Genomic DNA, 113191 nt, shown 5'->3' on the forward strand with positions numbered 1-113191 from the left:
ATGCTGCCGATGCCGCTGCTGCGAACGGTGATGCTGCCGATGCCGCTGCTGCGAACGGTGATGCTGCCGATGCCGCTGCTGCGAACGGTGATGCTGCCGATGCCGCTGCTGCGAACGGTGATGCTGCCGATGCCGCTGCTGCGAACGGTGACGCCGCCAACGGTGCCGCTGCCAACGGCGATGCCGCTGCCGCCGCCACCGGGTACGACACGTCCGGGTACGGCATCCGCGACGACGGATGCTTCCCGGACACCTGTGGGAAGCACGACAACCACGGTAAGCACGACAGCCACGGTAAGCACGACAGCCACGGCAAGCACGACAACCAAGGCAAGCCCGGCAAGCACGGCTTGCACGAGTGGATCGCGCACCTTCGCCCCTGAGTGAGTTCCTCCCCCCGCAGTTGGTGGGAGCAGCGGTCGTGTGTGGGTCCCTTCGGGTGCGCACACGGGTGGTTGCCCCCACACGTCAGTAAGACGGGTGGCGCGCGGCGAATCGTCGTCGATTCCGTCGTGCGCCACCCGTGGAAGCAGGAGAAGCAGGTGCAAGCAGTCGGTGTGGGAAGGACCGGGTGGGGCCGTGCTGGGCGGCGTTGAGTCGACGAATGTGAAGGAAGCGCAGCGGACCGGCGCTGAGCCGGCAGCACAGGACGATGGTGGGGGACCGCGCAGGGCTCGTGGGATTTCCGGGCCATCCGGCCTGCTGGCCGCGGGGACGGGAGCCGCGGTCGCCCTGTGTCTGGCCATGACCCTGGTCCATGTGGTCCTGGTGTTTCTGTACGTGGCGCCGCCGAACGCCATCTCCAAGGCGTACCACGACCAGGTCAACGCATGGGTCCGGCCCATGTTCGAGCAGAATTGGCGGCTCTTCGCCCCGAATCCCCAGTCGGTCAACCGGCAGATCTCGGCGAGGGTCAGGCAGAAGGCACCGGACGGCACTGCAAAGGTGAGCGGCTGGGTCGATCTGACCGCCATGGACGATGCCGCCGTCAAGCACAACGTGTTCCCGAGCCATACGTCCCAGAACATGCTGCGCCAGGCTTGGAATTCCTACCTCAAAACGCACAGCATCGACGACCGGCCGCAATCGGATCGGGCTGTGATGATCGAGAAGTACCTGCGCAACATTGCAGCGGACCGCGTCGCCGCCCAACGTGGCGGCACGTTCGACTCCATCCAACTGCGGGTGATCACGCGGCCCATCGCCGCTCCCCGCGCAGCGGACGGACCCCGCCCGGTCGCCGCACCGGTGCGCGCCCATACCCGGTCTCTGCCCTGGTGGAAGGTGGCCTCGCATGGAAACGGCTGATCAGGCACAGGTCGCGGCGCCCACAGCGTCCCGAGGCACTACCGAGCGGACGGCCGCACGCATCATGCAGCAAGTGATCGGCCAGGTCCATGCGTTCCTCGTCCTCCTGACCGAGCGACCGGTCTCCCTGTATGCGGCGGCGATGCTGCGCATCGGGTACGGGCTGCTCTATCTCGTGTTCCTGCTCCGCGAGTTCCCCCACCGCAACGAGATGTGGGGCCCCGGCTCGCCATGGACGCCCGCGCTGGCCAGGCAGGCGTTCGACCAGAGCGGGTGGGTCAGTGTCCTCACCCTGTCCGACAGCCGGGTGTACTTCGAGGTCTGCTACGCCGTGGCTCTGGTCACGTGTGCCCTGTTCCTGCTGGGCTGGCGGACGCGGGCGGTGTCCGTGCTGTTCGCGGTCGTGGTGGTGTCGTTCCACGCCAGGGCGCTCTTCATGGCGGACGGCGGGGACAACCTCATGGTCCTCATGGCCATCTACCTCGTCTTCACCGCGTGCGGCCGGCGCTGGTCCCTCGACGCGCGCAGGACCCGGCTTCAGGCCTCGGCGCGCACTGCGACAGGTCCGCGCGGCGACGGTCTCCGGCACCAACTCGGCGACGCGCGCGCCATCTTGACCACCGTGCTGCACAACTGCGGCATGTTCGTCATCGCCGCCCAGGTCTGCTTCCTCTACGCATGCGCGGGCCTGTACAAGGTGCAGGGCCTCAAGTGGGCCGACGGGACCGCGCTCCACTACGTCATGAACATCGACCTGTTCCGGCCCTGGCCCGAGTTGTCTCAGATGATCGAGGGGCATCACGTGCTGCTCGCCGTCGTCGGGTATCTGACGGTGCTGGTGCAGGTTGCCTTTCCGTTCGTCCTGTTCGGCAGGCTCAAATACCCTGTCCTGATCCTGTTGCTGGGTATGCACGTGAACATCGCGGTGTTCATGGGACTGCCGATCTTCTCCGGCGCGATGATCGTCGCTGATGCCGTGTTCCTTCCGGACCGCTTCTACCGCGCCGTGGGAAGCCTGGGAGGGCGCCTCGTCCGGCGCACAGGACTCACTGGAGCGGAAGCCGCGCCCGCGACATCACCCGCCGCGGTACCACCGCAGCCGGGACCGGCCACCGACGCCAACCCACGCAAGACGAGCCCGTTGTCCTGAAGGTCCGCGACGAACAGAAGAGCCTCGGGCCTTCCGGTCCCTCGTTTCCCGCGCCGCGGCAGGCGACAGGATGACGGTCCGATTACGACTGGCGTGAGGGCCGCTCCCCGGCTCCGAACACCTCGTTGAGAAGGCGTGAACTCGTACTTCGACCACGAATCGATGGTCCCCGTTCCATGGCTGTTGGGTGCGTACTGGCTCGACTCGCCCATGCATGACGACAGCGAGTGCGGCCTGTGCGGACAACTGGGACGAGGGAACGCCCTCGACCGGGAACCCCAGGTGGGTGCCGCCGACGAGCGGGGTAAACGTTCCCGCCCCGCTCGTGCCTGCCGTGCCGGGGCTCTGGCATGTTGATCAACGCGGCGGTGCGGCGTGTGATGCTCGGGTTCGCCGCCGCTGCGATCATCGCCGGCGCCCTGTCCGCCGTGCTGGCTTGAACCTGCGGACGACACCCCGGTGACCTGGTGACCTGACCCGTGTGGGCACGCGTCGGCGGGCAGGTCAGTCCGGCTGGTGCTCGGGGCCGCCGAAGTCGGGGCTGGAGAAGTCCGGGCTGGTGAACGTCGGGCGCTGGCCCGTGGCCCTGCCCTCGGCCGGGCTGGAGAAGTCCGGTCCGCTGTAGCCGATCTTCGGAATGCGGCTCGCCGGGCGCACGGGCTCCGTGGGCGAGGGAGCGTTGGCCGCCGGGTCCGCCAGTGCGGCTTGCAGGAAGGGCACGACGCCCCGCTCCAGCAGGGCGTCGCACCAGGCGTCCCTGGCGAGCCGGACCTCCTCGGGCAGTTCGTCCGTCGGAGTTCCGTCCGCGACATGGCTGGCGCCGTTGCGCAGGGCGGTGAGCAGCAGTGCGACGGCGGCGACGAGGATGCCAGCGGCGGTCAGCGCGCCGAAGACCCAGCCGGCGGAGATCAGCGTGTCGGCGATCGAAGGTACCGGGCTGAGCATCTTCAGGATGTAGCCGGTGAGCAGGAAGATCGCTGCGGCGGTGCCCGCGAGGAGCGGCGCCAGGACGGCGATGACGGCCGCGAAGCCGGCGCCGGTCTCCGCCGCTTCGCCGATGGACGGCGTGAGCACGGTTCCGTGGGCGGAAACGCCCGCCGCGGGCGCGCGCATCCCCGCGCGGACCTTCACGTAGTGCTCGTACTCGGCGGCGGCCGAGGCGGTGATCAGTGCCGTCGCGCTCAGTGCCATCGTGCGCAGCTGTTCGGTGTTGAGACGTGCTCCCACGTCGGCCGGATCCGGGCGTTCATGGGCGTCGCGCAGTGCTGCGTCGAGGACCCGCTCGTAATCGGCACGGTCCTCGTTCAGCAGGTGCGGAGCGCTGTTCATGTGCATCCCCCGATGCTCCGTAGGGCCGGATCGCCCGTAGGTACCGGGCAGTTGGGCGGAAACGGAGGAGAGCCTGCTACGGATAAGCCGATGGTAGAGCGGTTACGGCACAGGGTGACAGGGGGTTTCCGTAAATCGCCTGTGGTGAACCGGCTCAGCCCTGCAGGGGAAGCTGCTGGACAAGAAGCTTTCCGGCCATGGTCACGCCGCCGTCCATGGCGATGGCGAGACTGTCCGCGTACACGTGCGGGCCCTCGACGACAGGGCGGTCGCCGTCCTCGCCGTCCTCGGTGCCGACCTCGCCGAGCAGATACGGAATCGGGCTGTGGCCGTGGACCACACGCTGACCGCCGTAGGCGGCGAGGAGTTCGCGCACGGCCTGGGCGCCGCCTTCGTCGCGGAAGGCGAAGCGCTTGGTGAACTTGCGGAACAGGTCCCAGCACTCGTCGGCGTCGTTACGGGTGAGGATCGCGTGCACCGCGTCGTTGACGTCCTCGATCGTGGAGCCGTATTCGAGGTAGGCGGTCGTGTCGGAGTGCAGCAGCAGATGGCTGTCCTCCTCCACGACGGCGTCGAGCCGGGCCATCCACTGCAGATGTACGTCCTGCAGGCGGTCCATGTCGTGCTTCTGGCCGCCGTTGAGAAGCCAGGCGGCCTGGAAGGTGGCGGTGCCCGCACCGGAGTTGACGGGGGTGTCGCCGAATCGCTTGGCGCCGAGCAGCAGCAGCTCGTGATTGCCCATGAGCGCCTTGCAGTAGCCGCCGGCGGCCGCGGCCTCCGCGGACAGCCGCATGACGAGGTCGATGACGCCGATGCCGTCGGGCCCACGGTCGGTGAAGTCGCCGAGGAACCACAGGCGGGCGTTGCCGGCGGACCAGCGGCCTTCGATGTCGATGAGGCCCTGCGCGGTGAGGGCGGCGACGAGTTCGTCCAGGTAGCCGTGGACGTCGCCGACGACGTAGAGGGGGCCGAGACCGTCCGGAGCCGGTTCGTCGTCCGTCTCGACCTTGACCTGGACGGTGTCGCCAGGGCCGCCGCGGCTGATCACCGGCAGATCGCGGGCGGTGGGGGTGTAGCCCTCCGGCGGTTCGCCCTCGGGGAACGCGTTCCCCGGGTGGCCGGAACGGCCGGGGTCCACGGACTCCGACTGCACGGGAACCTGCGCATACGGCGGTACGCGGAAATCGCGCAGCGTCGCCGTCCGCACCACGGGTCCTTGACCGGCCCCCTGTGTCATCGACCCCTCCACCACCGTCGCGCCGCCGTTCACCTCTCGGCCCAGCCTGGTCGGGGTGGTCCGCGGTGTCGTTCGCCCATCATAGGAATGAGCTCGGCAGTGTGTGACGCACCAGGGGTGGTGAATCCTGCTGCACCCCTGGTTCGTCGACCCTTTCGTCCCTATTGGGAAGGTCTAGTCCTTCGCGGGAGACCGCGGCGCGCTCACGGTGGTGCGCGGTGGCCGGCGTTGCGAGGACGTCCTGACGATCAGCTCGGTCGGTATCACCTGTTCGACCGGCCGGTCCTCGTTGATTCCCTCGATGGCGTCGATCAGAAGCTGGACCACTGCTGTGCCGATCCGGCGGGGTTTGAGCGAGAGGGTGGTGATGGGCGGCTCGGTGGCGGCGTACACCGTCGACTCGCTGCAGCACACGAGCAGCAGATCTTCCGGAACCCGCAGGCCGTAGCGGCGGGCGGCTGCCAGCAGATCGGTGCCGTTGGGGTCGAAGAGGCCGTAGACGGCGTCGGGTCGGTCGGGTCGTGCGAGCAGACGGTCGGCGGCGACGGCGCCGGCGCACGGGTCGTGGGCGGGATAGGACTCGTAGACCGGGTCCTGGCCCACGCGCTCGCACCAGTTGAGGTACGCAGTGGTCGACAGCCGGGTGTAGGTGTCGGTGGTAGTGCCCGTGAGCAGGCCGATCCTGCGGGCGCCGGCGGCTGCGAGGTGGTCGAGCAGGTCGAGTACGGCGGCTTCGTGGTCGTTGTCGACCCAGGCGGTGACCGGAAGGGTGCCGGCCGGGCGGCCGTCGGACACGACGGGCAGTCCCTGGCGGACCAGCTCGGTGACGACGGGGTCGTGGTCGGAAGGGTCGATGACGACGGTGCCGTCGAGTGCGACGTTCGACCAGACGTCATGGCGTGAGGTTGCGGGGAGAATGACGAGGGCGTAGCCCCGGGCGAGCGCGGCCGAGGTCGCGGCTCTCGCCATCTCCGCGAAGTACGCGAATTCCGTGAAGGTGAAAGGTTCATCCCCGTACGTCGTCACGGTGAGGCCGATTAAGCCCGATTTCCCGGTACGAAGCGTGCGGGCCGCGGCGGAAGGGCGGTAGCCCAGCCGGTCGGCGACCTCACGGACGTGCCGACGGGTGGCGTCCGGGAGTCTGCCTTTCCCGTTGAGCGCGTCGGAGACAGTTGTGATGGAGACTCCGGCTGCGGCGGCCACGTCCCTGATGCCCGCGCGCCCTTGCCGGCTGCCCCGGCGGGATGTGTCCGTCCGGCTCACCTGGTGCTTCCCTGCTGCTGTCATGGCGAGCCGATAGTAGGGCTCGCGTGGTGGGTCTGGCCGGTCGCATATGCACGCATTGACAGGCACGTTTTTGCATGATCATTAGAGCCGAAACCCCGTGGAAAACAAGGGAGTTGGGGCTACCTGGCGGAAAGTTTCGGGTATCCGGTGGTGCGGGCCTGCTGAATGGCTCAGGTTGCGAAGAGGTCTCAACTCACCACTACGAGGGACGCGCGCCACGGCGCGAGCCACCGGCGCGCGCCAGGGTGGAGCGCTCCCCCTCACCTTTTGCCCGGCCATTCGCAGCGGGCGCGAATCCTCATAAGGTGAGGAGTATTGATGCGAGGTACCGATGTGCATGGACGGTCGAGGAGGACCTGCGGTGAGCGAGACGAGCCCCAAGCTGCGCGCCGAACTGGACGGCATCCCCACGTACAAGCCGGGCAAGCCGGCGGCTGCCGACGGCCCGGTCGCCTACAAGCTCTCCTCCAACGAGAACCCGTATCCGCCGCTGCCCGGCGTCATGGAGAGCGCGATGGCCGCGGCGCAGAACTTCAACCGCTACCCCGACATGGCCTGTACCGGCCTGATGAACGAGCTCGCGGAGCGGTTCGGGGTCCCGGTGTCCCACCTGGCGACGGGGACGGGCTCGGTCGGCGTCGCCCAGTCGCTGCTCCAGTCCACCTCGGGGCCCGGTGACGAGGTCATCTACGCCTGGCGTTCGTTCGAGGCGTACCCGATCATCACGCGGATCAGCGGCGCGACGCCCGTGCAGGTGCCGCTCACCGCGAACGAGGTGCACGACCTGGACGCGATGGCCGACGCGATCACGGACAGGACCCGGCTGATCTTCGTCTGCAACCCCAACAATCCGACCGGCACCGTGGTGCGGCGCGCCGAGCTGGAGCGTTTCCTCGACCGGGTGCCGTCGGACGTGCTGGTGGTGCTGGACGAGGCGTACCGCGAGTTCATCCGTGACGTCGACGTCCCCGACGGCCTCGAGATCTACCGCGAGCGGGCCAACGTGGCGGTGCTGCGCACCTTCTCCAAGGCGTACGGACTGGCCGGGCTGCGCGTCGGTTTCGCCGTCGCCCATGAGCCGGTGGCCGCCGCGTTGCGCAAGACGGCGGTCCCGTTCGGTGTCTCCCAGCTGGCGCAGGACGCCGCCGTGGCGTCCCTGCGTGCCGAGGACGAGCTGCTGGGGCGGGTCGGCTCGCTGGTGGGTGAGCGCGCCAGGGTCCACGAGGGGCTGGTCGGGCAGGGGTGGACGGTGCCGGAGACGCAGGCCAACTTCGTCTGGCTGCGGCTCGGGGAGCACACGCTCGACTTCGCGGCCGTCTGTGAGAAGGCCGGCGTCGTCGTGCGGCCGTTCGCGGGCGAGGGAGTGCGGGTGACCATCGGCGAGTCCGAGGCCAACGACCTGTTCCTGCACACCGCGGAGACGTTCCGCAAGGCGCTTCAGGGCTGACCGGCGGCAACGTCCTCCATCCGGATGGGATCGCCGGGGCGCACGGTGGCCAGCAGGCGAGGGTCACCGTCGATCCGGCCGAGGACGTTGCACGGGCTTGCCAGGCGGCACTCCTGTCCGCGCGAGATCGGAGTCGGTCCGTAGGGCAGGGCGAGCGCGTCGCCGTCGGTCCAGAAGGCGACCGTGCCCGGCGCCACCACCTGGCGGGCTTCCGGTTCCGGTGCGGGGGAGACAGGGGTCTCGAAGTAGACCTCCTCTCCCCACGTCCGAGCCGTGGCGGAGAAGGGGAGAACCTCCATGAGCGCCGTGCTCGTGGGGGTTTCCTCGATCGTGGCGGTGACCTGGCCCGCCGGCCAGGAGATGCGTATCTGCATGCCTGGGATTCAACAATATGTTGAATCCCAGGGGAAGCCCCCGACTGAAATGGGCCCCCCGGTAGGGGCTGCGGATTTCGTGTGCGCCATAATGCTTGTGAATGTGAACGCGTTCACAAGCGCGTCCTGGTTTCTCCCGTAAACGGGTGAGCAGTCCAGGGCGAGCGGCCGCGGTGACCACGGCGATGTAAGGAGAAACGACGTGGACCTGAACCTGGCTCTGGCGCCGGAGACCTTGGCGCGCTGGCAGTTCGGCATCACCACCGTCTACCACTTCCTCTTCGTACCCCTCACGATCTCCCTGGCCGCGCTCACCGCCGGTCTGCAGACGGCATGGGTGCGGACCGAGAAGGAGAAGTACCTCAGAGCCACCAAGTTCTGGGGCAAGCTCTTCCTGATCAACATCGCCATGGGCGTGGTGACCGGGATCGTGCAGGAGTTCCAGTTCGGTATGAACTGGTCGGACTACTCGCGCTTCGTCGGCGACGTCTTCGGCGCACCGCTCGCCTTCGAGGCGCTGATCGCGTTCTTCTTCGAGTCGACCTTCATCGGCCTGTGGATCTTCGGCTGGGACAAGCTGCCCAGGAAGATCCACCTGGCCTGTATATGGATGGTCTCGATCGGCACCATCCTGTCCGCGTACTTCATCCTCGCGGCCAACTCCTGGATGCAGCACCCGGTCGGCTACCGGATCAACGAGGAGCGCGGCCGGGCCGAGCTCACCGACTTCTGGTTGGTCCTGACCCAGAACACCGCGCTCACCCAGTTCTTCCACACCATGACGGCGGCCTTCCTCGTCGGTGGTGCGTTCATGGCCGGTATCGCCGCCTTCCACCTCGCGCGCAGGAAGCACATCCCGGTGATGCGGACCTCGCTGCGCGTCGGCCTGGTGACCATCGCGGTCGCCGGCCTGCTGACCGCCGTCAGCGGTGACCTCCTCGGCAAGGTGATGTTCAAGCAGCAGCCGATGAAGATGGCGGCCGCCGAGGCGCTGTGGGACGGCGAAGCGCCCGCGCCGTTCTCCGTCTTCGCCTACGGCGACGTCGACGCGGGCCACAACAAGGTGGCCATAGAGATCCCGGGCCTGCTGTCGTTCCTGGCCAACGACGACTTCGACTCGTACGTGCCCGGCATCAACGACGTGAACAAGGCGGAGCAGGAGAAGTTCGGGCCCGGCGACTACCGGCCCAACATCCCGGTCGCCTACTGGGGCTTCCGCTGGATGATCGGCTTCGGTATGGCCTCCCTCGGGATCGGCCTGCTCGGCCTCTGGCTGACCCGCAGGAAGTTCCTGCTGCCACCGGCGCTGCGCACCGGTGAGGACGAGGTGCCCCATCTGGTCCTCTTCAGGAACAAGGCCCTCGGCCCCCGCTTCGCCCGGTGGTACTGGCTCGTCGCCCTGTGGACCATGGCCTTCCCGCTGATCGCCAACTCATGGGGCTGGATCTTCACGGAGATGGGCCGTCAGCCATGGGTCGTGTACGGCGTGCTCCGCACGAGTGCCGCGGTCTCCCCCGGTGTCTCGCAGGCCGAGGTGATCACCTCGATGACGGTCTTCACCCTCCTCTACGCGGTGCTCGCCGTGATCGAGGTCAAGCTGCTCGTGAAGTACGTCAAGGCCGGCCCGCCCGAACTGACGGAGGCCGACCTCACCTCGCCCACCAGGATCGGCGGCGACGACCGCGACGCCGATCGGCCCATGGCCTTCTCGTACTGAGACGCCGTACTGAGACCGCTGAGGAGCTGTTGAGGCATGGAACTCCACAACGTCTGGTTCGTACTCATCGCCGTCCTGTGGATCGGCTACTTCTTCCTGGAGGGCTTCGACTTCGGGGTCGGGGTACTGACGAAGCTGCTCGCCCGGGGCCGGACCGAGCGCAGGGTGCTGATCAACACCATCGGGCCCGTCTGGGACGGCAACGAGGTGTGGCTGCTGACTGCGGGCGGCGCGACCTTCGCCGCGTTCCCCGAGTGGTACGCCACGCTGTTCTCCGGCTTCTACCTGCCGCTGCTGCTGATCCTCGTGTGCCTGATCGTGCGCGGGGTCGCCTTCGAGTACCGGCACAAGCGGGACGGGGAGCGCTGGCAGAGCAACTGGGAGCATGCGATCTTCTGGACCTCGCTGCTGCCCGCCGTGCTGTGGGGCGTGGCGTTCGGCAACATCGTCCGCGGTGTGAAGATCGACGAGAACAAGGAGTACGTGGGCGGGCTTCTCGATCTCCTCAACCCGTATGCGCTGATGGGTGGGCTGGTCACGCTGGCTCTGTTCACCTTCCACGGCGCGGTGTTCGCCGCGCTGAAGACGGTGGGGGACATCAGGGTGCGGGCCAGGGGGCTGGCGCTGAAGCTCGGAGCGGTCACTGCCGTGCTGGCGTCGGCCTTCCTGATCTGGACCCAGGTCTCCCGTGGTGACGGGTCGAGCCTGATCGCCATGGTGATCGCCATCGCGGCGCTGGCCGGCGCCGTCGGTGCGATCCGGCTGGGGCGGGAGGGCTGGTCGTTCGCCCTGTCGGGGCTGACCATCGCGACCGCCATGGCGATGCTGTTCCTGACGCTCTTCCCGAACGTCATGCCCTCCACGCTGGACGCGAGCTGGAGCCTGACCGTCACCAACGCCTCGTCGAGCCCGTACACCTTGAAGATCATGACCTGGCTCGCGGCTGTCGCCACGCCTCTGGTACTCCTCTACCAGGGCTGGACCTACTGGGTGTTCCGCAAGCGGATCGGGACGCAGCACATCGCGGACATCCACTAGCGGGGGATGTTTCACGTGAAACCGATAGACCCCCGCCTGCTCCGGTACGCCCGGGCCACTCGCTGGTTCCTGGCAGCTGTCGTGGTCCTCGGCCTGGTCGGCGCGTTGCTCGTGATCGCTCAGGCGATGCTCATCGCAGAGATCGTGGTCGGCGCCTTCCAGCAGGGCCTGTCCACCGACGGACTGTCGATGCCGCTCGTTCTCCTGGTGGCCGTTGCTGTCGGCCGGGCCGCGGTGTCCTGGCTGACCGAACTGGCGGCCCACCGTGCGAGCGCCGCGGTCAAGTCCGAGCTCCGCGGCCGTCTGCTGGAGCGGGCGGCCGCGCTGGGGCCGGGATGGCTGAGCGGGCAGCGCAGCGGTTCGCTCGTCGCGCTCGCGACGCGCGGAATCGACGCCCTGGACGACTACTTCTCCCGCTATCTCCCGCAACTGGGACTTGCGGTCGTCGTGCCCGTCGCCGTGCTGTCCCGGATCGTGACCGAGGACTGGGTCTCCGCCGCGATCATCGTGGTCACGCTGCCGTTGATCCCACTCTTCATGGTGCTGATCGGCTGGGCCACCCAGTCCCGGATGGACCGCCAGTGGCAGCTGCTCTCCCGGCTCTCCGGCCACTTCCTGGACGTGGTGGCCGGACTCCCCACGCTCAAGGTGTTCGGCCGGGCGAAGGCGCAGGCGGAGTCGATCCGTGTGATCACCTCGCAGTACCGGCAGGCCACGGTCCGTACGCTGCGGATCGCTTTCCTGTCGTCCTTCGCCCTGGAACTCCTGGCCACGTTGTCGGTGGCACTGGTGGCAGTGACCATCGGCATGCGCCTTGTCCACGGCGAACTCGATCTGTACACGGGCCTGGTGATCCTGATCCTCGCGCCCGAGGCGTACCAGCCGCTTCGCCAGGTCGGCGCGCAGTACCACGCAGCGGCCGAGGGCCTTTCGGCCGCCGAGGACATCTTCGAGGTGCTGCGCGCGCAGCCGCGGCCCGCAGGCGGCGGACCGGCTCCGGACGAATTCCGGCTGGAGTTCGACGCCGTGACCGTGCGCCGTGCGGGGCGCAGCGAGGCCTCGCCGTTCCGGACGTCGCTGGTGGTCCGACCCGGCGAGACGGTGGCGCTGGTCGGGGAGAGCGGGGCCGGTAAGTCGACCCTGCTCGATGTGCTGATGGGGTTCGTCGAGCCGACCGAGGGGCGGGTACGTATCGGGGGCACCGACCTCGCCGATCTCGATCCGCACCGCTGGCGCGAGCAGATCGCCTGGGTGCCGCAGCGCCCGTACCTCTTCGCGGGCTCGATCGCGGACAACGTACGGCTGGCGCGTCCTGAGGCGGACGACGCGGCGGTGCACGATGCGCTACGGGAGGCGGGGTCGTACGACTTCGTCGCCGCACTCCCCCGGGGGGCGGACACCGAGCTCGGCGAGGACGGAGCGGGGCTCTCCGCCGGTCAGCGGCAACGGCTCGCGCTGGCACGGGCGTTCCTGGCCGACCGGCCGTTGCTGCTGCTCGACGAGCCGACCGCGGCACTGGACGGGGAGACGGAGGCGGGCATCGTCGAGGCGGTGCGACGGCTGGCGAAGGGGCGCACCGTCCTGCTCGTCGTCCATCGGCCCGCACTGCTTGCGGTGGCGGACCGGGTGGTCACACTCAACCTCTCCGGGATCAGTGCCGACTCCCCTCCGCGGAACGCCGCGGCGCCGACGGCGGCACCGGTCCGGTCGAACGGGACCACCGAGGACGTCCCGCTCGTTGTGCCGGCGTCCGCCCCGGGCACCCCCCGGTCACCGCTGCTGCGGGTCCGCGCGGCAGCGGACGGGCTGCGCGGCAGGCTCGCCCTCGCGCTGCTGCTCGGCGCGCTGGCGCTCGGATCCGCGGTCGGCCTGATGGCCGTGTCCGGCTGGCTGATCTCGCGGGCGTCGGAACAACCGCCCGTGCTCCATCTGATGGTGGCCGTGACGGCGACCCGGGCCTTCGGCATCGGGCGGGCGGTGTTCCGGTACGCGGAGCGGCTCGTGGCCCACGACGCCGTGCTGCGGATGCTCGCCGAGATGCGGGTCGCCGTGTACCGCAGGCTGGAGCGGATCGCCCCGGCGGGACTGCGCCGAGCTCGCCGCGGCGACCTGCTCTCGCGGCTGGTCGCCGATGTCGACGCGCTCCAGGACTACTGGCTGCGCTGGATGCTTCCCGCGGCGGCGGCCGCTGTCGTCGGCGCGGGTTCCGTGGGCTTCACCGCATGGCTGGTGCCCGAGGCGGGCGCTGTCCTGGCCCTCGGTCTGCTGGCGGCCGGAGTCGGCGTGCCCCTGCTGAGCGGACGGTTCGCCCGGCGTGCGGAGCGTCAACTCGCTCCTGCGCGAGGAACGCTGGCCACCACGGTCGCCGATCTGCTGCGTGGCACCGCCGAACTGACCGTCGCGGGAGCACTCCCGAGGCGGCTGGCCGTGGCACGTGAAGCGGACGCGGGACTGACCCGTATCACCGCCCGAACCGCGACTGCCACAGCGCTCGGCGGCGGACTCTCCGCCCTGATCTGCGGGCTCACGGTGGCGGGTGCCGCGCTCACCGGCGCCCAGGCGGTGGGAGAGGGCCGGCTCAGCGGTGTCTGGCTGGCGGCCGTCGTCCTCACACCGCTCGCCGCCTTCGAGGCTGTCGCCGGTCTGCCGCTCGCCGTGCAGTACCGGCGACGGGTCGAGCGCAGCGCGGAGCGGGTGCACGAGGTCCTCGACGCACCGGTTCCCGTGCAGGAGCCGCCGAGTCCGGCGGCGCCGCCCACGACCGCCTTCCCGCTGGAACTGCGCGGGATCGGGGCCCGGTACGCAGAACAGGAGCGGGAGGCGCTGAGCGATTTCGATCTGACTCTCTGGCCGGGGAAGCGGGTCGCTGTCGTCGGCACATCGGGAGCGGGAAAGACGACGCTCGCGCAGGTGCTGCTCCGCTTCCTGGATGCCGACTCGGGCACGTACACGATCGGTGGAGTCCCCGCGGACGCCATGGACGGCGACGCGGTACGGCGTTTCGTGGGACTGTGCGCCCAGGACGCCCACCTCTTCGACAGCTCCGTGAGGGAGAACCTGCGGCTCGCCCGGCCGGACGCGACGGACGAGCAGCTCAGGCACGCACTGTCGGAGGCACGGCTGCTCGACTGGGTCGAGAACCTGCCCGAAGGTCTCGACACGCTCGTCGGCGAACACGGTGCCCAGCTGTCGGGGGGCCAGCGTCAGCGGCTGGCTCTCGCCCGGTCCCTTCTCGCCCGTTTCCCGGTGCTCGTCCTGGACGAACCCGCCGAACACCTCGACCTGGCGACGGCCGACGCGCTCACCGCGGACCTGCTGGCCGTGGCCGGGAGCCGGTCGGGCGAGGGGCCGGCCACCGTACTGATCACCCATCGGCTGCGCGGGCTGGATGCCGTGGACGAGATCGTGGTGCTGGAGGCCGGGCGCACGGTGCAGCGTGGCACGTACGAGGAGCTCTCCCTCGTCGATGGGCCGCTGCGATCGATGCTGCTGCGGGAGAGGGCCACCGACGACCGCAGTTCCCGACTTTCTCTGCCAAATACGCCTCATTAGGCTCGGGTGCATGACCGTGTCCTCGCCGCAGGAGCCGCCGGATGCCGCCGCACAGGCGGCGACACGCAGCCTCCAGGGCCTGTCCACCGAGCTCACCGCCCGGGTGCCGCAGTTGCTCGAGGCCATGCGCTCGATCGGCACAGGGCTGGAACTGCACTCGACGCTGGACCGCATCTGCCGCACCGCGGCCGAGCTGGCGGACGCCCGCTATGCCGCGATCGGGGTCGTGGACACCGAGGGCGACGGACTGTCCGACTTCGTGACGTACGGGGTGGACGAGGAGGTGGCACGGGCGATCGGGCACCGGCCGGACGGCCGTCGCGGGCTGCTCGGTGCGCTCATCCACGACCCCGCGCCGCTGCGGCTGGCCGACCTGACGGCCGACCCGCGCGCCGCCGGATTCCCCCCGGGCCACCCGCCCATGCGGACGTTCCTGGGTGTCCCCATCCGGGTCCAGGGCGAGATCTTCGGCAACCTCTATCTGACGGAGAAGACCGGCGGGGGCGAATTCGGCGACTACGACCTCCACATGGTGCGGGTGCTCGCCACCGAGGCAGGCATCGCCATCGGCAATGCCCGGCTGTACGAGGCAGCCCGGCAGCGCGAACGCTGGATCGACGGTTCGGTGGCCGTCACCACCGCCCTCCTCTCCGGCGGCGATGCGGACGACGCGCTGTCCGTCGTCGCCGAACAGGCCCGGCGTCTCGCCGACGCGGCTGCCGGGATCGTGCTCCTGCCCGCCGAGGGGGGCGGTCTGGAGATCGTGGCCGTCTCCTCCGACCGGCCGGCCTCGTCCCTGGGCGTGGTGATTCCACCGCACAGCCCCGTCGTGGCACGACTGCTGGCGGGCGAGCCGGTGTTCGTCACAGACGCGGCGTCAGATCTGCGCATGGTCAGCAGACTGGCGGGGCAGTTCGGGCCGAGCATGCTGCTGCCGTTGCAGAGCGGGGGCCGTGTCCTCGGCGCGCTCGCCATGCCGCGAGCGCCGGGGGCGCGCCACTTCTCCGAGTCCGAACGCACCCTGGCCACGCAGTTCGCCTCCCAGGCCGCGCTTGCGCTGATGATGGCGGAGGCGCAGCGGGACAGGGAACGGCTGGCCGTCTTCGAGGACCGCGACCGGATCGCCCGCGATCTGCACGACCTCGTCATCCAGCGGCTGTTCGCCACGGGGATGATGCTGGAGAGCGCGCAGCGGCGGTCTGTCGTCCCGGCCGTGCAGGAGGGTGTGGGCAAGGCGGTCGACGAACTGGACGTGACCATCCAGGAGATCCGCACCGCCATCTTCGCGTTGCAGCAGGGTCCGGCGGAGGCACCTTCCGGGCTGCGCACCCGGGTGCTGCGCGAGATCAACATGGCAGCGGTCCCGCTCGGCTTCAAGCCCGGGCACCGTTTCGTCGGACCGGTCGACGCGGTGGTCGGCGAACTCACCGGCAAGAACCTGATCGCGGCCCTGCGCGAGGCGCTGTCGAATGCGTTCCGGCACGCGGGGGCCTCCCGGATCGACGTGGTCGTCGATGCCACCGTGTCGCTCCCCGACGGCACTGCAGGGGTGCGGATGACCGTCGCCGACGACGGGGTGGGCATCCCGGACGGCGGACGCCGCAGCGGACTGCGGAATCTGGCGCGGCGGGCCGAGTCGCTCGGCGGATCGAGCGGCAGTGGACCGGGGATCGGGGACGAAGGCGCGGGCACGACGGTGATCTGGGAGGCGCCGTTGTAGCTCGAGTGCGGCGGCTTCTGCGCCAGTTGGCGGTATGGGACAGCACCGCGCCGCGCGTGCGCGCCGGACTCGGGTGACGATCCGAGAATGTGCTGGAAACACCGCGACAGGCTACTCATCGTCCCCGTGGTGCTGTGCACGCTCCTCAGTGTGCCGGCGCCTTCCTTGGCGTCCGCCGGCACGTGGCCGGCGATGGTCGTGGCCGACGAACCGGAGCTGCACGCCGTGCCGCTGCCGGACGTCCCGCCCGTTCCCGACGCCGATCTACCGCCGCTGCCCGACATCTGGCTGCCCGGTGCCCCGCAGCCGGACACTCCGGCCGTCGGCGGACCGCAGCCCGACGACCCGGCCCCCTACGTACTGCCGGACCCCGCCCCCGCCCCCGCCCCGGGGCCGGACAAGCCGCAGTCCCCGGCCGCGGCGCCCGACGTGCCGGCGCCGCCCGTCGCGGTCGAGGTCTCGCGGCTGTATGCGGAAGCGGCCAAGGCCACCGAGGTGTACGAACAGGGTCGCCGCGCCGCGGACGCTCAACTGGCCGAGGCGCAACGGCTCCAGGACAGCCTGGCGCAGCAACGGGAGCGGCTCGGCACGATCCACGACGACATCGGCGGTGTCGCACGGGAGCAGTACCGCAACGGCGGCTCACTGCCGCACGCTGCCCGGCTGCTGCTCGCCGACAGCCCCGATGCCCTCCTGCGTGGCTACCAGGTGGCCACACAGGCGGAGTCGGCGGTCAGCAGGCTGCTGGAGCGGGCACGCCGCGCCGAGCTGCAGTTCGTCCGGGCCGAGAAGAAGGCGCGCGGCATCTGGCAGAAGCTCGCCATGCGCAACGCGCAGCTCTCGGCCGTCAAACAGGGCATCGAGACGAAGCTGGAGACCGCGCAGTGGACGCTGCAGAGCGAGGCGGAAACCAGTGTGACGGCCGGAAAGTGCGCGGGCGCCGTGCGGCTGGAACAGCCCGCGGGCTGGCAGGGGCCCGAGTGGGTCACCCCGGTGGAGGGCTACAGCCTGTCGGCGAGCTACGACAGCGCAGGTGAGCGCTGGGCGCACCGGCACACCGGACAGGACTTCGCCGTGGGCATCGGTGCTCCGGTGCGGGCCGTCGGTGCGGGCCGAGTGGTGTCGGTGTCCTGCGGCGGCGGGTTCGGCATCGAGATCGTCGTCCAGCACCCTAACGGCTACTACTCGCAGTACGCGCACCTCGCGGCGGTCACCGTCGACCAGGGGGAGCAGGTGCGTACCGGCCAGTGGATCGGCCAGGCCGGTACGACGGGCAATTCGACGGGGCCGCACCTGCACTTCGAGGTGCGGCTCACGCCGTACATGGGTTCCGCGGTGGATCCGGTGAACTGGCTGAGCGAGCACGGTGTGCCGCTGTGACCCGGTGCCGGTCCGTCAGCTCTTCTGCTCGGTGTGCCGGGCGAGGAGCTGTTCGATGATCACCGCGACGCCGTCCTCGTTGTTCGCGACCGTTCGCCCCGAGGCCGCGGCGATCACGTCCGGGTGGGCGTTGCCCATCGCGTACGACGTCCCGGCCCAGGTCAGCATCTCGACGTCGTTCGGCATGTCGCCGAAGGCCACGACCTCGTCGGAGGAGATCCCGCGCTCGGCGCAGCACAGGGCGAGGGTGCTGGCCTTGCTCACGCCCAGGCCGCTCACCTCCAGCAGTGCGGTGGGGCTGGAGCGGGTGAAGGAGGCGAGGCCCCCGGCGGCGGTACGGGCCAGGGTGAGGAAGCCGTCGGGTGTCAGCTCGGAGTGGTGCGCGAGCAGCTTGATCACGGGGGCACCCTCGCCGGGCTGCGCCTCGTGGAGGAGCTTTTCGGCCGTGGCGACGGTCGCGCCGGGGTCCAGGTGGAACGGCGGGTAGTCCGGCTCGTAGTGGATGCCGGTGGTCAGCTCGACGGCGAACGAGGTGCCGGGAGCGGCAGCCCGCAGCGTCCGTACGACGGCCAGCGCGGTGTCCCTCGGCAGATCACGGACCTGCAGCAGCTCTCCGCCGGCGTGCAGGTCCACCACGGCCGCGCCGTTCGCGCAGATGGCGAGCCCGTGGCCGTGCACATGGCTACTGACGACATCCATCCAGCGGGCCGGGCGGCCGGTGACGAAGAACACCTCGATCCCGGCCTCCTCCGCGGCGGCGAGTGCGGCGATCGTCCGGTCCGAGACGGACTTGTCGTCGCGCAGCAGGGTGCCGTCGAGGTCGGTGGCGATCAGCCGGGGACGGGCGGGCAGGGGGCTGGGGTCGGTAGCTGAGGTCACCGTGACATTCTCGCGTACCGGGTGCACGGGCGTGCGCGGGGGCGCACATCTGAGTAGCGGTGCGGGGCCTGTCGAGCGGCGTACCCGGGGACGGGCCACGGGCGTCTCGTGCGCTGCTCCGGGCGACGTACGCTCGATGCATGCGTTTGAGCACCGTGATTCTTCCTTTCCGTCCCTGGCGCGAGGGTGGCCGTGACCAGTGGCTGCGCGCCGAGCAGCTCGGGTTCCACGCCGCGTACACGTATGACCACCTCTCGTGGCGGACCTTCCGCGACGGCCCGTGGTACGGCGCCGTACCGACGCTCACCGCGGCGGCCGGTGCGACCGAGCGGCTGCGGCTGGGCACGCTGGTGACCTCGCCGAACTTCCGGCATCCGGTGACGCTCGCCAAGGAGCTCATCTGTCTGGACGACATTTCCGGAGGGCGGATCACGCTCGGCATCGGCGCGGGCGGTGTGGGCTTCGACGCAACGGCACTCGGCCAGGAGGCATGGAGCCCACGGGAGCGGGCCGACCGCTTCGCCGAGTTCGTGCCGTTGCTCGACCGGCTGCTGACCGAGGACTCCGTCACCCAGGAAGGGACGTTCTACTCGGCAGTGGAGGCACGCAACATTCCCGGCTGCGTGCAGCGTCCGCGGCTGCCGTTCGCCGTCGCGGCGACCGGGCCGCGCGGGCTGAAGCTCGCTGCGCGGCACGGGCAGGCGTGGGTGACCACCGGTGACCCGAAGCTGTTCGAGACGGGCACGCCGGAGCAGTCGCGCGAGGCGATCCGCGGGCAGATGGACAAGCTCGCCAAGGCGTGCGCGGACATCGGCCGGGACGAGGCGCAGCTGGACAAGATCCTGCTCACCGGGTTCACCCCCGAGCGCGGGCGGCCTCTGGAGTCGCTCGATGCGTTCGTCGACTTCGCCGGCAGGTATTTCGACCTCGGCTTCACCGAGATCGTCCTGCATGCGCCGATCCCCGACTCCGACTTCGCCGCCGATCAGTCCGTCTTCGAGCGGATCGCCACCGAGGGACTGGCGCAGCTGCAGCGCTGACCGCCGTCGGGCCCGTGCCGCGCGTGCCCAGGGGCTATGCCTGCGGGAAGCGGATGTACTCCGGCGGCACGGCGGCCGTGAGCCACACGCCGTTGGCGCTCACGCGGAAGACGTGTCCCGACCGGTGCAGGGCACCGGCGTGCACGGCGAGAACGACGGGGCGTCCCCGGCGGGCACCGACACGGGTCGCGGTCTCCCGGTCGGGCGAGAGGTGCACGTCGTGCCTGTTCATCGGCTGCAGGCCCTCGTCGCGGATCGCGTCCAGGCTGCGTGCCACGGTGCCGTGGTAGAGGTACTCGGGCGGTTCGGCCGGGGGGAGGTCGAGGTCGATCTCCACCGTGTGGCCCTGGTTGGCGCGGATGCGGGAGCCGTCGATGGTGAAGCGCTGTTTGTCGTTGACCGCGACGACATGATCGAGTTCGGCGCGGGTGAACCGGAAGCCGTGCGCTGCGGCGGCGCTCATCAGCTCGTCGATCGGCACCCAGCCGTTCACGTCCAGCGTGATGCCGATCCGGTCGGGCTGGTGGCGCAGATGCTTGGAGAGGTACTTCGACACCTTTACGGTGCGCCGGTCGTCCGACGCGGGATCGGTGGGTCTTGCGTTCATTCCCTCAGCGTGCCGGTCCGGTGGTGGCGGCGCCACCGAGAATTTTCTCGCCCACATGTTTGATCCACAACCAACTCCGGTTATCCACAGGCAATTTGGCGATTCTGTGGACAACGAGCGTCGCATTTCAGGGTATTTGACCAAGTTGAGTTGATTCGGAAGCAGTTGCGGTGAGGGAGTCCAAGGTGCGTGCCTGAACCTCCCGTTCGGTGGCTGCCGTGATGAACGCCGCGACATTCTCCGGACCAACCAGCTTCTCCACCGCCTGCATTGTCGGAGCGGGCAGATGCAGCGGACGCGGTTGGTGCGGTGCGGGCGGCGGGCCTTCCGCGGACAGGTGCTGGTGAAGATGCAGGGTGGCGAACATACGCATGGCACGGGCCAGTTCGGCATCGACCGTCTGCTGCGCCAGTGGCCGCAGCCTGCGCACCAGCGTGGCTGCCTCTGCCGCATCGGCATCCGTGGGCGGCCGATGCTCCAGGTAGCGCGCGAACACATGCTCCGTCGTGAACTCCAGGAACCGCGCAGCGATGTGCTCGACCTGACCGCGAAGTTCCCTCAGATGTCCGGAGATTGCGGAGAGCGGAACACCGGCGGCGTACAACTCGGCTGCCACCGACAGCTCTTGCGGGCTGGGAACCAGGAACTCGTCGTCACGTCCCGGAATCCGCTCCAGCACGCCGAGCTCCACCGCTTCCGTCAACGACTCCTCGTCCGGAATCCCCCCGAACTTCGCGTCCAGCTCGTCCCGCGAGATCCGGGCCGCCTCCTCGTCGGTCCAGGGGCCGTGCACCTCGGCGACGAGCCCGAGCACCCCGCCGAGACCCCGGCCGGCGTCCCACGCCTCCAGCAGCTCCTTGATCGACGCCAGGGTGTAGCCGCGGTCCAGCAGGTCCGCGATCTGGCGCAGCCGGGTGAGATGCGCCGAGCCGTAGACATTGGACCGGCCGCGCCGCTCGGGCCGCGGCAGCAGCCCTCTGTCCTGGTACGCGCGGATCGTGCGGACCGTTGCTCCGCTGCGGTGCGCCAGATCCTCGATCCGGTACTCGGCGACCGACGTCACTTCGCTCACACGTCCGCTCCCGCTCCCTCGGTGGCAGGCCTTTCCGGGCGGCGGCTCACAGCGGCGGCTCCATCCGGGCGAGAGCGCGCAGCGCCCTCGGCATGAACCGTGACATGAGATGGGCGCCGCGGGCCTCCGGTGTCACCGGCACGACCGCCTGGTTCTTCAGGACGGCGCGCAGGATCGCATCGGCGACCTTCTCCGGTGGGTAGTTGCGCAGTCCGTACAACCGGGCGGACTTCTTCTGCCGGCGCTGCTGCTCGGCCTCGTCGACCCCGGCGAAGCGGGCGGTCGAGGTGATGTTGGTGTTCACGATGCCGGGGCAGATCGCGGAGACCCCGATATCCTTGGCGGCGAGCTCGGCCCGCAGGCACTCGCTCAGCATGAGCACCGCCGCCTTCGATGTGCTGTAGGCGGGAAGGGACTTGGAGGGCAGATACGCGGCGGCGGACGCGGTGTTCACGATGTGCCCGCCCTGGCCGCGATCGGCCATCTGCCGGCCGAAGAGCCGACAGCCGTGGATGACGCCCCACAGATTGACGTCGAGGAGCTTCTTCCAGTCCTCGGTGCCGGTGTCGAGGAACGAACCGGAGAGTCCGATGCCCGCGTTGTTGACCAGCACGTCGACCACGCCGTACTCCGTGAGGACCTTCTCGGCGAGCTTCTCCATCGCCTGCTCGTCGCCGACGTCCACGGTCTCCGCCCACGCCTCGGGCGCACCGGTGAGCCGGGCCAGCTCCGCGGTCCTGGCCGCACCCTCCGCGTCGCGGTCCACCGCGATGACGCGTGCCCCGGCCTCGGCGAACGCGAAGGCGGTGGCCCGCCCGATGCCACTCGCCGCGCCTGTCACCAGGACGAGCCGGCCGCCGAACCGCTGCCCGTACTCCCCTTGCGGAACGGTGGCCGCTGCGGCCCCCGCTCCTGCTGGTCCGGACTCGTGTGTTGTCACGAACTCGGTGATCCATGCTGCCAGTTGGTCCGGCCGGGTGCGCGGAACCCAGTGCTTGCCGGGCAGCGTGCGCCGGGTCAGCTGCGGTACCCACGTGCCGAGGTCGTCGTAGAGCCGCTCGGAGAGGAAGATGTCGCCGGTCGGGGTGATCAGCTGGACAGGCGTGTGCGCATAGGCGTCGGTGCGCGGCCGACGCAGCCGCGCCCGGACGTTGTCGCGGTAGAGCCAGGCGCCGTGTGCCGCGTCCTGCGGGAGGGAGGCCGTCGGATAGTCACCGGAGGGCACGCCCTCGGCCCGTTCCAGCATCTTCGGCCAGCGCTTGCCCAGCGGACCGCGCCAGGCGAGCTCGGGCAGCACCGGGGTGTGCAGCATGTACACGTACCAGGACTTGGCGCCCTGGCCGAGCAGCTGGCCGACCCGGCGCGGGGTGGGACGGCTCATCCGCCGCTTGATCCAGTGTCCGAAGTGGTCCAGCGACGGCCCCGACATCGAGGTGAAGGAGGCGATACGGCCCTCGGTGCGTTCGATGGTGACGAACTCCCAGGCCTGCACCGATCCCCAGTCGTGGCCCACGAGGTGCACGGGCCGGTTCGGACTCACGGCATCGGCGACCGCCAGGAAGTCGTCCGTCAGCTTCTCCAGCGTGAACCCGCCCCGCAGCGGCACCGGCGCGGTGGAGCGCCCGTGACCCCGGACGTCGTACACCACCACATGGAAGCGGTCCGCCAGCCTGGTCGCGACCTCGGACCAGACCTCCTTGCTGTCCGGATAGCCGTGCACCAGCACCACGGTCGGCTGTGTGTCGTCGCCCAGCTCCGCGACGCACAGCTCGACACCGCCCGTCCGGACGCGGCGCTCGCGCGCCCCCTGCAGACCATTGACGCTCACCGGATCTTCTCCTCCGCCCAGCGCCGCACATGCGGCAGATCGTCGTCCAGCCAGAACGCGCTCTGTTCGGGATCCTTCGAGTCGGTGACGATCAGGATCTCCTCGAACTTCGCGCCCGTACCCCGGAATCCGAGATGCGGCTCGACCGCCCACAGCCCCGGCCGGGGCGGGTGGTCGGAGAATGTGTACGGGCTCCACAGCGGGGACCAGCCCTCCCTGTGGCCGTGCAGCGCATCGCTCGCGAGCCCCTTGAGCGCCTGGGTGCCGAACCCGAACAGCCGGGGCGACCAGCGTCGTTCCGTCACCCTGTCGATCTTGTGGGCGATGACGCCGAACGGATAGGCACGGTGCCGGTTGGCGTATCCCTGCCGGACCATCAGCCGGTCCACGTCCTCGTAGATCTCGCGCAGGGAGCGCCGCTCGCGCACCTCGCGCAGGATCAGCTCGCGGTGTGCCTCCAGATCGGCAACCAGCCTGTTGTGCAGGGGGTTCGGGCCGAGGCAGCCCGAGTAGCCGATGTCCGCGGTGTGCCCTTTGTAGACCGGAGCCATGTCGAGGATGAACGGCATGCCCGCCTCCAGGACCCGGTCCGTCGGGAAGAACTGCAGGGGTATGCGGAAGTTCACGAACGCGGTGCGGTCCCCGAACCAGGCGAACGGAAGATGGAACCAGTCCCGCACCCCGCGTTCGCGCAGCCAGCGCCGCTGCATGCGGGCGGCCTCCCGCTCGGTGACACCCGGCTTGAGCTGTGCGGCGACCGCTTCCGCGCACTCGTAGGCGAGCCGCTGCACCACCCTGAACCCGCGCAGATCCGCGGTCTGCTCACTCACCTCCGCTGAGGCCATGCCACCGTCCGTTCTCCCTGCGATACGAGCCGTAACCTGACACTGATGAATGTGACAATGCCTGGCGGTCACGTCAAGGGGTGTGCATCGCCTGTGGAAAACCCGGCGAGCCATTCCGGGGGCTCCGACCCCGACGTGGATCCCGCACTCAGGTCGCATGCCCCTACGGGTCCGTACCTCTGGAGTCGGACACGGATCAGGCCGCGAGGCTGACGTCAGATGTGGTGCGCGCCACTACCTTCGAAGCGTGACTGTGATCGCGACCGAAAGCCTGAGCAAGCGGTTCCCCCGGGTGACCGCGCTTGACCGGCTCTCCTTGGACATCGGCCCCGGTGTGACCGGCCTGGTGGGCGCCAACGGAGCCGGCAAGTCCACGTTGATCAAGATCCTGCTGGGTCTGTCCCCCGCCACCGAGGGCCGGGCCGCCGTGCTCGGACTCGACGTGGCCACGAGCGGCGCCGAGATCCGTGAGCGCGTCGGCTACATGCCGGAACACGACTGCCTGCCGCCCGACGTCTCGGCCACCGAGTTCGTCGTGCACATGGCCCGCATGTCCGGCCTTCCGCCGACGGCCGCGCGCGAGCGCACCGCCGACACCCTGCGCCATGTCGGCCTTTACGAGGAGCGATACCGCCCCATCGGCGGCTACTCGACCGGTATGAAGCAGCGTGTGAAGCTCGCCCAGGCCCTCGTCCACGACCCGAAGCTGGTCCTGCTCGACGAGCCGACCAACGGGCTCGACCCGGTCGGCCGCGACGAGATGCTCGGCCTGATCCGCCGAATCCACACCGACTTCGGCATCTCGGTCCTGGTCACCTCCCATCTGCTCGGCGAACTGGAGCGCACCTGCGACCACGTCGTCGTCATCGACGGCGGCAGCCTGCTGCGCTCCAGCTCCACCAAGGACTTCACCCAGACCACCGCCACCCTCGCGGTCGAGGTCACCGACTCCGACGCCCATCCCGACGGCACGGCAGCCCTGCGCGCGGCTCTGACCGCAGCCGGTGTCGCGCTGCACGAGCGCACGGAGGAGGGCCTGCCCGGCGCGGGCCACATCCTGCTGCTGGAAGCGGCCGGCGAGGACACGTACGACATCGTCCGGGACACCGTCGCCGACCTCGGCCTCGGACTCGTCCGGATGGAACAGCGCCGTCACCACATCGCGGAGGTCTTCCGCCCCGAGACGGCCGACCGGCCCATGGAGGTGCAGGCCCGGTGAGCACCCACACCCCAGGGGCCCCCGAGACCACGCGTATCCACAACATCGGATACCGCAACTACGACGGCCCCCGCCTCGGCCGCGCCTACGCGCGCCGCTCCCTCTACTCGCAGTCCCTGCGCGGCGCCTACGGCCTCGGCCGCTCGGCCAAGTCCAAGGTGCTTCCGATGATCCTGCTGGGGATCATGTGCCTGGTCGCCGCGATCATGGTGGCGGTCGCCATCTCCGTCCCGAACACCACCGACCTGCCGGTGGAGTACACCCGCTACGCGATCATCATGCAGGCGCTCATCGGCCTGTTCCTCGCGGCACAGGCCCCGCAGTCCGTCTCCCGCGACCTGCGCTTCAAATCGGTCCCGCTGTACTTCTCGCGCCCGATCGAGCGCGTCGACTACGTGCTCGCCAAGTTCGCGGCGATGGCCTCGGCGCTCTTCGTCCTCACCGCGACGCCGCTGGTCATCCTCTATCTGGGCGCCCTGCTGGCGAAGTTCGACTTCGCCGACCAGACGAAGGGCTTCGCGCAGGGCATGGTCTCCGTCGCTCTCCTCTCCGTCCTCTTCGGCGGGGTCGGCCTGGTGCTCGCCGCCTTCACGCCGCGCCGGGGCTTCGGCGTCGCCGCCGTGATCGCCACGATGACCATCACCTACGGCGCGGTCTCCACCGTGCAGGCGATCGCGTGGGAGACGGGTTCGGCAGGCGCCATCGAGTGGCTCGGTCTGTTCTCGCCGGTCACCCTGATCGACGGCGTGCAGACGGCCTTCCTCGGCGCCACCTCCGCCTTCCCCGGCGGCGAAGGACCCGGCGCCGGCGCGGGCGTGGCCTATCTGCTCGTCGTCCTCGCGCTGATCGCCGGCTGCTACGCCGTGCTGATGCGCCGCTACCGGAAGGTGGGGCTGTGACCTCAGTCAAGATCGAGCACACCTCACGGTGGTTCGGCAACGTCGTGGCCGTCAACGACGTCACGATGGACATCGGCCCGGGAGTCACCGGTCTGCTCGGCCCCAACGGCGCCGGGAAATCCACCCTCATCAACATGATGGGCGGCTTCCTCGCCCCCTCGACCGGCACGGTCACCATCGACGGACAGCCGATCTGGCGCAACGAATCGGTCTACAAGCAGATCGGCGTCGTTCCCGAACGGGAGGCGATGTACGACTTCCTCACCGGCCGCGAGTTCGTCGTCGCCAACGCCGAACTGCACGGACTGGGCAACCGCGAGGCCGCGCGGGCGCTCGCCACCGTCGAGATGGAGTACGCGCAGGACCGCAAGATCTCGACGTACAGCAAGGGCATGCGGCAGCGCGTCAAGATGGCGTCCGCGCTGGTCCACGACCCGTCGGTGCTACTGCTCGACGAGCCGTTCAACGGTATGGACCCGCGCCAGCGCATGCAGCTGATGGACCTGCTGCGGCGGATGGGCGCGGAGGGCCGCACCGTCCTGTTCTCCTCCCACATCCTGGAGGAGGTCGAGCAACTGGCCTCCCACATCGAGGTGATCGTCGCCGGACGGCACGCCGCCAGTGGTGACTTCCGCAAGATCCGGCGTCTGATGACGGACCGTCCGCACCGCTACCTCGTGCGGTCCAGCGACGACCGTGCGCTCGCCGCGGCCCTGATTGCCGACCCGTCGACCGCCGGTATCGAGGTGGACCTCTCCGAAGGGGCGCTGCGCATCCAGGCCGTCGACTTCGGCCGGTTCACCGAACTGCTGCCGAAGGTCGCCCGGGAGCAGTCCATCCGGCTGCTCACCGTCTCGCCGTCCGACGAGTCGCTCGAGTCGGTCTTCTCCTACCTCGTAACGGCCTGAAAGGAGCTGTGACGTCATGTACAACCCCACAGTCGCCCGGCTCACCTATCGGGCCGTGCTCGGCAGGCGCCGCGCCGCGATCCTGTTCGTCCTGCCCGCTCTGCTGCTGCTGATCGCTGTAGCGGTACGGAGCTTCAACGGCGTGGACGACCAGGTCGCCGCCGACGTCCTCGGCGGGTTCGCCCTCGCCACGATGGTGCCTCTGATCGGCGTGATCGCCGGCACGGGCTCCATCGGCCCCGAGATCGACGACGGGTCGATCGTCTATCTGCTCGCCAAGCCGGTGAAGCGGCCGACGATCATCTTCACCAAACTGATCGTCGCGATCGCCGTGACCATGGCCTTCTCGGCGGTGCCGACGTTCATCGCCGGGTTCATCCTCAACGGCAACGGCCAGCAGGTAGCGATCGCCTACACCGTGGCGGCACTGGTCGCCTCCATCGCGTACAGCGCGCTGTTCCTGCTGCTCGGCACGGTGAGCAGGCACGCGGTGGTCATCGGGCTGGTCTACGCCCTGGTGTGGGAGACGCTGTTCGGCAGCCTGGTGGCCGGCGCGCGCACGCTCAGCGTCCAGCAGTGGGCGCTCTCCCTCGCCGAGCGGATCGCCGGCGAGGGCCTGATCGGCTCCGACGTGGGCCTGCCCGCGGCGGTGGCGCTGCTGGTCGGCGTGACGGTGGTGGCGACCTGGTACGCGGGCCAGAAGCTCCGGGTCCTGAAGCTCGCCGGCGAGGAGTGAGCCGGCGGCTCGTCGGTCGCCTCGGCCCCCGCCCGCCCGGGCGGGGGCCGAGGCATTTCGCGTAACTGTACGTTTATCGGCTCGTTGTCCAGCGAGCGTGGAGGCAATGTGAGTTCGTATCGTCGAGCGTTCGTGAAGTAGGGGATTGCCGGTGCCGGGGTGAGGGTTCTCGTCCGGGCCGGTCATTGAGCGAGTTGCACCGTGAGCCGACCTCCACCCCTGTGCCCGGGGAGAGGGCCGTCCAGAAAGGGTTCACGAACGGAAGGCATCCCCATGCCATCGGAAATCGCCCTGCTCGAGTCGCGCGCGATGCGCGTCGAGCACGTGGGGCGGGTCGAAGTGCTCGACAAGGTGAAGGCGCTCCGACTGCTGCCGGACAGCATGCACGTATCCACAGAGGGGGTCGCGGGGTACTTCGAAGTATCCACAGAGGTCATCCGGCAAGTGACGTCACGGCACCGCGAAGAGATCGCCGCGAGCGGCATGCAGGTGCTGCGAGGTCCTGACCTGCGGGAATATCAGAGTGACAACATGTCACTCTCATCGGAGGCTGAGGGAAGTTATCCACAGCGTCGCTCCAGTCTCACCCTCTTCACCCGCCGCGCCGTGCTCAACATCGCCATGCTCCTGCGGGACAGCGACATCGCCCGCCGCGTGCGTACCTACCTCCTCGACGCCGAGGAGGGGTGGCGCGAGGGCTACGCATCCCTCGACCGACGCGTCACGAACGTCGAGAACTGCCTCGCCGGGGTAGGCACCGCGCTCCAGGAGCTCGGACCCGTACTCGACCGGATGTCGCACCGACTCGACAGGCTCGATCAGCGGCTGGACGCCACCAACCGCGTCGTCGCGGCGATGAGCAACAGGCTGTGCGAACTGTCCGACGACATGAGCCGGATGGACGCCAGGATGGATGACGTCGTCCATCAGCTGAGGGATCTGCGTCGTCGCAGGCTCCGCTGATAATTCGGTGGCGCCGGACTGCCCGGCCCGGCACAGTGGTTGAGCCGGGACAGCACCTCAGTGCGACCGGCGCCACCGACCGGGAGAGGAGCGCGGCGATGACCGAGAGTTCGAGTCCGTCGTGCTCCCGTCGAGGCGGCACCCGGCAGGCAACGGAGTAGTCATCACACTCCGTACGGCCGCCGGGCGGCCGCCCAGGGGGCGGCCGCTTCGAGCGCGCATCTGCGCGGGCCGCCCCCTCCCGGAGGATTGGCCGAGTGGTAAGGCAGCGGCTTGCTAAGCCGTCGTCGGGGCACAACCCCGCGCGCGTTCGATCCGCGCATCCTCCGCAGAACGCTCCGCCGAAGGCGCCCCAGGCACTGATCCGCCGGACAGGCATAGGGCCTCTCGTTTGGATCTTGCCGACCCTAGCGATCGAGCAGGTGCTCCAGGACCACCGCGATGCCGTCGTTGTCGTTCGACGCCGTGATCTCGTGTGCCACGGCCTTGAGTTCGTCGTGCGCGTTGGCCATCGCCACACCGTGCGCTGCCCAGCCGAACATGGGGATGTCGTTGGGCATGTCGCCGAAGGCGATCGTGTCCGACGCCCGCAGGCCCAGCCGCCGGGCCGCCAGCGAGAGGCCCGTCGCCTTGCTCAGTCCGAGCGGCAGGATCTCCACGACACCCGCGCCCGCCATCACGACGTCCACGAGACTGCCGACCGTGGTCCTGGCCGCCTTGGCCAGAGCGTCGTCGTCGAGCTCCGGATGCTGGATGTAGACCTTGTTCAGCGGCGCCGCCCACAATTCGGCCGGGTCGTCCATCAGCACCACGGGCAGCGGGCCTTCCTGCACCCGGTAGCCCGTACCGACCAGCACCTCGCCGTCGAGTCCGTCGCGGCTGGCGGCCAGTGCCAGCGGACCGACCTCCGCCTCGATCTTCGACAGTGCGAGGCCGGCCAGCTGACGGTCGAGCGTCACGGAGGTCAGCAGCCGGTGCTCGCCGGCGTGGTAGACCTGCGCTCCCTGCCCGCACACGGCCAGGCCTTCGTAGCCGAGGTCGTCCAGGATGTGCCGCGTCCACGGCACGGCGCGCCCGGTGACGATGATGTGCGCGGCGCCCGCCGCGGTGGCCGCGGCGAGCGCGTCGCGGGTGCGCTCCGAGACGGTGTCGTCGCCACGCAGCAGCGTGCCGTCGAGGTCCGTGGCGACGAGCTTGTACGGGAAGGGGGCGGAGCTCACTTGGAGATCGGCTCCAGCACTTCACGGCCCCCCAGATACGGGCGCAGCACCTCGGGGACCCGCACCGACCCGTCGGCCAGCTGGTGGTTCTCGAGGATCGCCACGATGGTGCGCGGCACGGCGCACAGGGTGCCGTTCAGTGTGGCCAGCGGCTGGACCTTCTTGCCGTCGCGCATGCGCACCGACAGGCGGCGGGCCTGGAAGCTGTCGCAGTTCGACGCCGAGGTGAGCTCGCGGTACTTGCCCTGGGTCGGGATCCACGCCTCGCAGTCGAACTTGCGCGAGGCGGAGGCGCCCAGGTCACCGGTCGCCACGTCGATCACCTGGAACGGCAGCTCCAGGCCGGTCAGCCACTGCTTCTCCCAGTCCAGCAGCCGCTTGTGCTCGGCCTCGGCGTCCTCCGGGGCGACGTACGAGAACATCTCGACCTTGTCGAACTGGTGCACCCGGAAGATGCCGCGGGTGTCCTTGCCGTACGTGCCGGCCTCGCGGCGGAAGCAGGGCGAGAAGCCCGCGTACCGCAGGGGCAGCTTGTCGGCGTCGATGATCTCGTCCATGTGGTACGCGGCGAGGGGGACCTCGGAGGTGCCGACCAGGTAGTAGTCGTCCTTCTCCAGGTGGTACACGTTTTCCGCGGCCTGGCCGAGGAAGCCGGTGCCCTCCATGGCGCGCGGGCGGACCAGCGCGGGCGTGAGCATCGGGATGAAGCCGGCCTCGGTGGCCTGGGCGATGGCGGCGTTGACAAGGGCGAGCTCCAGCAGGGCACCCACGCCGGTCAGGTAGTAGAAGCGCGAGCCGGACACCTTGGCGCCGCGCTCGACGTCGATGGCGCCGAGTGCTTCACCGATCTCCAGGTGGTCCTTGGGCGCGAATCCCTCGGCCCCGAAGTCGCGGATCGTGCCATGCGTCTCCAGGACGACGAAGTCCTCCTCGCCGCCGACCGGGACGTCCTCGTGGACGAGGTTGCCCAGCTGGAGCAGGAGCTGCCGCGTCTCGTCGTCCGCGGTGTTCTGTTCGGCCTCCGCGGCCTTGACGTCGGTCTTGAGCTGCTCGGCCATCTTCAGGAGCTCGGTGCGCTCCTCGGGAGTGGCCTTGGGAATGAGCTTGCCCAGCGACTTCTGCTCGGAACGGAGCTCGTCGAAGCGGATGCCCGAGGACCTTCGCCGTTCATCGGCGGAGAGCAGGGCGTCGACGAGGTCGACGTCCTCTCCACGGGCGCGCTGGGAGGCGCGGACACGGTCGGGGTCCTCACGGAGCAGGCGAAGGTCAATCACCCCACCAGGCTACCGTTGCCGACTCGGGCCACCCCACCCGATATTGCCTTGCGTGTCACTTTGTCCGAATTGCGGGAATTTATAAAGCTGCGGGTAATCGGCCCTGGCCGGGTGCCTCACTCGCGTCGATATCGACCGCGTTTTCGTCGAAAGGGGACACGGTGGCCGGGCTTCGGCCCGTCTCGCCCCTCCTTGCGTGGGCGGGTGTCGGCCGGGTTGTCCACAGGGGGAGCGGCGCCCCGATGGGTTATCCACAGGCTGTGCGAATGATCTGTGGATTGCGGAATTGATCATTCCGAAAGGGCCGAGCGCTGCGGAGGATTCCCATGTCAAACCCACCCCACGCACTCATTCGGGTGGGAATTCCTCGCCCTAAAGGGTTGATCAATGGAATTGGGGTGACAGGGCCCGACCTGCTGCTCTATGGAAGGAACTGGGCCCTCTGGGCAGATTTGTCGACCATGCGGCATTGCGTTGTCGACTTGTCCCCAGGTCGAGAAGCATGCCTGTGGATAACTTCTGTGGACAACGAAAATCTGCAGGTAGGAACGGCTGATCAGAATCTGCAGTCAGGCCCTGCCGGTCAGGCCCGGCCGTCCTGGCAGCGCGCCAGCCAGTCGGATGCCGCCGTGAACTCGGCGTCCGAGGTGCCCGCACGAAGCGGCCGTACGTCCTGCGGCGCGACCCCCGCCCGCGGATACGAACCGAGGAAACGCACCTTGGGACAGATGCGCTTGAGCCCCATCAGCGCCTCTCCCACCCGGCGGTCGGAGATATGGCCCTCCGCGTCGACGGCGAAGCAGTAGTTGCCGATACCCGCACCCGTCGGCCGGGACTGGATGAGCATCAGGTTGACGCCACGCACGGCGAACTCCTGCAGCAGCTCCAGCAGCGCGCCCGGGTGGTCGTCGCCCAGCCAGATGACCACCGAGGTCTTGTCCGCGCCGGTCGGAGCCGCGGGACGGGCAGGCCGGCCCACGAGGACGAAACGCGTCTCCGCGTTCTCCGCGTCGTGGATCTCGGTGACCAGCGGCTCCAGACCGTACGTGGCCGCGGCGAACTCTCCGGCGAAGGCCGCGTCGAAACGCCCCTCCTGCACCAGCCGCGCGCCGTCCGCGTTCGACGCGGCCGACTCCCACAGCGCATCCGGCAGATTCCCGCGCAGCCAGTTGCGCACCTGCGGCTGGGCGACCGGGTGCCCCGTCACCGTCTTGATCTCCGACAGCTTCGTGCCCGGGCGCACCAGCAGCGCGAACGCGATGGGCAGCAGCACCTCGCGATAGATCATCAGCGGCTCGCCCGACGCCAGTTCGTCGAGGGTGGCGGTGACACCGCCCTCCACGGAGTTCTCGATCGGTACGAGAGCTGCCGCCGCCTCCCCGTTGCGCACGGCGTCGAGCGCGGCGGGCACGGAGACCATGGGGGCGAGGACCCGGGTGGCGGCTTCCGGGAGCGTGCGCAGGGCGGCTTCGGTGAAGGTGCCCTCGGGACCGAGATACGTGAAGCGCGTGGCCGACATGACGTCACCCTAATGCGCCGTGCGCAACTCCGACGGCCGCCGTCAGCTCTCCAGCAGTCGCTGCCCCACGTACTCGCCCTTGCCGGGCCCGCCCGGCACCGCGAACAGTCCGCTGGCCTCGTGCCGGATGAAAGGCGACAGCGCATCGCCCCGGTCGAGCTTGCGCTGAACGGGCACGAAGCCGCGCAGCGGATCCGCCTGCCAGCAGACGAAGAGCAGCCCGGCGTCGGGGGTCCCGTCCGCGGCGATTCCGTCGTGGAAGGAGAAGGGGCGCCGCAGCATCGCTGCTCCGCCGTTCTGCTCGGGGGCGGAGATCCGGGCGTGCGCGTTCGCGGGAACCACGAGCTGTCCGTCGGGCCCGGTCCTGTCGAGGGCGAGCTCGGTGGTCTCCGTGCCGCCGGTGAGCGGGGCGCCGTCGGACTTGCGCCGCCCGATGACCTGCTCCTGCTTCTTCAGCGGCAGCTTCTCCCAGTCGTCGAGCAGCATCCGGATGCGGCGCACGACCGCGTACGAGCCGCCTGCCATCCACGCGTACTTCGTCTTCTCCGGCACGAAGATCCGCTGCTGGAAGTCGGGTTCGGACGGCTTCGGATTACGGGTGCCGTCGACCTGGCCCATCAGGTTGCGCGCGGTCCTCGGCTGTGCGGTCGCCCCGGGCGAGCGGTTGAATCCGTTCATCTGCCAGCGCACCCGGGCGGCTTCGCCCGCCGCCTTCTGCACCGCCCGCAGGGCGTGGAAGGCGACCAGCGCGTCGTCCGCGCCGATCTGCACCCACAGATCGCCGTCGGAACGCTTCGTGTCGAGCCGGTCGGACGAGAAGCGCGGCAACGGGTCCAGCTCCGGCGGCCGCTGGGTGACCAGGGACGTACGGTCGAAGAAGCTGCGCCCGAACCCGAAGGTGACGGTCAGCGACGACGGTCCGGCGTCCAGCGCGATACCGGTGTCGCCGTCCCCCGTCGGCCGCCCGGCCGTGAGCTCCGCAGCCAGCGCCGACCAGCGCCGCATCAGCGCGGCCGCCTCCTTGCGGCCCGCGCCGGCCGCCAGGTCGAAGGCGACGAGGTGGCCGTGGGCCTGCTGCGGGTCGGTGATCCCCGCCTGATGCGTGCCGTGGAAGGCGATCTCGGTGGCGCCGAGGGAGGTCAGCGCCGTCGGGGCGGCGTCGGTGGCAGAGGCGTACGCCGCCGCGCCGCCCGCCGCCCCGAACAGCAGCCCGGTCGCACCGGCCGCACCGGCGGTGCCGAGCAGCCGCCGCCTGGAGATGTCGTTGTCGCTCACGGGTGGATCAGCCGATCTTGATGTTCTTGTCGAGGGTGGTCTGGTCGATGTCGGAGGTCCGCACCGTCACCTTCACCTGCCAGGTGCCGGGCATCGGGATCTGGACCGCGCTCGCCGACCAGTGTCCCGCGGTGACCCGGTCCGGGGTGATCGGCAGCGGACCGATCTGCTTCGCCTTCAGGGTGAACGACACCTTCAGCTCGGGCGCGTCCAGCGGTTTGCCGTCCGGCGACTCGGCCCAGACGTGCATCTCGTTGGCGCCGGGCTGTGCGGGGTCGAGGCTGAGCCGCAGGGTGCCCTTGCCGTTTGCGCCGCCGGTGTCGAAGGGCAGCTCGATCTCGGTCGGTCCGGCCGGAACGGACGGCGCGGACGGGGAACTGCCCGCAACCGCGGCCTCCTCCTCCGTGCGGCCCGGCTCGGTCGACGTCAGGACGGTCGTCACGGCCAGCAGGACCACGGCGATCCCCGCCTCGGCGAGCACGGTGCGGCGCAGTCCCGAGCGCTCGGCATCCGCGTCCCTAGTCCGCTTGCGCTCGGCGGTCGCCACGGCGGCCTTCTGACGGGCGAGTTGGGCCGCGCGCTCCGCGTCGGCCGGGGTGCTGTCCGAGGCCGCGGTCTTCTCGTCCTCGTCCTTCTCGTCCTCGTCGGACTCCGCCGGGGACTTCTCGACCGCGGACTCCTCGGCTGCCGCCACCTCGGACAGCCGCGCCGTCCAGCGCCGTGAGATCCAGGCGACGCCGACCAGCACCACGACCAGGCCGATCTTGAGCAGCAGCAGTTGTCCGTACCGGGTTCCGGTGAGCGCCGACCACGAGCCGACCTGGCGCCACGACTGGTAGATCCCGGTCACGGTCACCACGACGACACTGGCGAACGCGGCGGTCGAGAAGCGTTGCACCGCCGTCCGTTCCACCGACGGCGTCCGGTACAGCGCGGTCAGCAGCGTGGCGAGACCGCCGAGCCAGACCGCGACGGCCAACAGGTGCAGGACGTCCACCGGCATCGCGAGGCCCGGCTGGATGCCGGTCGACGCATGTTCCGACAGCGCCCATGTCGCGGCGATCCCGGCGGCCACGACCGTGCCGCCCATGGCCAGTCCGAAGGTGAGGTCCTTCTTCTCCGCCTCGTCCTCGCGCCTGGTGTAGGCGCCGAACAGGACCGCGACGAACAGCGCGGCGGCTCCGAGCAGCAGCAGTCGCGAGACGAGCGCGGCACCGGTCTTGGTCTCCAGCACGTCGCCCAGGGCGCCGAGATCGAGGGCGTCCCCGAGCTTGCCCGACCCGGTGTAGGGGGAGCGCAGCAGCAGCATGGCGAGGGTGGCGGCGGTCAGTGTCAGCCAGCCCTGGACGACCAGTCGCTGCACCGGCCGTACGGTCGCGCCGCGCCGCCAGCAGATCAGGATGAACGCGGCCCCGCCCGCCAGCAGCACGAAACCGCCGTACGCGGCGTAGCGCGCGATCCCGTACAGGACTCCGACGACTCCGCCACCGACCTCCTGCTCGGGCAGCGCGACCGTCGTCTTCGAGGGTGCGCCGATGGAGAAGGTGAAGGCGCCGGAGACGGGGTGGCTGTCCGCGGAGACCGCCTGCCAGGCCACGGTGTACGTGCCGTTGGGCAGCCCCGCGTGCAGATCGACTCCGTACACGACGGTGCCGCCGACGCCGAGATCGCGGATCTTGGCGACGTCGGCGCGTTTGCCGCTCGGTTCGAGCACGCGGATGGAGTCGTTGCCCATGGCTATCTGCTCGGAGAAGGTGAGCGTGACCTCCTTGGGCGCGGTGGGTACCACCGCCCCGTCCTTCGGGTTGCTCGTGAGCAGCGCGGCGTGCGCCGCTGCGGGGCCCGCTCCGGCCAGCAGCGCGCCGAGGAGCGTGCCGACGAGCACGGTCACGGCGAGCACGAGGCGGAGCGGGGACGGGCCGAAGCGCGGGGCGGTGGCGGTCATCATGCGATCAGTCCCTCACTGCTCGGTGCCGGGGTTGTAGGTGGTCTCCTTGACGGGGACCTCCACCGTGATCGGATCCGACTTCTCGAAGTGCAGCTCGAGGGCGACCTCGTCGCCCTCCTTCGGCTGCTTCTTCAGCGCCATGAACATGATGTGGCTGCCGCCGCGTTCGAGGTCGAGCCTTCCGTCCGCGGGGATGTCGAAGGCCTTCACCTGCTGCATCTTCTGGTTCTTCGTCACGTGGATCGTGACGTCGTCGGATATGTCGCTGGTGACCGAGGTGAGCTTGTCCGCCGCCCCGCCGTTGTTCTCGACGGTCAGGAATCCGGCGGCCATGTCGTCCAACGGCTGCGGAATGAACGCGCCGCTGACCTTCAACTCGGGGGCCTCGTCCGCCGAGCAGCCCGCCAGCACCAGACCCGCGCTCGCGGCCAGGGCAACGGCGAGAGCGGCGTTCCGGCGGATCACGGGGTCTCCCCCTCGATCAGCTTCGGCAGATCCTTGGCGTAGTCGTCGGCGGTGGTGTCCTCGCCGTACAACACGTAACCCCCGTCGGTCTTCGGCGAGAAGGCGATCACCTGCGCGCCGTGCATGGACACGACGGTGCCGTCCTTCTCCTTCTTCGGCGGGTCGATGCCGATGCCCATCTGGCGTGCCCCTGCCTGGATGGTCGGGAAGTCGCCGGTGAGACCGATGAAGGAGGGGTCGCCCGCGCTCGGCAGCCACTTGGCGAGCTCGGCGGCGGTGTCCCGCTCCGGGTCGGTGGTGACGAACACGACCTGGAGCTTGTCCTGGTCGGCCTTGGGAAGCTGCTTCCTGGCGATGGCGATGTTGCTCATCGTCAGGGGGCAGACGTCGGGGCAGTGCGTGTAGCCGAAGTAGATCAGCGTCGGCCTGCCCTTGGTCCGCTCCCGCAGGTCGAACTTCTTGCCCCGGGTGTCGGTCAGCACGAGATCCGGCTTGGTGTACGGCTTGTCGAGGACTGTCGCCGCCTTGGTCTTCTTCTCGGCCGAGATGTCGAACTGGGGCTTGGAGCCGCCGTTCTCCTCGGAGGAACAGGCGGACAGGGTCAGTGCCGCGGCCACGACGAGCGCGGCCGCGAGCACGTTCTTCTTGCGCATAGAGCTGTTTCCAGACGTGGTGTGCGAGAGCTCAGGAGGTGCGGCGACGGCCGGCCAGGACACCGAAGGCGACCCCGGCGGCGCCGATGACGATGCCGACGATGCCGAGGATGCGGGCGGTCGAGTCGCTGCTGTCCGAGGAGGCGGCCGTGGTCGTGGCCTCCTTCTCGTCGTGGCCGGCGTTCTTGTCGTCCTTCGCCGCGGCGCCGGTCGCGCCGCCGCCGTGGTGGTCTTCGGTGGCGGCCGACAGCTGCAGCACCGGAGCGGGCGACTCGGGCTCCTCGCCACCCTCCTTCGTCTCCTCGATCCAGCGCACGACCTCCTTGTTGTCGTACGTCTGGAGGGCCTTGAAGACCATCTGGTCGGTGTCCTCGGGCAGCCGGCCGAGCGAGAGCGGGAACTGCTGGAACTGACCGGGGCCGATCTTGGAACCGTCTGCGGTCCAGGTGACCTTGGAGACGGCCTCGGTGATCTGCTTGCCGTGCACGTCGAGCGGCTTGTCGAGCTTGGCCTTCGTCACCTCGACCTTCCAGCCGGGGACGGGCTGCGGCATCACGGACGCCAGCGGGTGCTCGGAGGGCATGTTGACCTCGACCTTGACGGTCGAGGCGTTGTCGCGCTCGTTGGGCACCTTGAAGTTGACGGTGGCGTAGCCGCCCTTGGCGGCCTCGCCCTGCGGCTGCACGCTCACATGCGCGAAGGCGGCGCCGGAGAAGACGACGACGGAGGTGGCGGCGACCACGGCAGCGGCGGCGATGCGGGAAACGTTCATGGCAAACACTCCACGGTGAGGGAGAGACGAGGGAGCGCCGGCACACAGGGATGCGCGGGCACAGCGGCTCCACTCCCGTGAGTGAGCCGCGATTATGCGCTGAGCACGTATACGCGCGGCGGCCCGCGCCTGATCACCGTGTGCTGGAGTACTTCGCCGACCGACGCCGGAGGCGCCCCGGCCGAAGGCGCCGCCGGGCGCGGGGCACGGCCGGGCGCACCGGGCAGTCCGGCCCGCAGGGCGCGTACGAGAACGAGCGCGGCGCGCAGCGCACGCAGCAGCGTCCCGTCGGCCACCTCGTGCGCCGAGTCGGCGGAGAGCCGCAGCAGGGCGGCGTCCCCGCGACGCAGCAGGAACCCGGTCGCGACGCCGGCCAGCAGATGCCCGAGCACCATGGTCAGCGAGGGCAGTTCCGGGCCCGTCGCCGCGGCCTCGGCGGCATGGGTGTGGGCGAGGTGCGCGTGCGGGTCGACGCCGGCCGTGGTGACGATGCGCCGGGCGTCGGTGGGGCTGATCGAGGCGGCGCCCGCCCCGCACACCAGCTTCGCCGCCAGCCTGACGAGCGCGTCGTCGGCGGTCTGCGCCAGGTGGAGTCTGCTCTGTCCGACGCCGAAGAGGGAGTGCAGCCCGAGCTGTCCCGCGGTGAGCACCGCGGCGATGGCGGGCAGCGAACGCTGCCGTCCCGCGAACGGCAGCACGAGGGCGAACACCCCGGCGAACCCGAGGGCGAGTGTCCACAGCGGCACCGACTCGCAGGCCGCGAGCACATGCCCGGTCCCGGACAGCACGACGCAGACCGCGGTGAACACCGCGGCCCTCAGCAGCCGCAGACCGGCTCCGGCACGTGCGTGGTGCATGGACGACATGGCCGGGTCATCATCGCACTGCGCCGTCGGAGTCCGTACGGCAGGTCCGGAAGATCCCGTTTGCCGCCGTGCGCCGTCGGCATACACCGGACTGCGCGGGTGCGCATCCGCCGAATGAGGGCCGTCACAGTGTGATTGCGCTTACCGACCGTGTCCACGGGCAATACGTATCGGTATGTCGAGCCGCGGCCGGGAGGCTGGAGCATGAGCATCTGGTGGTCCCTCCATCTGCGACGCGAGGCTGCGAGCGTCCCGCTGGCCCGCCGACTCCTGCTCGGCACCATGGAGACCGCGGGCGTCGACCCGGAGATCTCCTACGACCTGTCGGTGGCCCTGACGGAGGCGTGCGCCAACGCCGTGGAGCACGGCGGCGACAGGGACACCGGCGCCGGGTCGGCCGGGTATCGGGTGACGGCCTATCTCGACGGCGAGAAGTGCCGCATCGAGGTTGCGGATTCGGGTCCGGGGTTCGTCCCGCGGCGGGGTTCGCACTGCGGGCACACCGCGTCGGCCGTGGCGGAGAGCGGCCGCGGACTGTGTCTGATCGAGCAGCTTGCCGACCATGTGCACGTGCGCAGCCGCCCGGGCCGAGGCGCGGTGGTCAGCTTCGACAAGATCCTCAAATGGCGCGAGGGCGCGCTGCTCAGGGTTTCCTGAGCGGCGCGCCCTCGGCACCTCGTCGTTGCCGGTCAGCCCTTGAGCGAGGCCATCCAGGCCTCGACCTCGTCGGCCTGGCGCGGCAGCGCGGCCGAGAGGTTCCGGTTGCCGTCCTCGGTGACCAGGATGTCGTCCTCGATGCGGACGCCGATGCCGCGGTACTCCTCCGGCACCGTCAGGTCGTCCGCCTGGAAGTACAGTCCGGGCTCCACGGTCAGGCACATGCCGGGCTCCAGCGTGCCGTCGACGTACGCTTCGGTGCGCGCGGCGGCGCAGTCGTGGACGTCCATGCCGAGCATGTGGCCGGTGCCGTGCAGGGTCCAGCGGCGCTGCAGGCCGAGCTCCAGGACACGCTCCACCGGGCCCTCGACGAGGCCCCACTCGACGAGCTTCTCGGCGAGCACGTGCTGCGAGGCGTCGTGGAAGTCCCGGTACTTGGCGCCCGGCTTGACCGCCGCGATGCCTGCTTCCTGGGACTCGTACACCGCGTCGTAGATCTTGCGCTGGATCTCGGTGTAGCGGCCGTTGATGGGCAGGGTGCGGGTGACGTCGGCCGTGTAGAGCGTGTGGGTCTCTACTCCGGCGTCGAGCAGCAGCAGGTCACCGGAGCGGACCTGACCGTCGTTGCGGACCCAGTGGAGGGTGGTGGCGTGCGGACCGGCGGCGCAGATGGAGCCGTAGCCGACGTCGTTGCCCTCGACGCGGGCGCGCAGGAAGAACGTGCCCTCGATGTAGCGCTCGCTGGTGGCCTCGGCCTTGTCCAGGACCTTGACGACGTCCTCGAAGCCCCGTGCGGTCGAGTCGCAGGCCTTCTGCAGCTCACCGATCTCGAAGGCGTCCTTCACGGCACGCGCCTCGGAGAGGTACACGCGCAGTTCCTCGTCGCGCTCGGCGGTGACCTTGTCGGCCAGCGCGTCCTCGATGCCGGCGTCGTGGCCGCGGACGGCGCGCACCGGGCCGGTCGCCTCGCGCAGCTTGCCGGTCAGTTCGCGCACGTCCTGGGCGGGGATGCCGAGCAGCTGCTCGGCCTCGGCGAGGGAGTGGCGGCGGCCGACCCACAGCTCGCCCTGACCGGACAGCCAGAACTCGCCGTTCTCACGGTTGGAGCGCGGCAGCAGATGGACGGTGGCGACATGGCCGTCACCCTCGGGCTCCAGGACCAGGACGCCGTCCTCGGTCTGGTCGCCGGTCAGGTAGGCGTACTCGGTGGACGAGCGGAAGCTGTACTCGGTGTCGTTCGACCGGGTCTTGAGATTGCCGGAGGGGATCACCAGGCGCTCACCGGGGAAGCGCGCCGAGAGGGCGGCCCGGCGGGCGGCCGTGTGCTCGGCCTGCGCGATGGGCTCCAGCCCGTGGAGCTCGGTGTCGGCCCAGCCGGTCGTCATGTTCTCGGCCAGCTCGTCGGACACGCCCGGGTACAGGCTGTTCTTGCGCTGCTTGATCGGCTGCTCTTCCTCTTCCGGGGTCTCCGGGGTGAGGTCCTCCGCCACGTCTGCCTCCAGGGCCTTTCGGCCTTTCACGATTCCGACATCGGGTCCCGTCCGCCGTTCGGGCGGAGGGACGACTCCATCGTATGTGCGACCGGAAGACGGCCCGGGGCGGGTTGGCGAAGATGTGAGGAATCAGTCGAAACGGGCGGCCAGCAGGACAATGTCCTCGCCGTCGTCGGCGCGGGCCGGCCCTTCCGGCAGCACCGAGCGCAGCACATGGTCGGCGACCGCCCCAGGGTCGACCCTGGCGGCCTTGGGCACGCTCGCTGCGGCCGCGTGCAGCCGGGCGAAGGCCCGGTCCATGGCGTCGCCGGTGCGCCGCAGCAGTCCGTCGGTGTACAGCAGCACCGTTTCTCCGGGTTCCGGGGACAGCTCCACGCTGGGCGCCTCCCAGCACGCGAGCATCCCGAGCGGAGCCGACAGCGACGTCTCGACGAACTCCGTCCGCCGCTCGCCGATCAGCAGCGGCGGTGTGTGCCCGGCCCCGGCCAGCACGATCTTCCGGGCGGCCGGCTCGGCATAGGCGAACAGCGCGGTCGCCGTGCGCGCGGGCTCGGTCAGTCGCAGCAGGAGCTCCAGGTCGGAGAGCACCGCGACCGGATCCTCGCCTTCCATCACGGCGTACGCCCGCAGGGACGCGCGCAGCCGGCCCATCGCGGCGAGTGCGCTCGGCCCCGACCCGCTGACCGAACCGACCGCGAGACCGAGGGCACCCTCGGGCAGCGGCAGCGCGTCGTACCAGTCGCCACCGCCGTTCCCGCCCGTGCGGTGGCGGGCCGCGAGCTGGACACCGGGCACCCTCGGCAGCCGGCTGGGCAGCAGTTCCTCGGCGACCGTCGCGACCGTCGCCCGGGCGTGCTCCAGCTCGAGCAGTCGCGCCAGATGCTCGGTGGCGTACCGCATGTAGAGGCCCGAGAGATGGATCTGCCGTTCCACGGGGGCGGCGGGCTCGTCGTAGAACCAGACCGCGGCGCCGAGGGTGCCGGCCTCCTCGGTGACCAGAGGTGCGGTGTAGCTCGCGGCGTAGCCGAGGCGCACGGCGACCTCGCGGTGCAGGGGATGCAGATGGTCGTCGGCGAGCAGATCGGGATGGGCGACGGGCCCGGGGGTTCCGTCGGGCCCCTCCGAACCGCCGGGGAGACGCCCGTCCAGGATCGACCCGTACGCCGTGACCTCACGCGGCACGGTCTCGATGTGGCCGAGGTCGGCGTGGCTCAGACCGAGGCCCCGGGTGCGGGGGAGTCCCTGGCGGGACGGGAACGAGCCGTCGCGCGCGGGGTTGCGGGCGGGTTCGAGGACGACCATCCCGCGTCGCGCGCCCACGAGTGCGGCGCCGGCGTTCAGCAGCTCGTCGAGCGCGTCGTCGAGCGTGCCGGTTCTGATCAGACGCTCGGTGAGTTCATGGAGGGTGGTGAGGTCGGAGACCCAGCCGGCCAGGCGGTCCTGGATCACCGCGCCGGCGGCGGGCGGAGCAACGGATTCGGACGACAGTGGGGTGGCAGTGTGCGTGGGAGCCGGAACCGTTGAATCGATTCCAGCCACTTTCGGCAGGTGTGGGGCGCTCATGGCAGCCGACTTTCCGGCAGGTGCGTACTGCTCAATAGCATCGCAAACCCCCATGTCATTCTGCGCCGCTATCACTGCATCCACATCTACACGCCCACGTAAGGTGATGTCCAGCACTGTCCCGGTGGGATTGATGGTGTCTGGGGGGCTTGTAACTTGGCTGAAAAATGCACCCGATGGCGGACGATTGCGGTCGACTGAAGGCGTTCGGCAGGGGGACCCCCGGGGTGTGGACCTCAGGGAAAGCGTCATTCCAAGCGTGCTGGGTACGTGTACGTAAACGGTGACGGCCAGGGGCAGTTGGACCGCTCCGGAACCCGACAGCGGGCCCGGGCGTCCCAATAGTCGGAGGCCGCGCCCCACTCCTCGAGTGGCGGGGAAAAGTTACCGCGGGCAACAGCGAGCGCCAGGCGCGCGCCACCCCTCGCCATGCGTTTAATGGACTACAGCCGACGTTCGGCCCTCGGGCGGCGATCCTGCCGCCGGCGAAACGAGGGCGCCCATGCCAGAGGCACGGGCGGTGACGCGCCGATCAGTACGCATTTGTACGCACAGTGAAGATCGCACACGTGTAGTGATGTGGACCCCGGCGTTCAACGGAAAGGAACGAGCGCTCATGCGCGAGATCCTCGGAAGGCGACGCAGGCTCTGGTACCGGCGCAACAAGGGGCCTGTTCAGCTCGCAGCGGCGCTCACCTGCGCCGTCGAGTGGGAATGGCCCGTGCTCCCCGGTGTGGGACTCAAGGCCGCAGGCGGCAGCGCCGCGGCGGGCCCGAAAAGAAGCGGTGACGACCGCGGGCGCGGCTGCGCCTGCCCCGACCCCGAGTGCGTCGTCCCCGGCGCGCACCCCTTCGACCCCGGAATCCTGACTGCCACCACCGACGAGCGCATGGTCCGCTGGTGGTGGACCAACCGGCCCACCGCACCGGTCGTGCTGGCCACCGGAGGCCGTGCGCCGTGCGCCGTGAGCCTGCCCGCGGTCGCCGCGGCCAAGGCGCTGGCGGTACTCGACCGGATGGACATGAGACTGGGCCCCGTCCTCGCGACCCCCACCCGGTGGTCGCTGCTGGTCGCCCCGTACTCCCTGGAGCAGCTCGGCGAACTGCTCTTCGTCAAGGATTGCGTGCCCAGCTCGCTCCGGTTCCACGGTGAGGGCGGCTATCTCGTGCTGCCGCCGTCGGAGACCGGCACCGGGCAGGTGCGCTGGGAGCGGGCACCACTGCCCGGTTCCGCGGCGCCCTGGCTTCCGGATGTGGAGGCGGTGGTGGACGCGCTGGTCGAGGCGAGCGCCACCAGCGCGCCGGAGAGCGGGCTGTACCCGCCGGAGGCGGGCGAGGGCAGCCGGCTCGCCTATTGACGTCGGTACCGGCTCTGGCCGGTACCGGTCGTCCGGCGGGTCACTCGTACGGGTAAGAGCTCGGCGCAGTTGTCACGGAATTGGGCGCGCACCCGTCGGCGCGCCCTTATTTCGCGGATATCTTCGGGCAACCGTCAGGAATTCCCCCGCAGTCGGCAGGTGGCCCATGAATCTCCGCATGATCGGGCTCACCGCCGCAGTGGTACTCGGCGCCCTGCTGCCGCTGGCCGCGTCCGCGGGCACGGCCTTCACCCCCCGCCCCGGAACCGAGCCGTCCGTGGACGCGAAGGCGTCCGACGGCGGGGGCGGCGGGGACGGCCCTCTACTGCCGGGGCTCGGAGCCCCTGACGGGGCCGGTCCCGAGGATGCGTCCGACGACACCGAGAGGACCGCCGAGTTCGGGGCGGCGAATGGTACTGGAGCAGACCGGCGGCTCCCACCACGCGCCGCGGAACGATGTGGGCCGGAACTCGCCTCCCCCGACGGGGTGGAGGCGCAGACGTGCATCCTCACTCAGGGCCGCGAAACATGGGCACGTACGTATTACCGCAATGCGACGGGCGAGGAATTGACGTCCGTACTGACCCTGATGGCGCCCGGCGGGCGTACATGGCAGATGAACTGCGGGGAAGCGGCGGGCGACGAGCCGCGTACCTGTGAAACACCTCGGGAGCGGTCACTGGGTGCACCGTCTGCCTACTCGGCCATTGCGGAGTTCGCCGCTTCATGGGCCGGCACAGAGGGGCTGCTGCTGCTGCGCTCCGGGAGCAACTCGGCGGAGTTGAGGGGGCGTTGATGCTTCGGCCTGTCTCGCGGGTCAGGCCGGAAATGGAAGCGCCCGGTCGCTGGCGACGGGGGATGCACCAGCGACCGGGCTTCTAGAACGGTAACAAGAGATCCGCGGTTCGCAAATTCGATCTCTGGTATTCGGACAGGGATTTACCTGTCGTCAGAGCGAGTTGTGACTGGAGTCACCCGGGGTGCGCGAGTATTTCGTCACTCTCAGCTGAGCGTGACCTGGCGGTTGGTGAGACCACCGCGCGCACGGCGCTCCTCGGGGGTCAGCGGAGCGTCGTTCTCGAGGGCCGACGCAAGCCGCTCGGCGAACTCGGCGGCTGGCTTCTCGCACTCCTCCGCGCCCATCCCGCTCGGCAGGTCCCACACCGGGACCATCAGTCCGTGCGCACGGAAGGACCCGACGAGCCGGGTGTCGTCGCCGAGCGAGGACGTGCCGGCGGCGTGCAGCCTGGCGAGCGCGTCGAGCAGTTTCTCCTCGGCGTGCGGCATGACCCACCGCAGGTGGTTCTTCTCCGGGGTCTCGCACCAGTAGGCGGAGTCGACTCCGGTGAGCTTCACCGTCGGGATCGCCGCGGCGTTCGCACGCTCCAGGGACGCGGAGACCTCCGGAGAAGCCTGTTCCGCCGAATCGGGCACCCAGAACTCGAAGCCGGAATGGACGTCCGGCGTGAACGCGGCGTCCGGGTCGAGCAGATCCTGCAGCCGTACGGGGTCGGCCGAACCGCCCCCGGTGACGGGGGTGCCGGGCGCGGCTGTAAGCGCCCGCTGAAGCGTGCTCGCGAGGTCACGGCTGAGGTCGCCGGAGGGGGTGTCGTTCTGCAGACCGAGCAGGACGGAACCGTCGTCGCGTCGCAGGGCGGGCCACGCCATCGGCAGGACGGTCGCAAGCGTCACCGACGGGACGCCCTCGGGCAGCCCGTCCTTGAGGGTCAGCTCGACGGTCGCGGCGGGCACCAGTTCGCGGAGGGCCACCCAGTCGCACTCGCCCGGCAGCCCTTCGAACGGGCGCTGGACCAGCTCGGTCACGGCGTGCGCGGCGGCCCGGCCGTGACAGGCCTTGTAACGGCGGCCCGAACCGCACGGGCAGGGCTCGCGGGCGCCCACGACCGGCACGGGCTCGTTGACGCCCGCGGCACGGGCCCCGGTCTTGGTCTGAGGCTTCGTCGCCTTCGTCTGGGGGCGCTTCTTGGCCATGGTGTGGCTTTCTCCCGATTGCGGCGGTGCTGTGTCGGGCGCGAGCCTAGCCGCATGCCGCCGTTCCGGGGTGCAGTGCCTCACAACGGCACGACCGTGTGCCGCCGTCGACGCCTCGGTGGCCAGCCGATGCTCGCCGGCCCACCGCTCTCGGCGCGGGGAACGGTGTGCGGCGTGGCTGCGGAGTCCTGCCGCCGGCCGTGGTCGGGCCGGCGGTGGTCGGGTGCAGCGATCGGGGTGGTCAGTCCAGATCGTCGAAGGTGTCGGCGAAATCGAAGGACGGGCCGGCGACGCGCGTAGCGAAGTCCTCGCGCCGGTGCCCTTCGGTGACGATCACCCACACGGTGACCTCGCCGGTCACGCTGTCGCGCACGCCCCATTCCTGGGCCAGTGCCGTGATGATGTTCAGCCCACGGCCGCCGCGTGCGGTGACCGACGGCGTCGCCGGAACGGGGCGGGTGGGACCGCCTCCGTCCGTCACCTCGACCGTGAGCCGGCCGAAAGCGTCCACACGCCAGGCGGCGCGGATGTCGCCCTCGCCCACCTCGGTGCGGCCCAGTGGTCTGCCGTGACGGCAGGCATTGCTGAGAAGTTCGGAAAGGATGAGAACTGCATCGTCGACGACCGCCTCGGACACGCCGCTGCGGTTCAGCTGCTCACGCATCCGGTGTCGTGCCTCGCCCACGCCCGCAGGGCCATGGGGTACGGCCATGCTCGACGACGTGGGCACCTCCTGTGCCACCACAAACGCCACCCCCGAGACCTCCTTTGCCCCACGCCACGGTGTGAATGCCCCAATGGACTGGACCGGAAACCGGCCAACCACGCAGCAGTGACGCACTCGACACGTTCGAACACGCAATGAATGCGCCGGGGCACTCCTTGTAACTGGAGTTACGCACGGCCCAGTTGGGACAGGACCTGTTTGGGGCGGTTGGTGATGATTGCCTCGACGCCCAGCCGAACGCAGAGTTCGACGTCCTCCGGCTCGTTGACCGTCCAGACGTGGACACGATGGCCCGCCTGGTGCAGCCGGTCGATGTAGCCGGGATGGCTGCGGACGATCCGCATCCCCGGGCCGGCGATCCGCGAGCCTGCGGGCAGCCGTCCGTCCCGGACCCGCGGCGTGACGAACTGCATGAGATACACCGTGGGGATCTCCGGAGCCGCGGCGGCGATCCGGTGCAGGGAGCGGGCCGAGAAGCTCATGATCCGCACCTGCGACTCGTCCGTGGCCGCCGGGGCATCCAGACCGAACCGCCCGAGGAGCTCGAGCAGCCGCTCCTCGACCTGGCCGGCCCAGCGGGTCGGATGCTTGGTCTCGATCGCGAGCTCGATGCGGCGCCCGGAATCCGCGACCAGCTCCAGCAGCCGTTCCAGCGTGAGCACGGAGGTGAGGGACGGATCCCTCCAGTCCGGGGACTCGGAGGCATCCTTCCAGGAGCCGAAGTCGAGGGCGGCGAGATCCGCGAGCTCGAGCGCGGACACGGCGCCGCGGCCGTTGGAGGTGCGGTTGACGCGGCGGTCGTGGACGCAGACGAGATGACCGTCTGCGGTGAGTCGTACATCGCACTCCAGCGCGTCCGCGCCGTCCTCGATCGCTTTCCGGTAGGCCGCCAGGGTGTGCTCGGGGGCGTCCTCGGAGGCACCTCGGTGGGCGACGACCTGAATGTTGTGCTGCCGTGCTTGGGTCACCGCGTCATGGTGTCACCGAGATGGGGTAGGCGGGAGCAGGGTCGGGCGGAACGTGCCGTTCCTGGCCGTGAGCGGTGTTCACCGGGTCGGCGGAGGGCGCCGGGGGGTCACCGGGCACCCGTTCCTGAGGTGCGTCCGTAATGCCGGAAGTAAAGGATTGCCGGAATACGCACAGGTCCTGCTTACAGTGGCCTGACGTGCCGTGGGAAAAGCTGACCGCAGACAGTTGGACGGTACGCGTCATACGGTCGTCGCCCGGATCGGTCGTCGACTCGTACGGTTCCCGCCGTGCGCAGCCCCCGCCGTACGAACCGAAACCGCTGCCGAGCACGCCGAGCAGGTCCGCCCTACGCGGATCGTCCGCACCACCCGCACCAAGCCGTAGACCGATGTGGAACCTGAGGAGACAGAGCTGTGAGCACCGAGAACGAGGGCAACGCGGTTCCTGCCGCCCCGTCCGTACCTCCTGTGCCGGGCACCGCTCCCGAGGGTTCGACTCCCGGACCCGCCCCCACGCATCGACACCCGTCGGGCGACCCCGGAGCCAGCAGGCCCGCTCCTTCCGAGACGACGGCGGCGGCCGCGGCCGAGCGGCCCGGGCACTCCCCCCAGCCCGAGCCCGCCATAGCGCCGATCCCCGTACACGGTGATCAGGCCCCGCCGTCCACCCCCGCACCGGCCACAGCGCCGACCGAGGCCCAGTACCCCGGCGCCGAGTGGCCCCCGCCTCCCCCGGTGCTCCCCTCCCACGGCAGCGCGGGCGGCGGCCCTGTCTGGGGCGCACCCGTTCCGGCGGCCGCGCCCCGCCCCAAGCGGTCCGGCGGACTGGTCGCGGCGGTGCTGGTGGCGGCTCTCGTCGCGGGTGGCGTCGGCGGCGGCATCGGCTACTGGGCGGCCGAGCGCAACGACGACTCCACCGGTTCGACCACGGTCTCCGCCGTCTCCCCGCAGGACCTCAAGCGCGAGCCGGGCACGGTCGCCGCGGTCGCCGGCAAGGCGCTGCCGAGCGTGGTCACCATCGAGGCCAAGTCGGGCGGCGGCGGCCTCGACGGCTCCGGCGGCGAGGGCGAGGGCGGCACGGGCACCGGCTTCGTCTACGACAGGGAAGGCCACATCCTCACGAACAACCACGTGGTGGCCTCCGCCGCGGACAGCGGCAAGCTCTCGGTGATCTTCTCCAACGGCAAGAAGTACGACGCCGAGGTCGTGGGCCGGGCCCAGGGCTACGACGTGGCCGTACTGAAGCTGAAGGACGCCCCCTCCGGGCTTGCCCCGCTCCCGCTGGGCAACTCCGAGAAGGTCGTGGTGGGCGACTCGACGATCGCCATCGGCGCCCCCTTCGGCCTGTCGAACACGGTCACCACAGGCATCATCAGCGCGAAGAACCGCCCCGTGGCCTCGGGCGACGGCTCCAGCGGCAAGAACTCCTACATGAGTGCGCTGCAGACCGACGCGTCGATCAACCCGGGCAACTCCGGCGGCCCGCTGCTCGACGCGGGCGGTGCGGTCATCGGCATCAACTCGGCGATCCAGTCGGCGGGCAGCGGCCTCGGCCAGTCCCAGGCGGGTTCGATCGGCCTCGGTTTCGCGATCCCGATCAACCAGGCGAAGACGGTCGCCGAACAACTGATCAGGACGGGCCAGCCGGTCTACCCGGTGATCGGCGCCACGGTCGACATGGCGGGCGAGGGGTCGGGCGCCAAGATCGCTGCGGAGGGCGCGGGCGGCTCGGCAGCGGTGACGTCCGACGGCCCGGCGGCGAAGGCGGGCCTCAAGGCGGGCGACGTGATCATCAAGTTCAACGGCAAGGCGATCGACAGCGGCCCGACGCTGATCAGCGAGATCTGGAACCACAAGCCGGGCGACAAGGTCACGCTGACGTACGAGCGGGACGGCCAGGAGCGCACGGCCGAGGTGGTGCTCGGCGAACGCAAGGGCGACAGCTGACGCCCGGCCTCCCCGCCGCCGCGGAACGCTGCTGCGCCCCGGCCGTGGCGCCCGGTAGTCTGTAGCCCGCTCCGGCGCAGGTGGCCGGGGCGGGGTGGGTTGCCCGAGCGGCCTAAGGGAACGGTCTTGAAAACCGTCGTGGCAGCGATGTCACCGTGGGTTCAAATCCCACACCCACCGCAGTGTTTGAAGGCTCCTGACCAGCGAAATCGGTCGGGAGCCTTCGCCCTTTACGGTTCCCGTGGGCTACGGCTGTTCCCCGTTGTTCCCCGCTCGATCGGGCACTGGTGGGGCATGGCCCAGCGGCCAGCCACCACCCCAACCCTCCATTCCCCCGGCCCTCAACGGGACACCGGCGCGGACGGCCTGTGCCCGCCCCGGCCGACTGCGGGCTGAGTAAGGTCGGGACCGGCGCGTGGGTGCCACTGCCCGGGAATGTGGCGAGCGCATCCGCGAGAACGTCCGAGGGGGCACCACATGACGCCACAGGGAACCATCACGGTAGAGCGCATGGACGGCTCGGCCGCAGCACAGGCTGTGGACGCGTTCAGGCTCGTCTATGCCGACGTGTTCGCGGAACCGCCGTACAACGAGGCCGCCGACGACGTCACGGCCGCCTTCCGGCGCTTTCACTTCCAGACCCGCAAGCGCACTTTTCGCGGCGCCGTGGCCCATGCCGAGGACGGCGAGCCGGTCGGCACGGCATACGGCTACCCAGTCGAGCCTGACACAGGGTGGTGGGACGAACTGACCGAGCCCGTGCCCGACGACATGCGGCGCGAGGACGGGCGCCGCACCTTCGGCCTCATGGAACTTGCCGTACGCGGACCCTGGCGCGGGCAGGGTGTTGCACGGCGTCTGCACGAGACCCTGCTCGACGGCATCGAGGCCGAGCGGGTGCTGCTGAACGTCCACCCGGACAGCAAGGCGGCGTCGGCCGCCTACCAGGCGTGGGGCTACCGCAAGATCGGTGAGGCGCGGCCGTGGGAGGGCCCGGCCCTCTATGACGTCATGCTGCTCGACCTGCGCACATGACGACTGGGCCATCTGTGGGCCAGAGCCAGGACTGATCTCCCTCATCGAGTGGGCGGGCGATCAGGTTGTCGGAGTGCTGCTGCCCCCTTCGCTCGCCGACCCGCCAGCGGAGTTCCCACAGAGTTCCACCGGATCCGTCCCGTGCCGGGCGCCGGTGGTGTCACAGCTCGTGGCCCTGCTGATTCGGCTTCAGAAAAGTGTCTGAGCTGGGCACCACCCGGCTCCCGTTGGGCGCCGGACCCCGCCCCGCCGAGGAGCTGTCGCCGATTGGCGACAGCTGCTCTCGATTGCCAGGGCGGTTCCGGGTAGCCGCACACCTGGCCCGTGCAGGCGTCGGGCCCGGCCTCCCGCGTCACGCGGAAGTCCGGGCCGGGCGTGTGGGTTTGGTTACCGCGGTCAGGGTTGGGCGCTGGCGAGGTCCCCGCCGCTGTCGTCGTCGCCCACCACCTCTGCGTCGATGTCGTCGATGGTGCCGTTGTCCAAGAGGGTCACGTCGACCTCGACGGGCTGGATCGGGTTGGGCGGGACGACCGGGCCCGGCGGGAAGATCTTGAGGAAGGTGGGGTTGATGGTCAGCGGGGTGATCGGGTCCGGTGGGTAGGTGACGGTGTCGATGTCGGCGCCGACGAAGCGGTAGAGGTTGCCGGTGTCTTCGCCGATGCCGGTGGTGCGGCTCAGGCTGCTGATGATGCGTGCGGTGCCTCCGCCGCCCGGCGCGGTGCGGGTGACGACCGTGACGCGGATGCTGCCGGTGATGTCGATCGGCTCGGCGTCCTCATCGTCGAAGACGCCGCTCAGGGGCAGCAGGACGGTGCGCGTGCGCACAAGCAGCGCCGCTTGTGCGGCCTGTGCGGTCTGTGCGGTCTGTGCGGCCTGGCGGGGCTGGGCGGGCTGGGCTGCGGCAGGGACGGTGGGGGTGGCCAGGCCCAGCAGTGCGAGGACGAGGCCGGTCTTCGTGGCGGCGGTTATGAGATGACCGCGCATGGTGCTCCGTTCGATCCAGCGGGACCCCTTGCCCACCCCGTCCCGCGACGACGACACCCAGCCTGCCCAGCATGACGAACAGCTGTCTCACCAGAGAGGCCAATCGAGCTATACGCCGGGCACCGGCTGACCGCCTGCTGCGCCCCAGGCAGGCCGGGCGCCCCGGAGTCGATCTGGAACAGGCCATCGGCATCCATCTTCAGCAAGCCTGGCGCGCAGCCCTCGACCCTGCCAGGGCTGCCCATCAGTTCATAGCTGCCGGACCGACCGACCTGGCAGGAAGCGTCTCGAACACCGGCGCGCCCGAATTGGCAAAGCCGGCCCGGATTGCTCCATGAGAATGGTCGGAGCACGCCGTGCTCTCGGTGCCCATCCCAGCGTGCTCTCGAATGCTTTCCGCGGTCGGCGGAGCGGCTTCGGGGTTCACGATGTCGCCTCAGTGGGCTGTCAGTGAGGGCTGCTAGCGTCCGGCCGATCATTCGAGATCGGGAGGGGGCGACCTCATGGGCGCATCAGGATGGGACTACTCCGTGCCGTACCACGAGGATCTTGGGCTGGCATTTGCAGGCTTGCAGCGCAAGGTCTTCGAGGGACACGACTACTACTGGGCCGGGGAGGACGAAGGCCGGCCGTGGCCGAGCACCGAGGACGAGCTCTGGGCCGACGAGAACGTCCAGGAAGCCGGAACGCATTCCATCCTGGACGTCGCCCGCGTCATCGGCGCCGAGGAGAAGTCGGACTACGACACTCTGAGGCCCCTGACCGAGGACGAGGCGGTTCAGGTCTTCGGCTCGCGGAAGCCCACCAGGGCCGATGTGCCCGAGTTCGGCGCCCTTCCCTGCGAGCGGTGGCAAGGACGGTGCGTCGTGTTGCACGACGAACAGGGGGTCCCGGTGGAGATCTACTTCTGGGGGATCTCGGGCGACTGACCGGGACGGACGCGCAGTTCGGCTTCTTCGAAGTGTGATGCCGCCCTCTCACCGGACCGTACGGCGGCGTGGTGAAGGAAGCCGGGGAACCCTCGGGTGATCATCGAGGAGGCCGAGCCCGGCCTTCAGAAGGGCCGGGCGGGTGGCGGGTTGCGTGCGATCGCCTGGGCGGAGCCGCGCGGCTAGCGCTTCTGGGCGCGGTATCTCTTGAGCAGTGCGGTGATCTTCGCGTGGTCGGCTTTTCCGTTCATTTCGGTGAGGAGATCGTCCGGGCACATTTCGTAATGGTCGCCCCACCAGCGCTGCCCCCTGTTGTCCCAGATCCGGTAGCCACCCGGTACGCCTCTGGCCACGTAGCGCCTTCTACCCACGGTGCCCACCGGCGACGTCGGTGCTTGCGGAGTCCTGCACGTCTTCTCCTTCGTCGGGATGCGGACGGGTGAGGCCGATGACGGTGAGGCCGGTGACGGGTAAGGCCGGTGACGCGTGAGGCCGGTTCAGCATCCGTGATGCCGGCACGCGGGGTAACGCAGGCGCCGCCCCCGCCCGTTGGGGCGGAGACGGCGCAAGTGACGCGGGGCGTCGGGATCAGGCGGCGGAGCCGGCCTTGCGGCGGCGCACGACGAACACGGCGCCGGCGCCCAGCGCAACCGCTGCGCCCGCCGCTGCGGCGAGCTGCGGAAGGGCAGAGGCGGAACCGGTGTTGGCGAGCGCGCCGCTGGTCGTGTTGCCCTGCGGGATCACTCCCGGCTTCGTCTTCGAGGTCTTGCCGGGCTTGGCGTCGTCGACCTTGCCGGGCTTGCTGCCCGCGGCCAGCAGGTCGAACTCGTACTCCGTGAAGAAGTTTCCGCCGCACGAGCCGTCGTCGTTGACGTAGTCACCGGCGATGAACGCGACACCGTTGCCCGCAGGCGCCTTGGCGTCGACCTTCAGGCGGAGCTTGACGTCGGCGTGGGCGCCGGCCTTGAGCGGGCTGATCGAGCCGGCGTACTCGCCGTCCTCGACCGGCGTCCACTTCGGCGACGCGGCAGTGGAGACCTGCAGGTGGAAGTACTCGTCGACGACGTTGTAGCCGCTCTTGTCGGTCGCGTGGAAGTACGCGAACGGCAGCACCTTGTCGAGGGTCTTGTCGGTGCCGTTGGTGACCCGGACCGAGAAGTCGACCGTGGAACCGGCGACGATCTTGGAGGGCAGGCCGGTGGCGACGGTGGTGAGCTTCGACTGCGCGACGCACTCCTCCTCGCCCTCCTCACCTTCCTCGCCCTCTTCGCCTTCCTCTTCCTCTTCCTCGGCCTTGGCGTCGGCGAGGGCCTTGTCCGCCGCCTGCTTCGCCTTGAGCGCCTCTTCGAGGGCCTTGTCCGCGATGCTGTAGGCCTGGGCGGCCTTGACGCGCGCGTCATCGGCCGCCGTCCTGGCGGCCTTGGCCTTCTCGTCGGCCGCGGTCTTCGCCGCGTCGGCGGCCTTCGCGGCGGCGTCGGCGTCGGCGACCTTCTTCTCCGCGTCCGCCCGCTCCTGCTCGGTGGCGGTCTCGGGGAGCGCGTCGAGCTCGGCCTGGGCGTCGGCGAGTGCCTGGGCGGCCGCTTCCTTGGCGACGGCGGCGTCCTTCGCCTCCTGCTCGGCCGCAGCGGCTGCCACGGTGAGCGGGGCTTCGTCCGAGAGGGCGTACTCGAGAGTCTCCCTCGCCACCTTCTCGGCGGCGACAGCCGCGTCGTACGCCTTCTGCGCCTCCTCGGCGGCCTTCTCCAGATCCTCGATGGAGGGCTTGTCGGCGGCCGTCTGCTGCGCCGACTGGCCGGCGACGGGCTTGGTGTCGGCGATCGCGGGGGTGACGGACAGCAGCACGGCGGGGGTGGTCACGGCGGCGACGACGGCCGTGGCCACCATGCGGCGAATGTTCAAGAGAGCCCTTTTCTGGGTCAGGAGTTCTGAGGCAGGTCACGCAAGTAGAGGGCAGCCGCTGCGGCATCACTCACGCAGTGCGACTGCCCGGTGATCGTATGACCGGATATGAGGGAGAAGGAAGGAGGTTACGCACGCATGGTGGAGGGTCCCGGGCCCTCACAGGGAGGGCAATTCGCCAGATACGGAACAGTTGCTTCGCGTGCGGTGGTCACTTTTGTGATCCATGTCATCAGCGTGGTACCGCGCTGAGGCGGGCAGCGGAGGCGATCGTCGCGCGGGCCTCCCGCTCGGTGAGCCCGGCCAGGACCGCCGCGTCCGTCAGGGCGTCCGCGAGCGCTTCCCCGAAGCCGTGCTCGTATGCGCGACAAGCTGCCCAGAACAGACGGGTGTTGCGCTGCCCTTCCTGCGCGGCGAGCACGAACTGCACGAGTCCCTGCCCCTGGTCTGCCCGATCGGTCCCGTGCGTTCGGTTCGGCTGGTTCGGTCCGTCCCGCCGGCTCGCGCGAGACTCCGCGGGGCGTGGCGACGCTGCGTGGCGGGGGCGTGCGGGAGGTGCGATCAGGCGCAGGAGGGCGCGCGGGCAGGGCGCGGGGGGCAGGTCGGCTGTGCCGGGCGCCAGGCGGTAGGCGCCCTGAGCGGTGACGGAACCGGGCCCGACCAGGTAGCCGCCGGTGCCGCGGACATCGATGCCGGGGGCGAGCCGGCTCGCGGAGTTGGGGACCACCACGTCCGGCGGGCCGGTCAGCCACAGGTGCCGGCCGCCGCTGGGGGTGAGCACAGTGACGGTCTCCGGGACGGTGAACAGGTGCCGGAGGGCGAGATGCCGGAGCTCCGCCACGGAGTCGGTGCCCGACTTGGTGTCGAGGTCGATGCCGATCAGCCGATACGGCGGGCGTCCGCAGGCGATGCCGTAGCCCGTTGCCCAGGGCGCGGCCGCGAACAGGGCGCGTACGGCCGCGAGGTCCGTGGTGGCGTCGTGTACGCCATGGCCGGGCCGGCCGCATTCACCGCGGCACAGGAACGGTTCCGCTTCGTCCCGGTGAGGGGAGCGGAGTGCGGGGAGCTTCGTGGCGGACAGGGGGATGACGGGGAGCCCGCGCTCGGCGGCGGTGAGGGCGTGGGCGAGGGCCAGGGTGGCGGTCTGCCGGTCGGTGATGGCCATGGCTCTATGTTCGTACACATGTTCGAAGAAGGGAAGAGGGAAAGATCGGTCGAAAGAGTGCTGGAGCGGCTCATCTGGTGCGGGGGTGCGGCGTGCGTGTTCGATCCGGGCCGTGCGGGCGTGGAGGGGTTTATCGACTTGTCCTCACGCTTGCGAGCGAATCGCCCCTTCCGGGGGGTTCGTCTGGGATTCGGTGGGCAACTCTGATCCCGCGACGTCGTGGAAGCGGTCGGGGGCGGTCGGCCAACCGCGCGGAAATCAACCGCACTTGTGCAGTTCCGGTTCAAGGAAGAAGGGACAAGTCAGGCATCCAACTGTGGTGACGACCGGTCCGAGGGGGTGGAGGGAAGGGCCGGTCCGAGGGGGGTGGGGAACGGCCGGTCCGAGGGGGTGTGGGGGGAGGGTGAGTGACAGCCTGCGCGACGGTGCTCCGGTGCCGTCGCGCAGGCGTGTTCGTGTCCGGCTCCCCGGGTGGAGCTGTACGTAGTGCGGGAGCGGGCGGGGGTTCGGCGCGGGCGCGCAACGGCAGGGGCCATTCGGGTCGGGCGCGGCGTGACCTTGACAGTTCGCACGGATCTGACGGACAGTCAGAATCCTTGTTCCGTGCGCCCGGGAGGCCGCCGCCGTGCACCTCGCCCCGACGGAGCGTCAGCAAAGGCTGCGCGCCGAGCTTCGTACGTACTTCCGTGACGTGATGCCGGACGGGCCGCCGCCCGACTCCGACCCTGCCGCGCAGCGCGCCCTGCTGCGCAGAATCGGCGGCGACGGCCTTCTCGGCCTCGGCTGGCCGGTCGAGTACGGCGGCCAGGGCCGGGGGGCCGACGAACAGTTCGTCTTCTTCGACGAGGCGTACCGCGCCGGTGCCCCCGTCTCGATGGTCACGCTCAACACCGTCGGGCCGACCCTGATGACGTACGGGACCCCCGAGCAGAAGGCGTTCTTCCTGCCCCGCATCCTCGCCGGCGACCTGGTCTTCGCCATCGGCTACACGGAGCCCGAAGCCGGGACCGATCTCGCGTCCCTGCGCACACGCGCCGTGCGGTCGGGGGAGTGCTGGATCATCGACGGCCAGAAGGTGTTCACCAGCAACGCCCAGAACGCGGACTGGATCTGGCTCGCCTGCCGCACCGATCCCGACGCTCCCAAGCACAAGGGCATCTCGATCATCCTGGTGCCGACGGACGCGCCGGGCTTCGCCTGGACGCCGATCGAGACCGTCGGCGGACTGACGACGACGTCGACGTACTACGACGGGATACGGGTGCCCGCCGCCCATCTGGTCGGCGAGGAGAACGGCGGCTGGGGTCTGATCACCAGCCAGCTCAACCACGAGCGGGTGGCGCTTGCCGCGATCGGTATGCAGGCCGAGGACTTCTTCGCGGCGGCGCTCGACAGCGCGCGAACACCCGATCCGGTGACGGGTGTTCGTCGCATTGACGAGCCGTGGGTGCAGTTCCGGGCCGCCGAGGTGCACGCCCGGTTGGCGGCAACGCGCCTGCTCAGCTGGCGTTTGGCGGGTGCCGTGGGAGCTCGGGAATCGGGTGGCCCGGCTCCGGGGGACGCAAGCGGCGTGAAGTTCGCGGGAACCGAATCCGCGGTGGCGGTGTATCGAATGTGCCAGGAAATCGCGGGGGAGGCGGGACTGATCCGAGCGGGGTCACCCGGCTCGCTCGGATCGCCGCCGGGCTCGGGCGCTCCGCGGGAGGGCGAGCTGGAGCGGATGAACAGAGCGGCGCAGATCAACACCTTCGGGGGAGGGGTGAGCGAGGTGCAGCGGGAGATCGTCGCGACCATGCGGCTCGGCATGAGGAGGGGAAAGAGGTGACCGACGCGTTGTACGCACGGCTGAAGACGTACGAGGGACGGGCCGCCGCCACCTCGGGCGAGGGCAAGGACCTCGTCAACGAGCCGATGATCAGACACTGGTGCGAGGCGATGGGCGACGGCAACGGGGCCTATCGGGGACCGGGAGCCGTCGCCCCGCCGACGATGTTGCAGGCATGGACGATGGGCGGGCTGTCGGGCCACACCGCCCGCACCGCCGCGCAGGACGAGTTGTTCGAGCTGCTCGACGGGGCGGGATTCGGCTCGGTGGTGGCGACCGACTGCGAGCAGGAGTATCTGCGGCCGCTGCGACCTGGCGACCGGATCACGTTCGACGCGGTGATCGAATCGGTGTCACCGCGCAAGACGACCAAGCTGGGCCCGGGCTATTTCGTCACGACACGCATGGATGTGCGGGCAGAGGGCGAGCTCGCGGGCACGCACCGCTTCCGGATCCTCAAGTACGCACCGGCCGCGGCCCGCCGGCCCACGGCGAAGCGTCCCCGCCCGGTCGTCAACAGGGACAACGAAGGCTTCTGGCAGGGGGTCGCCGACCACCGGCTGCTCATCCAGCGATGCGGTTCCTGCGGGACACTGCGGCTGCCCTGGCTGCCGGGGTGCGGTTCCTGCGGGTCGCCGGACTGGGACACGGTCGAGGCCGCAGGCGGCGGCTCCGTCTTCTCCTATGTCGTGATGCACCATCCGCCGTTCCCCGCCTTCGACCCTCCTTACGCGGTGGGTCTGATCGAGCTCGCCGAGGGCGTGCGGATCGTCAGCAACGTGATCGGCGTGCCCTGCGACGAGGTGCGGATCGGCATGCCCGTGGAGCTGGAGTTCCTGCGGGTGGACGACGAACTGGAGCTTCCGGTCTTCCGAGGTGCGAGCGGGGGTGTGAGCTGACATGGACTTCACGCCCACACAGGAGCAGTCCGCGGCGCAGGAGCTGGCGGCACGGATCTTCGGTGACCTGGCGACCCATGACCGGCTGGCCGCGGTGGGCTCGGACAGTGATCCCGAGCTCTGGAAGGCGCTCACCGCCTCGGGATTGACGGCCGCGGTGGAGGAGATCGGGCTGCTCGGACTGGTGCTGCTCCTGGAGGAGCAGGGACGGACGACCGCGCAGACCCCGTTCGCGGCGAGCTGCGTGTACGGCTTGCTGGCGGTGGCGGCCCACGGCACGGACGATCAGCGCGGGCGGCTGCTGCCGGGTCTGCGGGACGGGACGGTGGTGGCGGCGGGTGCCTTCCCGCTGCACGGGGTGGGGGTGCGGGCGGACGGCGCGGGCCGTCTGATGGGCGTCGTCCCGTACGTCCCGTGGCTGCGCGACGCCACGCATGTGCTGGTCCCGGCCGTGGTGTCGGGCGGTCCGGCAGCCGAGGGGCCGCCGGGGAGCGGTCCGCCGGGCGACGCACCGGGTGGCGGGGGCCTGCCGGGCCGCGGTCTCCATGTCGAGGGACCGTCGGGAGACGGACCGAGCGGCGAGGACCGGCCAAGCCCCCGACAGGCCACCGCCCGACCGGCGACCGCCCCACCGGCGGGCGACCGACCACCGGGCGACCGACTACCGGGCGACGGACCGGAGCGCGAGGGATCGCGCGAGGCGCCGTCGGCCGTGGCACCCCGCATTGGCTGCTTCCTGGTCGAGACGGGCGATGCGCATGTCGAGCCCGTCGAGCTGACGGCTCCCTGGGCCGCCGGCCGACTGGTCCTCGACGGTGCGCGGGCGGAGCCGCTCGGCGGGCCCCATGCGTACGAGGACGTGCTCGCCACCGCCCGGATCGCTTTCGCCGGCCTTCAGGCAGGGGTGTGCGCGGGCTCCCTCGCCCGTGCCGTCGCGCACACCACGACCCGTGAGCAGTTCGGGAGGCCGCTCTCCACCAACCAGGGCGTCCTGCTCCGCGCCGCCGACGCTTACATGGACACCGAGTCGATACGGGTCACCGCGTACGAGGCCGCCTGGCGTCACGACGAGCGGCTGGCGTGCGCTCCCCATGCGCTGACCGCCGCCTGGTGGGCTTCGGAGGCAGGCACCCGCGTCGTGCACACCGGGCAGCATCTGCACGGCGGCGCAGGCGCCGATGTGGAGCATCCCGTGCACCGGCACTTCCTGTGGGGCCGGCAGTTGGACGCGTATCTCGGCAGCGCAGGTGAAGTCCTCGCCGAACTGGGCGCGTTGCTCGCCAAGGAGGAGTCCCGATGAGCCGGATCCCGGGCGTCGGCACGGAGCTGCCGCCGCTGACCGTGCCGGTCACGCGCACGCTGATCGTCGCCGGGGCCCTCGCCTCCCGGGACTACCAGGACGTGCACCACGACGCCGAGCTCGCGAAGGAGAAGGGGTCACCGGACATTTTCATGAACATCCTCACGACCAACGGCCTGGTGGGGCGCTTCATCACCGACTTCTTCGGTGACCGTGCCGTTCTGCGCAAGGTCGCGATACGCCTCGGCGCCCCCAACTATCCGGGAGACACCATGGTGTTGAGGGGCACGGTCGAGGCGGTCGACGGCCCGACGGCCGAGGTGCGGATCGTCGGTGCCAACAGCCTGGGCAGCCATGTCACGGGCACGGTGACAGTGACGCTCCCGGAGGCGGGCGTATGAGCATCCGGGAGAAAGACGGCCTCGGCGGCAGGGCTGCCGTCGTGGGGATCGGCGCCACAGAATTCTCGAAGGACTCCGGGCGCAGCGAACTGACGCTCGCCGTCGAGGCCGTGCGGGCGGCGCTCGACGACGCGGGCCTCTCCCCCGCCGATGTGGACGGCATGGTCACGTTCACGATGGACACCAGCCCGGAGATCACGGTGGCGCAGGCTGCGGGCATAGGTGAGCTGTCCTTCTTCTCCCGGGTGCACTACGGGGGCGGTGCGGCCTGCGCCACCGTGCAGCAGGCGGCGCTCGCCGTCGCTGCGGGCGTAGCCGAAGTCGTCGTCTGCTACCGGGCGTTCAACGAACGCTCAGGGCGCCGATTCGGCTCGGGGGTGCAGCAGCGGGAGCCGTCCGCGGAGGGCGCGGCGCTCGGCTGGAACCTCCCCTTCGGGCTGCTCACTCCCGCCTCCTGGGTGGCGATGGCCGCCCAGCGCTATCTGTACGCGTACGGGCTGACCCCCGAGGCATTCGGCCACGTTGCGGTCACCGGTCGCCGCCATGCCGCGAACAACCTCGCCGCGTACTTCCACGGCAGACCGATCACGCTCGCCGACCATGCCGCGTCGCGGTGGATCGTCGAACCTCTGCGGCTGCTGGACTGCTGCCAGGAGACCGACGGCGGCCAGGCGGTCGTCGTCACGAGTGTCGAGCGCGCCCGGCACCTGCGCAGTGCCCCTGCGGTGATCCTCGCCGCCGCCCAGGGGGCGGGCCGTGCCCAGGAGCAGATGACGAGTTTCTACCGCGACGGTCTCACCGGCCTGCCCGAGATGGGCGTGGTCGCCCGGCAGCTGTGGCGCACTTCGGGGCTCACCCCGGACGACATCGACGTGGGCATCCTCTACGACCACTTCACGCCGTTCGTGCTGATGCAGCTGGAGGAGTTCGGTTTCTGCAAGCCTGGTGAGGGGGCGGAGTTCGTGGCCTCGGACCGTCTGCCGCTGAACACTCACGGAGGCCAGCTGGGTGAGGCGTATCTGCACGGAATGAACGGCATCGCGGAGGCGGTCAGACAGCTGCGCGGCACCTCGCTGAACCAGATACCGGGCGCGGCCAGGACCCTGGTCACGGCCGGCACCGGAGTTCCCACGTCCGGACTGGTCCTCGGGGCGGACGGCGCATAGCCCTTGGGGGTGCCCTCCACCTTCAGGAGGTGCGGGCCGCGTCGGCCCTACAACCTGAGGGGGACAAGGCTTCGGTCCCTGGGGCCGATCCGCCGGGGCGGGCCCGCTCCTAGCGTGGAGGGCATGACCACGCCAGTCTGTACGAGCGCTTCCCAGGCCGCCGCGCCGGTGCCGTCGTACACGCCTTACACCTCGTTCTCGTCGTACGTACGGGCGCGGGGGCCCGTGCTGCTGCGCACCGCCCGGTCGCTCACGGCGAACCCGTGCGATGCCGAGGACCTGCTGCAGACCGCGCTCACCAAGACGTATGTCGCGTGGGACCGGATCGAGGACCACCGGGCGCTCGACGGCTATGTCCGCCGCGCTCTGCTGAACACCCGCACGTCGCAGTGGCGCAAACGCAAGGTGGACGAGTTCGTCTGTGACGAGCTGCCCGAGCCGGAGGCCGTTCCTGTGACGGACCCGGCCGAGCAGCAGGTGCTGCACGATGCGATGTGGCGCGCCGTGATGAAGCTCCCGGACAGGCAGCGGGCGATGGTCGTCCTGCGCTACTACGAGGATCTGAGCGAGGCCCAGACCGCCGAGGTGCTCGGGGTGTCGATAGGCACGGTCAAGAGTGCGGTGTCGCGGGCCCTCGGCAAGCTGCGCGAGGACCCGGAGCTCTCACCGGTCCGCTGACCGCCCGGCTGCACGGCCCGCCGTCGGGGCTGCGTGCCCGGCCACCGGCCCTGCACCCGTGTCCCTCAGCCGGGCCGGAACCCGTGTCCGGCCGCCCGCCCGACACCCACGTTCATGTGCGGTGCTGTGCGGTGTTGTGCGGTGATGTACCGGGATTCATTACCCTCGGGTAGTGACATACCGCTTGGTATGTGCGCAGAATCTTCCCACCTTGTCGCAACGTAGCGCCAGCGCCCACCGGGAGGACGCCGTGCTGAGCACCATGCAGGACGTACCGCTGACTGTGACTCGCATCCTTCAGCACGGGATGACGATCCACGGAAAGTCGCAGATCACCACCTGGACAGGCGAGGCCGAGCCGCAGCGCCGCAGTTTTGCCGAGGTCGGCCGCCGCGCCACCCAATTGGCGAACGCGCTGCGCGACGAGCTCGGCATCGACGGAGACCAGCGGGTCGCCACCCTGATGTGGAACAACGCCGAGCACGTCGAGGCGTACTTCGCGATTCCCTCCATGGGGGCCGTGCTCCACACGCTCAATCTGCGCCTGCCCGCCGAGCAACTCGTCTGGATCGTCAACCACGCCGCCGACCGGGCCGTGATCGTCAACGGCTCACTGCTCCCCCTGCTCGCCCCGCTCCTGCCCCACCTGCCGACGATCGAGCACATCGTCGTCTCCGGCCCCGGCGACCGTTCGCTGCTCGCCGACACCGAGGCACAGGTCCACGAGTACGAGGAGCTGATCGCCGGCCGCCCGACCACGTTCGACTGGCCGGAGCTGGACGAGCGCACCGCCGCGGCCATGTGCTACACCTCCGGCACCACCGGCGACCCCAAGGGCGTGGTCTACTCCCACCGCTCCATCTACCTGCACTCCATGCAGGTCAACATGGCCGAGTCGATGGGCCTCACGGACAAGGACACGACCCTGGTGGTCGTTCCCCAGTTCCATGTGAACGCCTGGGGTCTGCCGCACGCCACGTTCATGACCGGCATCAACATGCTGATGCCCGACCGCTTCCTGCAGCCCGCCCCGCTCGCCGAGATGATCGAGCGTGAGAAGCCCGAGCATGCGGCGGCCGTCCCCACCATCTGGCAGGGCCTGCTGGCCGAGGTCACGGCCAACCCCCGCGACCTGTCCTCGATGAGGCAGGTCACCATCGGCGGCGCCGCCTGTCCGCCCTCCCTCATGGAGGCCTACGACAAGCTCGGCGTGCGGCTCTGCCACGCCTGGGGCATGACGGAGACCTCGCCCCTCGGCACGATGGCGCACCCGCCGGCCGGTCTGACCGCCGAGGAGGAGTGGCCCTACCGCGTCACGCAGGGCCGTTTCCCGGCCGGTGTGGAGGCGCGACTGGTCGGCCCCGGCGGCGAGTTCCTGCCCTGGGACGGAGAGTCGGCCGGTGAGCTCGAGGTGCGGGGCACCTGGATCGCCGGTGCGTACTACGGCGGGGCGGGCGGCGAGAACTTCCGTCCCGAGGACAAGTTCAGCGAGGACGGCTGGCTGAAGACCGGCGACGTCGGTGTGATCAGCCCCGACGGCTATCTGACCCTCACCGACCGGGCGAAGGACGTCATCAAGTCCGGCGGCGAGTGGATCTCCAGCGTCGAGCTGGAGAACGCGCTGATGGCGCACCCGGAGGTCGCCGAGGCGGCCGTCGTCGCGGTCCCGGACCAGAAGTGGGGCGAGCGCCCGCTGGCTACGGTGGTGTTGAAGGAGGGTGCGACAGCGGACTACGGGACGCTGAAGGAGTTCCTCGCCCAGAAGATCGCCAAGTGGCAGGTGCCCGAGCGTTGGGCAGTGGTCCCGGCGGTGCCCAAGACCAGCGTCGGCAAGTTCGACAAGAAGGTGATCCGCAGGCAGTACGCGGACGGTGAGCTGGACGTCACCCAGCTGTAGCGGCTCCACGGACAGGGGCGGCGGTGAAAACCGCCGCCCCTGTCCGCATGCCGTACGTCAGCCGGTGCCTGTCCTCAGTTGGTGCCGATCTTCGCGAGCAGATCGACGATGCGTGCCTGCACCTCGTTGCTGGTGGAGCGTTCGGCGAGGAAGAGCACCGTCTCCCCCGACGACAGCCGCGGCAGCTCCGCCCGGTCGAGGCCCGCCGAGGTGTAGACGACGAGCGGGGTGCGGTTCAACTGGCCGTTGGCGCGCAGCCAGTCGATGATCCCGGCGCGCCTGCGGCGCACTTGCATCAGGTCCATCACGACCAGGTTCGGCCGCATCTGGGTGGCCAGCGTGACTGCGTCCGCGTCGGCGTCCGCCCGGGCCACCTGCATCCCGCGCCGTTCCAGCGTCGAGGTGAGCGCGAGAGCGATCTCCTCGTGCTCCTCGATCAGCAGCACCCGCGAGGGATGCTGTTCACTGTCGCGCGGCGCCAGCGCCTTGAGCAGGACGGCCGGATCGGCTCCGTACGCGGCCTCTCGCGTCGCCTGCCCGAGTCCCGCCGTCACCAGCACCGGCACCTCGGCCGCCACGGCGGCCTGCCGCAGCGACTGCAGCGCGGTGCGGGTGATCGGCCCGGTGAGCGGGTCCACGAACAGCGCTGCGGGGAACGCGGCGATCTGCGCGTCGACCTCCTCACGCGAATGCACGACGACGGGCCGGTAGCCGCGGTCGCTCAGCGCCTGCTGCGTGGAGACGTCGGGCGCGGGCCACACCAGCAGCCGACGCGGGTTGTCCAGCGGCTCCGGGGGCAGCTCGTCGTCGACCGGCTGCGGCTGGGGGCGGTTGGTCACCTCGACAGCCCCACCGGGGCCGTCCAGCGGCTGCGGCCCCTCGGCGCCCTCGTCGGGCGCCCCTATGGCGTAGGCCCTGCCCTCCGAACGGTCGGCGGGCAACCGGGGTCCGGCCGCCCCAGGAGCCGGCGCCGGGGCGGGCGCCGATGCGGGCGCCGGTGCCGGGGCGGGCGCCGGGGTGGGCGCGGCCTGCGGCTGGGGATGCGGGCGGGCAGCGGTCTCGGGCGGCTCGGCCGCCGTGCGGTTGGCCAGCTTGCGGCGGCGGCCGGAGCCCAGCGTCTGGTTCTGCTGCTGCGTGAGGTGCTGGGCGAACGGGACACCCTGGCCGAGCGTGCGCACGCTGAACGCACGCCCCTGCGTCGAGTCCGCCGGAGCCGGTTCCTCCGCGGGCAGCGGCTGCGCGACCCTGGCGGCGGGCCGGGTCGGTTGGGGCGCGGTCGGCGGCTGGGGTACGGGCACGGAACCGGTGTCCGTGTCGTGCCGCGCCGCCTCGGTTCCCGCCTGCTCGTCCTCCGTGACAGGCGCGCCGAGCCCGCCCCCGGGCATGCCGGACGGATCGGGAGTGCCGACGGTGCCGTCGTTGGTGGCGTCCTGCCCGGCGGACGCCGGATCCTGCGCCTGAGCGCGCCTGCGGCCCGTCGGAGCGGGGTGCTGCTGCGGCGGAGTGTGGTGATCGGTGCCGGGGGCGGTGGCCACGGCGTCGTGCTGCTCGGCCGCGGGTGCCGCGGCGGGCCGGGTCCGCCCCCGGTCCGCCTCGGCCGGCGGCAGCGCGAACGCAGTGCGTGCACCGCCCTCCGCAGGGGCCGGTACGGCAGGCGCTGCGGACAGTGCCCGGCGCGCCCGCCGCCCGGCAGGCTGCGCTGCCTGCAGTTCCGAAGGCTGGTCCGCCTGCTGCGGCGTGATCGGCTGCAGACCGTGCTGCTGAGGCTGCTGAGGCTGCTGAGGCTGCTGGGGCTGTGCGGGGGAGGGCGCGGCAGGCAGCGTCGGCATGCCGCCCTCGACGGCGCGCCGTGCCCGCCGCCCCGCGGGAGCGCCCGTCATGCCGTGGGCGTCGACCGGTACGCCTTGCGGCGGCACGGTCTCGCCGAGCGCCGCCCGGCCACCCGCGCCTTCGGCGGCCGTGACCACCGAGCCCTCGGCAGGTCGGGCGGCGGCCTCCGCCTGCTCGGCGGGGCTGGGCCGCCCGCGCCGGCGCCCGGTGCCGCCGCTGCCGTTGCCGCGGGGCGTCTCGCCCGTGTCCTGCGCGGGGATCTGCTCCCCCTCGGTGGCACCCCGGCGGCGTCCGGTCGGCTGTGCGGCCACCGGGTCCTCCATCGCCACGGGGCTCTCCAGGAATGCGTCCGTGGAGGCCCGGCGCGCCCGCCGCCGCCCGCCGCCACCGGACGTGACCGGGGAGGGCTCGGCCGACTGCTGCGCGGGCAGCGCGGGCGTCAGGTCCGCGACCGGCGCCGGCGGTACCGTTCCGGCGCCCTCACCGAGCGGCACCTCCAGGACGTACGCGCTGCCGCTCATTCCCGGCACCTCGTGCGTCTGCAGCACCCCGCCGTGCGCACGGACGATGCCGCGCACGATCGGCTCGTGCACGGGGTCTCCCCCGCTGAACGGCCCTCGGACCTCGATGCGCACGACCTCGCCGCGCTGTGCCGCCGCGACCACGACCGTGGAGTCGACGTATCCGCCGCCCGGGACGATCCTGGCCTTGCCCGTGGAGTCGACTCCGGCGACGTCCGCGACCAGGTGCGCGAGCGCCGTGGCCAGCCGTCCTCCGTCCACCTCGGCCTCTATCGGCGGGGCGTGTACGGCGAACTGCGCCCGGCCGGGGCCGATCAGCTCGATCGCGCCCTCGACGCCGGCCGCGACGACGGCGTCGAGCAGCACGTTGGACTTCGTCAGCTGCTCGGTGCCCGTGTCGAGCCGCTGATAGCCGAGCACATTGTCGACAAGCGTCGTCATCCGGGCATATCCGGCAGCGAGGTGGTGCAGGATCTGGTTCGCCTCGGGCCACAGCTGGCCGGCCGGGTCGGCAGCCAGCATGCCCAGTTCGGCGCGCAGTTCCTCCAGCGGCCCGCGCAGGGACTCCCCGAGCACGGCGGTCAGCTGGGCGTGCCGGGCGGCCAGCTCCCCGTACCTCTCGGCGCCCGCCTCCAGCTCGGCCGTGTACCGGTCGGCCTTGTCGGCCAGTTCGGCCTCGTACGCCTCGGACGTGGTCGCGAGCTCGGCCTTCAGACGCGCGGTGGTCTCCGAGAGCTCGGTCGTCAGCTGTGCCGTGGTCCGGGACAGTTCGGCGTTCAGGCGCTCGGTCGTCTCGGCGAGCTCCGCCGCGTGCTTCTCCGCCTGCTCCTCGTACGGCCGCCGGTCGGTGAAGGTCATCACCGCGCCGACAAGCTGGTCACCGTCCCGGACCGGAGCGGTCGTGAGGTCGACCGCGACCTTCGCGCCGCTCTTCGCCCACAGGACCTGCCCGCGCACCCGGTGCTTGCGCCCGGACTTGAGCGTGTCCGCGAGCGGGGACTCCTCGTACGGGAACGGCTCGCCGTCCGCGCGCGAGTGCAGGATCAGCGGGTGCAGTTCCTGCGCGCCGAGATCGCTGGCGCGGAAGCCGAGGATCTGCGCGGCGGCCGGGTTGACGAGCACGACCCGTCCGTCGGTGTCGGTGCCGACGACTCCCTCGGAGGCAGCCCGCAGGATCATCTCGGTCTGGCGCTGGGAACGTGCCAGTTCCGCTTCGGTGTCCACGGTCCCCGACAGATCCCGCACGACCAGCATCAGCAGCTCGTCGCCGGTGTAGCTGGTGTACGACGAGTCGTACGCCTCGCGCCCGTCCAGGCTCGCGCTGGTCACCTCGACCGGGAACTCGCTGCCGTCCGTCCGCCGCGCGGTCATCCGGGCGGGCTTGGTGCGCCCGTGCTCGTCGGCCGCGTCGGGGCGGCGCATGGAACCGGGGATCAGACGCGAGTCGAACTCGGGCACCAGGTCGAGCAGGCCCCGGCCCACGAGAGCGGTCCCGGGGGCCTCGAAGAGCTCGAGGGCGATGGCGTTGGCGTTGACGACCGTGCCGTTGGCGTTGACGAGTACGAGCCCGTCCGGGAGGGCATCGAGTATGGCTGCGAGGCGAGCAGCGCCTCGGGATGGCCTGCTGCTCACGACGACGGTTCCTCCCTGACCTACTGCATATTGCGGACGGCCGGTCCCATCTTGCCCCTCGGGCCCCGGCCTGTCACTGAAGGGAGTCTAAGCGCAGCTGTCGGCGCCCAGACGGCGGATGAGGGGGAGCTCTCACCAAGGTTGTGTGCGGAAGACGTACCGCTTCGCCCTATGACCTGGTGTTCGGCAGCACCGGCTCCATGGTCTGCCAGCGCGAGATTTCGCAGCCGTTCGCCTTGTTGAAGGTGGCGTCGACGCGTTTGCCCTGCCAGGTGCCGGTCACCCGCGCCGTGACCGGCCCGCCGAACTGCTGTGTACACATCTGTCCCTCGGGCACCGGCGCGAACGGGTTCTCGTTCTGCCGCGCGAGCTCGTCCAGCCGCTCGCAGGCCGACTGTGCCGAGGGGTGGGTGCCGCCGGCGGGCGTGCACTCCAGCTCGTATCTGCCGTCCGTTCGGGTGTTCCCAGTTTCCGAGACGGTGACGCTGAGCCGGTCGGGTGTGCTCGGCAGCGCCTCCGGTGCCTCCGGCAGCGGGTCGCGTGCCTCCACCAGCGGCACGGGCAGGGGCAGCGGTGAGGCCACGGCACCCGCGCCGGGGACGGCGACGGCCAGTGCGGCGGCGGACACGGTGGCAGTGAGAACGAGGCGGCGCAGCATGGAGGGCTCCTGGAGAGTCACGGGTCCTGCCGGGGCGTCGAGGCCCCGGCATCTCTAACGCTGCGCACGCCACGGCGTTGCGCAACCGCGGACGCTTTGCTCTGTGGGGCAGGGGGCTAGTACCGTGGACGGCGATTGGTGACCGGCCGCGATGCTGTGTCATCATCTGCACGCACCACTCGCGCCCGCGTGAGTGTGCTGGAGGCGTCGCCTAGTCCGGTCTATGGCGCCGCACTGCTAATGCGGTTTGGGTCTTAAAGCCCATCGAGGGTTCAAATCCCTCCGCCTCCGCCAGTTGATCACCGAAGCCCCGGCCCGACGGCCGGGGCTTCGGTCGTTCCCGGCGCGCCGTGCTTCGCCCGTGTCGCGAGCCCGTCTCCCGCCCCGCCCCCACAGAGGGCCCGTTCGGGCATTTCTGCAGGTCGGAAGGGGTGCGGCTAATGGATTTCGCGTGACGGCGCGGGTCATGTAATGTTGTTCCCGCAACGCCGACCGGGCCGAAAAGCCCGGGAAGCACAAGCACTCGTAGCTTAACGGATAGAGCATCTGACTACGGATCAGAAGGTTGCAGGTTCGAATCCTGCCGAGTGCACACAGGCCAGAGGCCCCCGGAGATAATCCGGGGGCCTCTCGCGTTGGGGCGTACAGCAGCGAAGTACAGCAACCGCGCCGACCTCTGTTAGCCGGTGCCGCCCATCGCGTCGGACAGCTTGCCGATCGCAGCCCGTACAGCTTCCTCGCTCGCTTCGGCGTAGACCTCCATCGTCATGGCGATCTGTGAGTGCCGCAGGATGCGCTGTGCCACCTTCGGGTGGACCTTGAGGGCGACCAGGAGCGAACTGCAGGTGTGCCGGGTGTTCCGGAGCGGGATGGCCCGCAGCCCGGCGCGGCGAGCCCGAAGGGCGAACATGCGGGTGAGGTTGCCCGGCTCGATCGGGGTGCCGTACTTCGTGGTGAAGATCAGTCCGTGGGCGTCCTGCCAGAGCTCCCCGGCGGCTTTCCGGTCGCCGAGCTGCTGGGCGCGGCGCATTCGTAGGGCCTTGAGGCAGAGTGCCGGCAGGGGCAGGAAGTCGTCGGAGTCCTCGGTCTTGGTCTCGCGGTGGAGGATCTGACGCCCGGCCCGCTGGATCTGGTGGTCGACGTAGAGCTCCCCGGTCTCGAAATCGACGGACTTCCACGTCAGGCCCAACACCTCCCCGCGGCGCAGCCCGAGGCAGAGCACCAGCACCCAGGCCGCGAAGAGGTGGTCATCGCGGGCGGCGGCATCGGTGAGGAACTGGCCCGCTTCGGTGACGGACCACGGCTTGACGCGGCGGCGGCGAGGCTTGGGCACCTTCACCAGCGAGGCCACGTTCTTACTGATCTCCTCCTCTGCGACCGCATGGGTGAGAGCGGCCCGCAGAGCGTCGCGGATGCCTGGATCACCCGGCGGGAGGGGTACGACTCGCAGCAGTCCCCGACCGCACAGCACTTGCGGCGGTTGGTTTCCCGTTTCGCGTCCTTGCCCTGAGCGCAGCACTGGCAGACGGTCGCCAGCTCGGTCAGCCACTCACGCACGTCCCGGACGGTCAGCTTGTCGAGCCGTTTCGCACCGAGGCACGGGCCGATGTAGAGCCGTACGTAGCCCTCGTACGAGACGTACGACAGGGGGGCGAGGTTGGGCTTCACGATCGAGTCCAGCCAGTACGAGAGGAAGGCGGCGAGTGTCCGGTGTGCGGTCTGCACCGGGCCCTTCTTCGCTTCGGCGTGGAGCTTGAGCCACTTGTCGTGGACCTCTTCGCGGGTCTTGCCGTAGGCGTACTTCCGGGCCCGCTCGCCGTCCGGCTTGGTGACCCAGACGTAGGCCGCGTAGCCGTTCTTGTACGGGTAGATGGAGCCCTCACCGTTGCCGCGCTTGCCGCTCATGCCGCCCACCCTTCGGCGTCGGCGGTGACGCGCTGGACGTACTCGTCGACCCAGGCCGGGAGGATGCGGCGGTTACGGCCGACCTTCACGGAGCGGATCTCCCCGGTGAGCACGAGCATCTTGGTCTTGGACAGGCCGAAGCCGAGCATGTCGGCGACCTCGGCGGTGGTGTGCCACTTCCGCTCGATCACGGTGGTGGTCATGCGGTGACTCCTTCCAGGGCGAGTTGGTCTTGCAGGGCTTCGCGGGCGGTTTCGCGGTTGAGCTGGATGTCGCGGGCGATGGAGGCGGCGAGAGCTGACTCACCGGGGGTGTGGCCGTGCCCGGCGTACTCCCAGGAGGCGAGGACGAGCACGGTGTCCGGGTCGCCGAGCACGTCTTGCTCCTGGGCGGCGCGGTAGTCGGCGCGGATCTGGCGGAGAGCGCCGAGGGTGGTGGAGTAGCGGCGGGACTTGGTGGAGAAGTGGCCGCGGAAGCCGAGCATGTGAGCCCAGGCGCCGAGCTTCCGGTCGGGGTAGAGCGGTGCGAGGTCGAGGCATGCCTCGATGAGTCGGCGGGGGTGGTCGGGCACGTCCAGGAGGTCGAGGACTTCCCGGTTCCCGATCCGGCGGTCGAGGCTGCCGGTCGACTCGGCTGCCTTGGTGGCGTACTTGGCGACGTAGGAGGCAACCGCCTGCTCGGTGATGTCGGAGCCGTCACCGAACGCGCGGATCGGGCGGATGTCGAGTTGGCGGCCCCACTGGAAAGGCCGGCAGGGCTGGTCCCCGGCGGCGGGCATGGTGATCGTTGTGTAGGAGTGGGCGACCGCGGCGCGGATCGCGTCGGTCAGCAGGTCGACCGAAGCCCAGGGCGGCGGCGGGGAGTCGGGGCCGTCCGGTCCGTCGAGGCGGATCACGGCGTGGAAGTGGATCGCGCCCCGCTTCTGGAACTCGGCGACCTTGCCGTACGAGAGGCGCAGGACGTCTTTGAGTTCGCGTTGGGTGAGTCCGGCGCGGGCGGCGAGTTCGCGGCGCAGCCGGGTGGTGAAGCGCTGCCAGAGTTGCCCGGCGTGGTTGTTGAACAGCACCGTGCCCGCGTAGTCGTAGGTGGCCGGGTCGAGGGCGGTGCCGAGGGCGGGATCGTCGTCCTGGTGGTGGGTGCCGCAGCGGCAGGCGCCACGGTCGGGCCGGTTGTGCACGCGCCCGAAGGAGGGAGCGGTGAGGGTGGCGAAGACGCGGGGGTGATCCCGGACGGTGGCGGGGATGTCTTTGGTCTCGTCTCCGGCGAGGCCTGCCCGGATGAGGTGGTAGGTGTCTCCGGCGTAGGTGTAGGCGCAGGAGGGGCAGCGGGAGGCGCGGCGGTTGCCGCAGGCGACGCGGAGCCGTCCGTCCGGTTCGGTGTCGGTCGAGTACCGGCGCAGGGTCTCGCCGGTGGTCTTGTCTTTCGCGAGGGTCCATCCGGTCAGGTGGATTGGGTCGGAGCAGCCGCCGGTGCGGTGCACCTGGTCTTTCCAGCGGTCGAAGCCGGGGGACCCGGCCACCCGGAGGACATCGTCCAGGGTGGCCGGGTCCAGGCCCGCCGCAGTGGCGGTGTTGTTCACGCGCTCACCTCGGCAGGGGTGGTCATCGAGTCGAGTTCGCGGGCGGCCTGGTCGGCGGCGGCGGAGATGGCGCGCAGGACGTCGGCGGTGCCGCCAGGGGCGATGAGCACGACGTCCACGGCGCCGCCGCCGATACGCAGGCTGACGAACTCGGAGTCCGGGAAGGTGACGACGCGGGTGCCGGTATCGGGGTCGAGGTGCGCGGTCACGGTGAGGGAGTTCATGCACGGCCCCCGATCAGCTGGGCGGTACGAGTGCGGCGGGTGCCGGTGCCGTGGCAGGCCGGGCAGTGGACGGTGATGGTGCGCAGGTTGCCCAGGCGGTCGCGGCCGCCGAGGGTGACGCGGACGGTGGGGAAGCCGTCGCAGTTCGAGCAGACCCGCACGGCGTGGGTGGTGGGCTGGGTCATGATGGGTGTCCTTCCGGATCGATTGGTTCGGGCAGGGCCCGGCTCCCGGGGCGGGCAAGACTTGGCGGTTGAGGCCGCCCCGGGGGCCGGTCAGCGGGGCTTGTGCTCGGAAGCGATCAGCGAGCGGACGACGAGCGCGCACACGGCGACCGAGGCCGCGGTGACGGCGACCGCGAGGAGCATCGAGACCAGGACCGCGCCGACGACGAGGACGACGGCGGTGCCTCCACCTACGAGGGCGACCAGGGCCCCGGGCGTGAGCTGGACGGTGGGCCGGGCCGGTGTCGCCGGGGCGACGGGGGCCGGAGCAGGGGCCGGAGCGTGCTGGACGACGGCGGTTGGCTCGACGACGGGCGGGGCGACGATGCCGGTAGGGGTCGGCATGGTCGGGATCTTCGGACGGAGCATGATCGATCTCCCTTCTGCGGTGGGCTACTTGATGGCGGTGTCGATGACAGGCGCGAGCAGGCTGTCCGCGAGGAGGAAGCCACCGAGGAGGAGCACGGCGACGAGCCACCAGGGCGGGCGGATGAGCTTGATGCCGAGGGCACCGACGACGATCAGGGCGAGCCAGAGCGGAACGTCCATGGCGGTGGTCTCCCGTTCAGCCAGAGATGCGGCAGCGGTGGGTGCGGGCGGCGAGCTGGGCGGCCGTCTGGCTGGAGAAGTTGGCGGACCAGCCGCAGCGGTCGGCGCTGCAGACGGCCGCGTGCTTGGTACGGCCGTGCCGATCGCGATGGGTGCCGATCTGCACGGGGCCGATCCGCATCACGGAGTGGAAGTGGTCACGGGCGGGCATAGCGGGTCTCCCTTCTGGTCAGGCGAGTTGGGCGGCGATCGCGTCGGCCATCGGGGCCGGGACACCGAGTCGGGCGCGCAGGGTGTCCGTATCGATCGGGTTGCCGGTACGGGTGCGGTGATCGTCAGCGACCTTCCGGGCGTGGTCGACCAGGGCGGCCGGGACCGGCACGGCCGGAGCGGGTTCGGCGAGGGGCAGCGCCGGAGGAGGTTCCGGCGGCTCGACGGGTGCGGGCACAGGGCCGGGGACCGGTTTGGCCGGCACACGCTCGACCGGCTCAGGTTCCGGTGTCGACTCGTGGTCCGCGGCGGTCGGTGAGTGGGCGAGGAGCGTCCCGCCGAGGAAGGCGAGCGCAGGCCATCCCGCGATGCCGAAGCGCAGCCAGGCGGGCGGGTTCTGGAGGTCGAGGAATCCGGCGGTGGCGACGTTGGCGCCGAGCGAGGCAATGAGCGCGATCAGGAACCAGCACCAGGCGAGCCGGGACGGGCCGTCGTTGCGCAGCCGACGCCAGGCGGCGACCAGCAGCAGGTCGACCGAGACCGGGTAGGCCCATGCCTTCCAGCCGGTCTGTCCGGCAGCGGCGGCGAGGTCGTGCAGGTGGGCGAAGGACAGGGCCCCGGCGATCACGGCTTGCACCAGGACGGCGTCGATGCGCAGTTTGCGGGTCATGTCTTCACCTCCTTCGCGGGGCGGTTTGGGCATGGCGGGGTAGGGACGTGGCGCGTGTCGGTCGCGCCGACCGGGGTGCGGGGTGGTCAGGCGGAGGCGGGTGCCTTGGCCGGGGCCGGGATCTTGACCAGCGAGACCACGGGTGGCAGGGCGGGCCGGAAGGCGGTGAGGCCGGGCAGGTCCGGGGTGCGGTGGGCGTGCCGGTTGCAGGCGTTGACGGCTTGTCGCATCGAGGTGTGCGCGGTGCGGATGCGGGCCCAGCCGCCGGACGAGTCGCCGGTGACGGCGAGGCCGGGTGTCTCGGTGGGGATGTTGATCGCGGCCAGGACGGCGTCGGGGGCGATGTCGCCGAATGCCATGTTGGCGGAGGTCTCGTCGTTGACGCGGTGGGCGGTGCGGCCGGTGAGCTGGGCGCGGAGCATGGTGATGCCCTTGCCGAGTTCGGAGCCGAACCGCTGTCCGCAGATTTCCAGGTAGATGCCGGCGGCGCGGCCGAGCTGGGCGAGTCGGGCGAGGGCGGTGATGATGCGGTCCCGGCGCTTCTCCTCTTCCTTGGTGGTGAACAGGGCGAGTTCGGCGACCTCATCGACCAGGAGGACGATCGGGGTCGGGCGCAGGTGGTCGGGGAGGTCCCAGATGTCGGCGGCGATCTCCGCATCCGGCACATCGGCGGTGATGCGCTGTTCGGCCCCAATCAATTGGTAGACGCCCTCCATGTGGGAGACGAGGGCGTCGAGGAGATCGGCGGCGGTGTCGGGGTTGTCGGCCAGCGCGGAGAACCGGCGGGCCAGCGGGAACAGCTCCACACCCTGTTTGCAGTCGATGCCCACCAAGGCCACATCCTGAGCGGCGAGTTCGGCGACCAGGTTGCGCTGGTAGACGGACTTGCCGGACTTCGTAGCCCCGACGGTCAGGGCGTGCGGGGTGGAGCGGTAGTCGCGGTAGTGGACGGCGCCGTCTTCGCGCAGGGCGACCGGGACACGCATCGGAGCGGTGTCGACCTTGGCAGGCATCTGCACTCGCTTGAGCACGTCGTAGCCGGTCATCCGCACCTCGACCACACCCGAGCGCAGTTCACGCGACGTGACGCCGTACATCGCGAACGAGTGCCGGAGGCGGTCCGTGGCCGCAGCCACGTCGAATGCGTCCTGGCCAGGACGGAGCCCCAGCCGTAAGACGAGACCGGTCCGGGTCGGTCGCACTCGAAGGATTCGAGGCGCACGCGACTCGGGGGCCGGGCGATTGGCCATCCGGGCGACGGCGAGCCGCCAGCGGGACGGAGGCACGGTCAGCCCACACGCCTCCATGACCAAGCCGTACCGGACCAGGACGCGCAGCGTGGCGAGGGTGACGCCGAAGGTCAGCCAGTACCAGGCGGGACGCCGCCACCGCAGAAGACCCGCGATGACGACGACCAGCACCAGGAGGGCAGTCAGCCACGACATGCTCAGGCCGCCTTGGGCTTCGTGGCACCGGCTGCGAGTGACGTGACGGCGACGGCGCGGAAGGCGATGCCGTGGCGGCCGTCTCGCTCCCACGGCCGGGCGATCAGACCGGTCAGCGCGACCGGGGTACCCATCGCCAGGTCGCCCGAGATTCCGGTTTCCGGGACGGTCACGGGCAGGAGTTCCACAGTGTCGTTGGCCGCGAACATCACGTGCACGGTCATCAGCGTGCCCCCGGTCTCGGTGTCGGTGGCGACCTCACCGGTACGGCGGTCCTTGATCTTCGGCTGCGGCGGCTGGGCCACCATCACGGAGGCGGCGGAGGTGTCGACGGGAATCTGACGCACAGAGATCACTCCTCTAGAAGTGCTGGACTCCGTCACTCATGTATATGAGTGACATGAAGAAGAGTGCATGACTCCTGTACATGAGTCAACCCGCCGAGGCGAAGAAGTCCCGGCGGGTTGTGAGGAGTTGAGCGAGCGTCAGTCAGCCGCGGGGATGCGGTACTCGAAAACGAACTGGTCAGCCGCCATGAGGGTGTCGCAGACCTCCACCACGCGACCCGCTTCGGTGACCGCGTTGCGAAGGAGGTGGATTACGGGTGCACCGGGGCTCAGGGCCAGTTCGGATGCCTCGGCCTTGGCGGCCGGGCGCGCTTGCAGAGTCTCGACGAACTCGGCGAAGGTGTGGCCGTCGCCCTCCAGGCGGGCGTAGATGCCGCCGGGGCCGGGGTTCTCGGCGAACAGCTCCGGGATGTCCTTGACCACGTCCCACGGCAGGTACGAGGTAGCAGTCTCGACCGGGACTCCGTTGCGGAAGTAGAGCCGCCGCCGGGCGAGAACCTGGGTGCCGGCGGGGACGTCGAGACGCTTGGCGATGTCCTCGGGGGCCTCCATCGGGCCGATGTAGAGGACGCTCACCTTGGCCGTGGCGCCGGACTGCGCGGACTCGGCGAGGTACGCGGCCTTGCCGCCCCTTCGGTGCGATGCCCGGAAGCGGTCGGAGGAGCGCAGCCGCACGGGCGGCCGATCCTTCACGATCGAGCCCTTGCCGTGGCGGGTATCGACGAGCCCACTGGCCCGGACCTCCACCATCGCCTTGCGAATCGTCCCGCCGGAGACGCCGTAGCGCTCGACCAGCTCGGACTCACTCGGCACCAGGTCACCAGGCTTGAGGACACCCGCCCGGATGTGCTGAATGATCTCATCGGCGATCTGAACGTACCGAGGTACGGCCCTGCCACCTCCTACGGCTGTTCCCATAGTCCTTCTCACTCTCCTATGCTCCTGTACATGAGTAACAGCGCCAGCGAAGCCCAGTCAACGCCACTGCACTCCGTGTCGGTGGCGGGAGCAGTGGTGCGCGAGGACGGGCGACTCCTGGCGATCCGCCGAGCGGACAACGGGACCTGGGAACTGCCGGGCGGAATCCTCGAACTCACCGAGGCGCCCGAGGAGGGCGTAGTCCGGGAGGTCTGGGAAGAGACCGGCATCCGGGTCGAGGTGGACGAGCTGACCGGGGTCTACAAGAACACGACGCGCGGCATCGTCGCCCTGGTGTTCCGTTGCAAGCCCTCAGGCGGCGCCGAGCGAACCTCCGCGGAGTCGACGGCAGTTGGCTGGCTCACGCCCGAAGAGGTTGCCGAGCGGATGGGCGAGGTCTACGCGGTCCGGCTGCTCGATGCCCTGGACGGGAACGGGCCTCACGTCCGAAGTCACGACGGCCACCGACTGACGACGGCGCAGTGACCATGCAGCCACACCGAACGATGAGCCGCGGAGAAGCGGTGTCCCTCGTCCGGCGCCTCTTGGACGCCGTTACCGACGAAGCGGAGACAGGCGAGATCCTCGACGCTCTGGAGCGCGGACTAGTGTGCCCCCACATCAGCGACTACATCTACTGGGACTTCGACCAGGAGTTGAGCGCCGAAAAGATCGTCGACCGGGCCATGGCATACAAGCCGATCGCTCTCTGAGCTCCAGGCGCGGTAAGAGTTTCCTTACTTGATCAAGGCGGCTCGCTCCGCTCGCCGCGCGCGGCCCCGGCTCCAGCGCCGGGCCCCGACGCTCCTGTCTCCGCCCCGCTCCGGGCCCCGGCTCCGCCGGCCGCGCGGCTAGAGCGAGCACACCTGATGCGGTGGACGGTAGCCAGCTGTGGTTGGGGCCAGTCGGCTCCACGGCTTTAGGCAGCCACCATGGGGCGAGCCTCGAAGATCATGGCCCCAACGTCGTGCTTTAACGGGCAGGTCCACAGACTGCCCGACTCGTCGGAAGCTTACGGGGCCATGATCTCTCGCCCCATGGCAGCTCCCGCCCAAAGCCGCTCCACCGACCTCGTAGGCGCGTGTCGGGGTGTAGCCCATCACCTGCAATCGGCTGGTGGCAGCGCCAGGGCTGGATCGAATGCGATCCGACGATCGGCATCGAGCGACGGCCGGCGCCGCCAGACCGAACCAAGGCCCTCGCGGAGAACCAGATTGCCGCCCTGTGGCGCCTGGACATCGCGCTGCGGGAGAGGACGTTCTGGCAAGATGCTCTACGAGTCGGTGGCGCGGGCGGAGGAGATCCTGTGCCTGAACGTCGAGGACCTGCACCCGGGCGGACAAGCGCGGCCGGACCCTGGCCAAGGGCGGGGCGACGGAGTGGATCCACTGGCAGTCCGGCACCGCCCAGTTGCTGCCCCGCCTGATCGCCGGCCGCAGCCGCGGCCCGCTGTTCCTCACCGGCCGCAAGGCCCCTGCCGGAACGCCCACCCTGGATGTGTGCCCCGAGACCGGCCGCGCCCGGCTCTCCTACCGCCGCGCCGAGGAGATCTTCGAGGAGAACACCCGGCTGCTGGCCAACCCGCTCGCCCGCGAAGAGGACATCGAAGACCTGGACGGCTGGACCCTGCACCGGCTCCGCCACAGCGCGCTCACCCACGACGCCGAAGGCGGCACCTCCACCCCGATGCTGCTCGCGCGTTCCCGGCACGCCTCCGTCCGCTCCCTGGAGGGGTACGCACGGCCTGGCGTCGACGCGGTCGTCGCCCACGTCGCCGCCCGGGATCGGGCTGCCCGACGAAAGCGCTGAGAGGCCGTCTCTGCGTCACCCTTGGCCTGTTGCCTGTTTCGGTCGTATTCCGGTTGCCCTCCTACCACCCCGTGGCGATCGAGTGACACGGGCTTCGCGGCCGTGATCAAGCCGTCCTCGCCGCGTTCCTGTGTGTGCAGGCATCCCGCGTGAGCCGCCGCCGTTCTCGGCCGGAGCCGCATCACGGCAGACCTACACACCACAGGAGAAACCCACTATGGCCATCCACACGTTGAGGCGGCGCTTCGCCTCCCTCGGCACCGTCCTGGGGCTGGGCGTCGCCCTGCCGTTCGCCGTAGGGGTCACCCCCGCCTACGCGCAGGCCCAGCTGGACATCACGAAGACCCACTCGGGGGACTTCCCCCGGGGCGGGCAGGGGATCTTCACCATCACGGTGAGCAACCCCGGCGACCAGGAGACCCACCCTAACGGGACGCGGATGACGGACACTTTCCCCGCAGGGCTTACAGGCGTAGCGATCGCGATCACTCAGAACACCACCGGCGGCGGGGTTGGGTGTTTTCTCAACGATGCACGCACCAGGGTTGAGTGCGAAACCGACGGCTCCATCGCCGCTGGAGGCAGCTACACGATCGAAGTGATCATGAGCGTGGCCACGGACGCTCCTTGCACGGCCACCAACACCGCCACCGTGATCGATATCCAAGGCGGCCTCAGCGACTCAGCGAGTGACACCGTCAACATCCCCGGCCCCAACTGCAACGGCGGGAACGGCGGGAACGGCGGGAACGGCGGCGGAATGTCCATCCTCACCATCAACAACATCATCAACAACAACAACAACACGAACAAAAACAAAATCATCAACAGCCCCGGCGCCAGCAACACCAACACCAACACCAACACCAACACCAACAACCAGAACCTCCCGGTCAACGCGCCCTGAGAGACCGCCCGCCCCCTGCCTCCACCGCCGGTCGGGGGCAGGAGCCTGCAGCGGCCGCCTCTCCGGCGAAGCCGGTGACCTTGCTCGGGGCCACCCAGCCACACGGGCCGCACTGGCCGCTGCCCTGCCGTGAGTCGATGGCCTGGGCCTGTCGGGCTGACATCACCAGGTGACATCAACGGCTGCGAACGAAGGTGCACCGAAGCGGCCACGGCCGGATCGGCGAGCGGCCTGCGGTCCCCGTTTCTGCGCGCCGCGCCGCGCTGCGATCGAACTTGTAAAGCGGGTGTCGCAGGTTCGAACCCTGCCGGGGGCACCAGCGCAAAGGCCCTGGACCGATCATGGTCCGGGGCCTCGGCGGAGGCCGGCAGGTCGGTGACCTGTAGCAGCTCCAGTCCAAGCTCCTCCACCGAACTCAATCTGCACGCCTCGGGCTACATTCACCAGATGAGCATCGAGGAGCGAGTGAGCTGCGCGTTCTGTATGGAAACCACCGACATCAGCCCTACCGGTGATGGCGTCACGTTGGAGATCACGCGGGCCGGGGCGCTTCCTCTGACGGAGTGATCGGCTCGCCAGGCTTACGTACTACAGGTAAGACACTCCAGGGGGAGTTGCTCCACTCAGCATGCTGCCGTGCCCCGGCCCACCGAACTCACGTGACTTCGGTCCACGGGCCGGTGGTCTCGTCTTTTGGAATCCAGAGCAGCGGTTGGCCCGTGCGGCAGCGCTCGTCCGCCCCCTCTTCCCAAGGGAACCGCCCGGCCTTGTCCGGCCAGAACAGCTGCGTGATTGGCAGGGGCGGGGTCTGGTAGAAGTCGATGCCTGCGCCGAAGAAGTCGTGGTACCAGCTGGGATGCACGGGCCGGACGGCCACGTCGTAGCCGTTGAGGACGTCTCCCCGGCGCTGGTCGGGCTCGAGTGGATTGCCGTCCCGTATAGCTGCCCCAGCGGCGTTCGCCACGCGCATCGCGGTCTGCGATGGCAGGCCGAACACGCTTACCTCGGGACTACGCATTGTGTGCCAGAGACCGATGGAGTAGCCCCAGTCGCCGGGCGCATCATCGCCGGCCACGCCCATGACGTGCCAGCCGAAGTCCGCGACGCTCTTGGCTATGCGGCTGTCGCGTTCCTCCGACACGGGGCCGCCCCATTCCGTCGGGGCGCAGAGGAGGCAGAAGCAAGGGGCGTCGTCCATCCGAGGAGAGTAGGCCTGCTCGCACACGGGGCCGTCGGCCGGGGTAGGCGTACAGCAGCGAAGTACCGCAACCCCAGCAGCCGCCCCCGACCGGTAGCCTCCCTCCGGGGCCGTGGAGCGACCGGAATGACCGTCGCTGACCGTTCCGGCTAGAGCTACGGATCAGAAGGTTGCAGGTTCGAATCCTGCCGAGTGCACACAGATCAGAAGCCCCCGGGATCATCCCGGGGGGCTTCTGGCATCAGCGGATGACATCAACGTCCCCGTCGGCGGACTCGGGCGACTGCATCCGCCCCGGCGTCGTCTTCGTCGTCTTCGTCCGATTCGTGACGAGGGTGCCCAGCATGTCGAGCGGGCCCATCGAATATTCCGTGCAGTGCCGGTCGGCGGAAGTGCAGACTCGCTCCATGGCGGACATAGACGCATTCCGGGACGCGGTCAGCAGCTGGGCGGCCGGCGGTCCCGGCGAACCGGCGAGTGATCTGGCTGTGCAACTGGGGCTGCGGACGGCGGTGCTGCTGGAAGGACTGAGTGACCTCGCGGCCGTCGAGGCGCTGGCCGCGCGGCGTGGCCGGGACCTGGCCGCCGAAGGGGTGTGCGTCGTGTCGATGGGCGGCGCGATGAGTGTCGGCCGCTATGCCGGTCTTCTCGGGCCGCCCGGTCTTGGCCTCGGCCTGAGTGGACTGTGCGACGAGGGCGAGCAGCGCTTCTACGACCGCGCCCTGAAGCAGGCCCGGTCGCCGCACCGGGGCTTCTTCGTGTGCGTGGCGGACCTGGAGGACGAGCTCATCCGCGCGCTGGGCACGGCGCGGATCGAGGAGATCATCCGGGCCGAGGGCGACCTGCGGGCCTGGCAGACCTTCCTGCACCAGCCCGCACAGCACGGTCGGCCCCGGCAGCTGCAGTTGCGGCGCTTCCTCGGCACGAAGAAGGGCCGCAAGATCCGCTACGGCCGTCTCCTGGTGGAGGCCCTCGAGCCCGGACAGGTACCGGCCCCGCTCGACGACCTCGTCGCGAGCCTGTGACCGACGCACGAAAGCGCGGTCACAGCCACTTCGGGCGCTCTGCCCCGCCGTCCGTCCGAGGTGGCCAACCGGCGCGCCCGACGACCATCCATCCGTGTGACCGAGCGCCGTAACTGCCCGTACGGCCGACTTCGACGCTCACAGTCGCGTCCGGATCGGTCCAGAGGGGCTCTTGTGTTGTCCGTACAGCAGCGAGGCGGGCAGCGGCAGCCGAGCGGCTGATCTCCGTGAGTCCGTGGATAGGGTGTGCGCTCGATGTCGCGCCGTGCCGGGGGGTTCTGGCAGCTGCGGGGCGACCGGAGGGGTGTACATGAAGAGCAGAATCGGATCGGTCGCGCTTGCCGCCGTCGCGTTGGCCGCGTCGGCGGGCTGCGGGCCGGTGTCCTTGGCCACGGGGGGCGAGCGCTCCGCGTCCGCCGAGTTGCAGGGCACCTGGTGGACGTGGGCGGCGTCCGAGCCGGAGGCGACCAACCCTGTCGTCGACGACGACGGAAGTGAGTGCCACCGAAACCAACCCGACGACGTGTGGTTCCTGGCAGGCACCTTCGGTGGGCATGCCGAGCGCGCGTGCACGGTTCCCGGCGGTCGTCCGATCGCTTTCCCCGTCGTGAATCGCCACGGAGAGCCTGCGGATTGCGCGGCGTTCATGAGCAGCGCACAGGGGACCGTGCACCTGGACGGCGAAGAGGTCCGGCCGGAGACCTACGAAGGCGAGACGATCACGGTGCAAGGCGTCCGGGACAACGCCGTCACCGGAACCGAGGAACGCTTCACCGCCACCGGGTGCGGCGTGTGGGCCCGGCTTCCCGCTTTGGAGCCCGGAGCACATTCCCTTCAGCTCCGCGGCCGGACGGACGGCTTCTCGACCAGCGTGGACTACGCGCTGACCGTCGAGGCCCCGTCGCGATAGCGCCGCCGTACGGTCGCAACTCCCCCAGCTGTACCGGGACCTCGGCAACCGCCCCTTCCGCTACCGTTCCTCGGGTTCTTTCGCGTTGTCCGCAGGCAGGCGCCGGAGGTGTGGGTGTGGCGTGGCGGTGTGCCGGGGTCGGGTGGCCGGCGGGGGCGCGGGTCGGGGTGTTGCGCTGGGAGGGCGGGCGGGTCAGTCCGCTGGGCCTCGGGAGGGACATCGGGTTCCGGGCCGAGGGTGAGCGACGCTGCGTCGGGGCGCGGGGGAACGTCTGCCCGCTGGGCGCCGTGGTGCCCGGGCGGGCCACGCAGGCGCGCTGCCCGGAGTGCGCGCGGCTCGACCGGGCGCACTCGGTCGCCGCGGACGGCGTGCCCGACGATCCCCGTACCTACCGTGTGTATCTGGCGTGGTTCGGGCCGGGGATGGTGAAGGTCGGGATCACCGCGGAGGAGCGCGGTGCGGCCAGGTTGCTGGAGCAGGGGGCCGTGGTCTTCGGCTGGCTGGGCCGCGGGCCGCTGATGGCGGCGCGGCGGACGGAGGAACTGCTGCGGGCGGCGCTGGGGGTGCCGGACCGGATTCCGTACGCCCGCAAGCGGGCGGTGCGGGCGGCGTTGCCGCCGGCCGCCGAGCGGGCCGCCGAGGTGGCGGCGCTGCACGCGCGTGCCGGGGCGCTCGGTGGATGGCCCGAGTCGTTGGAGCGGATCGAGTGCGAGGTCGTCGACCACGCGGAGGTCTTCGGGCTCGACGGGCTGCCGGCCGCGACCGGCGTGGTGCGCGAGCTGGTGGACGGCGGGACGGTCGCCGGGCGGCTGCTGGCCGCGGCCGGGCCGGATCTGCATCTGCGGACCGCCGGGGACGACGTCGTCGTGCTCGACACTCGCCTGATGAGCGGGTGGTCGCTGGTGGGGGCGGATCCCGGCGCCGGGGTGAGTGTGCCGGTGGTCGGTGTGGCGCGGGACGAGGGCGAGCAGGGCGGGCTGTTCTGACGTCCGCCGTCGGCAGGCAAAGAATTGGATCCCGTTCGGATCCCTTCCGGCAATGAAGGTGGACAGTACACGGGACCGGGCCGGAGGGTGGCGTCCATGGACATCAGACCAGTCGCGGGCATCGAACCGCCGTACTACGCCGTCGTCTTCACCTCCGTCCGCCCGGACGGAGACGAGGGTTACGCAGAGACCGCCGTGCGGATGAAGGAGCTGGTGGAGCAGGTGCCGGGCTTCCTCGGCCACGAGTCGGCAAGGACTCCGGGCGGGCTCGGGATCAGCGTCGCGTACTTCCGGGACGCCGAGTCCATCGCCGCCTGGCAGCGGAACTCGGAGCATCGGGCGGCGCAGCGGCGCGGGCGGGCCGAGTGGTACGAGAGCTACAGCGTGCATGTCGCCAAGGTGGAGCGGAGCTACGGCTTTGAGCAGGGCTGAGACGAGCGGGGGAACGGCCGGCGCGGAGGTTGCGGAGGTACGGGAGTTCTGGGCGCGGCTCGGGCTGCCGGGACTCGTGGACGTCCACACCCACTTCATGCCCGAGCGGGTGTTGCGCAAGGTGTGGGCGTACTTCGACTCGGCGGGACCGTTGACCGGCCGGGAATGGCCGATCGCGTACCGGCACGAGGAGGAGGAACGCGTCGCGCTGCTGCGCGCGTTCGGGGTGCGCACCTTCACCTCGATGCTCTATCCGCACAAGCCCGGCATGGCCGCCTGGCTCAACGGCTGGGCCGCGGACTTCGCGGCGCGCACCCCCGGCTGCGCGCACACCGCGACGCTGTTCCCGGAGCACGGCGTGACCGGTTACGTACGGGAGGCGGTCGAGCGCGGGGCACGGGTCTTCAAGGCGCATGTGCAGGTCGGGAATTACGACCCCGGTGATCCGTTGCTCGATCAGGCGTGGGGGCTGCTCGCCGACGCCGGGCTGCCGATCGTGATCCACTGCGGTTCTGGGCCCGCTCCCGGCAAGTACACCGGGCCGGAGCCGGTCGGCCGGGTGCTGGCGCGGCATCCGCGACTGCGGCTGGTGGTCGCGCACATGGGGATGCCCGAGTACACCGACTTCCTCGACCTCGCGCAGCGGTACGGGGAGGTCCGTCTCGACACGACGATGGCGTTCACGGACTTCAGCGAGGCCATGGTGCCGTTCCCGGCGGGGGAACGGGGGCGGCTCGCGGACCTCGGGGACCGGATCGTGCTGGGGACGGACTTCCCGAACATTCCGTACCCGTACGTCCACCAGCTGCGGGCGCTCGAACGCCTGGAGCTCGGGGACGACTGGCTGCGGGCGGTGTGCCACGACAACGGCGCGCGGCTCCTCCACACGCCCTAAGGCTTTCTCAGGGAATTCACAGGTTCGGGCAAGACGCCTCTCAGGGGCCCGCCCCAGGGTGTCGAGCATGACCACCACCACGCCCCAGGGGCGCACCGGACTGCTCAGGCCCGACGGCAGCGCTGTCCGGGTGCTCGTCGTGGACGACGAGGCGCCGCTGAGCGAGCTGCTGTCCATGGCCCTGCGGTACGAGGGGTGGGAGGTGCGCAGCGCCGGGGACGGTGCGGGAGCGGTGCGTTCGGCGCGGGAGTTCCGGCCGGACGCCGTCGTGCTGGACGTGATGCTCCCCGACATGGACGGTCTCGCCGTCCTCGGCCGGCTGCGCCGCGACCTGCCCGACGTGCCCGTGCTGTTCCTCACCGCGAAGGACGCGGTCGAGGACCGGATCGCGGGGCTGACGGCGGGCGGCGACGACTACGTCACCAAGCCGTTCTCGCTGGAGGAGGTCGTGGCCCGGCTGCGCGGACTGATCCGGCGGTCCAAGGCCGCCGCCGTGCGCAGCGAGTCGCTGCTCACCGTCGGCGACCTGACCCTCGACGAGGACAGCCACGAGGTCACGCGCGGCGGGACCTCCATTCATCTGACGGCGACCGAGTTCGAGCTGCTGCGCTATCTGATGCGCAATCCGCGGCGCGTGCTGAGCAAGGCGCAGATTCTCGACCGGGTGTGGAGCTACGACTTCGGCGGCCAGGCCAATGTCGTCGAGCTGTACATCTCGTACCTGCGCAGGAAGATCGACGCGGGCCGTCCGCCGATGATCCACACCCGGCGCGGGGCGGGATATCTGATCAAGCCCGGTGAGTGACGTGGTCCGTCCACGGCGCCGGCCCTGGTCGCTGCGGACGCGGCTGGTGGTCTCGGCGGTGCTGCTGATCGCCGTGGTGGGCGCGGTCATCGGCACGGTCACGACGATCGCGTTCCGCACGTATCTGTACGGGCAGTTGGACACGCAGGTGGGTTCGGTGGCGGCCCGGGCCACCGGGCCGGACGTGCCGGAGGGCGAGCGGCCTCCGGAGGGCGTCCCGCCCAGGAGGCCCCTGGAGTTCGTCACCGGCGGTGGTGCGCCGGTGGGCACGGTCGGTGCGCTGGTCGAGTCCGACGGCGGGGTCGGCCTCGCGGTCGCCAGTACGCAGAAGGAACCCGACGGCCCCGCCCCGACCGAGGAGGTGCTCACCGCGGAGCAGAGCGAGGCGCTCGCCGGGGTACCGCGGGACGAGCAGCCGCATTCGGTCGTGCTGCCGGGCCGCGGTGAGTACCGGGTCGTGTACGGCAGCGGTGTCCGGGGTTTGTTCCTGGTCGGTGTCCCGACGAGCGATGTGCAGGACGCGCTGGGCACGCTGATCGTCGTGGAGGTCTGTGTCACCGGCGCCGGGCTGGTCGCCGCCGGCATCGCGGGCGTGTCCATGGTGGGTGTGGCGCTGCGCCCGCTGCGCCGGGTGGCCGCGACGGCACGACGGGTCTCCGAACTCCCCCTGCACAGCGGCGAGGTGGTGCTGCACGAAAGGGTGCCCGATGCCGAGGCCGACCCCCGCACCGAGGTCGGTCAGGTCGGCGCGGCGCTCAACCGGATGCTGGGGCACGTCGGTTCGGCGTTGGCCGCACGCCAGGAGAGCGAGACGCGGGTACGGCAGTTCGTCGCCGACGCCAGCCATGAGCTGCGTACGCCGCTGGCGTCGATCCGCGGTTACGCCGAGCTCACCCGCCGCGGACGGGAGCGAGGCGCGGTGGGGGTACCCCCGGACCGAAGGCCCTCGGGCAGGGACTCGGTAGGGCCCGACACCTGGCATGCACTGGGCCGGATCGAGGCCGAGGCGACGCGCATGACGGGTCTGGTGGAGGATCTGCTGTTGCTCGCCCGGCTGGACGCGGGACGTCCGCTCTCCTGCGAGAGCACCGATCTCTCCCCGTTGGTCGTGGACGCGGTCTCGGACGCACGCGCTGCGGGCCCCGACCATGCATGGCGGCTGGAGCTGCCCGAAGAGCCGGCGACCGTACGGGCGGACGCCGCCCGGCTGCACCAGGTCCTCGTCAATCTGCTCGCCAACGCCCGTACGCACACCCCGCCCGGCACGACCGTCATGGCCCGGGTACGCCTCGACACCGAGGCCGGCCGGCACGTCCTGCTCGAGATCGAGGACGACGGCCCCGGCATTCCTGCCGAGCTGCAGCCGCTCGTGTTCGAGCGCTTCGCCCGTGGCGACGCGTCCCGTTCGCGGCAGGCGGGCAGTACCGGTCTCGGGCTCGCCATCGTGCACGCCGTCGTCGGCGCGCACGGCGGACGTGTGAGCGTGAACTCCGTGCCGGGGCGCACCGTGTTCGCGGTCGTCCTCCCGGCCGAGGGATCCGCCGCCGGTGACCTTTCGTACGACTCACAGACGGGCCACAGGTTGATCACACAGCCGTGACAGCGGCCCCGTCGAGGGTCGTCGGTATGCGAACCGACATCCCAGGGGGGACCCTTCCGGCCCGCGAGCATCTGCTCGCCGGCACAGCCGGTCCGCCCGTACTCGACGTGGTGATCCCCGTGTACAACGAGGAGGCCGACCTCGAACGGTGCGTGCTACGGCTGCACGAACACCTGGCGAGAACCTTCCCGTACGGCTTCCGGATCACCGTCGCCGACAACGCGAGCACCGACCGTACGCCCCAGGTCGCGGCCGGCCTGGCCGCCCGCCTTCCCGAGGTGAGGGCCCACCGGCTGGAGGAGAAGGGACGGGGGCGTGCGTTGCGCACAGTGTGGTCGCACTCCGACGCGCCCGTGCTCGCCTACATGGACGTCGATCTGTCCACCGACCTCAACGCGCTGCTGCCGCTCGTCGCGCCGCTGATCTCCGGGCATTCGGACCTGGCGATCGGGTCGCGGCTCGCGCGCAGTTCGCGCGTGGTGCGCGGCCCGAAGCGGGAGTTCATCTCACGGGCCTACAACCTGATCCTCAAGTCGTCGCTGGCGGCACGCTTCTCCGACGCGCAGTGCGGGTTCAAGGCGATCCGGCGGGAGGTGGCCGAGCGGCTGCTGCCGATGGTCGAGGACACCGGCTGGTTCTTCGACACCGAACTGCTGGTGCTCGCGGAACGGGCCGGGCTGCGCATCCACGAGGTGCCCGTCGACTGGGTCGACGACCCCGATTCGACCGTGCACATCGTCAGCACCGCGACCGAGGACCTCAAGGGCGTGTGGCGGGTGGGGAGGGCGCTGGCCGTCGGCGCGCTGCCGCTCGACCGGCTGACGCGGCCGTTCGGCGACGACCCGCGCGACCGGCAGCTGACCGGCGTGCCGGGAGGACTGGCCCGTCAGCTGGTCGGCTTCTGCGTGGTCGGCGCGTTCTCGACGCTGCTGTATCTGCTGCTGTACTCGCTCTTCCGCGCCGGTACGGGACCCCAGGCCGCGAACGCCGCCGCCCTGCTGCTCTCCGCGGTCGCCAACACCGCAGCGAACCGCCGCCTCACCTTCGGGGTCCGCGGCCGCGACCGTGCCGTACGCCACCAGGCACAGGGCCTGGTCGTGTTCGGCATCGGGCTCGCGCTGACCAGCGGATCGCTCGCCGCCCTCGACGCCGCGGCGGGCAGCCCGTCCCACGGCACCGAGATGGCCGTCCTGATCGCCGCGAACCTCGCGGCGACCGTGCTGCGTTTCCTGCTGTTCCGGGCCTGGGTCTTCCCCGAACGGCGCGGGGACGAGCGCCGGGGCACGCACGCCGACCACGACATGAGGTACATGCGATGACCACCACTCTTCCGTCCGCCGGAGCCACGGCGGCGAACGGCCCCGGGCACGCCCGCACCGGCGCCGGCCCCCTCGCGCGACTGTGGCGCGGCAGGGATGCTGACGCCGTCTGGGCGCGTCCCGCCCTTCTCGCACTGCTGCTCGCGACCACGCTGATGTACCTGTGGAACCTGAGCGCCTCCGGCTACGCCAACTCCTTCTACTCCGCGGCCGCGCAGGCCGGCAGCGAGAGCTGGAAGGCGTTCTTCTTCGGCTCGTCCGACGCGGCGAACTCCATCACCGTCGACAAGCCCCCGGCCGCGCTCTGGCCGATGGCCCTGTCCGTACGGCTCTTCGGCCTCGGCTCCTGGCAGATCCTGGTGCCCGAGGTGCTGATGGGTGTCGCCACGGTGGCGGTGCTGTACGCGGCCGTGCGCCGACGCTTCGGCCCGGCGGCCGGTCTCATCGCCGGTGTCGCACTGACCCTGACGCCGGTCGCCGCGCTGATGTTCCGCTTCAACAACCCGGACGCGCTGCTCGCGCTGCTGATGACGGTCACCGTGTACTGCGTGCTGCGCGCTCTCGAAGGTGCGCGCACCAAGTGGCTCGTGTGGGCGGGTGTCGCGGTCGGTCTCGCCTTTCTGACGAAGACGCTCCAGGCGTTCCTGATCCTGCCGCCGCTGGCGCTGGTGTACGCGGTGTGCGCGCCGACGACCGTACGCCGCAGGCTCGGGCAGCTCGCCCTGGCGGGGCTCGCGGTCGTCGTGTCCGGCGGCTGGTGGGTGGCGGTCGTCGAGCTGTGGCCGTCGTCCTCGAGGCCGTACATCGGCGGCTCGCAGAACAACAGCTTCCTGGAGCTGACCTTCGGCTACAACGGCCTCGGCCGGATCAACGGCAACGAGACCGGCAGCGTCGGCGGCGGTGGCGGCGGTCGCGGTGGCGGCGGCTGGGGAGAGACCGGCATCGACCGGATGCTCGCCGGCAACATCGGCGGCCAGATCGCCTGGCTGCTGCCTGCCGCACTCGTGCTGCTGGTGGCGGGGCTGGTGCTCACCCGGAGGGCGGCGCGCACGGACGCGGCCCGGGCGGCCTTCCTGGTGTGGGGCGGTGCGCTTGTGACGACCGTCCTGGTCTTCAGCTTCATGGCGGGGATCTTCCACGAGTACTACACGGTGGCGCTGGCCCCGTACATCGCGGCACTGATCGGCATGGGCGCCACGATGCTCTGGGAGGAACGGAAGAAGCCCGTGTGGTCGGCTGCCCTGGCGGGCACGGTCGCGCTGACCGCCTGGTGGTCGTACACCCTGCTGGGTCGCAGCGCGGACTATCTGCCGTGGCTGCGGACGGCCGTGCTGGTCGGCGGACTCGTCGGCGCGGTGGGGTTGTTGCTCGCGGGCAGGGCAGGGCGGGCAGTCGCGCTGGGCGCGGTCGGCCTCGGTCTGGCGGCGTCGCTGGCGGGTCCGGCGGCGTACTCGCTGACGACGCTGAGCGAGGGACACGCGGGCTCCATCGTCACGGCGGGTCCCGCGGTGGCGGGCGGCCGGGGCGGCGGTCCCGGTGGCGGCGGTGACGACGGCCGGATGCGGCCCCCCGGCGGCCAGGCGCAGGGCCAGGCGCAAGGGCAGGGGCAAGGACCGGCCGGCGGTGCGATGCAGCCTCCGGGACAGCAGGGCCGGGGCGGCCAGGCGCAGGGTGGGCCGACGGGCCAGGGCCAGGGCGGCGGGTTGGCCGGAGGCGTCCCCGGTGAGGGCGGTATGCCCGGCGGAGGCGGCGGCATGGGCGGACTGCTCAACGGCGCGAGCGTCGGCTCCGAGACCGCGGCCGCACTCGTACGCGACGCGGACGACTACACCTGGGTCGCCGCAGCGGTCGGCTCCCAGAATGCGGCCGGCTACCAACTGGCCACCGAGAAGCCGGTGATGGCGATCGGCGGCTTCAACGGCAGCGACCCCTCGCCGACGCTCGCGCAGTTCAAGCAGTACGTGGCGGACGGCAGGATCCACTGGTTCGTCGGAAGCGGCGGCGGTGGCGGTGGCGGTATGGGCGGCTCGGGAGCCGGCGCGGAGGTCTCGGCCTGGGTCCAGGAGACGTTCACCGAGGTCACGGTGGGTGGCGCCACGCTCTACGACCTGACCGACCGGAAATAGCGCTATACAGCGTACGAGACTCCTTGTACGGTGTACGGGACGACGACCCGTACACCGTACAAGGAGCACGTATGACGGCAACGACTGCCGAGAACCGAACGGCCCCCACGGGCCACCCGCAGCGCTGGCTGATCCTCGGCGTCATCTGCCTCGCCCAGCTCACCGTGCTGCTCGACAACACCGTCCTGTCCGTGGCGATCCCCTCCCTCACCCGGGAGCTCGACGCCTCCACCGCCGACATCCAGTGGATGATCAACGCCTATTCGCTGGTCCAGTCGGGTCTGCTGCTCACCGCGGGCAACGCGGCCGACCGCTACGGCCGCAAGAAGTTGCTCGTCGCCGGTCTCGCACTGTTCGGCATCGGTTCGCTCGCGGCCGGTCTCGCCCAGTCGTCGACGCAACTCATCGCGGCCCGCGCCGGCATGGGCGTCGGCGGCGCGCTGCTGATGACCACGATCCTTGCCGTCGTCGTCCAGGTCTTCGACGACACCGAGCGGGTCAAGGCGATCGCCCTCTGGTCGACGGTCAGCTCCCTCGGCTTCGCGGCCGGTCCGCTGATCGGCGGGGTGATGCTCGACCACTTCTGGTGGGGCTCGATCTTCCTCATCAACATCCCGGTCGCCGCGATCGGCCTGTTCGCGGTCGTCGCGCTCGTTCCCGAGTCGAAGAACCCGCAGGGGGACCGCCCGGACCTGCTCGGCGCACTGCTCTCCACGATCGGCATGACCGCCGTCGTGTACGCGATCATCTCCGGCCCGGAGCACGGCTGGACCTCCACCCAGGTGCTGGCTTCCGGCGCCGTAGGCGTACTGGTCCTCGGGGTCTTCGTCCTGTGGGAGCTGCGGATCCCGCACCCGATGCTGGACATGCACTTCTTCCGCAACCAGCGCTTCATCGGGGCGGTCGCAGGCGCGATCCTGGTGGCCTTCGGCATGTCCGGCTCGCTCTTCCTGCTCACCCAGCACCTGCAGTTCGTGCTCGGGTACGGGCCGCTCGACGCCGGTCTGCGCACGGCCCCGCTCGCGCTGACCGTGGTGGCACTGAACCTCACCGGTCTCGGCGCCAGGCTGCTGCTCAGGATCGGCACACCGCTCACCATCGCGTTCGGCATGACCCTGGTGTCCGGCGGCCTCGCCGCCATCGCGGTGCTCGGCGGGCAGAACTACGGCGGGATGCTGCTCGGCCTGGTCGTCATGGGCGCCGGCGTCGCCCTGTCGATGCCCGCCATGGCGAACGCCATCATGAGCGCCATTCCGCCGGAGAAGGCAGGTGTGGGCGCGGGCATCAACGGCACGCTGGCCGAGTTCGGCAACGGCCTCGGCGTCGCCGTCCTCGGTGCCGTACTGAACTCCCGGTTCGCCGCGCTCGTCCCGGGTGTCGTGGGCGCCGCCTCGCTGCCCGCGGCTCTCGCGGCCGCCGACGGCGCGGGCGAACGCGCCCGGATCTCGGACGCGTTCGCCTCGGGTCTGGAGACCAGCCAGCTCGTCGGTGCGGCGGCCGTACTGGCGGGTGGTCTTCTCGCCGCGCTCCTGCTGCGGCGCGCGGAGACGGCGTCCCCGGCGGGCGGTCCGGCGGGCGGCCCGGCGGCGGCAGACGCGCAGAAGACAGCGGCATAGCATCGAGGCCGGGCGGACCCGCAGGTCCGCCCGGCCGGGACGGCCCGGCCGGAACCGAGGAGGGTACGCGATGGTGCGTGAGGCCGACCGCGCGGCGGGTCCCGCCAAGACCAGCGTGTGGCTGGAGGGCAAGGCCGACCGCGGACGCAGATCCGGCCAGCCCGCCGGCCTCGACCGCGACAGGATCATCGCGGCGACGGTCCGGCTGCTGGACGAGGAAGGCGCGGCCAAGTTCTCCATGCGCAAGCTCGCGGCGGAGCTCGACGTCACCGCGATGTCCCTCTACTGGTACGTCGACACCAAGGACGACCTGCTGGAGCTGGCGCTCGACCGGGTCTTCGGCACCCTCCCGCCGCTTGCCGAGGACGAGGAGGGCGACTGGCGCGACGAGCTGCGCGAACTGGCGGCCGGTTACCGGACCCTGCTCGTGCGCCACCCCTGGGTGTCCGCGCTCATCGGCACATTCCTCAACATCGGACCGCATTCGATGGCCTTCTCACTGGCCGTGCAGAAGGTCATGCGCAAGACGGGCCTGCCGGTGTACGGGCAGATGGGCGGGCTCTCCGCCGTCTTCCAGTTCGTCTACGGGTTCGGCACGACCGAGGGCCACTTCATCCAGCGCTGCGCCTCCGCAGGGCTCACCCAGGACGAATACTTCCACCGGGCCATGGGGTCGATCGGCGAACAGCCCGATTTCCAGAAGACCTTCGGAGATGCCAAGGAGCTGATGGAGGCGCGCGGCGGCGGGACCGTCGAGGAGATGCGCGAGCGGGACTTCGACTTCGCGCTCGATCTGCTGGTGGCCGGCATCGAGGCGATGGCGGCGCGCACCGAGGCCTGACCCGGCCGGCCCCGCCCGCATGCGTCAGTTCGGGGCGAGACGTGCGGGGAAGCCGCCCGTGGCGACCGGACCCCATCGCTCCGGAGTGATCCGGATGATCGACTTGCCCTGCTTGACCATCGCCTCGCGGTACTCGTCCCAGTCCGGGTGCTCGCCCGAGATGTTGCGGAAGTACTCGACGAGCGGCTCCACGGACTCCGGTGAGTCGACCACCTCGGCCGTGCCGTCGATCTGGACCCACGGCCCGTCCCACTCGTCCGACAGGACGATCACGCTGACCCGCTCGTCCCGCTTGGCGTTGCGCGTCTTCGCCCGCTCCGGGTACGTCGAGACGACGATCCTGCCCGCATCGTCGACGCCGCAGGTCAGCGGCGAGCCCTGCGGGCCGCCGTCCGCGCGGCGCGTCAGCAGGATCGCCCGGTGACGGGGGCGTACGAACTCCAGCAACTGATCCAGTTCCACCGTGGTGTTGGTGGCGATGTGGGGTGCCATGCGCCGCACCCTACGGGACCGGGGCCGCTCCTCACGGGAGCTGTTCGCCCTGCACGGCCTGGATGTCGAGCTCCACCCGCAGCGTCGTTCCGATGGCCGACACACCGGCCTGCACCACCTGGTTGTAGTGCATCGCGAAGTCGTCGCGGTGCAGTTCGGCGGTGGCGCGGAACGCGGCACGCACCCCGCCCCACGGGTCGGGCCCGGTACCGAGGTAGTTCAGATCCAGTTCGACCGTGCGCACGACCCCGCGCAGCGACAGCTCGCCGTGCGCGGTCCAGCGGTCCGGCCCGGCCGAGGTCAGGGCGGACGACCTGTAAGTGATCTCGGGGAAGCGCTCGACGTCGAGGAAGTCCGGGGAGCGCAGGTGCTTGTCCCGCAGCCCGTTGCCGGTGTCGATGGACGTCGCCGCGATGACCGCGTCGACCCGTGAGCGCTCCACGTCCTCCGCGATCTCGATACGGCCGCCGAACTCGGTGAACCGGCCGTGCACGCTGGAGATGCCCAGGTGCTGGGCGCTCGCGCCGACGGACGAATGCGCCGGATCGAGCGACCAGGCGCCCGGCGGCGGCAGTTCCACGCCGCCCTGGCGGGCCAGCACCACGGTCCCGGCGTCGGCGCGGCCGCTCGCGGTCACCAGCGCGGTGGAGGCGGCGGGCGCGTAGCCGAGCGCGGTGACGATCACGGTGTAGGGGCCGGGGGACAGCGGTGTGGTGTCGTCCACGGCACCGTCCCCGTCCGCCTGCGCCCGCAGCACCTGGGCGCCGTTCATGTCCGTCACGGTCACCACGGCGTGCTGCAGCGCCCAGCCGTCCCGCGTCCTCACCTGTGCACGAAGTCCCATGGCCCTCATCCCGTTTCTCTCGCGGCCCGTGTCGGGCCGTAGGTGCTCGGGCCCCGTGCGGGGGACGGCCGGCCGTCCCCTGCCCGCCGTCCCCCGCATCCGGGGCCCGCTTCCACCGGGCGCCGCTCGTCTCCGCTAGGAACGAGCGACCGCCCGGAGGTCCAGGTCGCGCCCGCGCAGGCTCGCCCGATTCGGCGACCCCGTGCGGACACTCCCGAGAATCACTCGCCCGGATGGGCGAGTTCGATGTCGTGGCCGTCGACGCCGCGACCGGTCACGGTCAGCGCTCCGGCCACCGGCGGGTATCCGGTCGCGATGACCGTGTACTCGCCCGCGTCGAGGTCCGCGAAGGCGTACGCCCCGTCGTCCCCGGTCGTCGCGGTGGCGACGACGTTCCCGGCCGCGTCCACGAGCGTCACCCGTGCGTCGGTGAGCGGCCGACGCCCCGCCCCGCCGCGTACGGCACCCTGCACCACGGCCCCGGACTGCAGGACCGCCTCGATGCGGGTCACGCCCTGACCGCCGACCTCCACCGGCAGCGCCAGCGGGCGGAAGCCGGTGGCGTTCACCGCCACCGTCACCGCGCCGGGCACGAGCTCGGTGAAGGCGAACTCGCCCTGCTCCGCGCTCTTCCCGGTGGCCAGCACATCGCCGCGGACATCGGTGACGACGACCATCGCGCCCTCGACCGGTGCCCCCGACCCGGCGGCCCGCACGGTCCCCGCGAGACCGCTCGTGCCGGCAAGGAGGATGTCGAACACCAGCGGCTCGTCGCCGACGACCACCGTGGAGGCCTGCGGCTGGAAGCCGTCGGCCGAGGCGATCAGCACGTACGAGCCCGCGCCCGGCGCGTCCAGCGTGTAGCCGCCGTCTGCCTGGGCGACCGCGCGGCCGAGCTGCCGGCCTGCCGGAGAGATCAGCGTGACCGCCGCCCGGGGCACTGCCGCGCCCTCCGAGCCGCGCACCACACCGCGCACGGCGGTACCGGCGGCAACCGGTGTGTCATCGGCGACGACCGGCTCGGTCCGGACCGCCTGCGCCGGGGCGGGAGCCTCTGCCGCGGCGACCGCCTCGGGCGCCGGGGACTCCTCCGGCATGCTGCTCTTCAGCGCGACCTCCTTGATGAAGAGCGTCACGAACAGGGCGAGCAGCGCGAACGGAGCGGAGTAGAGGAAGATGTCCGCCACGCCGTGCCCGTACGCCGTCTCCATGACCGTGCGGATGGGGCCGGGCAGGGCGTCCAGGTCGGGGATGCTGCCACCGCCCGTGCCGCCGTGGCCGAGTGCCGCGCCCTGCGGGCCGAGGTCGGCGAGACCGTCCTTGACGTAGTGGGTGACCCGGTTGGCCATCACCGCGCCGAGCGCCGAGACACCGATCGCGCCGCCGAGGGAGCGGAAGAAGGTGACGACGGAGCTGGCCGAGCCGAGGTCGCTCGGGTCGACCTGGTTCTGCGTGCACAGCACCAGGTTCTGCATCATCATGCCGAGACCGAGGCCCATGACCGCCATGAAGGCGGCGATGTGCCAGTACTCCGTGTCGTAGCGGATGGTGCCCAGCAGTCCGAGGCCCGCGGTCACCAGCACGCCGCCGCTGACCAGCCAGGCCTTCCAGCGGCCGGTCTTGGTGATGATCTGGCCGCTGACCGTGGAGGAGACGAACAGACCGGCGATCATCGGGATGGTCATGACGCCGGACATCGTCGGCGACTTGTCGCGCGCCAACTGGAAGTACTGGCTGAAGAAGACCGTGCCGGCGAACATCGCGACACCGACGAACAGCGAGGCCAGGGAGGCCAGCGTGATGGTGCGGTTGCGGAACAGCCGCAGCGGGATGATCGGGTCGCTCGCCTTCGACTCCACGAGGAGGAAGAGCGCGCCGAGGACGACGGAGCCGCCGACCATGGCGTATGTCTGCCAGGACAGCCAGTCGTACTTGTCGCCCGCGAAAGTGACCCAGACCAGCAGCAGCGAGACCGCGGCGCTGATGAGGAACGCGCCCGACCAGTCGACCTTCACCTCGCGCCGGACCACCGGCAGCTTGAGCGTCTTCTGCAGCACGAGCAGGGCGATGAGCGCGAACGGCACGCCGACGTAGAAGCACCAACGCCAGCCGAGCCATTCGGTGTCGGTGATGACACCGCCGAGCAGCGGGCCCCCGACGGTTGCGACGGCGAAGACCGCGCCGAGGTAGCCGCTGTAGCGGCCGCGCTCGCGCGGGGAGATCATCGCTGCCATCACGATCTGCGCGAGGGCCGACAGGCCGCCGACTCCGATGCCCTGGACGACGCGGCAGGCGATGAGCATGCCCGAGCTCGTGGAGAGTCCGGCGACGACCGAACCGAGCACATAGATGATCAGCGATATCTGGACGAGCAGCTTCTTGGAGAAGAGGTCCGAGAGCTTGCCCCACAGGGGCGTGGTCGCGGTCATCGCCAGCAGCGAGGCCGTCACGACCCAGGTGTAGGCGCTCTGGCCGCCGTCGAGATCGCTGATGATCTCCGGCAGTGCATTGGAGACGATCGTCGACGAGAGAATCGCGACGAACATGCCGAGCAGCAGCCCGGAAAGCGCCTCCATGATCTGCCGGTGTGTCATCGGCGCTGCGCCGTCGGAGGCGGGTCCGCCCCCGTGCTTGGCGTGGCCGCCCCGCACACCGGATGGTGTGGTCGTAGCCATGAACTTCCTTTACGTCTGTTATGCGGGTGTACGGGTGGCGTGGGCCCGGCAGTCTCCGACGGATTCCCGGAGGCGGGCCAGCATCGCGCTCAGCTGTCCGACGTCGTCGTCGGTCCAGTCCCCCAGGTGGTGGGCGAACATGTCCGCGGTGCGACGGCCCAGCTCGTCGAGCAGGTCCGTCCCCGCCGGGGTGAGCCGCAGGATGCGGGAGCGGCGGTCGTCCGGGTCGGGCGAGCGCTCCAGCCAGCCGCGTTCCACGGCGTGGGCGACGTGCCTGCTGGTCACCGACATGTCGACGGCGAGCAGCTCGGCGAGCCTGCTCATCCGCATCTCTCCGTACCGGTCGACGAGGGCAAGCGCTGCGGCGGAGCCGGAGGGGCATTCGGCCGGCAGGATGCGCGCGAGGCTCCGTTTGACGGCCCCTACGGCGCTGATCTGCCGTGCCAGCTCCTCGTACTGACTCCGCTCGGCCATGACCCCTCCCAGCATCTTGTTGCTTAGGGCAACGATAAAAGCCGTTGGTTGCTACAGGCAAATGAAAACGGCCCACGACGGGTAAAGGAACCCAAAAGGCTTTGCATGTGCAGGGTCATGGGCCGGTCATGTCGGCCTGGGGCCGCTTTACGGGGCCGTCCGGGGTTGGGCGGGCCATCTCGGTTCGCTAGGGTCCTGCCCCATGGCACACAACCCCCATGCTCCCCAAGGCCAGGGCCCCGAGGGTCAGTACGACCCCGCGGGCAGCACGCAGATGTTCCGTGCGTTCGTCGACGAGGGCGTCCCGCAGGGCCGCGCGGCGGCCCCCGCGCCGGCCAAGTCGCGGGTCGGCGTGATCGTCGGCGTGATCGCGGCGGTCGTCGTACTGGGCGCCGTCGCCTGGCTCGCCCTGGGCTGACCCCGCCCGCGGCGCGGATCTCTCCCCGCCCGGCTCGCGGCGCCCCGGCGGATCACTTCCACTCGGCCGTGACGTCCCGGGTCTCGATGTGCATGCCCAGCGGCACCCGCCAGGCGTCCACGCAGACGGTGTACGTCTTCTTGCGCACGGCTCCGGGCGCGATCGGAGCGGGCAGCGGCTGGGCCGACTCGATCGTCGCCCAGTCGATCCCGAGCGCGCCGATGATGTGGGTCGCGAACGTGACCGTGCCCGAAGCCACCGGCGAACCGCCGGTGTTGCGGAACTCCACCGTCACCTGCTCGCACCACCGCTTGTCCAGCGCCTTGCGGACCGGCTCGGTGAGCTGGAGCAGCGCCGGGCCCGCCGGGACATCGGGGCCCGGCGGCGGAGGTTTCGGCGAGGGCGTGGGCGAGGGGCGCGGGGTGGTCCCCGGGCCGGTCGGTGCCTCCGGCTGTCCGGCCGCTCCGCCCGGTGCCTGCCCCGGCTGTGTGGAGCCACCCGCCCCGGACGTCCCGCCCGGTGGCACTGCCGGCAGGACGTCGGTCCCGGACGCTCCGGGCGTGCGGGAGCCCTCCGGGTCGGCGGACCGGTGTTCGCCGCCCGGCTCACGTGGTGCGCGCGGATCGTCCAGCGGGACCAGTACGACCCCGCCCTGCGGCGGCACAGCGGCTGTCGGCGCCGGGCCCGATCCCGCGGCGCCCAGCGCCACGTGCCCGTCGTCGTCACTGCTTCCGCATGCGGTCAGCGCCCCGCCGAGGCAGAGCGCCACCGCCGCGATCCCGGTCCGTCGACATCGCCGCATGGCGGCAGTGTGTCTGACGTGCCGTCAATTAAAAACCCCGCGGACGGGGTTCAGTCCGCGATCAGACCCTCGCGCAGCTGCGCCAGCGTGCGTGTCAGCAGCCGGGAGACGTGCATCTGGGAGATGCCGACCTCCTCGCCGATCTGCGACTGCGTCATGTTGGCGAAGAAGCGGAGCATGATGATCTGCCGCTCGCGGGGCGGCAGTTTGGCCAGCAGCGGCTTGAGCGACTCGCGGTACTCCACGCCCTCCAGCGCGGTGTCCTCGTAACCCAGACGGTCCGCGAGCGAGCCCTCGCCGCCGTCGTCCTCCGCCGAGGGGGAGTCCAGGGACGAGGCCGTGTAGGCGTTGCCCACGGCGAGGCCGTCGACCACGTCCTCCTCCGACACCCCGAGAACCGCGGCCAGTTCGGGCACCGTCGGGGAGCGGTCGAGCTTCTGGGAGAGGTCGTCACTGGCCTTGGTGAGGGCGAGACGCAGCTCCTGCAGCCGGCGCGGCACCCGGACCGACCACGACGTGTCGCGGAAGAAGCGCTTGATCTCGCCGACGACGGTCGGCATCGCGAACGTGGGGAATTCCACCCCCCGTTCGCAGTCGAACCGGTCGATCGCCTTGATCAGACCGATCGTGCCGACCTGGACGATGTCCTCCATCGGCTCGTTGCGGCTGCGGAAGCGGGCAGCCGCGTACCGCACGAGCGGGAGGTTGAGCTCGATGAGGGTGTCGCGCACATAGGTGCGCTCCGGGCTGTCGTCGGCCGCGCCCTCGCTGTCCAGGGCGCGCAGCCGCAGGAACAGAGAGCGGGACAGAGTGCGGGTGTCGATGGCTTCCGAGTTGTCGGACACGACGGGTGCGGGTGCGCCGGGCGCACGTGTGAGCACCTTCGAGCTGCCCTGTTCTACGGACATGCCACCCCCTTGAGGTCGCGGACGGTCGCGGTGGCCGCGACCGACTGAGGAACGCAGCCTCCACCTGAATACCGGCGGCAGGCCCCCGGCAAACGCGGTTCCCGCAGAATGTCACATGTCGGCAACACGCTGTAGTGACATGTCGACAAGTATCGGGTGAAAATGCCCAGGAAGCCAGCGGTTAAAGGCTTTTGACTCGCCCTCAGGGGCTCGGAAGTGGTCTACCCGTTCTGCTTACGCTTCGATCCTGTTTGCGGATCGAAGTCGCGCGAAGCTTCGCGCCAGCAGTCTCGACACATGCATCTGCGAGACGCCCAGCTCCTGACTGATCTGGGACTGCGTCAGATTGCTGTAGTAACGAAGCATCAGGATCCGCTGCTCCCGCTCGGGGAGCTGTACGAGGAGGTGCCGTACGAGGTCCCGGTGCTCGACCCCGGCCAGTGCCGGGTCCTCGTAGCCGAGCCGGTCGAGCAGCCCCGGCATGCCGTCGCCCTCCTGGGCGGCCTCCAGCGAGGTGGCGTGGTACGAACGGCCGGCCTCGATGCAGGCGAGGACCTCGTCCTCGCCGATCTTCAGCCGTTCGGCGATCTCGGCAGTCGTGGGAGAGCGGCCATGGGCCGTCGTGAGGTCCTCGGTGGCGCCGTTGACCTGGACCCACAGCTCGTGCAGCCGGCGCGGTACGTGCACGGTGCGGACGTTGTCGCGGAAGTACCGCTTGATCTCGCCGACGACGGTGGGCATCGCGAAAGTCGGGAACTGCACGCCGCGGTCCGGGTCGAACCGGTCGATCGCGTTGATCAGGCCGATCGTGCCGACCTGGACGACGTCCTCCATCGGCTCGTTGCGGGAGCGGAAGCGGGCGGCCGCGTAGCGCACCAGGGGAAGGTTGGCCTCGATGAGGGCCGAGCGCACCCCGGAGTGCTCGGGCGTGCCCGGCTCCAGCGTCTTGAGGCGGCCGAACAGCACCTGGGTGAGCGCCCTGGTGTCGGCCGCTCGGCTCTGTGAGGCAGGGGGGCGACGGAGGCCGGTCGGTGCGGCGGGGGGTTCGTCCGGCCTCTCGTTCTGGGGTGGCACCTGAGGCGCAGTACTGGGCACGGTCACGCCCACCCCTTTGCGGTCGTTTTCGGTCAACTCATCCGTCAAAAGCGGTCATAGCATCACAAGACATGTCCACTGTGTGCAAGCACCCGATAACGCCGTGTTGACGATCCGTGGAAGTGCGATGAGCTGTCCGACGCAAAAACCCCTCGCCGGGACCGGCGAGGGGTGACATGTGGTGGGCGGGAGCGATCAGAACTCGTAGTCGGCGATCACCCACGTGGCGAACTCGCGCCACTGTCCGGCGGCCGCCTGATGGGCCGGGTGCTCGAGGTACCGCTTCAGGGCATCGGTGTCGGCCACGGCCGAGTTGACGGCGAAGTCGTAGGCGATCGGCCGGTCGGTGATGTTCCAGGCGCACTCCCAGAACTCCAGCTCGGGGATCACCCCGTCCAGCTCCTGGAGGGCTTTCGCGCCGGCGGCCACGCGCGGCTCGTCGCGCGAGACGCCGTCGTTGAGCTTGAAGAGGACCAGATGGCGGATCACGGGAGAACTCCTGGGGGACCTGGCGGGCGGTGGCGGCCGGAGTGAACGGGCCGGTCTAGTTGACGACCTCCGTCATGAACTCGCCGACGCCCTGGGCGGCGCTCGATATGCCCTCGAACCCTATCTGGACGAGGTCGGCGGCCTTCGCGGGAGAGGTGATGATCGTGTACAGGACGAAGACGACGACGATGTAGAGAGCGATCTTCTTCGTTTGCACCATCGGTCCTGTCTCCCAGCTGGCCCACGCCCCGGTCCGTGTGTCGCGTGAGTCTAACCGAGCAGGTTTTCGCCACCACCGCCCAGGAGCAAGGCCCCCGTGGCAGGGATCCTTTGGGGCTCGGGAGACGGTGGCGCGGCCGGAAAGGAAACCGGGCGGAACAGCACGAAGGGCCCGGTCCATCGGACCGGGCCCTTCGACAAGAGCGGTAGCGGAGGGATTTGAACCCTCGGTGACTTGCGCCACACTCGCTTTCGAGGCGAGCTCCTTCGGCCGCTCGGACACGCTACCGGGAGAGAGCTTAGCCCAAGGTGGGCCGTGCTCTGAAATCGGTATGCGGGAGACGGCCGGGCGCCGGTACCTGGAGCCGTCAGCCGTGTGCCGGCCGGTCCCGGAAGAACGCCGTCAGCCGTGCCGCGCACTCCTGCTCCAGCACGCCCTGCACCACCTCGGGCCGGTGGTTGAGCCGGCGGTCCCGTACGACGTCCCACAGCGAGCCCGTCGCGCCCGCCTTCTCGTCACGGGCGCCGTAGATCACGCGGTCCGTACGGGACTGCACGATCGCACCCGCGCACATGGTGCACGGCTCCAGCGTCACGACCAGCGTGCAGCCGGTGAGCCGCCACTCGCCGAGGCGTGCGGCCGCTCGGCGGATCGCCAGTACCTCGGCGTGCGCCGTCGGATCGCCCGTCGCCTCCCGCTCGTTGTGGCCCGTGGCCAGGACCGTGCCGTCCGCGGCGAGCACGACGGCGCCGACGGGCACATCGCCGCCCTGCGCCGCGCGCTCGGCCGCTTCGAGCGCGAGACGCATCGGCGCCTCCCACGGATCGCGGACGGGATCGGACACGCCGTTCCGTCCCGGGTCCGTTTCCGGGTGGGTCACAGGTCTTTCCTTCGGATAGGAGCTCTCGGGCGGGACACGCCCTAGCGGACGGTCTCCAGGACCTCGCCCGCGCCGAGAGCCTCCGCGATCTCCAGCAATGCGTCCGTGTCGAGTGCGAGCAGCTCCTTCTCCGACAGGCCGAGGTCGATGAGGATCTGGCGGTCGCCGACCGGTCCGGACGGTACGGCTTCGCCGCCCTGCGCCGGAATGCCGTCCACCGTGTCCTCGTCGTCGTCATCCGTTTCCGGTTCCCCGTCCTCGGTGCCGTCGAGGTCCAGGGCGTCGAGGTCGTCGGCAGGGTCGTCATCCTCCCCGCCGAGCAGTTCGTTGGTGAGGATCTCCCCATACGAGGAACGTGCGGCCGCGGCCGCGTCCGAGACGAAGATACGAGGATCCTCCTCGCCCTCCACCCGGACGATGCCGAACCAGGCGTCCTCCTGCTCGATGAAGACGAGCACCGTGTCCTCGTCGACCGAGGCATCACGGGCCAGGTCGGTCAGATCCGACAGCGTCTCCACATCGTCGAGCTCTGTGTCGCTCGCTTCCCACCCGTCTTGAGTGCGCGCGAGCAGTGCGGCGAAGTACACCGTGACTCTCCCACTGATCAGAGGTGTGACGACCGGCGGTGCCTGTTCTCGTGCCCCGCCCAATCGGCATCGTGGCAGAAACATCCGCGTTGCGAGAGGTCTTCCGTCGTTGCGTCGGCCACCAGTTCTCTTCGGGCCGCCGTTCGGGGAGCCCCCGCCGGGTCACCAGCGGAAGGTCCGCATGCGCATCTGCTGGCGCATCCGGGCCGCGCGGGCGCGTCGCGGCTGGACCCTGTCGCGGAGGGCTTTCGCCTCATTCAGTTCGCGCAGGAACTGGGCGCGTCGTCGACGGCGCTGCGCGTCGGTCTCGGTCTCCTGGTCGTGCTCCGGCTCCGGCTCCGCCATCGGTCACACCACCCCACGACTGCTCCGCGTTCCCCCGTGGCCCTGCGGCCAGGGGTACTCCACCACCTTCCCTCCGATACCGCCGTTGATGCGAGCCCCGGCTACTGTTGGGCCCATGCGGATCCACGTCGTCGACCACCCGCTGGTGGCGCACAAACTCACCACGCTGCGCGACAAGCGCACCGACTCCCCGACCTTCCGGCGCCTCGCCGACGAGCTGGTCACCCTGCTCGCGTACGAGGCCACCAGGGACGTGCGCACCGAGCAGGTCGACATCCAGACCCCGGTGACGGGCACGACCGGCGTGAAGCTGTCGTATCCCCGTCCGCTGGTCGTGCCGATCCTGCGGGCCGGTCTGGGCATGCTCGACGGCATGGTGCGGCTGCTGCCGACCGCCGAGGTGGGTTTCCTCGGGATGATCCGCAACGAGGAGACGCTGGAGGCGTCGACCTACGCGACGCGGATGCCGGAGGACCTCTCGGGCCGCCAGGTGTACGTGCTCGACCCGATGCTGGCCACCGGCGGCACGCTCGTCGCGGCCATTCGCGAGCTGATCAGGCGCGGCGCCGACGATGTGACCGCCGTCGTGCTGCTGGCGGCGCCGGAGGGCGTGGAGGTAATGGAGCGCGAGCTGGCGGGCACGCCGGTGACGGTGGTGACCGCGTCGGTCGACGAGCGCCTCAACGAGCACGGCTACATCGTCCCGGGCCTCGGCGACGCCGGGGACCGGATGTACGGCGCAGCCGAGTAGAGCTGCGCCGGCGTCAGCCGGGATCCCGGGAGCGGTTCAGCACTTCGCGGAGGGCGCGGGCGCGGGCCTGGCCATGGCGGCCAGGGCCACGTCCGCGTCCTTCTTCGGTTCCAGGGTCTTGAACGCAGTGCCGATGATCAGGTCGATGTCCGCCGTCTTGCGGGCGTCCGTCTTCAGCTGGGTGCCCACGAGCTGGGTGCCGAGCACCCGGAAGTAGCCCTGGTTGGCCGTGGTGCCGCCGAGAAGGACCGCGGTGCCGGGCACCTTCTTGTCGTACTCGGGTGCCGCGTTGCCGACCTTGCCGATCGTGAAGCCGCGTTTCTTCAGCTCGTCGGCGGCCGCTTTGGCGAGGCCGCTGCGCGGAGTGGCGTTGTAGACGTTCACCGTGACCTGGCGCGGCTTCGGCGGGAGCGGCGCCGCCGAGACGGTCGGTGCGGGTTTGCAGTCCTTGGCCCGTGAGGCGGCGGCCGGGGACTTCTCGTCGCCGCCGGCGAAGGCGTCGATGAGCTGCATCGTGCCCCAGCCGGCGAGGCCGAGGGCGACCACTGCCGCGAGGAACGCAGTGACGATCCTGCGGCGGTTCCGGGGGCGTCGCATCCGTGGGTATTTGTCGCCCGTGATGCGGTACTTTCCGCCCATGCCGGGGGGAGTGAGCATGCTCATGGGCGCAGCGTAGTGCGGCCCGGTCGTTATGCCTACTAAACGATCAGTGGATTGCGTCCGTACGGTGCCGAAAGACTCCGAAAGGATCAGCCCCCGGACCTTCGTGCGGGGCTCAGCCCAGCTCGAGCACGCGGGCGTGGAGCACCTGGCGCTGCTGCAGAGCGGCGCGCACGGCGCGGTGGAGTCCGTCCTCCAGATAGAGGTCGCCCTGCCACTTCACGACATGCGCGAAGAGGTCACCGTAGAACGTGGAGTCCTCGGCGAGGAGCGTCTCGAGATCCAGCTGGCCCTTGGTGGTCACGAGCTGATCGAGGCGGACCGGGCGCGGCGCGACATCCGCCCACTGCCGGGTGCTTTCCCGGCCGTGGTCGGGATACGGCCGCCCGTTACCGATGCGCTTGAAGATCACACGGAAAGCCTACCGGTCAAGAGGCTCCGAGCGCAGCCACGGAGCCGCAGTGCGATCCTGTGGAAAACCGTGCAAACCGGGAAACAGGGGGCTGGCATGACAGCTCAGGAGCCCGTGCGTGAGGGCGTGTCGGAGCAGATCGGCTCCGCGGTGTCGCTGCCGCAGGACGCTGCGCAGATCGCGTCCGGATACGCGTTCACCGGCCCCGCACTGGACCTGGGTGCGCTGCTCTGGGACGGACAGTGCCGTCCGGAGGCCCAGATCCGGATCCCGCTGTCGATGCTCAACCGGCACGGTCTGGTCGCCGGGGCCACCGGTACGGGCAAGACGAAGACGCTCCAGCTGATTGCCGAGCAGCTCTCGGCGGGCGGCGTGCCGGTGTTCCTCGCCGACATCAAGGGCGACGTCTCGGGAATCTCCGCCCCCGGTCAGGGCGGCGACAGGGTGCAGGAGCGTGCCGGGCAGGTCGGCCAGGAGTGGGCGGCCACGGGTTTCCCGTGCGAGTTCTACGGGCTCGGCGGCATCGGCCCGGGGATTCCGCTGCGGGCCACGGTCACCGACTTCGGGCCGCTGCTGCTCGCCAAGGTGCTACGGCTCAACCAGACGCAGGAGCAGTCCCTCGGGCTGATCTTCCACTACGCGGACAGCAAGGGCCTGGAGTTGGTGGACCTGAAGGATCTGCGCGCCGTCGTCGCCTTCCTGGTCTCCGACGAGGGCAGGGCGGAGCTGAAGAGCATCGGAGGGCTCTCGTCCGCGACGGCGGGAGTGATCCTCAGGTCGCTCACCGCTTTCGAGCAGCAGGGCGCGTCGGGATTCTTCGGCGAGCCCGCGTTCGACACGGCCGAGCTGCTGCGCACGGCCCCCGACGGGCGCGGTCTCGTGTCCGTGCTGGAACTGCCGGCCGTGCAGGACAAACCGCAGCTCTTCTCGACCTTCCTGATGTGGCTGCTGGCGGACCTCTTCCACGATCTGCCGGAGGTCGGCGACGTCGAGAAGCCCAAGCTGGTCTTCTTCTTCGACGAGGCGCATCTGCTGTTCAACGACGCCTCCAAGGCGTTCCTGGAGTCGATCACGCAGACCGTGCGACTGATTCGCTCGAAAGGGGTCGGCATCTACTTCGTGACGCAGACCCCGAAGGACGTACCCGGCGATGTGCTCGCACAGCTCGGCAACCGGGTGCAGCACGCGTTGCGCGCCTTCACGCCGGACGACGCCAAGGCGCTCAAGGCGACCGTGAAGACCTTCCCGACCTCCCCGTACGACCTCGAGGAGGTACTCACGGGGCTCGGGACGGGCGAGGCGGTGGTCACCGTGCTGAGCGACACGGGTGCGCCGACGCCGGTCGCGGTGACCCGGCTGCGCGCGCCGCAGTCGCTGATGGGACCGATCGAGGCGGGCGCGCTGGACTCGGCGGTGCAGGGCTCGCCGCTGTACGGGCGCTATGCCGAGGCGGTCGACCGCGAGTCGGCGTACGAGAAGCTGACGGCAGAGCAGCAGGCGGCGGAGGCGGCGGCCGAGAAGGCGGCGCAGGAGGCCGAGCGCGAGGCCGGGGAGGAGCCGACGCGGCGGGCCGGGGAGGAGCCGGAGCCCGCGCGAGGGGGCGGAGGGAAGAAGGACGAGTCGCTCGCCCAGCAGGTCATGGGCAGTGGCGTCTTCAGGTCGCTGGCGCGGTCGGTCGGCACCCAGCTCGGCCGCGAGATCTCGCGCTCCCTGTTCGGAACGGCGCGCCGCAGAAGGTGATCCTGCGGCGCGCCGTCGCGGTCGTCGTACGGGACTGCTACTCGGTCACCTCGTGGCCGTGACCGTCGTGCAGGCCGCCGCCGCTGCCCGCGTCGCCGCCCGTGGGGACGGACTCGACGGGCTTGCGGAGCGAGCTGAGGTCATGGGCGTAGGTGCCCACGGCGTTGGCGATGATGCCGATGTTCACGGCGAACGCATCCATGTCGATGTTGTCGATGTTGTCCCCGGCCGCGTGGTAGTTCGGGTCGTATGCGACGCCGGCCTCGCCACCGAACTTCTTCGCCTGGGCCTCGGTCTTGATGCCTTCGGCGCCCGTGAACGTGCCGCCCGAGGGGATGCCGGCCTCGATGAACGGGCCGTAGTCCGAGCGGCCGGTGAAGTCCGTGCCCTCGTGCGGGGTGCCCCGCTTGTCGAGGAACTCGTTGATGTCCCGCTCCAGTTGGGCGGAGCCGGTGGGGCCGGCGCCCTCGCCCACGCCGTCGGAGTTGTCGCCGTCGTAGACGAACAGCCCGTAGTTCGGCGAGGCGATCATGTCGAAGTTCAGATAGAGCTTGATCTCCTTCTTGCCCAGGTTGCTGAGGTTCGCGACGTAGTGCTCGGAGCCGAGCAGGCCGTTCTCCTCGGCCGACCACCAGGCGAAGCGCACCTTGTTGGCGGGGCGCGGCTCCTTCTTGGCCAGTTCCTGGGCGACTTCGAGCAGACCGGCGGAGCCGGAGCCGTTGTCGTTGATGCCGGGGCCCTCGGTGACGGAGTCGAGGTGGGCGCCGAGCATCACGGTGTTGGCGGCGTTGCCGTGGCGGGTTTCCGCGATCACGTTGTTGGTGGACCGCTTCTCGATGAGCTGGCGGACCTCGAAGGAGATGCGGACCTGCCCCTTGGCGAGGTCGGCGGCGAGCTTCTCGCCCTCGGCCTGGGTGAGTCCGCCGGTCGGGATCTTGCCGGCGGCGGCTTCGCCGAGGGTGCCGGACAGCACGCCGTCCGTGTTGTTGTAGACGATGGCGCCGACCGCGCCCGCGCCGGCCGCCGCTGCCTGCTTCTCGGCGAACGTGCAGCCGCCGCGCTTGATCAGCGCGATCTTTCCGGTGAACGTCCCCGAGGCGTAGTCACCGGCCGCGCAGCCGGTGGTGTCGTCCACGGGGACGGCGGTGAGGTCGGCCGTGACGCCGCCCACCGGGGTGGACTTGGTGTAGGTCATCGCCGTGATCGCGATGTCGCGCGGCGAGGGCGAGACGACCGACAGCTTCTCGGCCAGGGTCTCGGTGTAGTCGAACTCGAACTTCTGGTACGAGACGTCGTATCCGTACCTCTTCAGCTGCTGGTAGACGTACGCGGCGGACGCGTCGTGCCCGAGCGAACCGGCGGCACGGTGGCCGCCTGTCGAGTCCGCAATCCGCTGGAACATCTCCAGGTGGTCGAAGGCGTCGTCGGCGGACGCCCGTGCGACCAGCTTCATGGCCAGCTTCGACGCGTCGTGGGACGCGCGCTCCGCGGGGTCCTGACGGTGTGCCGCGGAAGGGGAGGCGGATGCCAGCAGAAGCGGGGTTGCGAGTGCGGCTGCGGCCAGAGCGGCCGCGGCTCTGCGGTGGGTTGCGTTCACAGAGGTCCTTCCCGGTGCGAACGAGGGTTGAGGGGAAGCTAGCGATCTCTCCGGGTTCTGTGAACACTTCTGCCATAATCGGACGCGCATTTCACGTCATTGGCACCCAGACGTGATCAATCTCGTTCAACACGCCGTCCATCAGGGCCTTTTCGTGGTCTTCCGGGTCGTGGCAGCGGGCTTCGCCGCCTTCGCGGCAGCTTTCTTCTCCTGCTTGTACGCACGAACCCGGGCCAGTGACTCAGGGCCCGTGATGTCCGCCGCGGAACGGTAGGCGTCCTCCTCGCCGTACGCCCCGGCCGCCTCCCGCCAGCCCTCGGGCGTCACCCCGTACTGCTTGCCCAGCAGGGCCAGGAAGATCTGCGCCTTCTGCTCGCCGTAGCCCGGCAGGGCCTTCAGGCGTTTCAGCAGGTCGGCGCCGTTCGCCGCGTCCCGCCACACGGCGCTCGCGTCACCGCCGTACTCGTCGACGAGGAACTGGCACAGCTCCTGCACCCGCTTGGCCATGGATGCCGGATAGCGGTGAACGGCCGGCTTCTGCCGCAGCAGCTCGCTGAACGCCTCGGGGTCGTACGCAGCGATCCGGGCGGCGTCCAGGTCGTCGTCGCCGAGGCGCTGCGCGACCGTGTACGGGCCGGTGAACGCCCACTCCATGGGGATCTGCTGGTCGAGCAGCATGCCGACCAGGGCGGCGAGCGGGCTGCGGCCGAGCAGTTCGTCGGCCTCGGGCTGCTGGGCGAGGTGAATGGTGGCATCCATGTCCCCGATGATCGCCCGGCCGTCTGCCGTCCGCCAGCGCCGCGGGCGGGCCGGGTGGCGGGGTGTCACCCGTATGCGCCTGCCGGCGGTCAGGACCTCAGCCGGGCCGCCCGCATCTGCAGATAGCGCACCTCGGGCAGGCTGAGCGTGTGCTGTGCGGCCGCCCCGTAGGCGGTCAGCGCCCCTTCGCGGTCGCCCGCCCGCTCCAGCAGGTGCGCCCGGACGGCCTCCAGCCGGTGATGGCCCTTCAGCCGGTCTTCCAGCCGTGCGACTTCGTCGAGCCCGGCGCGCGGGCCCCGGACCATCGCGACGGCCACCGCGCGACCGAGCTCCGCCATCGGTTCCGGGAAGCGGTCGACGAGAACGTCGTACAGAGCGAGGATCTGCGGCCAATCGGTGTCCTCGGCGCGGGCCGCCTCGTCGTGGAGCGCGGCGATCGCCGCCTGCAACTGGTACGCGCCGGCGGGGCCCTGCGACAGAGCCTCCTCCACCAGAGCGGTGCCCTCGTCGATCGCGGCCCGGTCCCAGTGGCTCCGGTCCTGCTCCTCGAGCGGGATCAGTTCGCCGTGCGGACCGGTGCGGGCAGGGGTGCGTGCGTCGGTCAGCAGCATCAGCGCGAGGAGTCCGGTGACCGCGCCCTCGCGCGGCAGCAGCGTGCGCACCGCGCGGGTCAGCCGGATCGCCTCGCGCGCCAGGTCGGAGCGGTGCAGGGCCTGGCCCGACGTGGCGGTGTACCCCTCGTTGAAGATCAGGTAGAGCACCTGGAGCACGACGGCGAGGCGGGCGTCGCGGTCCTCGGGGCCCGGCGGGCGGAACGGCACACCCGCGATCTTCTGCTTCGCCCTGCTGATGCGCTGCGCCATCGTCGCCTCCGGCACCAGATGCGCCCGCGCGATCTCGGCGGTCGTCAGACCGCCCACCGCCCGGAGCGTGAGCGCCACCTGCGCGGCCGGCGTCAGCTCAGGACGGCTGCACAGGAAGAGGAGGGTGAGGGTGTCGTCCTCGGACGGGGCGCGGCTCTCACCGGGCGGGGGCGCGGTGAACGCGTCCCGCGGGGTGAGCTGCGCCGCGGTCTCCTCGCGCCGACGCCGCGCCTCCTCGGCGCGCAGCAGATCGGTGAGCCTGCGCGAGGCGACCCTGATCAGCCAGCCGCGCGGGTTGTCCGGCACCTCGCCCCCGGGCCACTGCTGTGCCGCGGCCAGCAGTGCCTCCTGCACCGAGTCCTCGGCCAGGTCGAAGTGGCCGTAGCGCCGTACGAGTGCGCCGAGGACCTGCGGCGCGTGCCGGCGCAGCAGGTCCTCGACCTCCCTCGTACCCATCAACACACATCGCCTCCGCCGTCGAGGATGGGACGGATGACCACCGGATATTCGGTGGAGCCCTCCGGGGCCGGGCACTGGGCGACCCGTGCCGCGATCTCCGTCACCCGCTCCAGGCTCTCGCAGTCCAGCACCCAGTAGCCGGCGAGGAGTTCCTTCGTCTCGCCGTAGGGCCCGTCCGTGATCACCGGGCGGCCGTCCTTGCCGGCCGTGACGTACCGGGTGAGCGCAGGCTCGGCGAGCCCCTGGCCGTCCACCAGCTCGCCGGACTCGGCGAGGTCGTCGTTGACGGACTGCATGAACGAGAACATCGCCTGCATGTCCTTCTCGCTCCACGCCGGTGCCTCGGCGGAGCCGTTTCCGCGCATCGCCTCGTAGTCGGCCTGCGTGCCCTGAACCATCACCAGATACTTCATGGTCTCGCTCCTTCGGGATGGGGTCTCGCCCCTTCGTGCCGCCCCTTGTGGGCAACTCTCACAGGGGACGTCGGAGCCGATGACGGATTCTCGACAGGCGCGCCGGAGTTTTTCTCAGGAAGATGCCGGGACTGTCGTGATGAACCGGCGGTCCCGGGAAGAGACCAGGTCACGGGGGCCGGCGGCGCGCAGCACGACATCGAGGACGCCCTCGGGGTCCGCGCAGTAGCTGTGCGCGAACCACGGCATGTTGGCCTCCACGACCGCCCAGTGCTCCGCGCTCGTGTCCGGGTCCTGGACCCACCCGATGTCGACGGCCACCGCGCTCGGCAGCGTCCCGGCCACGTCGTCCAGCAGCCGCCGGGCGAACCGGAGCGCGTCACGATCCCGGGTATCCGCGCCGAGCGGCGCGGTGTCGAGGCGGCCGTGCACCGCGTACCGGCTCACTGCCGCCACCGCGCCGTCGAGCACGAACAGCCGGTACTCCACGGCGAACGTCACCACGTCCGAGACCAGCACGGCCGTGCTCGGACCGATGTCGTCGCCGTCGCGCGGCAGACGTGACCCGTCGGCATACACCGCTGCGGGCAGCGTCTTGTCGCGCGGCGGCTTCACGAACACCGGACGACTCGCGGCCCGCGCCGCGGACAGCGTGGTCAGCTCGATGCGCCGCCGCGTGTACTGCTCCGGAAGCTGTACGAGCCAGTCGTCGGCGGGTTCCAGCAGCGCGAACCCGGCCGGGCCGGCGGCGCGAGCGGCGGCGAGCGGACCGCCGTACCAGTGCACGGCGCGGCCGGCCACGGCGTCCAGTGCGTCCGGTCCGGTCAGTACCGCCACGTCCATGCCGCGTCCGGTGGCGGCACGAGCCAGCAACCCGGTCGTCGACGTGTCCTGAGCGGAGGTGAGCAGCACCCGCGGCGCCTCGTCCATCGTTCCCCCCTGATCGAGTCGCTCAGCCTACGGCGGACGACGATCCGGTCGGCAGGGCACGGTTGTCGGGGTCGTCGGAACCCCTCGGCGCAGCCCGCGACCCCTCAGCGCAGCCCGTGCCGGCGGGCCACCAACCGCTCGACTGCCGCCCTCGGGAGCAGCCTGCGCAGCGCGAAGACCACGGGTGCGTTGCTGCCCACCGCGTACAGCGGCCGGGGACGCGGTGCCTCGATCGCCCTGACGACGGTCCCCGCGACGCGGGCGGCCGATATGCCCCTGGCCTCGTTGGCGTTGAGCGCGGCCAGCATCGTGCGGTACTCGTCCAGGAACGGCGAGTCGTCGGCCACGTACTGGGTGCGGCGCTCGCTGATGCCCGTGTTGATCGCGCCGGGCTCCACGGTGGTGACCCCGACGCCGTACGGGGCGACCTCGCGCCGCAGCGAGGTGGCGAAGCCCTTGACCGCCGCCTTGGAGGCGACGTACGACGAGCGGTACGCGAGCGGGAAGCTGGCCAGCATCGAGCCGACCATGACGACCCGGCCGTGGCGGCGGGCCCGCATGCCGGGCAGGACCAGCTGGGTGAGTCGTACAGCACCGAGCACGTTGAGCCGGAACAGCCGCTCCAGTGCCTCGGTGGGCAGCTCCTCGAGCGGCCCGTTCTGGCTCTCGCCCGCGTTGTTGACCAGGACGTCCACGTCGCCCGCCGCGGCCGCGCACGCCTCGATCGAGGCGTAGTCGGTGAGGTCGAGCGCCAGGTACTCGACGCCGGGGAGCGGGTCGGTGACCGAGGCGGGGTCGCGGCTGGTGCCGTACACGCGGTAGCCGCGGCCGACGAGCGCGGCGGCGACCGCCGCGCCGATCCCGGACGAGGCGCCGGTCACCAGGGCAGTAACCCGGGCCGTCATGCGAGCCTCCGGGCGATCGCGCGGCCCGCGGCACGGCCGGAGAAGATGCAGCCGCCGAGGAACGTGCCCTCCAGCGCGTTGTAGCCGTGCACGCCGCCGCCGCCGAAGCCCGCGACCTCGCCCGCCGCGTACAGGCCGTCGAAGGCGGTGCCGTCGGGGCGGACGACCTGTGAGTTCAGCGTCGTCTCCAGACCGCCGAGGGTCTTGCGGGTCAGCAGATGCAGCCGTACGGCGATCAGCGGCCCGTGCGCCTCGTCGAGGAGACGGTGGGGTTTGGCGACGCGGGTGAGCTTGTCGGGCCAGTACGCACGGGCGTTGTTGATGGACATGAGCTGGAAGTCCTTGGAGTAGGCGTTGCCCACCTCGCGGTCGCGGGCCACGATCTCCCGCTCGACCTGCGCGAGATCCAGCTGCGGGCCGGGTGCTATCGCGTTCATGCCCTCGACGAGCTCCTTGAGGGTGCGCCGTACGACGAAGTCCTCGCCGTGGTCGAGGAACGCCTGGACGGGACCGGGCGCGCCCTTCTTCACACGGGAGAGCACCAGCTTCAGGTCCTTGCCGGTGATGTCCGGGTTCTGCTCGGAGCCGGAGAGCGCGAACTCCTTCTCGACGATCTCCCGGGTCAGCACGAACCACGAGTAGTCGTGGCCCGTGCTCACGATGTGCTTCATCGTGGCGAGCGTGTCGTGCCCAGGGAACAGCGGCACGGGCAGCCGCTTACCGGTGGCGTCCAGCCACAGCGACGACGGGCCGGGGATGATCCGGATCGCGTGGTCGGGCCAGATCGGATCCCAGTTCTTGATGCCCTCGGTGTAGTGCCACATGCGGTCGCGGTTGACGATCGAGCCGCCCGCGTCCTCGGTGATCTCCAGCATGCGGCCGT

At 70.4% G+C, this 113191-nt stretch carries 108 protein-coding genes, 5 tRNA genes and 1 pseudogene (1 of these 114 only partly in view); 49 read left to right on the forward strand and 65 right to left on the reverse strand.

Annotation, left to right across the window (positions count from 1 at the left end; translation table 11 throughout):
- A partial coding sequence (locus tag AC067Z_RS23140; RefSeq protein WP_478791481.1) for a hypothetical protein occupies window positions 1-371 on the reverse strand: 371 nt, incomplete at its 3' end.
- A 208-nt stretch (window positions 372-579) separates the two neighbouring features.
- Here AC067Z_RS23140 and AC067Z_RS23145 point away from each other — a divergent pair.
- Window positions 580-1308, forward strand: coding sequence for a DUF5819 family protein (locus tag AC067Z_RS23145; protein WP_478791482.1), 729 nt, complete (start codon window positions 580-582; stop codon window positions 1306-1308).
- Window positions 1309-1372: 64 nt separating this feature from the next.
- Window positions 1373-2458 carry an HTTM domain-containing protein gene (locus AC067Z_RS23150; protein WP_478791629.1) on the forward strand — a complete coding sequence of 362 codons (1086 nt, stop codon included), beginning with the start codon at window positions 1373-1375 and terminating at the stop codon, window positions 2456-2458.
- A 504-nt stretch (window positions 2459-2962) separates the two neighbouring features.
- Here AC067Z_RS23150 and AC067Z_RS23155 read toward each other — a convergent pair.
- From AC067Z_RS23155 to AC067Z_RS23165, 3 genes are all read right to left on the reverse strand, one after another.
- On the reverse strand, window positions 2963-3793 hold the full coding sequence (locus AC067Z_RS23155; protein WP_478791483.1) for a hypothetical protein: 831 nt from the start codon (window positions 3791-3793) through the stop codon (window positions 2963-2965).
- Window positions 3794-3941: 148 nt separating this feature from the next.
- Entirely contained in the window at window positions 3942-5039 is a 1098-nt protein-coding gene (locus tag AC067Z_RS23160) for a metallophosphoesterase (RefSeq protein ID WP_478791630.1), read from the reverse strand.
- Between the two features lie 159 nt (window positions 5040-5198).
- The gene (locus AC067Z_RS23165) at window positions 5199-6311 is read right to left on the reverse strand and encodes a LacI family DNA-binding transcriptional regulator (RefSeq protein ID WP_478791484.1); all 1113 of its coding nucleotides are present in this window, start codon (window positions 6309-6311) and stop codon (window positions 5199-5201) included.
- Between the two features lie 361 nt (window positions 6312-6672).
- On the opposite strand from AC067Z_RS23165, the gene hisC reads away from it, so the two are divergent.
- Window positions 6673-7758, forward strand: coding sequence for a histidinol-phosphate transaminase (gene hisC, locus AC067Z_RS23170; RefSeq protein WP_478791485.1), 1086 nt, complete (start codon window positions 6673-6675; stop codon window positions 7756-7758).
- Here hisC and AC067Z_RS23175 read toward each other — a convergent pair.
- A complete protein-coding gene (locus AC067Z_RS23175) occupies window positions 7749-8132 on the reverse strand; it encodes a cyclophilin-like fold protein (RefSeq protein WP_478791486.1) in 384 nt (127 codons plus the stop codon). The genes hisC and AC067Z_RS23175 overlap by 10 nt on opposite strands.
- A gap of 208 nt (window positions 8133-8340) precedes the next feature.
- On the opposite strand from AC067Z_RS23175, the gene AC067Z_RS23180 reads away from it, so the two are divergent.
- The 5 genes from AC067Z_RS23180 to AC067Z_RS23200 all read left to right on the forward strand — a co-directional run bounded on the left by AC067Z_RS23180 (window position 8341) and on the right by AC067Z_RS23200 (window position 17539).
- Window positions 8341-9849: a cytochrome ubiquinol oxidase subunit I gene (locus tag AC067Z_RS23180; RefSeq protein ID WP_478791631.1), complete on the forward strand. Its 1509-nt coding sequence runs from the start codon at window positions 8341-8343 to the stop codon at window positions 9847-9849.
- 36 nt (window positions 9850-9885) lie between these two features.
- Window positions 9886-10887 carry a cytochrome d ubiquinol oxidase subunit II gene (cydB, locus tag AC067Z_RS23185; RefSeq protein WP_478791487.1) on the forward strand — a complete coding sequence of 334 codons (1002 nt, stop codon included), beginning with the start codon at window positions 9886-9888 and terminating at the stop codon, window positions 10885-10887.
- 15 nt (window positions 10888-10902) lie between these two features.
- Window positions 10903-14439, forward strand: a complete 3537-nt coding sequence (gene cydD / locus AC067Z_RS23190; protein WP_478791488.1) for a thiol reductant ABC exporter subunit CydD — start codon at window positions 10903-10905, stop codon at window positions 14437-14439.
- 10 nt (window positions 14440-14449) lie between these two features.
- Window positions 14450-16159: a GAF domain-containing sensor histidine kinase gene (locus AC067Z_RS23195; protein WP_478791489.1), complete on the forward strand. Its 1710-nt coding sequence runs from the start codon at window positions 14450-14452 to the stop codon at window positions 16157-16159.
- Between the two features lie 150 nt (window positions 16160-16309).
- Complete coding sequence (locus AC067Z_RS23200; RefSeq protein WP_478791490.1) at window positions 16310-17539, forward strand: M23 family metallopeptidase; 1230 nt, start codon at window positions 16310-16312, stop codon at window positions 17537-17539.
- A 15-nt stretch (window positions 17540-17554) separates the two neighbouring features.
- Here the strand turns inward: AC067Z_RS23200 and AC067Z_RS23205 are convergent, their stop codons facing one another.
- A complete protein-coding gene (locus AC067Z_RS23205) occupies window positions 17555-18418 on the reverse strand; it encodes an HAD family hydrolase (RefSeq protein WP_478791491.1) in 864 nt (287 codons plus the stop codon).
- A 140-nt stretch (window positions 18419-18558) separates the two neighbouring features.
- Between AC067Z_RS23205 and AC067Z_RS23210 the strand changes: the two genes are divergently transcribed.
- Window positions 18559-19458, forward strand: a complete 900-nt coding sequence (locus tag AC067Z_RS23210) for an LLM class flavin-dependent oxidoreductase (protein WP_478791492.1) — start codon at window positions 18559-18561, stop codon at window positions 19456-19458.
- Between the two features lie 34 nt (window positions 19459-19492).
- On the opposite strand, the gene AC067Z_RS23215 is transcribed toward AC067Z_RS23210, so the two are convergent.
- From AC067Z_RS23215 to AC067Z_RS23230, 4 genes are all read right to left on the reverse strand, one after another.
- The gene (locus tag AC067Z_RS23215; protein ID WP_478791493.1) at window positions 19493-20065 is read right to left on the reverse strand and encodes an RNA 2'-phosphotransferase; all 573 of its coding nucleotides are present in this window, start codon (window positions 20063-20065) and stop codon (window positions 19493-19495) included.
- 127 nt (window positions 20066-20192) lie between these two features.
- Window positions 20193-21137 (reverse strand): MerR family transcriptional regulator, encoded by a 945-nt coding sequence (locus AC067Z_RS23220; RefSeq protein ID WP_478791494.1) that lies wholly within the window; start codon window positions 21135-21137, stop codon window positions 20193-20195.
- 46 nt (window positions 21138-21183) lie between these two features.
- A complete protein-coding gene (locus AC067Z_RS23225; RefSeq protein ID WP_478791495.1) occupies window positions 21184-22965 on the reverse strand; it encodes an SDR family oxidoreductase in 1782 nt (593 codons plus the stop codon).
- Window positions 22962-23810: a M24 family metallopeptidase gene (locus AC067Z_RS23230; RefSeq protein ID WP_478791496.1), complete on the reverse strand. Its 849-nt coding sequence runs from the start codon at window positions 23808-23810 to the stop codon at window positions 22962-22964. Before AC067Z_RS23230 ends, AC067Z_RS23225 begins: the two co-directional genes overlap by 4 nt.
- A gap of 253 nt (window positions 23811-24063) precedes the next feature.
- Between AC067Z_RS23230 and AC067Z_RS23235 the strand changes: the two genes are divergently transcribed.
- The 6 genes from AC067Z_RS23235 to AC067Z_RS23260 all read left to right on the forward strand — a co-directional run bounded on the left by AC067Z_RS23235 (window position 24064) and on the right by AC067Z_RS23260 (window position 28864).
- Window positions 24064-25029, forward strand: a complete 966-nt coding sequence (locus tag AC067Z_RS23235) for an ABC transporter ATP-binding protein (protein WP_478791632.1) — start codon at window positions 24064-24066, stop codon at window positions 25027-25029.
- A complete protein-coding gene (locus AC067Z_RS23240; RefSeq protein ID WP_478791497.1) occupies window positions 25026-25928 on the forward strand; it encodes an ABC transporter permease in 903 nt (300 codons plus the stop codon). Before AC067Z_RS23235 ends, AC067Z_RS23240 begins: the two co-directional genes overlap by 4 nt.
- On the forward strand, window positions 25925-26836 hold the full coding sequence (locus AC067Z_RS23245; protein ID WP_478791498.1) for an ABC transporter ATP-binding protein: 912 nt from the start codon (window positions 25925-25927) through the stop codon (window positions 26834-26836). Before AC067Z_RS23240 ends, AC067Z_RS23245 begins: the two co-directional genes overlap by 4 nt.
- Before the next feature lie 16 nt (window positions 26837-26852).
- On the forward strand, window positions 26853-27572 hold the full coding sequence (locus tag AC067Z_RS23250) for an ABC transporter permease subunit (protein WP_478791499.1): 720 nt from the start codon (window positions 26853-26855) through the stop codon (window positions 27570-27572).
- A gap of 273 nt (window positions 27573-27845) precedes the next feature.
- The gene (locus AC067Z_RS23255; RefSeq protein WP_478791500.1) at window positions 27846-28535 is read left to right on the forward strand and encodes a hypothetical protein; all 690 of its coding nucleotides are present in this window, start codon (window positions 27846-27848) and stop codon (window positions 28533-28535) included.
- A 243-nt stretch (window positions 28536-28778) separates the two neighbouring features.
- Window positions 28779-28864 (forward strand) — tRNA-Ser (locus AC067Z_RS23260).
- A 78-nt stretch (window positions 28865-28942) separates the two neighbouring features.
- Here the strand turns inward: AC067Z_RS23260 and AC067Z_RS23265 are convergent.
- The 9 genes from AC067Z_RS23265 to AC067Z_RS23305 all read right to left on the reverse strand — a co-directional run bounded on the left by AC067Z_RS23265 (window position 28943) and on the right by AC067Z_RS23305 (window position 38527).
- Window positions 28943-29755 (reverse strand): HAD family hydrolase, encoded by an 813-nt coding sequence (locus tag AC067Z_RS23265; RefSeq protein ID WP_478791501.1) that lies wholly within the window; start codon window positions 29753-29755, stop codon window positions 28943-28945.
- Complete coding sequence (gene serS / locus AC067Z_RS23270; RefSeq protein ID WP_478791502.1) at window positions 29752-31029, reverse strand: serine--tRNA ligase; 1278 nt, start codon at window positions 31027-31029, stop codon at window positions 29752-29754. The genes AC067Z_RS23265 and serS overlap by 4 nt, the downstream gene beginning before the upstream one ends.
- 583 nt (window positions 31030-31612) lie before the next feature.
- Window positions 31613-32548 (reverse strand): prephenate dehydratase, encoded by a 936-nt coding sequence (gene pheA / locus AC067Z_RS23275; RefSeq protein ID WP_478791503.1) that lies wholly within the window; start codon window positions 32546-32548, stop codon window positions 31613-31615.
- 42 nt (window positions 32549-32590) lie between these two features.
- On the reverse strand, window positions 32591-33823 hold the full coding sequence (gene efeB / locus AC067Z_RS23280; RefSeq protein ID WP_478791504.1) for an iron uptake transporter deferrochelatase/peroxidase subunit: 1233 nt from the start codon (window positions 33821-33823) through the stop codon (window positions 32591-32593).
- A gap of 7 nt (window positions 33824-33830) precedes the next feature.
- Window positions 33831-35768, reverse strand: a complete 1938-nt coding sequence (locus tag AC067Z_RS23285) for a copper resistance CopC/CopD family protein (RefSeq protein ID WP_478791633.1) — start codon at window positions 35766-35768, stop codon at window positions 33831-33833.
- 15 nt (window positions 35769-35783) lie between these two features.
- Complete coding sequence (locus AC067Z_RS23290) at window positions 35784-36233, reverse strand: copper chaperone PCu(A)C (RefSeq protein ID WP_478791634.1); 450 nt, start codon at window positions 36231-36233, stop codon at window positions 35784-35786.
- Window positions 36233-36889 carry an SCO family protein gene (locus AC067Z_RS23295; RefSeq protein WP_478791505.1) on the reverse strand — a complete coding sequence of 219 codons (657 nt, stop codon included), beginning with the start codon at window positions 36887-36889 and terminating at the stop codon, window positions 36233-36235. The genes AC067Z_RS23290 and AC067Z_RS23295 overlap by 1 nt, the downstream gene beginning before the upstream one ends.
- 31 nt (window positions 36890-36920) lie before the next feature.
- A complete protein-coding gene (locus tag AC067Z_RS23300; protein WP_478791506.1) occupies window positions 36921-37661 on the reverse strand; it encodes a YcnI family copper-binding membrane protein in 741 nt (246 codons plus the stop codon).
- A 92-nt stretch (window positions 37662-37753) separates the two neighbouring features.
- A complete protein-coding gene (locus AC067Z_RS23305) occupies window positions 37754-38527 on the reverse strand; it encodes a hypothetical protein (RefSeq protein ID WP_478791507.1) in 774 nt (257 codons plus the stop codon).
- A gap of 204 nt (window positions 38528-38731) precedes the next feature.
- Here AC067Z_RS23305 and AC067Z_RS23310 point away from each other — a divergent pair, with 204 nt between their 5' ends.
- The gene (locus tag AC067Z_RS23310; RefSeq protein WP_478791508.1) at window positions 38732-39184 is read left to right on the forward strand and encodes an ATP-binding protein; all 453 of its coding nucleotides are present in this window, start codon (window positions 38732-38734) and stop codon (window positions 39182-39184) included.
- A 32-nt stretch (window positions 39185-39216) separates the two neighbouring features.
- On the opposite strand, the gene AC067Z_RS23315 is transcribed toward AC067Z_RS23310, so the two are convergent.
- Window positions 39217-40674 carry an aminopeptidase P family protein gene (locus tag AC067Z_RS23315; RefSeq protein WP_478791509.1) on the reverse strand — a complete coding sequence of 486 codons (1458 nt, stop codon included), beginning with the start codon at window positions 40672-40674 and terminating at the stop codon, window positions 39217-39219.
- Between the two features lie 132 nt (window positions 40675-40806).
- Window positions 40807-42357, reverse strand: a complete 1551-nt coding sequence (locus AC067Z_RS23320) for a PP2C family protein-serine/threonine phosphatase (RefSeq protein WP_478791510.1) — start codon at window positions 42355-42357, stop codon at window positions 40807-40809.
- Window positions 42358-42856: 499 nt separating this feature from the next.
- Between AC067Z_RS23320 and AC067Z_RS23325 the strand changes: the two genes are divergently transcribed.
- Both AC067Z_RS23325 and AC067Z_RS23330 read left to right on the forward strand, forming a co-directional pair.
- The gene (locus tag AC067Z_RS23325; RefSeq protein WP_478791511.1) at window positions 42857-43597 is read left to right on the forward strand and encodes a bifunctional DNA primase/polymerase; all 741 of its coding nucleotides are present in this window, start codon (window positions 42857-42859) and stop codon (window positions 43595-43597) included.
- Between the two features lie 166 nt (window positions 43598-43763).
- On the forward strand, window positions 43764-44393 hold the full coding sequence (locus AC067Z_RS23330; protein ID WP_478791512.1) for a hypothetical protein: 630 nt from the start codon (window positions 43764-43766) through the stop codon (window positions 44391-44393).
- Window positions 44394-44599: 206 nt separating this feature from the next.
- Here AC067Z_RS23330 and AC067Z_RS23335 read toward each other — a convergent pair whose 3' ends face one another.
- From AC067Z_RS23335 to AC067Z_RS23345, 3 genes are all read right to left on the reverse strand, one after another.
- Window positions 44600-45589 carry a DUF5926 family protein gene (locus AC067Z_RS23335; RefSeq protein WP_478791513.1) on the reverse strand — a complete coding sequence of 330 codons (990 nt, stop codon included), beginning with the start codon at window positions 45587-45589 and terminating at the stop codon, window positions 44600-44602.
- Window positions 45590-45830: 241 nt separating this feature from the next.
- Window positions 45831-46451: an ATP-binding protein gene (locus AC067Z_RS23340; protein ID WP_478791514.1), complete on the reverse strand. Its 621-nt coding sequence runs from the start codon at window positions 46449-46451 to the stop codon at window positions 45831-45833.
- A 32-nt stretch (window positions 46452-46483) separates the two neighbouring features.
- A complete protein-coding gene (locus AC067Z_RS23345; RefSeq protein WP_478791515.1) occupies window positions 46484-47284 on the reverse strand; it encodes a glycerophosphodiester phosphodiesterase in 801 nt (266 codons plus the stop codon).
- A gap of 414 nt (window positions 47285-47698) precedes the next feature.
- On the opposite strand from AC067Z_RS23345, the gene AC067Z_RS23350 reads away from it, so the two are divergent.
- The 3 genes from AC067Z_RS23350 (at window position 47699) to AC067Z_RS23360 (ending at window position 50266) form a co-directional block, all read left to right on the forward strand.
- Window positions 47699-49231 (forward strand): S1C family serine protease, encoded by a 1533-nt coding sequence (locus tag AC067Z_RS23350; protein ID WP_478791516.1) that lies wholly within the window; start codon window positions 47699-47701, stop codon window positions 49229-49231.
- 93 nt (window positions 49232-49324) lie between these two features.
- Window positions 49325-49411: transfer RNA gene (locus AC067Z_RS23355), tRNA-Ser, on the forward strand.
- A gap of 297 nt (window positions 49412-49708) precedes the next feature.
- A complete protein-coding gene (locus tag AC067Z_RS23360) occupies window positions 49709-50266 on the forward strand; it encodes a GNAT family N-acetyltransferase (protein WP_478791517.1) in 558 nt (185 codons plus the stop codon).
- Window positions 50267-50662: 396 nt separating this feature from the next.
- Here AC067Z_RS23360 and AC067Z_RS23365 read toward each other — a convergent pair whose 3' ends face one another.
- Window positions 50663-51250: a hypothetical protein gene (locus AC067Z_RS23365; protein WP_478791518.1), complete on the reverse strand. Its 588-nt coding sequence runs from the start codon at window positions 51248-51250 to the stop codon at window positions 50663-50665.
- Window positions 51251-51753: 503 nt separating this feature from the next.
- On the opposite strand from AC067Z_RS23365, the gene AC067Z_RS23370 reads away from it, so the two are divergent.
- Window positions 51754-52179, forward strand: coding sequence for a hypothetical protein (locus tag AC067Z_RS23370; protein WP_478791519.1), 426 nt, complete (start codon window positions 51754-51756; stop codon window positions 52177-52179).
- 182 nt (window positions 52180-52361) lie between these two features.
- On the opposite strand, the gene AC067Z_RS23375 is transcribed toward AC067Z_RS23370, so the two are convergent.
- From AC067Z_RS23375 to AC067Z_RS23385, 3 genes are all read right to left on the reverse strand, one after another.
- Window positions 52362-52550, reverse strand: a complete 189-nt coding sequence (locus AC067Z_RS23375) for a hypothetical protein (protein WP_478791520.1) — start codon at window positions 52548-52550, stop codon at window positions 52362-52364.
- 217 nt (window positions 52551-52767) lie between these two features.
- Window positions 52768-54063 carry a peptidase gene (locus AC067Z_RS23380; protein WP_478791521.1) on the reverse strand — a complete coding sequence of 432 codons (1296 nt, stop codon included), beginning with the start codon at window positions 54061-54063 and terminating at the stop codon, window positions 52768-52770.
- A 247-nt stretch (window positions 54064-54310) separates the two neighbouring features.
- The gene (locus AC067Z_RS23385; RefSeq protein WP_478791522.1) at window positions 54311-55243 is read right to left on the reverse strand and encodes a bifunctional DNA primase/polymerase; all 933 of its coding nucleotides are present in this window, start codon (window positions 55241-55243) and stop codon (window positions 54311-54313) included.
- Window positions 55244-55868: 625 nt separating this feature from the next.
- On the opposite strand from AC067Z_RS23385, the gene AC067Z_RS23390 reads away from it, so the two are divergent.
- From AC067Z_RS23390 to AC067Z_RS23420, 7 genes are all read left to right on the forward strand, one after another.
- Window positions 55869-57068: an acyl-CoA dehydrogenase family protein gene (locus AC067Z_RS23390; protein WP_478791523.1), complete on the forward strand. Its 1200-nt coding sequence runs from the start codon at window positions 55869-55871 to the stop codon at window positions 57066-57068.
- A complete protein-coding gene (locus AC067Z_RS23395) occupies window positions 57065-57967 on the forward strand; it encodes a bifunctional MaoC family dehydratase N-terminal/OB-fold nucleic acid binding domain-containing protein (RefSeq protein ID WP_478791524.1) in 903 nt (300 codons plus the stop codon). The genes AC067Z_RS23390 and AC067Z_RS23395 overlap by 4 nt, the downstream gene beginning before the upstream one ends.
- A 1-nt stretch (window position 57968) precedes the next feature.
- Window positions 57969-59267 carry an acyl-CoA dehydrogenase family protein gene (locus tag AC067Z_RS23400; protein ID WP_478791525.1) on the forward strand — a complete coding sequence of 433 codons (1299 nt, stop codon included), beginning with the start codon at window positions 57969-57971 and terminating at the stop codon, window positions 59265-59267.
- Window positions 59264-59668, forward strand: a complete 405-nt coding sequence (locus AC067Z_RS23405) for a MaoC family dehydratase (protein ID WP_478791526.1) — start codon at window positions 59264-59266, stop codon at window positions 59666-59668. The genes AC067Z_RS23400 and AC067Z_RS23405 overlap by 4 nt, the downstream gene beginning before the upstream one ends.
- The gene (locus AC067Z_RS23410) at window positions 59665-60834 is read left to right on the forward strand and encodes a lipid-transfer protein (protein ID WP_478791527.1); all 1170 of its coding nucleotides are present in this window, start codon (window positions 59665-59667) and stop codon (window positions 60832-60834) included. The genes AC067Z_RS23405 and AC067Z_RS23410 overlap by 4 nt, the downstream gene beginning before the upstream one ends.
- Window positions 60835-60957: 123 nt before the next feature.
- Window positions 60958-61512 carry a SigE family RNA polymerase sigma factor gene (locus AC067Z_RS23415; protein WP_478791528.1) on the forward strand — a complete coding sequence of 185 codons (555 nt, stop codon included), beginning with the start codon at window positions 60958-60960 and terminating at the stop codon, window positions 61510-61512.
- A 250-nt stretch (window positions 61513-61762) separates the two neighbouring features.
- Window positions 61763-63409 carry a long-chain fatty acid--CoA ligase gene (locus AC067Z_RS23420; protein ID WP_478791635.1) on the forward strand — a complete coding sequence of 549 codons (1647 nt, stop codon included), beginning with the start codon at window positions 61763-61765 and terminating at the stop codon, window positions 63407-63409.
- Window positions 63410-63483: 74 nt separating this feature from the next.
- On the opposite strand, the gene AC067Z_RS23425 is transcribed toward AC067Z_RS23420, so the two are convergent.
- Complete coding sequence (locus AC067Z_RS23425) at window positions 63484-67392, reverse strand: PAS domain-containing protein (RefSeq protein WP_478791529.1); 3909 nt, start codon at window positions 67390-67392, stop codon at window positions 63484-63486.
- A 169-nt stretch (window positions 67393-67561) separates the two neighbouring features.
- Entirely contained in the window at window positions 67562-68050 is a 489-nt protein-coding gene (locus tag AC067Z_RS23430; protein WP_478791636.1) for an SSI family serine proteinase inhibitor, read from the reverse strand.
- A gap of 200 nt (window positions 68051-68250) precedes the next feature.
- On the opposite strand from AC067Z_RS23430, the gene AC067Z_RS23435 reads away from it, so the two are divergent.
- Both AC067Z_RS23435 and AC067Z_RS23440 read left to right on the forward strand, forming a co-directional pair.
- A tRNA-Ser gene (locus AC067Z_RS23435) sits at window positions 68251-68344 on the forward strand.
- Window positions 68345-68569: 225 nt separating this feature from the next.
- A tRNA-Arg gene (locus AC067Z_RS23440) sits at window positions 68570-68642 on the forward strand.
- A gap of 87 nt (window positions 68643-68729) precedes the next feature.
- On the opposite strand, the pseudogene AC067Z_RS23445 reads toward AC067Z_RS23440, so the two are convergent.
- From AC067Z_RS23445 to AC067Z_RS23500, 12 genes and pseudogenes are all read right to left on the reverse strand, one after another.
- Window positions 68730-69955 (reverse strand): annotated as a pseudogene (locus AC067Z_RS23445) (site-specific integrase).
- Window positions 69952-70158, reverse strand: a complete 207-nt coding sequence (locus AC067Z_RS23450) for an excisionase family DNA-binding protein (RefSeq protein WP_478791530.1) — start codon at window positions 70156-70158, stop codon at window positions 69952-69954. Before AC067Z_RS23450 ends, AC067Z_RS23445 begins: the two are co-directional and overlap by 4 nt.
- The gene (gene repSA, locus AC067Z_RS23455) at window positions 70155-71534 is read right to left on the reverse strand and encodes a replication initiator protein RepSA (protein WP_478791531.1); all 1380 of its coding nucleotides are present in this window, start codon (window positions 71532-71534) and stop codon (window positions 70155-70157) included. The genes AC067Z_RS23450 and repSA overlap by 4 nt, the downstream gene beginning before the upstream one ends.
- Window positions 71531-71758, reverse strand: a complete 228-nt coding sequence (locus tag AC067Z_RS23460; protein WP_478791532.1) for a hypothetical protein — start codon at window positions 71756-71758, stop codon at window positions 71531-71533. Before AC067Z_RS23460 ends, repSA begins: the two co-directional genes overlap by 4 nt.
- Entirely contained in the window at window positions 71755-71943 is a 189-nt protein-coding gene (locus AC067Z_RS23465; RefSeq protein WP_478791533.1) for a hypothetical protein, read from the reverse strand. Before AC067Z_RS23465 ends, AC067Z_RS23460 begins: the two co-directional genes overlap by 4 nt.
- Window positions 71944-72033: 90 nt before the next feature.
- The gene (locus tag AC067Z_RS23470) at window positions 72034-72351 is read right to left on the reverse strand and encodes a SpdD-like protein (RefSeq protein ID WP_478791534.1); all 318 of its coding nucleotides are present in this window, start codon (window positions 72349-72351) and stop codon (window positions 72034-72036) included.
- A gap of 24 nt (window positions 72352-72375) precedes the next feature.
- On the reverse strand, window positions 72376-72531 hold the full coding sequence (locus tag AC067Z_RS23475) for a hypothetical protein (RefSeq protein WP_329163099.1): 156 nt from the start codon (window positions 72529-72531) through the stop codon (window positions 72376-72378).
- A gap of 16 nt (window positions 72532-72547) precedes the next feature.
- Complete coding sequence (locus tag AC067Z_RS23480; RefSeq protein WP_478791535.1) at window positions 72548-72742, reverse strand: mobile element transfer protein; 195 nt, start codon at window positions 72740-72742, stop codon at window positions 72548-72550.
- 18 nt (window positions 72743-72760) lie between these two features.
- Window positions 72761-73411: a DUF2637 domain-containing protein gene (locus AC067Z_RS23485; RefSeq protein ID WP_478791536.1), complete on the reverse strand. Its 651-nt coding sequence runs from the start codon at window positions 73409-73411 to the stop codon at window positions 72761-72763.
- An 86-nt stretch (window positions 73412-73497) separates the two neighbouring features.
- A complete protein-coding gene (locus tag AC067Z_RS23490; RefSeq protein WP_478791537.1) occupies window positions 73498-74856 on the reverse strand; it encodes an FtsK/SpoIIIE domain-containing protein in 1359 nt (452 codons plus the stop codon).
- Between the two features lie 2 nt (window positions 74857-74858).
- Window positions 74859-75203, reverse strand: coding sequence for an SCO3933 family regulatory protein (locus AC067Z_RS23495; protein ID WP_478791538.1), 345 nt, complete (start codon window positions 75201-75203; stop codon window positions 74859-74861).
- Between the two features lie 138 nt (window positions 75204-75341).
- A complete protein-coding gene (locus AC067Z_RS23500) occupies window positions 75342-76121 on the reverse strand; it encodes a GntR family transcriptional regulator (protein WP_478791539.1) in 780 nt (259 codons plus the stop codon).
- An 18-nt stretch (window positions 76122-76139) separates the two neighbouring features.
- Here AC067Z_RS23500 and AC067Z_RS23505 point away from each other — a divergent pair, with 18 nt between their 5' ends.
- From AC067Z_RS23505 to AC067Z_RS23520, 4 genes are all read left to right on the forward strand, one after another.
- On the forward strand, window positions 76140-76607 hold the full coding sequence (locus AC067Z_RS23505; RefSeq protein ID WP_478791540.1) for an NUDIX hydrolase: 468 nt from the start codon (window positions 76140-76142) through the stop codon (window positions 76605-76607).
- A 2-nt stretch (window positions 76608-76609) separates the two neighbouring features.
- The gene (locus AC067Z_RS23510; RefSeq protein WP_478791541.1) at window positions 76610-76834 is read left to right on the forward strand and encodes an e9imm peptide; all 225 of its coding nucleotides are present in this window, start codon (window positions 76610-76612) and stop codon (window positions 76832-76834) included.
- Window positions 76835-77531: 697 nt separating this feature from the next.
- Entirely contained in the window at window positions 77532-77930 is a 399-nt protein-coding gene (locus tag AC067Z_RS23515; RefSeq protein ID WP_478791542.1) for a site-specific integrase, read from the forward strand.
- A gap of 217 nt (window positions 77931-78147) precedes the next feature.
- A complete protein-coding gene (locus AC067Z_RS23520) occupies window positions 78148-78837 on the forward strand; it encodes a hypothetical protein (protein WP_478791543.1) in 690 nt (229 codons plus the stop codon).
- A 655-nt stretch (window positions 78838-79492) separates the two neighbouring features.
- On the opposite strand, the gene AC067Z_RS23525 is transcribed toward AC067Z_RS23520, so the two are convergent.
- Window positions 79493-80035 (reverse strand): DUF4262 domain-containing protein, encoded by a 543-nt coding sequence (locus tag AC067Z_RS23525; RefSeq protein ID WP_478791544.1) that lies wholly within the window; start codon window positions 80033-80035, stop codon window positions 79493-79495.
- A 407-nt stretch (window positions 80036-80442) separates the two neighbouring features.
- Here AC067Z_RS23525 and AC067Z_RS23530 point away from each other — a divergent pair, with 407 nt between their 5' ends.
- From AC067Z_RS23530 to AC067Z_RS23580, 11 genes are all read left to right on the forward strand, one after another.
- A complete protein-coding gene (locus AC067Z_RS23530) occupies window positions 80443-81060 on the forward strand; it encodes a TOPRIM nucleotidyl transferase/hydrolase domain-containing protein (RefSeq protein WP_478791545.1) in 618 nt (205 codons plus the stop codon).
- A 310-nt stretch (window positions 81061-81370) separates the two neighbouring features.
- Complete coding sequence (locus AC067Z_RS23535; protein WP_478791546.1) at window positions 81371-81970, forward strand: signal protein; 600 nt, start codon at window positions 81371-81373, stop codon at window positions 81968-81970.
- A gap of 116 nt (window positions 81971-82086) precedes the next feature.
- Window positions 82087-82956, forward strand: coding sequence for a DUF2797 domain-containing protein (locus AC067Z_RS23540; protein ID WP_478791547.1), 870 nt, complete (start codon window positions 82087-82089; stop codon window positions 82954-82956).
- A gap of 96 nt (window positions 82957-83052) precedes the next feature.
- Window positions 83053-83388: an antibiotic biosynthesis monooxygenase family protein gene (locus AC067Z_RS23545; protein ID WP_478791548.1), complete on the forward strand. Its 336-nt coding sequence runs from the start codon at window positions 83053-83055 to the stop codon at window positions 83386-83388.
- Window positions 83345-84283 (forward strand): amidohydrolase family protein, encoded by a 939-nt coding sequence (locus AC067Z_RS23550; RefSeq protein WP_478791549.1) that lies wholly within the window; start codon window positions 83345-83347, stop codon window positions 84281-84283. The genes AC067Z_RS23545 and AC067Z_RS23550 overlap by 44 nt, the downstream gene beginning before the upstream one ends.
- A gap of 67 nt (window positions 84284-84350) precedes the next feature.
- Window positions 84351-85088, forward strand: a complete 738-nt coding sequence (locus tag AC067Z_RS23555) for a response regulator transcription factor (protein ID WP_478791550.1) — start codon at window positions 84351-84353, stop codon at window positions 85086-85088.
- Window positions 85081-86688, forward strand: coding sequence for a sensor histidine kinase (locus AC067Z_RS23560; protein ID WP_478791551.1), 1608 nt, complete (start codon window positions 85081-85083; stop codon window positions 86686-86688). Before AC067Z_RS23555 ends, AC067Z_RS23560 begins: the two co-directional genes overlap by 8 nt.
- Window positions 86689-86714: 26 nt before the next feature.
- The gene (locus AC067Z_RS23565) at window positions 86715-88007 is read left to right on the forward strand and encodes a bifunctional glycosyltransferase family 2/GtrA family protein (protein WP_478791552.1); all 1293 of its coding nucleotides are present in this window, start codon (window positions 86715-86717) and stop codon (window positions 88005-88007) included.
- Window positions 88004-90133, forward strand: a complete 2130-nt coding sequence (locus tag AC067Z_RS23570; protein ID WP_478791553.1) for an ArnT family glycosyltransferase — start codon at window positions 88004-88006, stop codon at window positions 90131-90133. The genes AC067Z_RS23565 and AC067Z_RS23570 overlap by 4 nt, the downstream gene beginning before the upstream one ends.
- A 71-nt stretch (window positions 90134-90204) precedes the next feature.
- The gene (locus AC067Z_RS23575) at window positions 90205-91749 is read left to right on the forward strand and encodes an MFS transporter (protein ID WP_478791554.1); all 1545 of its coding nucleotides are present in this window, start codon (window positions 90205-90207) and stop codon (window positions 91747-91749) included.
- Window positions 91750-91819: 70 nt separating this feature from the next.
- Window positions 91820-92590 carry a TetR/AcrR family transcriptional regulator gene (locus AC067Z_RS23580; protein ID WP_478791555.1) on the forward strand — a complete coding sequence of 257 codons (771 nt, stop codon included), beginning with the start codon at window positions 91820-91822 and terminating at the stop codon, window positions 92588-92590.
- 24 nt (window positions 92591-92614) lie between these two features.
- Here AC067Z_RS23580 and AC067Z_RS23585 read toward each other — a convergent pair whose 3' ends face one another.
- The 4 genes from AC067Z_RS23585 to AC067Z_RS23600 form a co-directional block, all read right to left on the reverse strand.
- Window positions 92615-93082 (reverse strand): PPOX class F420-dependent oxidoreductase, encoded by a 468-nt coding sequence (locus AC067Z_RS23585; RefSeq protein WP_478791556.1) that lies wholly within the window; start codon window positions 93080-93082, stop codon window positions 92615-92617.
- 31 nt (window positions 93083-93113) lie between these two features.
- Window positions 93114-93926 (reverse strand): YceI family protein, encoded by an 813-nt coding sequence (locus AC067Z_RS23590; protein WP_478791557.1) that lies wholly within the window; start codon window positions 93924-93926, stop codon window positions 93114-93116.
- Window positions 93927-94147: 221 nt separating this feature from the next.
- On the reverse strand, window positions 94148-96520 hold the full coding sequence (locus AC067Z_RS23595) for an MFS transporter (RefSeq protein WP_478791637.1): 2373 nt from the start codon (window positions 96518-96520) through the stop codon (window positions 94148-94150).
- A 99-nt stretch (window positions 96521-96619) separates the two neighbouring features.
- Window positions 96620-97075, reverse strand: coding sequence for a MarR family winged helix-turn-helix transcriptional regulator (locus AC067Z_RS23600; protein WP_478791558.1), 456 nt, complete (start codon window positions 97073-97075; stop codon window positions 96620-96622).
- 202 nt (window positions 97076-97277) lie between these two features.
- Between AC067Z_RS23600 and AC067Z_RS23605 the strand changes: the two genes are divergently transcribed.
- The gene (locus tag AC067Z_RS23605) at window positions 97278-97493 is read left to right on the forward strand and encodes a hypothetical protein (protein ID WP_478791559.1); all 216 of its coding nucleotides are present in this window, start codon (window positions 97278-97280) and stop codon (window positions 97491-97493) included.
- Between the two features lie 52 nt (window positions 97494-97545).
- Here the strand turns inward: AC067Z_RS23605 and AC067Z_RS23610 are convergent, their stop codons facing one another.
- From AC067Z_RS23610 to AC067Z_RS23650, 9 genes are all read right to left on the reverse strand, one after another.
- Complete coding sequence (locus tag AC067Z_RS23610; RefSeq protein ID WP_478791560.1) at window positions 97546-98295, reverse strand: hypothetical protein; 750 nt, start codon at window positions 98293-98295, stop codon at window positions 97546-97548.
- Between the two features lie 50 nt (window positions 98296-98345).
- The gene (locus AC067Z_RS23615; protein WP_478791561.1) at window positions 98346-99203 is read right to left on the reverse strand and encodes an RNA polymerase sigma factor SigF; all 858 of its coding nucleotides are present in this window, start codon (window positions 99201-99203) and stop codon (window positions 98346-98348) included.
- Window positions 99204-99437: 234 nt separating this feature from the next.
- The gene (locus tag AC067Z_RS23620) at window positions 99438-100304 is read right to left on the reverse strand and encodes an RNA polymerase sigma factor SigF (protein ID WP_478791562.1); all 867 of its coding nucleotides are present in this window, start codon (window positions 100302-100304) and stop codon (window positions 99438-99440) included.
- Window positions 100305-100493: 189 nt separating this feature from the next.
- Window positions 100494-100787 carry a Dabb family protein gene (locus AC067Z_RS23625; RefSeq protein ID WP_478791563.1) on the reverse strand — a complete coding sequence of 98 codons (294 nt, stop codon included), beginning with the start codon at window positions 100785-100787 and terminating at the stop codon, window positions 100494-100496.
- Window positions 100788-100842: 55 nt separating this feature from the next.
- On the reverse strand, window positions 100843-101007 hold the full coding sequence (locus tag AC067Z_RS23630) for a hypothetical protein (RefSeq protein ID WP_478791564.1): 165 nt from the start codon (window positions 101005-101007) through the stop codon (window positions 100843-100845).
- 203 nt (window positions 101008-101210) lie between these two features.
- Window positions 101211-101295, reverse strand: a tRNA-Ser gene (locus tag AC067Z_RS23635).
- 79 nt (window positions 101296-101374) lie between these two features.
- On the reverse strand, window positions 101375-101815 hold the full coding sequence (gene tadA, locus AC067Z_RS23640; protein ID WP_478791638.1) for a tRNA adenosine(34) deaminase TadA: 441 nt from the start codon (window positions 101813-101815) through the stop codon (window positions 101375-101377).
- A gap of 113 nt (window positions 101816-101928) precedes the next feature.
- Window positions 101929-102474 carry a tRNA adenosine deaminase-associated protein gene (locus tag AC067Z_RS23645; protein ID WP_478791565.1) on the reverse strand — a complete coding sequence of 182 codons (546 nt, stop codon included), beginning with the start codon at window positions 102472-102474 and terminating at the stop codon, window positions 101929-101931.
- Between the two features lie 162 nt (window positions 102475-102636).
- On the reverse strand, window positions 102637-102819 hold the full coding sequence (locus AC067Z_RS23650; protein WP_478791566.1) for a hypothetical protein: 183 nt from the start codon (window positions 102817-102819) through the stop codon (window positions 102637-102639).
- A 115-nt stretch (window positions 102820-102934) separates the two neighbouring features.
- Between AC067Z_RS23650 and upp the strand changes: the two genes are divergently transcribed.
- Window positions 102935-103570: a uracil phosphoribosyltransferase gene (upp, locus tag AC067Z_RS23655; protein ID WP_478791567.1), complete on the forward strand. Its 636-nt coding sequence runs from the start codon at window positions 102935-102937 to the stop codon at window positions 103568-103570.
- Window positions 103571-103606: 36 nt separating this feature from the next.
- On the opposite strand, the gene AC067Z_RS23660 is transcribed toward upp, so the two are convergent.
- Together AC067Z_RS23660 and AC067Z_RS23665 are read right to left on the reverse strand one after the other, a co-directional pair.
- On the reverse strand, window positions 103607-104233 hold the full coding sequence (locus tag AC067Z_RS23660) for a LytR C-terminal domain-containing protein (protein ID WP_478791568.1): 627 nt from the start codon (window positions 104231-104233) through the stop codon (window positions 103607-103609).
- A 112-nt stretch (window positions 104234-104345) separates the two neighbouring features.
- The gene (locus tag AC067Z_RS23665; protein ID WP_003955420.1) at window positions 104346-104642 is read right to left on the reverse strand and encodes a type II toxin-antitoxin system VapB family antitoxin; all 297 of its coding nucleotides are present in this window, start codon (window positions 104640-104642) and stop codon (window positions 104346-104348) included.
- Between the two features lie 96 nt (window positions 104643-104738).
- On the opposite strand from AC067Z_RS23665, the gene AC067Z_RS23670 reads away from it, so the two are divergent.
- Complete coding sequence (locus AC067Z_RS23670) at window positions 104739-106382, forward strand: helicase HerA-like domain-containing protein (RefSeq protein ID WP_478791569.1); 1644 nt, start codon at window positions 104739-104741, stop codon at window positions 106380-106382.
- Window positions 106383-106419: 37 nt separating this feature from the next.
- Here the strand turns inward: AC067Z_RS23670 and AC067Z_RS23675 are convergent, their stop codons facing one another.
- The 7 genes from AC067Z_RS23675 to AC067Z_RS23705 all read right to left on the reverse strand — a co-directional run.
- On the reverse strand, window positions 106420-107979 hold the full coding sequence (locus AC067Z_RS23675) for a M28 family metallopeptidase (RefSeq protein WP_478791570.1): 1560 nt from the start codon (window positions 107977-107979) through the stop codon (window positions 106420-106422).
- 141 nt (window positions 107980-108120) lie between these two features.
- Window positions 108121-108738, reverse strand: coding sequence for an HhH-GPD-type base excision DNA repair protein (locus tag AC067Z_RS23680; RefSeq protein WP_478791571.1), 618 nt, complete (start codon window positions 108736-108738; stop codon window positions 108121-108123).
- Between the two features lie 89 nt (window positions 108739-108827).
- The gene (locus AC067Z_RS23685) at window positions 108828-110057 is read right to left on the reverse strand and encodes an RNA polymerase sigma factor (RefSeq protein WP_478791572.1); all 1230 of its coding nucleotides are present in this window, start codon (window positions 110055-110057) and stop codon (window positions 108828-108830) included.
- Entirely contained in the window at window positions 110057-110473 is a 417-nt protein-coding gene (locus tag AC067Z_RS23690) for a YciI family protein (protein WP_478791573.1), read from the reverse strand. Before AC067Z_RS23690 ends, AC067Z_RS23685 begins: the two co-directional genes overlap by 1 nt.
- A gap of 114 nt (window positions 110474-110587) precedes the next feature.
- Window positions 110588-111403 carry an ATP-grasp domain-containing protein gene (locus tag AC067Z_RS23695; RefSeq protein WP_478791574.1) on the reverse strand — a complete coding sequence of 272 codons (816 nt, stop codon included), beginning with the start codon at window positions 111401-111403 and terminating at the stop codon, window positions 110588-110590.
- A 104-nt stretch (window positions 111404-111507) separates the two neighbouring features.
- Complete coding sequence (locus AC067Z_RS23700) at window positions 111508-112308, reverse strand: SDR family oxidoreductase (RefSeq protein WP_478791575.1); 801 nt, start codon at window positions 112306-112308, stop codon at window positions 111508-111510.
- On the reverse strand, window positions 112305-113191 hold the 3' portion of the coding sequence (locus AC067Z_RS23705; RefSeq protein ID WP_478791576.1) for an FAD-binding dehydrogenase. It continues 775 nt past the right edge of the window; 887 of the gene's 1662 nt are visible here — the last part of the coding sequence; the start codon falls outside the window, past its right edge; its stop codon occupies window positions 112305-112307. Before AC067Z_RS23705 ends, AC067Z_RS23700 begins: the two co-directional genes overlap by 4 nt.

This window comes from Streptomyces sp. NPDC043812 (assembly GCF_056436245.1).

Bases quoted from the DNA above. Each gene is read 5' to 3' on its own strand.
- AC067Z_RS23380 (WP_478791521.1), bottom strand. From the start codon at position 54,063: ATGGTGGCCACGGCCGTCGTCGCCGCCGTGACCACCCCCGCCGTGCTG.
- AC067Z_RS23520 (WP_478791543.1), top strand. From the start codon at position 78,148: ATGGCCATCCACACGTTGAGGCGGCGCTTCGCCTCCCTCGGCACCGTC.
- AC067Z_RS23295 (WP_478791505.1), bottom strand. From the start codon at position 36,889: ATGCGCAAGAAGAACGTGCTCGCGGCCGCGCTCGTCGTGGCCGCGGCA.
- AC067Z_RS23600 (WP_478791558.1), bottom strand. From the start codon at position 97,075: ATGGCCGAGCGGAGTCAGTACGAGGAGCTGGCACGGCAGATCAGCGCC.
- AC067Z_RS23480 (WP_478791535.1), bottom strand. From the start codon at position 72,742: ATGCCCGCCCGTGACCACTTCCACTCCGTGATGCGGATCGGCCCCGTG.
- AC067Z_RS23505 (WP_478791540.1), top strand. From the start codon at position 76,140: ATGCTCCTGTACATGAGTAACAGCGCCAGCGAAGCCCAGTCAACGCCA.
- AC067Z_RS23500 (WP_478791539.1), bottom strand. From the start codon at position 76,121: ATGGGAACAGCCGTAGGAGGTGGCAGGGCCGTACCTCGGTACGTTCAG.
- AC067Z_RS23195 (WP_478791489.1), top strand. From the start codon at position 14,450: ATGACCGTGTCCTCGCCGCAGGAGCCGCCGGATGCCGCCGCACAGGCG.
- AC067Z_RS23415 (WP_478791528.1), top strand. From the start codon at position 60,958: ATGACCACGCCAGTCTGTACGAGCGCTTCCCAGGCCGCCGCGCCGGTG.
- AC067Z_RS23485 (WP_478791536.1), bottom strand. From the start codon at position 73,411: ATGACCCGCAAACTGCGCATCGACGCCGTCCTGGTGCAAGCCGTGATC.
- AC067Z_RS23535 (WP_478791546.1), top strand. From the start codon at position 81,371: ATGAAGAGCAGAATCGGATCGGTCGCGCTTGCCGCCGTCGCGTTGGCC.
- AC067Z_RS23165 (WP_478791484.1), bottom strand. From the start codon at position 6,311: ATGACAGCAGCAGGGAAGCACCAGGTGAGCCGGACGGACACATCCCGC.
- AC067Z_RS23530 (WP_478791545.1), top strand. From the start codon at position 80,443: ATGGCGGACATAGACGCATTCCGGGACGCGGTCAGCAGCTGGGCGGCC.
- AC067Z_RS23335 (WP_478791513.1), bottom strand. From the start codon at position 45,589: ATGGCCAAGAAGCGCCCCCAGACGAAGGCGACGAAGCCTCAGACCAAG.
- AC067Z_RS23325 (WP_478791511.1), top strand. From the start codon at position 42,857: ATGCGCGAGATCCTCGGAAGGCGACGCAGGCTCTGGTACCGGCGCAAC.
- AC067Z_RS23370 (WP_478791519.1), top strand. From the start codon at position 51,754: ATGGGCGCATCAGGATGGGACTACTCCGTGCCGTACCACGAGGATCTT.
- AC067Z_RS23695 (WP_478791574.1), bottom strand. From the start codon at position 111,403: ATGGACGAGGCGCCGCGGGTGCTGCTCACCTCCGCTCAGGACACGTCG.
- AC067Z_RS23405 (WP_478791526.1), top strand. From the start codon at position 59,264: ATGAGCCGGATCCCGGGCGTCGGCACGGAGCTGCCGCCGCTGACCGTG.
- cydB (WP_478791487.1), top strand. From the start codon at position 9,886: ATGGAACTCCACAACGTCTGGTTCGTACTCATCGCCGTCCTGTGGATC.
- AC067Z_RS23595 (WP_478791637.1), bottom strand. From the start codon at position 96,520: ATGACACACCGGCAGATCATGGAGGCGCTTTCCGGGCTGCTGCTCGGC.
- AC067Z_RS23230 (WP_478791496.1), bottom strand. From the start codon at position 23,810: ATGGCCTCAGCGGAGGTGAGTGAGCAGACCGCGGATCTGCGCGGGTTC.
- AC067Z_RS23475 (WP_329163099.1), bottom strand. From the start codon at position 72,531: ATGGACGTTCCGCTCTGGCTCGCCCTGATCGTCGTCGGTGCCCTCGGC.
- AC067Z_RS23285 (WP_478791633.1), bottom strand. From the start codon at position 35,768: ATGACCGCCACCGCCCCGCGCTTCGGCCCGTCCCCGCTCCGCCTCGTG.
- AC067Z_RS23330 (WP_478791512.1), top strand. From the start codon at position 43,764: ATGAATCTCCGCATGATCGGGCTCACCGCCGCAGTGGTACTCGGCGCC.
- AC067Z_RS23525 (WP_478791544.1), bottom strand. From the start codon at position 80,035: ATGGACGACGCCCCTTGCTTCTGCCTCCTCTGCGCCCCGACGGAATGG.
- AC067Z_RS23155 (WP_478791483.1), bottom strand. From the start codon at position 3,793: ATGCACATGAACAGCGCTCCGCACCTGCTGAACGAGGACCGTGCCGAT.
- AC067Z_RS23305 (WP_478791507.1), bottom strand. From the start codon at position 38,527: ATGTCGTCCATGCACCACGCACGTGCCGGAGCCGGTCTGCGGCTGCTG.
- AC067Z_RS23700 (WP_478791575.1), bottom strand. From the start codon at position 112,308: ATGACGGCCCGGGTTACTGCCCTGGTGACCGGCGCCTCGTCCGGGATC.
- AC067Z_RS23465 (WP_478791533.1), bottom strand. From the start codon at position 71,943: ATGACCCAGCCCACCACCCACGCCGTGCGGGTCTGCTCGAACTGCGAC.
- AC067Z_RS23255 (WP_478791500.1), top strand. From the start codon at position 27,846: ATGCCATCGGAAATCGCCCTGCTCGAGTCGCGCGCGATGCGCGTCGAG.
- AC067Z_RS23610 (WP_478791560.1), bottom strand. From the start codon at position 98,295: ATGCGGCGATGTCGACGGACCGGGATCGCGGCGGTGGCGCTCTGCCTC.
- AC067Z_RS23615 (WP_478791561.1), bottom strand. From the start codon at position 99,203: ATGTCCGTAGAACAGGGCAGCTCGAAGGTGCTCACACGTGCGCCCGGC.
- AC067Z_RS23590 (WP_478791557.1), bottom strand. From the start codon at position 93,926: ATGGGACTTCGTGCACAGGTGAGGACGCGGGACGGCTGGGCGCTGCAG.
- AC067Z_RS23360 (WP_478791517.1), top strand. From the start codon at position 49,709: ATGACGCCACAGGGAACCATCACGGTAGAGCGCATGGACGGCTCGGCC.
- AC067Z_RS23510 (WP_478791541.1), top strand. From the start codon at position 76,610: ATGCAGCCACACCGAACGATGAGCCGCGGAGAAGCGGTGTCCCTCGTC.
- AC067Z_RS23210 (WP_478791492.1), top strand. From the start codon at position 18,559: ATGCGTTTGAGCACCGTGATTCTTCCTTTCCGTCCCTGGCGCGAGGGT.
- AC067Z_RS23580 (WP_478791555.1), top strand. From the start codon at position 91,820: ATGGTGCGTGAGGCCGACCGCGCGGCGGGTCCCGCCAAGACCAGCGTG.
- upp (WP_478791567.1), top strand. From the start codon at position 102,935: ATGCGGATCCACGTCGTCGACCACCCGCTGGTGGCGCACAAACTCACC.
- AC067Z_RS23470 (WP_478791534.1), bottom strand. From the start codon at position 72,351: ATGCTCCGTCCGAAGATCCCGACCATGCCGACCCCTACCGGCATCGTC.
- AC067Z_RS23545 (WP_478791548.1), top strand. From the start codon at position 83,053: ATGGACATCAGACCAGTCGCGGGCATCGAACCGCCGTACTACGCCGTC.
- AC067Z_RS23150 (WP_478791629.1), top strand. From the start codon at position 1,373: ATGCAGCAAGTGATCGGCCAGGTCCATGCGTTCCTCGTCCTCCTGACC.
- AC067Z_RS23385 (WP_478791522.1), bottom strand. From the start codon at position 55,243: ATGGCCATCACCGACCGGCAGACCGCCACCCTGGCCCTCGCCCACGCC.
- AC067Z_RS23410 (WP_478791527.1), top strand. From the start codon at position 59,665: ATGAGCATCCGGGAGAAAGACGGCCTCGGCGGCAGGGCTGCCGTCGTG.
- AC067Z_RS23575 (WP_478791554.1), top strand. From the start codon at position 90,205: ATGACGGCAACGACTGCCGAGAACCGAACGGCCCCCACGGGCCACCCG.
- AC067Z_RS23605 (WP_478791559.1), top strand. From the start codon at position 97,278: ATGGCACACAACCCCCATGCTCCCCAAGGCCAGGGCCCCGAGGGTCAG.
- AC067Z_RS23660 (WP_478791568.1), bottom strand. From the start codon at position 104,233: ATGAGCATGCTCACTCCCCCCGGCATGGGCGGAAAGTACCGCATCACG.
- AC067Z_RS23585 (WP_478791556.1), bottom strand. From the start codon at position 93,082: ATGGCACCCCACATCGCCACCAACACCACGGTGGAACTGGATCAGTTG.
- AC067Z_RS23570 (WP_478791553.1), top strand. From the start codon at position 88,004: ATGACCACCACTCTTCCGTCCGCCGGAGCCACGGCGGCGAACGGCCCC.
- AC067Z_RS23565 (WP_478791552.1), top strand. From the start codon at position 86,715: ATGCGAACCGACATCCCAGGGGGGACCCTTCCGGCCCGCGAGCATCTG.
- AC067Z_RS23680 (WP_478791571.1), bottom strand. From the start codon at position 108,738: ATGGATGCCACCATTCACCTCGCCCAGCAGCCCGAGGCCGACGAACTG.
- AC067Z_RS23175 (WP_478791486.1), bottom strand. From the start codon at position 8,132: ATGCAGATACGCATCTCCTGGCCGGCGGGCCAGGTCACCGCCACGATC.
- AC067Z_RS23555 (WP_478791550.1), top strand. From the start codon at position 84,351: ATGACCACCACCACGCCCCAGGGGCGCACCGGACTGCTCAGGCCCGAC.
- AC067Z_RS23550 (WP_478791549.1), top strand. From the start codon at position 83,345: ATGTCGCCAAGGTGGAGCGGAGCTACGGCTTTGAGCAGGGCTGAGACG.
- AC067Z_RS23365 (WP_478791518.1), bottom strand. From the start codon at position 51,250: ATGCGCGGTCATCTCATAACCGCCGCCACGAAGACCGGCCTCGTCCTC.
- tadA (WP_478791638.1), bottom strand. From the start codon at position 101,815: ATGCGTCTCGCGCTCGAAGCGGCCGAGCGCGCGGCGCAGGGCGGCGAT.
- AC067Z_RS23630 (WP_478791564.1), bottom strand. From the start codon at position 101,007: ATGGTGCAAACGAAGAAGATCGCTCTCTACATCGTCGTCGTCTTCGTC.
- AC067Z_RS23250 (WP_478791499.1), top strand. From the start codon at position 26,853: ATGTACAACCCCACAGTCGCCCGGCTCACCTATCGGGCCGTGCTCGGC.
- AC067Z_RS23490 (WP_478791537.1), bottom strand. From the start codon at position 74,856: ATGTCGTGGCTGACTGCCCTCCTGGTGCTGGTCGTCGTCATCGCGGGT.
- pheA (WP_478791503.1), bottom strand. From the start codon at position 32,548: ATGTCGGCCACGCGCTTCACGTATCTCGGTCCCGAGGGCACCTTCACC.
- AC067Z_RS23670 (WP_478791569.1), top strand. From the start codon at position 104,739: ATGACAGCTCAGGAGCCCGTGCGTGAGGGCGTGTCGGAGCAGATCGGC.
- AC067Z_RS23215 (WP_478791493.1), bottom strand. From the start codon at position 20,065: ATGAACGCAAGACCCACCGATCCCGCGTCGGACGACCGGCGCACCGTA.
- AC067Z_RS23400 (WP_478791525.1), top strand. From the start codon at position 57,969: ATGGACTTCACGCCCACACAGGAGCAGTCCGCGGCGCAGGAGCTGGCG.
- AC067Z_RS23690 (WP_478791573.1), bottom strand. From the start codon at position 110,473: ATGAAGTATCTGGTGATGGTTCAGGGCACGCAGGCCGACTACGAGGCG.
- AC067Z_RS23450 (WP_478791530.1), bottom strand. From the start codon at position 70,158: ATGACCACCACCGTGATCGAGCGGAAGTGGCACACCACCGCCGAGGTC.
- AC067Z_RS23685 (WP_478791572.1), bottom strand. From the start codon at position 110,057: ATGGGTACGAGGGAGGTCGAGGACCTGCTGCGCCGGCACGCGCCGCAG.
- AC067Z_RS23300 (WP_478791506.1), bottom strand. From the start codon at position 37,661: ATGAACGTTTCCCGCATCGCCGCCGCTGCCGTGGTCGCCGCCACCTCC.
- AC067Z_RS23430 (WP_478791636.1), bottom strand. From the start codon at position 68,050: ATGCTGCGCCGCCTCGTTCTCACTGCCACCGTGTCCGCCGCCGCACTG.
- AC067Z_RS23650 (WP_478791566.1), bottom strand. From the start codon at position 102,819: ATGGCGGAGCCGGAGCCGGAGCACGACCAGGAGACCGAGACCGACGCG.
- AC067Z_RS23460 (WP_478791532.1), bottom strand. From the start codon at position 71,758: ATGAACTCCCTCACCGTGACCGCGCACCTCGACCCCGATACCGGCACC.
- AC067Z_RS23310 (WP_478791508.1), top strand. From the start codon at position 38,732: ATGAGCATCTGGTGGTCCCTCCATCTGCGACGCGAGGCTGCGAGCGTC.